This window comes from Acetobacterium wieringae (assembly GCF_001766835.1).
GTDB lineage: Bacteria > Bacillota > Clostridia > Eubacteriales > Eubacteriaceae > Acetobacterium > Acetobacterium wieringae.
Genome location: NZ_LKEU01000035.1, coordinates 1 through 115,343, shown reverse-complemented (window position 1 = coordinate 115,343; position 115,343 = coordinate 1). Strand labels below are relative to the sequence as shown.

The window sequence follows — 115,343 nt, the reverse complement described above, 5'->3', positions numbered from 1 at the left end:
GCAAGGTTTCCAGTTGGGCTTCCCCTGCCGCCAGTTCCTGTTTTAAGGTCGCGGCGCCATTAATCAGCTGAGCTTCACCCTGAACGATCTGATTCCGGGCATCATCAAGCTGAGCCTGAGTCTGAGCGATGGTGAAGTAATACTCATCCCAGCCAGCACTGAGGGCTGCCTCGCCATCAACCAACTGGTTTCTGGCATCAGCCAAGCTAGCCTCACCTTGGGCGATCCCCGCATTAAATTGGGCTACCCCATCGTTGTACTTGACCCGGCCCTTATCCAGTTCAGCCTGAGCCTTGTCCATAATATCGCTGTAATTGATTTCCAGTTGTTCGATTCCCAACGCTTCCAGCTTATTTTCCAGGCTAACGATGGCTGACGCATATTCATCAGAATAGGGCTTAACCCCATCGACACTGGCCTGAGACAGGAGATAAACTTCAGTAAAACGTTCAAAGGCGAAATTTTCAACCGGAATGAACCCATAATAATCGACCTCCCCTCGACCAACCGAGGTACTGCCCCGCTCGATGGAAACAAACTGGGGTGATCGGACAAAACCGACGATGGTGAATTGATCCCGTTTGATCGACTCGGAGAGGGCTTTATCGCCGACCTCCGGGAATAACTTAATGACTTCGCCCAGTTGATAAATATGGCTGGAAACCCCCATGCCTTTATCTTCCTGGGGCTGTTCCATCAGTATTTCTCCGGCGTTTTCCGGCAACCGCCCAGCCACCAGGACTGGCTGATTAAGGGTCTGATCCCTTTGGAAAGCCATCATTTTAATGACCGGTCGCTTGTCGCCCCGCTCAATGATTACATCTGCCGAATAGCTGGGCATTACGGTTGCCACCCCCGGGGTGTTCTTGATGGCCTCCACATCGGCTGGCAAAAAGCCATAGGTGGAAACCAGCCGCATGTCCATCAGTTGCTGGTTCTGATAGTACTCACTGACTGTGTGTTTCATGCTGGGGCCGGTTGTTTTAACCCCCACAAAAAAACAGATCCCCAGAGCAATAATGGCAACGATCGATAGAAAACGGTTCCTGGATTTTTTTATTTCTCTGAGTGTATCTTTTTGCAATGCTTTCATTGGACTGTCCTTTGTTATCATTATTTTATGTCCAACTCTGCCACCAATCGTACGTTAATATAATCTAGCTAAGTTAACTGCTAAGGCAAAGTAGAACCTGTTTATTTTTAATATTTTACCATGTTTTGATTAAGAAAACACCCAATTACGGGTAAAATAATTCGACCGCTCAGGGAATGCTGAGCGCTTCGTTCATGGTAATCAACGCGATTATTTTTTCCCCCACCGGAATTCCGGTTAATTCTGCCAGGGCTTGGGCATACAGATTGATCTGCGTTTCATAGCCATTAATGATCTCCTGGCGGGTATCTTTTAAATAATCTGTTTTATAATCGATGATCACCCATTGATTGGCTTCAATAAAGGCACAGTCAATAATTCCCTGAACAATGATCTTTTCAGAAATTCCCGCCCACTCTGCTCGTATTGCTGCCGGTGGGTAAGCAAAGTTAAACGGTATTTCCCGCCTGATTGTTTCAGCTGACAATAACCGGAGCCCCAGAGCTGAGGTATAAAACCGAACCAGGTTATCAATGCAGATGGTTCGGGCCAAAGCTTCTGGCAGAAATTCTTTTTGAATCAGGATTTCAATCTGGTTTGCCAGATATTTTTTTAGAAAGACCGACAGGGTCAGCTGGCCATTATTTAGCAATTCATCCCGAATCGGTTTTAAATCGACCACTTCCATCAACAGATGGAGGGCCGATCCCCGTTGCGCAGCGGTGAAATCCGTCTGTTTTTGTTCCAGAAATTTTGGTTTCTCCTGTTTTGGAGTAATCGTTCCAAATCGTTTAGTCGGATCTGTCAAATCGCTTTTCTGATACGTTTTAACTTCGGTCACACTCATCTTACTGGGTAGTTCGTTCTCCGCTTTGGCCGGATAGCTAAAATCCAGGCGCTGGTAAATAGCCTCCCGGTCGGCCTGTGAAATGTAACGTGTTGCCTTATCTACTACTGCTTTCGGATCATCCCTCCCCGAATCATTCACTAGTGACCGATCAGCTGAATTCTGCTTGATTTCCGTGTTTTCGGTAAACCGATCAGCCTGATGATATACAATGCTAAAATCATCCAGCTCCCGATTGGACAGCGCCGGATCCCGGCCCGCCAATACGCCCATCATCACCCAATCCAGCAAACTGGCGGCATTGAGAAGGTGGTATTCGTCCGACTCGTTGTACCATTTTTGCCAGGCTTTTTCACAGTTCTTCACTGTTCCAACGATCACCAGCTTTTCTTCAGCTCGCGTCATCCCCACATACAGCAGCCGCATTTCTTCAGAAAGCATTTCGATGTTACTTTGGGCCTTGCAGACCTCCTTGGCCAGCGAATTATGTTTGTAGCGTTTTTCCAAATTGACATAGTCCGGGCAGATCCCCAGCTCTTTATGGAATAACACCTGGGCATAATTACTGCGCTTATTAAAGCCTTTTCCGATTCCGGTAAGAAAAACAATCGGAAATTCAAGCCCCTTACTTTTATGAATCGTCATCAGCCGAACCACCGCCTGATCATTACCAACCAGGGCTGGCGGCGAAATATCCTGTTTGTATTTCTTCATATTTTCAACAAAGCGGATGAATTGATACAAACCCTTGAGGGTCGATTTTTTATAATCGCCAGCCCGCTTCAACAAAATCCGTAAATTGCACTGCCGCTGTTCACCACCGGGCAAGGCCCCGACAAAAGCATAATAACCGGATTCCAGATAAATTTTCCAGAGAAAATCTTCCACTGGCATCAGCTTGGATTGATCGCGCCATTTTGTCAGTTTTTGATAAAAGGCAGCCAGTTTTTGCGCCAGCTCGTCAGCTTCAGTCTGAGCATAGGCTTCCGCAGCCTGATAAAAAAATCCCTGAGGATGGGCAATCCGCAGCCGGGTACATTCGGTGGTGGTAAAATTGCCGATCGGTGAGGTCATAATACTCAGTAGCGGCAAATCCTGATGCTGATTGTCCATCAGGTTCAGCAAGTTTAGAATCATCGTGATTTCCAGCGACTCGTAATAATTGGTACCGCCGTCGAAATAGGTGGGAATCCCCATTTCGCTGAAAACTTTGAGATAGACATCTCCTCTTCCGACAACACTGCGCATCAGCACTCCAAAATCACCATAACCGATGACACGTTCCTGATTATGGCGAGTATCAAAAAAGGTTGTGCCAACCAACGCTTGAATTTGCCTGGCCACAAAACGGGCCTCCACTTCGACAGCCGTCAGATTTTCCTGTTCCACTTGATCAAAAGCCTCACGATCACCATCCTCGGTTTCCTGCTGCTGCTCTTCAATGATATGGATCTCGGTTTTTTGATAGGGCCCTTCATGGGGCAGACCCTTGTTAAGCCGAGCCTGTTCATCATAATTGACTTCCCCCAGTCCGGCACTCATGACTTTCTCAAAAACAGCATTGACGCTGTTGATCACCCCCTGGGCTGATCGGAAATTCTGATTAAGGGTCACCAGACGATTATTGGGGTCTTCATCCCGACCAAAACGTTCATACTTGCCGATAAAAATAGTTGGATCAGCCAAACGAAAGCGGTAGATGCTTTGTTTAACATCCCCGACCATAAAATAATTATTATCCCGAACAATTTGCTGGAGGATGGTTTCCTGCATTTCATTGGTGTCCTGATATTCATCCAGAAAAATATAGCGATAGCGGGAGCGAACCTCTGCCGCCACATCCGGATCCATCAGAATCTTAAGGGTCAGCTGCTCCAGGTCATTGTAATCGACGAGGTTTTTCCGGGCTTTCTGGGCCTGAAAGGCCGCCCAAAATTTTTCGGTCAGTGCCACCAGATCGGCCATCGGTTTTTTCAGATCATTAAGCTCCTGAACCATCTCCTCCAGATTGATGGCAAAACGTTTCTGCAGTTTTGCGATACAGCTCTTGGCTTCATCCCGATATTTTTTGATTTGCTCATTATGTTCCTTATTCTCTTTGGCCGACCCTTTAAAGCGTTCATAGCTAAGATTTTTTAACGCTTCCAGCCCCGCAACCAGATCGTCTTGTAGCGCTTTTTTTAGGGAATTTAGCATCGCCTCTTCACTTATCATCTGCTCATGGGTTTTCTCAAAACCGGCAGCAGCGCTGAGGTCTCTGGCTTTAATGGCGGCATCCATGGCCCCCTGAAGCTCGGTTTTAATTATTTTTTTCAAGGCCTTACCCCACACCGATGTTTTCAGGCTTTTCTGATCGCAATCAAACAATGTCAAGGCCTGACGACTCCAGCTCCCGGGATTTGGCTGGGTGGCCAGAAAACGGTAGAGGGTTTCCACTGTGTCTTTTAATGCCTGATCATTTTTATTGCCACTGTATTTTTCGATCAGATCCAAAAAATCGATATCCCGATCATTTTGTTTCTGATTTATTTCCTGGCTCTGCTCGGACGCTTCTGAATCTCTCCGGGCGATGGCTTGCTGGTATTCTTCTTCAAAGACCTCTTCCAGAGCCTCTTTTTGCATCAATGCCATTTCCGTATCATTGCCAATGGCAAAACCCGGGTCAATGTCACCCTTATGAAAATATTGGCGTAAAACGCTAAGACAAAAAGAATGCAGGGTGGAAATGGAAGCCCCCCCTAAACTATTTATTTGCTTCATTAAAAAGCTGCGGTCATTTTTGGGGTTTTCCAGTTCCCGGGCCAAAGCCTGACTCAGACGATTTTTCATTTCGCCAGCAGCCCCCCGGGTAAAGGTCAGAATGAGCAGCTCATCAACACCAACCTTTTCTTCCAGAATAATGCGTATAATCCGCTGGATCAGCAGTGCTGTTTTACCTGATCCGGCGGCAGCAGAAACCAACATGTTGCTTTCCCGGTTTTCGATTGCTTCTAACTGATCACTGGTCCACTTCATTGCCTTCTCCTTCCCGGATTAGTGTAAAGAACTGTTCTTTTTTCATCGCTGATTTCAGCACCTCATACCCGCCCTGGCTGATCGCCTCGTCAAACTGGCAGATGCCTTTGTAATCGCAATACTGACAGGCATAGTCTGCACCTTTTTTATAGGGCCGGATCTTTATATCACCCTGATAAATATTTTTAATTTGACGGATTACGGTTTTTCGGACGTAGTCGATAATGTCCGTAAATTCGTCCTGTTTAAGTTTGAATTCCGACCGGTATACTGGCAAAATGTCCGATGTTTTAGCATCAGCATCATGATCCATGGCGGCAATGACCAGATCATCATCCAACAGCAGCCCATTAAGCTTAAAGGACTTGTTAATGGCTGCCTGAACATTCTCGCCAAAATCCAGCCGAGGCATCGGATCATCCACATAAAAGTAGAAGGTTCCACCAGGCAGGATCTCCTCAGCCGGGATAACGGTCATCGCCCCGTCGAGATAGACCAGCAGTTGGAGCGAAAGACCATAATAAATGTCATCGTAACCCAGTTTCTTACTGCCAGTTTTATAATCAATCACCTTGACCCAGGTGTGGCCGTCTTTTTGATAGAGGTCCAACCGGTCAATTTTGCCGTAAATTTTGACCTCACCCAGTTTGGCATCCGGTAGGCTTAACTCCTGTTCAAAGCAGAACTCAGTAGCCTGGGGTTCAAAATCCCCGGCACACAGTTGTTGCACCAGAATGTCAATCGACTTTTTACCCACCCGTTCCAGTTTTTTGCCTAAATACTGGTTTTGGCCAGTGCTGTTAAAAACATTGGTTTTGATCTGCGGCAGGCAGCTTTCCAGCACCTCTTCCAGCAGGGTATCCCGTTTGATTTTTGGCAGGGTACGCAGATCAAGTTGCTGCTCCCGTACAGCCCTAAAAAAACCGTCAATCAGTTCATGAAGCAGGGTACCAATTTCTGGCGCTGCAATCGTATAAATAGGCCGCCCCTCCGGTTTTAAACCATATCGGACATAATGGGAAAAGGGGCATTGACGGTGGGTTTCCAATCGGGTAATACTGGTTCGCAGATTTTTACCGTAAAGCGCAGCAGCCTCTGTTCCGGTCATGGCCTGAGAAACTCCGGCATAGTTCAGGGCCTGCATCAGATTGTCAATGTTTTTTCGGTAGGCCGGATTGTTTTGATACCAGTCTAGTACTTCTGCCCACAGTACCCTTTCCTGCTGGGTCGCACTAGACTCGGTCTGGCTTTTACGGAGGTAATTGACCAGGTGCCACAGGGTCGCATCGGGAGTACTGAGGCTGTTCCAGAACGCTGCTACCCCATCAGTAAGGGTTGAGATGATCTCAATTGTCGGAAAGATTCCCAGAATCTGGCTGACCAGAATACTGGGCTGCTGACTGTTGCCTTCCAGATCGGCTAAAGCCCAATGGAGGACCAACCGGGACTGTGGTTTTGTCAACAGATCATAAACCAGAAACCGTTCCTGATCCATCTGAAAACTGCGATTGTTTTGCAGCCAGATCTGGTTCGCCCCAAGAATCTGCCGTTCCAGATCTGAAAAAAGATTGGGCTCGCTCCCAGCGCCGGGAATTTTACCTTCGTTCAGACCAAAAACAATCAGAACCTCAAAAGCCGAGCTACGACTCCGGCGTAGATCAGTGATGCTGACATAGTCCCGATAGGGTGGAATAATCCCCAACTGATAGCCCTGAAATCCGCTTTTTAAGATCCGCAAATATTCTTCACCAGTCACTTCATCACTTCCCATGGTTTCGACAATCTGATCAAAGACTTCCATTAGAATATTCCAAATCTGGTGATAAATCTCCATCGCTTCATAATTTTGTTCCTGTAAAAGTTGTTCCACCAGGGCCTCAATTTTTTCCGGGGTTTTGATTGTGACCAGAAATTCATAGAGGGTTCGGGTATAATCCTGGCAGGTTTGTCCAGCCTTGAGCGCTGCTTTGAGCTGAGCCAGGGGAGTAATTAGTTTAACCCGCAACGCATTCAGACTTACAAGTTCCAGAGCCGAATTCTGGCTGATTTTGGAAAATTCCTGCTCCCATTGTTTGCCCCGGATGCCAAACTCCAAAGCATAGTTTTCCAGATCTTCACATTCAGACAGGGAAATCGGTGAAAACCCGGTTTTAACAAAACCAATAACATCATCAAGCCGGTAGTTACTCTGGATCGCCTCCAACGCTGTCACCACTGCTTCAACCAGATGATTATCGCCAATGGCCCGCAGATCATCCATGAAAAAGGGAATCTGATATTGCGCAAAAATGCGCTTAATAATGCTGCCGTATTCGTCCAGATCACCGGCCAGAACCACTATATCACGAAAGGACAGCCCCTCTTCCCGGATCAACTCAAGAATCGTGTGGGCACCCATTTCCACCTCTTCCCAGGTATTCTGGCATTGGATCAAGCTGATTTGATGGACTGCTTCCAGGTATTTCAGCTTGGGATAGGCAAAAAGATTGGCTTCGAGGTGAGCAAGCTCCGGTTTTTTTTGATGCACACTAGAAATCTTTTCTACCTTAAATGAAACCTGGGCCCGAGCCCCGATTGCTTTGATGGCGTCCATGGTAGTGGCTGTTAAGTGAAACACTTCTAGATCCCTGGCAACGGGATTGGGATCCCAGGGCAAGGCAATATGGATTTCTGTGGCTGTTTCCAGCAGATTTCCAATCATCCGGTAATCCTGGGCTGAGAAATTCTGAAAACCATCAATCCAGATTTCACTATCTTTAAGAAATTCTGCCGTTGGTATTTTTCCGCAAACAAAATTACGTAAGTCTTCTTCGTCTTTACGATCATTTCCCAATAATTCCTGAAAATGGCGATAGATTTTAATCACATCTCCCAATTTTTGAGGCATGATCCCCTGATTCAGGCGCTTTCTCGTTTCTTCCAGATTTTCCGGTGAGATCTCATTCTGCTTAAGCTCACCAATCAGATCTGCTATGTTTAGCAGAAAACCGGGTTTCTTCACGCTCGATCGATAAATGGTTAATTGTTCCTGAATGTCTCCCAGGGTTTTTTGCAGCAGCATATTTTTACCGTGGCTGTCCATATAGGTCTTGGTCAGTCCACCGGTTTCCTGAAGCACCCGATTTTCCAGCCGTTTGGGACTCAGCACTTCGACATCAAGCAACCCGGACAACCGATTGGCCTTGATCAGGGCTTCTTCGGCACCCAGCGTAAACTGTTCCGGTACCACTAAATATAGCTTTTCTTTACCTGCATCCAGGGCTGCACCAATCTGGCGATAGACTTCCTCACTCAAACGCTGAGATTGCCGGCCGACGATCATTGTAATTCCCATCCGTTTTTCCTTTCTGAATTTCTCCCTCTTAATTATCCGCTATTCTAAAAAATCACCATCCCTTTTTGGAAGATGGTGATCAAAACTGTCCTGAATATTATACGGTCACAAAACCTACTTTTTTGCGCACCTTTGACAGGGTTCGCCAGGCAATCTGGGAGGCCTTTTCGGCATGAACATGCATAATCTGTTCCAGATAAGCCTTTTCACCGAGTAACCGGTGATACTCGTTTTGAACTGGCAAAAGGGTATCGGCGACCGTTTCGCCGACGGCCAGCTTGAAATCTCCATAGCCCTTGCCATCAAATTCCCGGGTGACTTCTTCCAGACTTTTTCCGGTGGCACAGGAATAAATTTCCATTAAATTAGAAACCCCAGGTTTTTCTTCACGATTATGATAGACAGCCATATCCGAATCGGTAACAGCTCGTTTAAACTTCTTGACAATCGTTTTAGAGTCATCCAACAACGAAATAAAGGCATTGGCATTTTCATCCGATTTGGACATTTTTCGATTTGGTTCCTGAAGACTCATAATCCGAGCTCCCGACTCGCCAAAATACGCTTCCGGCACCTTAAAGACGTTACCAAAATTCTGATTGAAACGAATGGCAATGTCCCGGGCCAGTTCCACATGCTGACGCTGGTCGTTGCCCACCGGCACCAGATCGGTTTGATAAAGTAAAATATCTGCGGCCATCAGCACCGGATAGTCAAACAAGCCAACCCGGATGTTTTCCCCCTGCTTTTGGGATTTGTCTTTAAATTGCGTCATGCGGCTCAGTTCGCCCATATAGGTTGAACAATTTAGAATCCAGGCCAGCTCTGAATGCTCCGGTACCATTGATTGCACATAAAGGATCGATTTTTCCGGGTCAATCCCCAGGGCTAACAGCAGCGCAATCGATTCATAAGTCCGTCTGCGTAAATCGGCCGGGTTCTGGGGCATGGTGATGGCATGCAGATCAACCACACAAAAAAGGCTACGATAGTCCTCCTGCATCTTTACCCAGTTTTTCATGGCGCCAAAATAATTGCCAATGGTAAAGGTTCCCGATGGTTGGATGCCGCTATATACTATTTTTTTTACTGGTGCTTCTGTTGTCATAGTTACTCCTTATTTTAATGGCAGGTCATTCTTGGTTTTCGACCAACTGCCATGATCTCTTTAAATTTCTGTACTGAGCAGGTTTATGGTAATTCCAATTCTGTCAGTTCCAGCGAATCACAATCAAGTTCCAATTCTTTGATCATTCGCTCGAAAATATCATAATCGGCTGTCGTGAGAATTTGGGTACTGCCAACTTCCTCCTGGGTGTTGAAATAGTTAAACTCGGTCAGGTGCTTGTTTAACTGCCGAACCAGGCCATTGGCCGGGTTGATCAGCTCAAGCTCCGGGTACATTTGTCGGATGGTGACTGCCACAATCGGAAAATGAGTACACCCCAGTAACAGTTCTTCGATAATAATGCCTTGTTTGATGCCTTTTAGTAAAATCGGTTCAACGGCTTCTCGGATATTATTTTTCAGGATTTTTAAATCACCCTGACCATCATTAATGACCTTGGCCAGGGTATGGGTTCCCTGAGCGATATACTCGACCTCCCGGGTCCACAACTCCAGTTCCTTTTCGTAGCCCCGATTTTTGACGGTGGCCGTTGTGGCAATCAGTCCAACCAGACCGCGATCCCGCCAGTTGAGCGTTTCCTGAACTCCGGCTTCAATGACACTAAAGAGCGGCACCCGGGCGCTCAGCTCAACAATCAGCGAAGAAAGGGTGTTGCAGGCTAATACCACAGCTTTTACCCCTCTATTTTCGAGATCACGGATTATGGTATTTGCCAGCATGATCAGTTCGTCGTTTTCCCGCTCACCATAAGGCATTCGCATTGAATCGCCAAAGTAGAGATAATTTTCATTGGGCAGCCGGTCTTGAAGTGCTTTCAGGACGGTAAAACCACCGATGCCCGAATCGATGACGCCAATGGGTCCATTGTTGTCCATCGTTTCACTTCTTTCCTGATTGATCACGGAATATAATCCCTTTTTCCTTACTCATGTCATCGATGATCGCCAGAGATTCCAGGGCGACACCCTGCTCACGGATTAACGCCCCGCCATCCTGAAAACCTTTCTCGATAGCGATTCCCACGCCCACCAGGGTGGCCCCGGCCTGATTGATTAAATCGATTAACGCTTCGACCGCTTTGCCATTGGCCAGAAAATCATCGATAATTAAAATACGATCGGTTGGATTTAGATATTTCTTTGATACCATAATTTTATAAGCCTGCTGTTTGGTATAAGAATAGACATCACTGGAATAAATTTCCTCGTCTAAATTAAGCGATACATATTTTTTTCCAAAAACCACCGGACAATAGTCAAAATACCTGGAGGTACTGGTTGCAATGGCAATTCCTGATGTCTCAATTGTCAGGATTTTATTGACTCCCTCTCCGGCAAAGCGTTTGGCAAAAACCTTTCCCATTTCTTCAAATAATTTCACATCCAACTGATGATTTAAAAAAGAATCCACTTTTAGGATTCCCTGGCCTTTGACGAGGCCTTCTTGTCTGATTTTTTCTTCTAATAATTCCATTGACTGCTCCTTCGTAACCTAATCGAATTATTATAACATACTCTTGTTGATTTGAACAACCACGATTCCACTCCGTTTCTTTGCAGAAAGAAAGGCGGGAATCTCTTCCCGCCTCAGGCTGTTAAAGTCAGCTTTATTGTTCTTTTTCTTTTTGTGCCGCAGCGATAACTTTTTCAGCAATAATCATTGGAGCTTCTTCATAACGAACGAATTCCATTGAAAACTCACCTCTCGCTTGGGTCATCGAACGTAACTCCGTGGCATACTTGAACATTTCCGCCAGCGGTGCTTCTGCTAAAATTCGTTGTCGTCCCCCCGCTGCTGATTCCATTCCCATGATACGCCCACGTTTTTTGTTTAAATCACCCATGATATCACCCATATACTCTTCCGGGACGGTAATATCAATGTGATAAATTGGTTCCAGAAGAACTGGTGCCGCTTCCTTCATGCCTTTGCGGTAAGCCAAGGTGGCCGCCATTTTAAAGGACATTTCATCGGAGTCCACAGCATGATAGGATCCATCATAGAGCGTTGCTTTGACACCAGTAACCGGATAACCAGCCAGAACACCTTCAATCATACACGCTTCCAAACCCTTTTCCACGGCCGGGATGAAGTTACGCGGAACCGCCCCACCAACAACCTTATCAACAAATTGAAATGGTGCATTGGGATCATCGCCGGGCTCAAAATCAATCCAGACATGACCAAACTGGCCGCTACCACCGGATTGTTTTTTATGTTTTCCTTCAGCCGTTGCTTTTTTCTTAATGGTTTCCCGATATGGCACTTTCATATCAACCAGATTGACATCGACACCGAATTTTTGTTTCAGTTTTTGAGAAATAATTTCCAGATGCATCTCTCCCAAACCGGAGACCAATGTTTGCTTGGTTTCCTTATTTCGGCTCACTGTCATGGTTGGATCTTCTTCCACCAGACGGTGCAGGCCAGTGGCCAATTTATCGATATCTGCTTTGGTTTTGGGTTCAATCGCCATCGATATAATTGGCTTGGGCAATTCTATTTTATCATACACGATGGGCGATTTGATGCTGGTTAAGGTATCCCCGGTAACCGTATCATTTAACTTGGAAAACGCTCCGATATCCCCAGCTTCCAGCTTTTCGACCTCGATCTGTTTATTTCCTCTTAATACGTAAATATGATTGGCTTTTTCTTTAACTTCCTGGGTTGCATTATATACTTCAACTGAATGATCCAAAACCCCTGACATCACTTTAAAAATTGATAACTTGCCAACATAGGGGTCGGCAATCGTTTTAAATACCAATGCCGAAAATGGTTCATTATTGCTACATTTGCGCTCGATTTCTTTTTTGTCCCGGGGATCTTTTCCAATTTCAAATTTCCCCTTGCCTGGCGATGGCAGGTATTCTATAATCATGTTTTCCAGGGTTTCCACCCCAATATTCAAAACGGCAGAGGTACACAATACCGGAATTATTTCACCATTATCGATCCCCTGACGAATCCCGGTATGGATTTCATTCCGGGTCAGTTCTTCACCTTCAAAGTATTTCTCCATCAGACTTTCACTGGTTTGGGCTACTGACTCCATAATCATATCCCGATAGGGTTCCAGTTCTGCTTTCATTTCATCTGTGATGGGCACATCAAAACAACGATTGTCTTTTCGCTGGCTACCAGTCAGATCAACGATGTTGACAACCCCATTCATCGCCTCTCCTTCACCCATTGGTAATTCAAAAGGCACAACCTTATTGCCAAAGGTTTCTTTTAATTCGTCCATCACCTTGGCAAAGGTGGCATTTTCACGATCCATTTTATTAACAACAATAAATGCTGGAATATTTGTTTTTTCCAAAAGTTCGATAGCTTTTTCAGTTCCGACCTGAACACCCGAAAGTGCATCAACGACGATAACAACCGCATCGGCCACTCGAAGTGCCGCATAGGCATCCCCAATAAAATCAAAATAACCTGGCACATCAATAAGATTGATCTTATGTCCACCAAATTCTAAAGGAATAATAGATGATGAAATTGAAAACTTTCGTCTTTTTTCTTCTGGATCAAAGTCCGATAGGGTATTTCCCTCGTCAATTTTTCCCATACGATCAACGGCACCTGCATTAAATGCCAATGCTTCAGTCAAGGTTGTTTTTCCGCTCCCACCGTGACCTAGTATAAGAATGTTACGGATGTTCTTTGTTGGATACGTTTTCATGCTGTTTCCCCCTCGCTTATTTTGCCAATGATTTAATTGGTTTTTTTGGTATAAAGCTATTTTATATTATTTCTAAAAAATAATCCACAAAAAGATTTATTTATAGATCTTCTTTTATTTTTTTCATAACTTTTTTTTCAATTCGCGATACCGTCATCTGGGATTTGTTAATAAACTCGGCCACTTCTTTTTGGGTTTTACCCCGAAAAAATCGCTGTTCCACAATAATCCGTTCAACCGGATTAAGTGATTGAATTTTTTGCTTTAAAAGATCGATATTCTCGACATTTTCCATATTGTTATCCAGGTTTCCCAATAAATCCATCAGGCTGACTTCCTGTTCATCCTGATTGCTTTCATATTCCATTGATAACGATTTCGGATAGTACGCATTGCTACTTTCCATCGCTTTTATGATACTCTCTTCTGATATCTCCAGATACACGGCAATTTCAGAGATCGTTGGCGACCGCATCAGCTTATGTTCCAGGGTCGTTCGGGTTTGGTTTATCTCCCGATTGAGATCCTGAACCTTACGAGGTATCCGGATCAGCCATTCTCGATCCCGGTAATAGCGCTTTATTTCGCCAATTATCGTTGGTGTGGCAAAAGTATCAAACTCATAGCCGCGACTGACGTCAAAGCGTTCCACCGCATACATTAAACCCAGACAGGCGACCTGAAAAATATCTTCATTATCGCCGTTCTTATGCCCATATTTCCGGGACAGAATCTTGGGAATATAAAGATAATTCTCGATAATCAGATCTCTTAGCTCCCGATCCCGTGTTTCTTCGTACTCGGCAAATAGCTTTTTGACATCTTCCTTACTGTTTTTCTTTCATATTTCATGGGTCGTCGATAGGTTCTTGATCATGGTAATTGAGGTTCCAGATCCTCTCTCACTAACTATTTCCACCCTATCCATTAGTGATTTGATGATAAATAAACCAAACCCCCCTAATTGTTGGCCATTAAGATCCGGCTTGGCCACTGTTTCTGGCTCAAAACCAATACCTCGGTCGGTTACCGTAAAAACTAATTTATTGTTCTCAACAACATAGGTCAAATCGTAGGTTGTATCGGTATTCTTACTATGGTTTAAGGCATTTGTACACGCCTCGGATACGGCAACTTTCAGATCTTCCACGTCGCCGATTGAAAATCCCATATTATTTGCCACTGACGCAATTGTTAGCCGTGCCAGGCTGACATACTCAGGTTTGGTCGGTAATGTCAGTTTTATACTATCCATTCTTCTTCCCCTTCTCAATTTGCTTAGTTTACAGGGTTGTCTACGATTTCAATGATCTTATCAACGCCTGTGAGTGACAACAATTTTTTGATGTTGGGCCGTGGATTTATCATAATAATTTTTTGTCCCATTTCTTTTGTTTTATTTCGCAATTCAATGAGAACCCCCATGCCGGTGCTATCCATATAAGATAACTCAGAACAGTCTAAAATGATTTCCGGGGCCTGTGTTCTTATTTTTTCTTCAATTATTTCCCTGAATTTTTCAATAGAATAAATGTCGATTTCGCCTTTAATACTGACCATACTTGTTTTTTCCATTTCAATTATGCTGTTACTGCTCATATAATCTCCATTTCACAATTAATCTGTAAATTCAAAACAAGGCCCAATGAGGTAACCACCGTCATTGGGCCCAGGGCTGTAATCCACGGCCTATACCTTATCTTTTCTATTTCTGGTTTGAAAAACTCCCAAGCCTCTCTTCAAAATCGATGCGGCCTTAACCACGGGGTCAATCACATCCTGTTTAATGGTATTAAACGCCAATTCAACCTCATCTACCATCAGATTTGACTTATCCACAATCTGGGCTGTCGATTTTGTGATATCGTCGGTATTTTCCATAATGCTGTGAAGAGCCAAACGGTTTTCTTCCAAAAGCTTTGTGGTTGTGTCGAAGGTTGCTGCCAGACTTTTAAACAGCTTAACTAAATAAACGGTTCCAAATACGAAGGCAACACCCACAAGTAATAGAGCCAGTTCCCACAAGCTAAAATTTAGCGTTATCATTTATGACTTCCAACCTCTACTCTTCTTTAGCTGCAACTTCAGCCTCTTCACTTGACTCCGCTTCTTCTTTTTCAAGGGCTTCCAATTCCTCACTCAGATCAGCAATATCCTGTTCAACTTCGTCTTGAATTTCCTGAATTTTGCTTTCAATCTGATTCTTATATTCATTTACCCGTTCAGTAAATTGTTCTTGCATATCCTGGAATTGTTCTTTGAGATTTTCACCATATTCAACGGCTTGATCATAGGCATTACCCAGTGCGCCTTCAGTGCCTTCAATCAATTTCTTTCGAGTTTCATCGCCTGACGATGGCGCCAGCAACACACCCAATGTCCCGCCGATGATGGTTCCCAGAAAAAGTCCGCCAACAAAATATAATTTGTTACTGCTCATTTTAATTCCTCCATTATTCATTGTGATATTTATCTCATTTTACCTCATAATCTCCTCAATTAACAGTTATTTCTTAATTTTTTTATTTCAAAGAAACTATTCGCCAAACTTATCATTAATTAATTGCACCAGTGCATCCACTGCTTCAGTTTCGTCATCGCCTTCGGCCTGAATCTCAATGGTTGTTCCCTGAGAAATCCCGCCAGCCATAATGCCCATAATGCTCTTGGCATTAATTGAATTTCCTTCTTTGATTACAAATATTTTTGATTTGAACTTTCCGGCTGTTTGCACAAACATTGACGCAGGGCGGGCATGCAAACCTGTTGCATTTAAAACTGTTACTTCTTTTTTTATCATTGTAATCCTCCTAATGATTGTTTTTAATTATATAGATTTAATTTTTTCATTGATTCCTGTACAAAATCCATTATTTCCTCACCCGTCTCCATATTAAGAGCGGCCGTAGCGATGGCCTTTGCATCTTCATAGCGAACACTGCGAATAATCTTCTTAATCTGAGGAATTGATAACGCACTCATACTGAATTCATCAAGACCCAGACCCAATAGGAGTATTGCCGCCAGAGGATCGCCAGCCATTTCACCGCACATCCCGGTAAAGAACTGATCTTTTTTGTCCGACGTAGCCGTTACCAATTGAATCAGACGCAATATAGCTGGGTTAAACGGGTCATATAGGTATGAGACTTCCTGATTCATTCTGTCTACCGCCAGCGTATATTGACAGAGATCGTTTGTGCCAATACTGAAGAAATCAACCTCTTTTGAAATAATGTCGGCGGCAATCGCTGCCGACGGAATTTCAATCATAACTCCCACCTTTACGTCCTTGTCATAAGCAATCTGCTCATCATCCAGTTCTTTCATGCAGTCTTGCAGGATGGCTTTTGCTTGTCTCACCTCGGTAATCGAGGAGATCATCGGAAACATAATATGTGCATGACCATATACACTGGCCCGCAGGATTGCCCTGAGTTGGATTTTAAATAAGCCGACCTCTTTAAAACACAAACGAATTGCCCGTAAACCCAAAAATGGGTTCAGTTCGTCATCCATCGGCAAATAGGGGAGTTTTTTATCCCCGCCGATATCCAGGGTTCGGATAATTACCGGCCCGTCAGGAAACGCTTCTAATACTGAACGGTAGGCCGCAAACTGTTTTTCTTCGCCGGGCATTACATCGCTGTTCATGTACAGAAATTCGGTTCGGTATAGCCCAACACCGACACCTCCGTTCTTCAGAACTCCTGCCGCATCATTGGGTTCACCGATATTTCCAACCAGCTCAACCTTTCTGCCATCCAGCGTAATCGCATCCAAATCTTTTAATTCTTCCAACTCTTTTAAATAATCCAGATATTTTTGTTTTTCTTTTTCGTAGGACTCCAACTCTTCATTGCCGGGATTAACGCAAACCCTGCCTGTCAAACCATCAACAACCATTAAGTCTCCGGTTTTAACAGTCTCCGTAATATCACACAAACCAAGAACAGCTGGAATTTCCAAACTACGGGCCATAATGGCGGTATGCGATGTTCGACTGCCAATATTGGTGGCAAAACCCTTCACCCGCTTTTTATCCATCTGTGCCGTATCCGATGGCGTCAAATCATCGGCGATAATAATCACATCTTCATCCAGTTGGGATAAATCTGCCTGGACAATTCCCAGAATATTCTGGAGCACTCGTGTTCCGACGTCTTTTATGTCGGCTGCCCGGGCGCTGAAATAGGGATCATCCATCTGATCAAAGATCTCATAAAAACGATCGGTTACAATCTTAACCGCATTGTCGGCACTGAGATGACTATCATTAATTTCTGCTTCTACCCCTTCAACAAATTCCGGATCATCCAAAACCATGGCATGGGCTTCAAAGATCGCACCTTCTTCCTCCCCGAGCTCACTAATTGCTTGTATCCGGATTGTTTCCAACTGCTCATGACTTTTCTTTATGGCATTCTGAAACTTTTCGATTTCTTTGTCTGGGTCTTCAACTTTATTTTTATTTACTTCAACTATGACTTTTTCGTAAACAAGTGCCTTCGCAATGACAATACCAGGTGATGCAATGATTCCTTCTTTAACAAACATCTTAATTCTCCTTTAATTATTAGAGGTTTATATCTCACTTCTTCCTTCAAAGGCTTTAATTAATGTGATTTCATCTGTATATTCAAGATCCGCACCGATGGGAATACCCTTTGCCAACCTGGTGACTTTTACACCAAGGGGACTGATCAGATTCCCTAAATACATGGCTGTGGCCTCCCCTTCTACGGTAGCATTTGTTGCCATGATAACTTCTTTAATGTCATTTTCTCCAAGACGCAGTAATAGTTCTCTGGCTTTGATGTCCTGCGGTCCAATCCCGTCCAGCGGTGAGATGGCACCATGCAGAACATGGTACAGCCCATTATACTCCCGGGTTTTTTCAATTGCAAAAATATCCCGGCTGTTTTGTACAACGCAGATGGTTTGTTGATCCCGCTTCGGATTCTCACAAATATCGCAGATTTCTTTATCCGTGATGGTATAACACTTCTGACATAGTCCAATTTTAGCTTTAGCAGACGTTAGTGCCTCAGATAAGCTTGCAATCTCTTCATCCGAGAGGCTAAGAATATGAAAGGCTAATCGTTGTGCTGATTTTTCTCCGATCCCCGGTAGTTTACCCAACTCCAGAACCAACCGCTCAAGGGTTTTTGGATAATAACCCATCGAGCACTACATTAAACCTGGAATATTCATTCCACCGGTAATTTTGCCCATTTCAGCATTAACCATGTCTTCTGCTTTGACGATGGCCTCATTGACCGCAGCAACCACCAGGTCTTCCAGCATTTCAATATCATCTTCATCAATCACTTCCGGATCGATCTTAATTGACAGAATCGTTTTTTTTCCTGTTGCAACCACTTTAACAGCACCACCGCCTGCAGTAGCTTCTACTTCACGTTCTTCCAGTTCGGCTTGTAACTTCGCCATATCTTGTTGCATTTTCTGCACTTGTTTCATCATGTTATTCATGTTTCCGCCGCCCATTCCGACCGGCAATTTTCTTTTTGCCATTCTATCCTCCTGTGATTTTCTATTCTTAATAACTTCATTATTATAACACTAATGGTCTATGATTATCACTATCTTTTTACCCTAATTTTACAGTTCGTCATCGGCATTGATTATTTTTACTGCCTGATCATTAACGATTCTCAAGGTTTTTTCGACCAGGTCAAGTTCGTTAAAATTCTCGTCTTCCAGTTTAATTGTGATCGAAATTTCCTTGCCCAACTTTTGCAAAAGAGCCATTTCAAAACCTTTAATTAACTCTGGTTTATTGACAAACTGGTAAAAGTTTCTGTTTTCAGGCGAATAAACAATCAAAAGATGTGTCTCATCCTCCAACGTCGGTTCACCGCGCTTTAAAAACATAGCCTGACCTGAGTTTGTTTTTCCGATTTCTTCACAAAGCATTTTAAAGAATAGCATCCCATCGTGACGGCTGCTTCCACTTTTTATTTTAATATCCGATTTTGCATGAACCGGAGCCTTGTCCGATTCACCTTCCGGCCCCTCGTCTGCGCTATTAGTTGTTTCAGATTTCTCTGCTGGCACCGAAATAACATCTGCCGCCGACTTGCTTATTTCACTTTTTACTATTTCATATTCAGCTGGACGTTTTAGTGACTCTGCCTGAATTTCTGACTTTCGGCATGTTTTCTCCAGCCTATCGTGAGGTCTACTTTGCAGCAGCGGTTTTTTTTCGTTGTTTTGGAAAACTGTTTCGACCGCCGGAATCAAAGCTGTCTGTTGATCACCGAGGCATATCTTTAACAAAGCCATTTCAACGATAATTGCCTGTAGATTACTGTATTTGAGTTTATTTTTTTCTTCTATTAAAAGGCTGATCATTCGATATAGTCGGTCAAACGTTAATTCTTTTCCTAATTGTTGGTATATGATAAAGTCATCAGGACTACAGAGTAGTATTTCTTTAGCCGTGTCTTTTGCTGTTTTTGTAATCAGCACTCCCCGTAGAAATTCGATGATCTGATCCATTAACAGTATTGAATCTTTACCATTATCAACCAGGTTCCGTAAGTTACTCAAGACGCCAGCGCTGTCATGAGCAAGAATCAGTTTTACCAGGTCACCAATAGCCTGTTTTTCTGCCATACCAGTAAACGCCAGTAGGTCTTCAACCGTGACATGGCCAGCTTCATCCTTGAGATCAATAATCTGATCCAATAAGCTGAGAGAATCACGCATTGAGTTCTCCCCCCGGCTTGCAATAAAATCAAAACTCTCATCGGACATGGTCACCTGAATATCCTGACAGATTTTTTTCATCTGTTCGATGATTAACGCTTTCGGTATCGGACGGATTTCATAGCGTTGACAACGGGATAAAATTGTCACCGGACATTTATTCGGTTCTGTTGTCGCCAATATAAATACGGCATGTTCCGGTGGTTCTTCCAGCGTTTTTAATAGCGCATTAAAAGCCTCTTTTGTGAGCATGTGTACTTCATCGATAATGTATACCTTGTACTTGCCAACAGTCGGCGGATATTTTATGCGCTCACGAATTTCGCGAATTTCATCGACGCCGCGATTGGAAGCACCATCGATTTCGATGATATCCATTACTCCCGGACGATCGATTTTCAAACAAACATCACAGCGATTGCATGGGTTTCCATCAATTCCATTGGGACAATTGATTGCTTTTGCAAATATCTTTGCCAACGATGTTTTTCCGGTTCCTCTAATTCCGGAGAAAAGGTAAGCGTGTCCAACTCGGTTAAACTTAATCTGATTTCTTAGTATTTTCGTAATACTATCCTGTCCCACAACCTCATCGAAAGTTTGTGGCCGATATTTTCGATAGAGCGCTAAGTATGACATTGTTCCCTCATTTTCCTGTACTTAATTTTACTTTATTCTACTTTATTATATTACAATCGTAATTAATTGTATAGTCAAATGCATGCATACCCCATGACAGTCATTTATCAAAAAAGAAGTTCCTTTTGAGATATCAAAAGGAACTTCCTAAATTTTTATAGAAGATGAAACGGTAGTTCTTTTTCTTTTTTAGCTTTTTTTGCCTGTTCTTTTTCAGCTTGAGCTTTTTTTCTTTTTTCGGCAATTTCTGCGCGAACGTTTTTTTCTTTTGCAATTGCACGTTCAATCGCACTTGCCGTCAATTCTTGCAGTTCTTTTGCTTTATTCCTGATTTCTTTCCGTAGCCGATCCTCCAGCTCGATTTTGTTTTTTTCCTTTTCTTCGGCTTCTTTTTGACGAGCCCGCTCGATTTTTTGTGCTTCTTCTTGCTCGGCCTTTAATTCTGCCTTGGCTTCAGTTTCTTTTTTGGCTTCAAGCTCTGCTTGTTTTTTTGCTTGTTCCTGTTTTTTTGCTTCTTCCAACGCTTGTTTCTCAATCGCTGCTTTTTTAATTGCAGCTGCTTCTTCCTGAACTTTATGATGCACTTTTTCGATTAGTGCCTTGGATTTTTCTGCCACTGCCTTAGCTTTCTTCTCTGCAGCTGCTTTTGCTTCTGCTGCTTTTTGAGCAAGTTCTTCCGCCTCTGCTTTGGCTTTCGCTTCTACTTCTGCCTTGGCTTTTGCCTCTGCTTCTACTTTGGCTTTTGCCTCTGCTTCTGCTTTGGCTTCTGCTTTGGCTTTTGCCTCTGCTTCTGCCTTGGCTTTTGCCTCTGCTTCTGCTTTGGCTTTCGCCGCTGCTTCTGCCTTGGCTTTTGCCTCTGCTTCTGCTTTGGCTTTCGCCGCTGCTTTTGCTTTGGCTTTCGCCGCTGCTTCTGCTTTGGCTTTCGCCGCTGCTTCTGCTTTGGCTTTCGCCGCTGCTTCTGCTTTGGCTTTCGCCTCTGCTTCTGCTTTGGCTTTTGCTTCTGCTTTTGCTTTTGCCTCTGCTTTGGCTTTTGCCTCTGCTTCTGCTTTGGCTTTCGCCGCTGCTTCTGCTTTGGCTTTTGCCTGTGCTTCTGCTTTGGCTTTTGCCTCTGCTTCTGCTTTGGCTTTTGCCTCTGCTTCTGCCTTGGCTTTTGCCTCTGCTTCTGCTTTGGCTTTTGCCTCTGCTTCTGCTTTGGCTTTCGCCGCTGCTTCTGCTTCTGCTTTGGCTTTTGCCTCTGCTTCTGCTTTGGCTTCTGTCTTTAATTCTTTTTCGACTTCTACCTGTACCTCAGTTTTTGATGCTTCCGATTTCTTGGGATTGCTATCACTCGAATCCTCGGCATTATCCTCTTTGCCCGTGATCACTCTGCCAACCTTTTTTATAAAATCGTCCAATTTTCCCACTTCTTCATTCCCCACTTCACTTGAATTCGATAGATCCGAACCACTTTGAATAGCTGTGTCCTTTGTTAATTGTGATTTAGGTTTACTTTTACGAGCCATGACGATCTCCTTTTTAATGACGTAATTTTCCTTCTATTTTTTATAAATGGCCTTGGTGCACTTATAAAAAACAGAATTTTGATGTATAAAAAACAAATGACCGAAGCCATTTGTTTTTTATACATTTTAATTTTTAATCTTCAGTTAAAATAGAATTTTTGCAATATCCTTATGTGGAGATGATATTACCGAATAACTCGTAATGAGATTCGATTCTGCCATTTCCGTCTGGGCCGTTTGAATGGCCATTTTAACAGAAGAAATTTCGCCAGTGATTAATACAAAGCCTTTACCACCCAAGCCTCTAGCAATTCGAATTTCCAGGAGTTCTACGTTTGATGCTTTCGCACAAATATCTCCGATTAAAATTGAAGAAATTGCATTAATCGTTTCAACAATACCCAGCGATTTCACATCACCGATTTCCCCAGCGCCTAGCATTGCTGGCAGAACATCAGGGTGAATATTCGGTATAACGTGAGATTCTAACATATGGATACCACCCACATGCGCCCCATTCTTTATTGACGCCTCAACAGCACCGACATCTCCAGCAATAATACTGACGTATTTTCCAGGACATAAGGGTGATGCCATCAGCAGCTCAACATTAGCGGATTTCAGCATTTCATCAGTGGATTCTATACCAACTGGAATGCTCTTAAATTCCATAAAACCAACTGCTTTTTTCAAAATACCACTTCTTTCTATACTGTGAATGTTTTTATTTTACCAGATTGCGTTAATGCGTTTTAAACGAAAATGAATCCGCCTAAAATTGTAAAGTTAATGAACTGTGTAATAAAGATTGTTACAGCAGGAGGGTCGATATGGGTATCGCAATGGCTATTTAAAGTTTTTGCAGCCCATTCACCAACAAATGCTGTGAACATACCTGTAATTGCTGCGCCAATAATGGCAGCAAACGGATTCAATGTAGCTGAGAATACGATTACTGCGGTTGAACCAGAAGGTAAAACAATATGATGCCATCCTTCAAAATAATGTCCGCACATAATCAGGATCAGTGAGATAGCAGCAACAGAGAACCCAATTACTGGTGTCATTGAGAATAAGTATGCAGCTTCTTCACTTCCGCCAACTAAACCTAATGTACCTAATGTAGCAGCAACGCCACCAATTAAGATACCAATACCTGCGCCGTAAGTAAGAACAAATCCTAAACGGCTTCCAGTAGTAATCCATTCGCGTTTTTCACCAGCTGGTGTTTTTCCTGTGATACCAGTTTTACCAAATACTAAACGTACAATAATACCAGACAGCATTACGGTGAAAGCAACAGTGTCGGTCCAGCCGGCAGCGCCTTCTCCCAAAATACCATTAAAGAGAATTGGTCCAACCAGTGGTCCAACAATGTATTGGATCAGGAAACCAACCATACCGAAGATACCACCAACGATCAATACCATTGGATCACCAAATTTTACCAGTGGTGTTACGATGTCTTGACCATTTTCAATATGATTTCTTGTCATTGCAAACGCAGCACCAGCTACAGCACCAGCGAAGGCAACATGTGGACCAAACCAAGAACCAAAACTAATAATACCAATTGCAGGTGCCCCAAAATCTCCACCCATGATTGCCGCCAAAACGGTTAAACCGGTGAAAACAAAGGCTGTGATCCCGCCCATAAATGTGGCTAAGACGCCACCGCCAAATGCGGCGATTAACATTGTAAAGTCCATAATTATCCCCCTTAAAATATGATTTAGGACTCGATAGTGATTTTTTCACTATCCGCGGCTGAAATCCTACCGCTAATACTAGCAAAAACTTTTGAGCTCAGTTTACCTTCAGGAATATCCCCGATAAGTTGTCCTCGTTCCACATGATCCCCAACGTTTACAACTGCTACTGCAGGAGCACCTATATGTTGTGACAATAATAGGTTGACTTTAGTAAACGTCTTATCCGTTTCAACCATCGGAGCCGGAAGATCATACTTCGTCAGTCCCAATCGTGATACCAAACGGTAAACGTTAAACTGTTTGCCTTCTCTGAAGGGCACAGCTGATGTTGGTGCATTGTGGTGAGGATTTTTGATCCCCTTACTTCCCAGTTCTCGCTTTAGCATGGTATTGAACTTCCAAGGTTGTAAGTCCATTACACATGCATATTGACATAAGCCACATTCACAGCATAGAAAAGCGTTTGTAGCTTGAGTGGACGTATCGCAGGTTGAACCATAGGCAGCAATCCGCATTAACTTATGGGGTTCCAGGTTATGGCCCAAAGCGTATCGCGGACACAGCTCGGTGCAATAGTTACATTGCATACAAGCCATCCCTGCCATTTTCATGGTTTCCTTGATGGACTTTGTCTTAGAAATTATCAATGGATGATCTTTTGCTAAAACAATCAGTCCTTTCGTTGTTTTTGTAATCGTTGACTCTAAATCGACGATTTTACCCATCATCGGTCCGCCGTTGATCACGACAAAATCCGTGATGGTTGTTCCGCCGGCTAATTCCAAAGCTTCGCGAACAGTAATACCAAGTGGTACCTTTGTTGTGAGCTTATTCTTAACCTCACCTGTTAATGTCAAATATGTATCTGTAACCGGTTTATTGTCTACCATTATATCATAAATGTTCAAAAGTGTCTCCACATTTATAACTAATGTATTAACATTTAACGGAATTCCGGCTTCAGGCACAATCCGTCCCGTTGTTTCATAAACAAGGACCTGTTCATCTCCCGCTGGATAGAAATTCTTTAACAAGTGCATTCTAATCTTGGGAAATGCTGGTAATTCTTTGTTTAATGCTTCAATAGCAGGTGTATATTTCTTCTTGAGGCCAATAATGCCTTCCTTTGCTTGTGTGTGATCCATAACAGCCTGGAGTGCCGTTAACATTTTAACAGCCTCCAGTGCCATCAGTTGTTGATCGACGCGCAATAGTGGTTCGCATTCTGCTCCGTTGACAACGACGGTATCAACTTTGCAATTTAATTTGACCTGGGTTGGAAACCCTGCCCCGCCTGCACCTACAATGCCGGCGTTTTGTACCAATTCTACTAAATTTGCGCTCATGAACAACACCTCTATTATTTAATCGTAAATCCTCCTACTAATACACATCTTCGTTTACGAGTAAATGTCTTAGCAGATGTTAGACCTTCACCGGTCGGACCAGCAATGGTAAAGGTTGTATAGCCTTCCCCACCAACTCCGATACCAGCATATGAAGGGCCATTTTTAACAAAAATAGTGGTTTGCACTCTTTTTGCCATTTCAGTTAAGTTATTGATATTTGTTGAATGCATAATCGCAGTATGTCGATTACCATGTTCCAGCGCAACAGCCACATCAATTCCTTCTTTAATATCTTTTACACGAACAATGGGAAGGATTGGCATCATTAATTCTTCAACAGCGAAGATATGATCTTTACTGGTTTCCATAATGATTACCCGGATGGAGTCGTCAACGTCAATTCCAATACCTTTAAGAATTACTTTGGCGCTTCGTCCCACATAGTCACGACTCAGGCGACCACCGGGAATAACCAGCTCTTCCAATTCGGCAATTTTCTTGGCGTCTTTCAGTTCATAAGCACCATTTTTCTTCATGTTAAAGATCAGGTAGTCGGCAACTTGTTCGACGACAACAACTTCTTTTTCCGCAATACAGGGAAGATTATTATCAAAGCAACAACCATCAATAATATCTTTCCCGGCTTTTTCGATATCAGCGGTTTCATCAACCAGCGCTGGAGGATTTCCGGCACCAGCTCCAATCGCTTTTTTGCCACTCTGTAATACAGTCTTGACTACACCTGGTCCACCGGTAGCACAAAGCATGGTGATTTTGGGGCTGGCAAACATGGTATTGGCACTGTCAATTGTTGGTTCTGCAGTTGTAACAATCAGGTTTTCCGGACCACCAACCTCTAAAATCGCCTTGTTTAACAATTTAACTGTTAAAGCACTGGTTTTTTTTGCGCTGGGATGGGGTGCAAATACGACTGTATTTCCTGCCGCTAACATGCCAATTGAATTACAGATAACTGTTTCACTGGGATTAGTCGAAGGTGAAACTGAGCCAATCACGCCAAATGGAGACTGTTCAATTAAGGTTAACCCGTCATCACCAGTGAAGGCATCGGCAACAAGATCTTCCACACCGGGTGTTTTTACTGTTGCCAATTCATGTTTTAAAAGTTTATGTTCATAATTTCCCATGCCAGTTTCTTCAACTGCCAACTGGCAAATCATTTCCATATTTTCTTTTTTGAGCATTTCTGCCCGCATCGCTGCTATCAATTTGCTTCGAAAGGCTATTGGCTGTCTCATGAAGGTTTTCTGCGCTTCATAAGCTGCATCAATGGCGTTCTCCATATCATTAAAGATCCCAAGCTCACCATCTTTAAGTGGCTTTCCGCCTTCAACTGCACAATCGATTTCTGCCATTACTTTTTTTACAATATATTCTATACCTGTAGTATCTATATTCATACGAGGTACCTCCTGGATCGTGTTAATTTTTTGTCTTATTTTATAGCGTCTAGTCCAGCTTGAGCAACAGTCATGTCTTCTGCAACACTGCCGCCGCTTACTCCGATACCGCCGATGATTTTACCCGCTTCAAAAATCGGGAAGCCACCGCCAAACACAACCATTCTTCCTTTATCGCAGCTCGCAATTCCAAAAAGTTGTCCTGACTCTTTTGCAAGGTCAGCTGCCTGATCGGTGCCCATTTTAAGAGCAACTGCAGTATAAGCCTTATTGGTTGCGATATCCATACTGGCCAATAAAGAATCTTCCATCCGGTTAAATAATACGGTGTTACCACTGGCATCACAAATTACGATAACCATTGGTACATCGATTTCGATTGCTTTTGCAGCCGCCGCTTCTGCCATTTTCTTTGCCATATCTAATAATTTTCCAGTAGTCGTCATTTTTCTTCCTCCTGATTAATTAGTATTTTTATAACACAGCTAACGCACTCTTTGCAATAATCATATCTTCATCGACACTTCCACCACTTACGCCAATTCCGCCAATGACTTCGCCATTGACTTTTAAAGGATATCCCCCGCCAAAGACGACCATCCGACCATTATTGGTCCATTGGAGGCCATAGAGAGAGCCATCTTCTTTAACGACGCTGGCAACTTTATCCGTGGACATTTTCAATGCATTGGCAGTATAGGCCTTATTCACTGAAATATCAATGCTGACCATTAAAGCATCTTCCATCCGTTCAAAGTAGGCTAAATTTCCACCGGAATCGACCACTGAAAAGACAATGGGGACATTGATTTCTTCAGCCTTTACTCTGGCAGCAGCAGCCATTTTCTTGGCCAGTGTCAGTAGACTATATTCTTTATCACACGTGTCTTCATTGATACTTTCTGCTTGCTCAGTTTCTAACAGATTCAATTTTTCTTTGACCCGGTCGACTATTTGTTTTACAACACCATTAAACTCAACTGTCCGCGCCAGCACAAAAAGGGTATCCGAGAGTCGATTGACGAATTTTACCAATTCTGGACGACTTTCTTCATTTTCGCGATTATATTTTACAATCAATCGCTCACCGCGTCTGACAACGGTGCGGGCAACATGTAAAGCTGCTGATGCTGGACTGGCACCAGGAATAATGAACGCCTTTTGAGGACCAATAATTGCTAAATAGTGTTCCATCGTGCATTCCATGTAATCCACATCTGCCTGAGTAATTTTGTCCGCCAGCATGGTCTTGCCTTTTTCATCGCTGGCAAGTTCTGCACCTAAAACAAAAATTCGCTTCTGCAGGTAATGCAAAATTTCTTTGATTTCCTGATCATCGCAAAGAGAGTAAGCTAAACCAATGGCCGAATTTGCTTCGTCCATGGTTCCATATGCATCGACACGGATATTATCCTTCGGGGTACGACTGGATCCAAAAAGACCCGTTTCCCCTTTGTCCCCTCCTCGGGTATATACATTTGGCATCACATCACCCCACTAAACAATCTGAATTTCGTCAACAATGCCAACAATGGTCATATCCAGCGGAGCCATCTTGTCACCGTAAACATAACGGGCATTGCTCCCCGACGTTACGATCACCGTTTCTCCGATACCTGCACCTACTGAATCAACGGCTATTGCTGTCGACGAACTTGAATATTTTTCAAATTCACCATACTCATCAATTTTTTTAATGATTAATAATTTACATCCCACAAGATTCGGATCTTTCTGGGTTGATACGACGTTTCCAACTACTTTTGCTAACTGCATATATTCACCACCCTTATTAAACCCTGATAATCTGAAGCCCAAATTCCTTGGCGGCTTCCGCTGCATACCCTGTTAAAATTGATGCCGATGGTATCTTAATCACATTTGATCCCCGGGCTTTTAAAATATCAACCCGCGAGATAACGTTTTTGTCAATCAGACACTCACCAGTATTATGAGCTGAGACCTGATTTACCACCGCTTCGCTTTTAGCTGGGGCAGCTGTCTTTGTAACGATTAAATCATTTGTTTCTGTGGGAGTTCCACCAACACAAGTAGCATATAAGTCTTTGCCACATACTAACTTCATCCCAAAATCACGCAGTGTTTCAATGTTATTATTTAACATTTCCCGATATTTAGGCGATGATTTGCCCATCCCCAGTGATGCTCTTTGAGGATCATCCGGATTACAGGCATTAACTGCTGCAACTACTGGCGTTCCAGCCATAAATCCATGATTAATGAGCGATAACAGCACTGTATCAGTTATTCCCACCGCCAGTTTGGCAGCCGTATTCACGCTCATGGTAGCGATCACAAACATATCTGCCGATCCATATAGCTCTTTTTGGCTTTTTATGTTGCCACTGTGGTAAATTACATCAAGATTTAATTCTTTTTGAATCGCAACAGGATCTAACACCTTCATGCCATCATCAGAAAGAACAACTTTTAATTGCCAACCATCTTTTTGTAATTTCAACAGTGAATCCATCGAATCCTTAAAACCAATCGTCGCTCCCGTAAAGAAAACAACTGCTTTTTTAGGTTGATTTTTTATTCGCCTGACAACCTCGTCAACGATTTTTTGAATAAGTACATCCAATAATCCGTTTTCGAGCATTTTCTCCATGTCCAAATTCTATCACCACATTTCTTACCTTTGACAATTAAAGGCGATCCCTAAGGGTGTTACCAATAATGGTTCTACCGGTTTAATGGTCTTGATGCCTGTTTCATCTTCAAAAATCTTTTCAAAATCATTAAAGACACACGCTCCACCGACCACATAAATAACGTCAACATCATACCCGATCACAAAGCGGTTGACGATGGAAGCCATCTTCTGTACCACGGGCTTAATAATCGGGAAGACTTTTTTCTGTGACTCGTTCTTTTTAAGTTCTTCTGCTTCTTCAAAGCTAATGTGATGAAAACCTGCCAGTACCAGACTCATATGTGTCCCTCCGGTCGCTTCATCGGCTGTGAAAATAACTTCACCATCTTTGAGAATACTAATTCCAGTGGTTCCACCCCCAACATCAACGACCGCACCATTTTGGATGCCAAGCACCGTTGCAGCTGCAGTCGGTTCATCAACCACATTTGTTACCACAAAGTCGGCTGAGTCAACCACATTGGAAATAATCTTTGTATTCCCCGCCAGGATACCAGGAGGAATGGCTGTGGCGGCCTTGGCATATGTCAAGTCAACACCCAGGATACCTTCAACCTCACCTTTAAGTTTTCGTACAATTTGACTCGCACCGAGATAGTCAACGACAATTCCGTCGCGAACAACTGACGCGCCTTGAGTCGCTCCAGCAATGGGACGATCATTTTCATCAACCACTGCGATGACAATATTTGCAGTCCCGAGATCGACGCCAACTTTTAGCTCACCTGTGTAAGCATTGGCTTTTTTTTCCCGGATTAATTCTGCGAATTCCAATATTGCGTCATTACCAGATTTCCAATCCATTGTTTCACCTGTTTGGGATTATTTTTAGATAATCATCGTTGTTAAGTCCTGCCGCATTCGCTTCATCAGTATCCAAATGCATTTCATAGTCGAATTTATCGGATACACGCGCGAGTACATTGCAGAAAATTGTTTTTCTAACACCACATGTTTCGACACTGACCCAGTCTTTATCTTTTATGCCTAACTTTTGGGCAATATCAGGAGGCATATGAATATGCCGTAGGGCAACAATCACACCATGCGTGAGGGTAACGGTTCCGCATGGACCCTCGAGGATAATCCCCGGTGTTCCTTCCAGCTGTCCCGATTCGCAAACCGGCGCTTTGATTCCCAGCGTTCTGGCATCTGTCAGTGAAATTTCAATCTGACTTTCCGGCCGGGCGGGTCCTAAAATTCGAACCTTGTCAAAACAACCCTTTGGCCCAATCACTTTAACCGTTTCTTTTGCTGCATATTGTCCAGGTTGCTTTAAGTCTTTCATATTGGTCAGTTCATAACCTTCTCCGAAAAGTGTTTCAATGTCTTTTTTTGAAAGATGGATGTGTTTATTGGAGATTCCCAATACTACACGATTCGGACTATCTTTTTCAGCAATCAGTTTTTTAACTGTGTTAATTACGATTTGCTCAATTACTTGTTTTTCATTTTCGTTCATGCTAGCACCTTTTCTTCAAAAGATCATTTCTGTCTGAATCCTTCAGCCGACTCAGCAATTATTCCTCTGAGTTTATTTCTGCTGTTTCTTCATTTTCTTCTATAGTGACAACTTCAGCTTTTGGTTCTACCGGTGGGTCATAACCCACTGTTTCACTGTTGTAAATTAATTTTTCAATTCCTTCACTGGGTCTAGCAATCACTTTGGTTGCCCAAACGCCACGACCTTTAGCACAAGCCGCTGTAGCCGCATCAACTGCTGCCTTAACAGCTCCAATATCACCAGCCACCTTAATGGTTGACATCCCGTCACCCTTACACGCTTCATAGCCAATCAGTCTTACATTTGCTGACTTGACTGCCGCATCGGCAGCTTCAACCGCTGTGGCCAACCCAATAGCTTCTATTAGGCCAATGGCCTCTCCTCTATTCAAATCAACCCCTCCTTACGACAGTTCCGTATTATCCAGATTTTTGAAAGGCATTTTTTTTACCAGTCGGGCAGCATTGCTTCCAATTGCCCGTAATGTTGCTTCGTTACTGTAAGCTGGAATTCTGAAAATTGGCTGATCTTCTTTCAATTTGATAAAATGAAGAACAACTTCATTTTCAGTAATTCCAATGCCTACACCAAGATGCGAAAGTTCTGCACCCCGAAAAGCAAGCTCAACTGGATTGGCATCTTCCAATTCTTCGATGGAAAATGGCACGCCTTCCTCTTCAATTCCGTGCAATACTTCGTCAACAACTTTTTGAAACATTATATTTTTCCCATGGACTATTTTTATTTCTGGTTTTGGAGCATCAAAATCCATCCGCATCTTATTCACCTTCTTCGTAAGCAAGTACCAAACCGGTGGCGACTGCGTTACGCGGACCCTCAACCCCTCTGATATTCGCCCGTCCGGAAACAATACTATACTTGGATAAGGCATCTGTTACTAATTGGGGAATCTCAAAATCGAGAGCCGATCCACCAACCAGAGTAACAAATTCAATATCCCGAACATTTCCAGTCGGACTCACTCGTTCTAATGAACGAATGGCATTTACAACAAATACTTTTGTCTTTGCTTCGCGTCGGACAGCTCGGATTCGCTCCAAGGAGTAATTCCCCGGCATTGGCACCATTCCATTGGGTGTTAAAATAACCACCCGGGCAAAGGTTCTGGGATCCAATGGCTTATCAAAAAATTGAACAGTTCCATCTTCATGACGAATATGGAATAAACTTTCAACCTTAGCCAGGGGATACTTTTTAATATCTTCTGCCAGCGCCATGTTGTCATATCCTAATTCCGAAGCGATTAGCAGCGTGACCATGTTACCGGCACCTGCTAAATGAATGGATTTGATTTCACCTGCCCTGTTAATAATTGCTGCATCAGTCGATCCAGCACCCATATCGATAATTGCTAAAGGTTTATTGCTACCTGGTGTGGTAAGTGCACCACGGATGGCCATATCGGCTTCAACTCCGCCCACTTCAACTTTTACACCCAGTTCAGCTTCCAATTCATGGGCAATCATGTTCATCTGTAATTTATCTGCCTTAACCATGGCGGCAATACCGACGGCATTTTCCATCGAAAACTCTTCCGCCACCCCGCCTTTGACCGTTTGCGGCACAAATGTATCAACGGCTAATAAATCCTGAATCTTAATTGCACTTGGTAGTTGATCTGTCAGGTGCGACATGACCTGTCTGACCTTTTCAAGCATTCCACCAGCATTCGTGCCAGCTTCCCCTCTAATATCTTCTACAGGAGCTACGGAACGTATTGCATCCATGATTTTTTCAGCGCCGTCATCGACATTAACCTGGGCCTTTTTGTTCGTACCCTGAATAATAATTTGACCAGCCGGGATTTTTCTTTCTTTGACATCCCCTGCCGGCGTTTTGATAACAACAGCTGAACGATTCCCGATAAGCGCACGTGAAACAGGCACAACCTGCTTGGTCTCATCGGACGTTAAATCAAATACGGTTGCAATTCCGTATGGGTTAGATAGTTGTTCGACTACCGAACCTGCTGCGGCGACCTCTATGGCAGCTCGCATGTTTCTCGGCACCTTATCAATCAGCGAAACTTCATCAACAATCGGAATTTTTTTTGTAAGACGGTTATTAATTAAAACGCCATCATCACGTTGGACAATGGCACCATTAATAAATATGCCGTTATTAACAGCATGGTTAATAATCCGAGAGGAATCTTCAAAATCCACTTCTCTGGGGATAACAACGATCACTGACTCGCCCTTATCGCAATTATTAACTTCTCTTATGTCTACAGTCACACCCACGCCGATCCCCAATCCCCCTGGTGTAGAGGGATTGTGACCGATCATGGTTGATTCCGTAATAATTGTTTCCGTAATTGTTTCCATTGCTACATCACCAATTACGGGTGCAGCTTCATTGATCCGGATTAAATCAACATCTTCTACGGTTAAATCAGCTTTTTCAAGGGCTTGTTTGAGAGAGGCGAAAACTCCATGAATATTCTGACGGGTTCCTTTCATTCCAGTGGTATCAACAATACCACTGCAGAGAAATTCAGGCTTTCCGTCGACATATCGGGCCAGTGCGGTTTCCGTGCTGGCGTTACCAATATCTATTCCTGCAATAATCATCTTATGTCCTCCCAACACTTCCTAAAATACTTGCTTAGATAAATTCTTTAGATCGCTTTCTTGCATAGTAAACTTCTGCTGCTTCAGCAACTAAAGATGCAGAGATAGGAGCATTGTATTGATTTTTAAGTTCTGCAGCAATCGCCATTAATTCTTCTTTAGTTGATTTATATGGACGAAGGGCATTGTAGATTTCTAATAAACGGGCATCTGGAACAGCAATCAGTTCAGCTGCTCTTCTTAAATTTCTGGCAAATGCATCACGATTTACAGATTCAGCAACCTGCGCTTGCAGTTCAAGCGTTTCTGGTCTGATTCGTAAATCTTCTGGTGTCAACTCGCCAGCTAATAATTTATCTAATGTTAATTCTTTATAAGCTTTTCCCGTAGCAGATAAGATCAGTTCTGGTCTTTTATCTCCGATTGGATAATCAGCTTTCGAAACAGTTCCGCAAGCTGCTGGTGATGGAGCTGCAGCAGCACTCATAGAACTCATAACTTGTTTAACGATTTGTTCCAACATTTGTTCTTGTGTCATTCTGGTCACCTCCACTTATACAAACGAAACTTGTTGTTCGACGGCTTTTTTACCGGCTTCAACATGTTCAGTTTCTTTGATATGTAATAAGGCTGCTTTTGCCTGGTAAGCTGGACGAGCCATCTGGTCGTTTCTTACTGGAACAGGTGCCGGGCTTTCGCCTTTGGCATATTTTGCAGCATTTTTCCCAATCATTCGATATGTTTCCAAGTCGATCAATGGTGCTTGAGAAAATAATTCCAAGTTACTTAACTGTGGTAAATCTTTTTGGTGAATCAAGGAAGTGCCTTTTGACTGTAAGCCAATGCCGATTCCAGATCCAGACAGTTTAGCAGCCGTGTGGCCGCAAACAGCAACGTCAGAACTTCGGTAAACTTTAATAATTCGGGCTTTTAAACCTTCTTCTTCAATACCAGCGATGATTTCTTTAAGAACTTTATCATGCGGAATTCCGGTGATGGTTACGGTTTGAGAATCTGCAAAAGCAGGAGCCAAACCAATCACTACTTCATCACTTGCCATTCCCTGTTTTGCTTCTCCGACTGGAGAAAGTTTCACAGCGCCGGCAGCAGATGCAGCTGGTGCGGAAGCTGGCGCAGCGCCTGTCATTTCTTTTAAAACATCTTCAATAATGCTTTTTAACATTTGTTCGTTTATAGCCATTTTATTACACCCCTTCCTATATGCTTGCTGGGTCAACAGCCCATGGAATATCTTGGATTTGTGCCCATCTTTCATCACTGATTACATAACCAGTTTTTACTCCATGATAGGTATTTGGATAGTTTACTGCTGAAATACATTCCCATGTAGAGCTTAATTTAGAAGCAGTGTGTAAGTAGTCACCAGCACATTTCTGTAACTGGATGTTAAAGATCGATTCAGCGACATCTCTCATGCCACCTCGGTCTAGAGCTTTAATGAAGTCAACCGCAGTTGCACCGCGATTCATTAAATCTTCAACAGCTTTTAAGTCAGCTACAACATCACGGTCCGGCATGTCTTGAGATCCACGAGCATAAGTTGCAGCTTCAACTTCAGCATCAGTGATTTCGGTCAAGCCTAATTCTCTGAATAGGATCTGCATTGCGCGAGCGCCTTTAGCACGTGCAGCAACAACTGTATCTTCATCAACAGGTTGTAAACCGGCATCGATTTTTAAGTCACGTTGGATGACATTCCAATCATCATAATCATCTGCATCCCAGTTAGAGCCTGCAAACATATTATCATAGTTAGGTGTAGCAGAGTAACCAGAACAGATGTAGTCAGTTCCTGGTACCATTTGCATTAATGAACGAGCAACTCGTCGTAAGTCAGAGTGAGTAAAGGTCTGGTCATTAGAAGAAGCACACTCTAAATCGAGGCATGCTGCCAATAAGTTTTCAGCCAATACTTCTCGGATACCGCCTGGTACACCAGCTGGAACACCGATACAAGAAACTGAACCATTCTGGCTTCCTTGTACGCCGGCACCCTTAGTGATGTATAAGCATCGCGCTTCAAGATAAAGCATAGATTTGCCTTCTGCATAACCCATTTGTACTTCTGATCCGGAACCAGATGTAAAACGCATTTTCAAACCACGGGAAGCGTAGCTTGATGCCAAGAAAGCTTTAGAATATGGTGTATCATCACCGTCCATGAAAACTGGTTCTGTACCATATACAGAAATCGTTTCAGCGTAAGCAGTGTAACCTTTCATACCGAGGTCAAGTTCGGTCGCTTCTTCAACAGCACATTGTGTTAAGATACCAGGACGACCAACATTTGCACCAACCATGATGGCAAGCGCATTAAATGGCGCATAACGACCGATGCCTACTGTTGTTTCCATTTCGTCAAATCCACGGATAGCAGCTTCTGCAGCATCAGCAGCGATTTGAACCATGTTATCTTTTACGTTAGTAACGTGGCATTGGTTAGAAGGCATTAAACGAGCTCGCATTTTACTTTGAGCCATCATCATTTCTAACACTGTCATATGACCAAGTACTTCTACAATTTTTGCAGGAGTGATTGATGTTGTAATATCAACAACAACGTCTCTTGGTACATTAATATCAACAAGCATATTGGCAATTTTTAAAGAATCCATTGCCATATATTCCTGGGCTTTTTCTAAACGAATTGCATAGTTAGCGATGAATGTATCAAGCATATCAAAATCAGCTCGTTTTTTTCCATCCAGTTCAACAACTACCCCATTTTCAACAACCAGACTTGGTGTTGGATCTTGAGGGCTGTTCATTGCAATTAGACCGACTTCTGGCCATTCTTTAACGAAACCATCCTTTTTGACTGGACGAGCTGCTAAAGCTTCAAATCTTTTTGACTTCATAGTCATTATTCCTCCTTCTTTCTTAGAAAACTAACAACAGCTACTTAAATATAAGGAGTTGTTACAGGTGGGCAAGGACCGCCAAGAGCTTCTAAAGCTTGTTTACCAACTTCTCTAGCAGCATATACGGCTTGACGAACTGCGCCAGCGTCTCCAGAAATGAAGATCATTGATTCATTCGAGAATTTAGTACCGCCATTATCAGGTGAAGCATAACCACAAAGTTCTACGTTAGCAGCTTTTAAAGCAGCATCTGACATTAATACGCCGATACCAGCTGGAGCACCAACAATAATTGCGAAGGCTTTTCCGATTGGAGCACCTAAAGTCATATTACAAGCGAAGCTTGCACGGGCTGTATACTGGAATTCCAGATGTCCGGCAGCATTTGCATATACATCTCCGAAGGTTCTGTTTAAGTCGTTAAGAGCAACTTCAACAGCACGTTTTGCATCAGATACATCTTCTGCACCAAAGATAATTAAAGAACCATGACCTGCACCACCTTCAGTGTCTCTTGCCAATTCACAAGAAACAACTTCGCAATTAGTCGCTTTTACAGCTTCGTCAGCAGCGAAGATCTGAGGACCAGCACCAGTTCTGGCGGAAAGAATACCGATTGATCTGTATTTAGGATCAATTTTCATTGCTTCATGTAAAGTTCTGTCCACGTTTGCAATAACAAAACCAATTGTGTTTCCTACTGCAGTACCAACAAACTCAGTTAATCCGCAAACACCGGTTGCAGCGGCAACTGTGCCTGTTTCTTCAACTTCACTCATTTTCTTCATAACTTCTTCCATCAATTTGTTCATTAAATCATCTTTCATTAATTTACACCTCCGTAATTATAAAATATTATAGACTTGGTAAAATTTTCTCCACATCACCGTGTGGTCTTGGGATTACGTGTACTGAAACAACTTGTCCAACTTTGTCAGCTGCCGCAGCACCTGCATCAACTGCAGCTTTAACAGCTCCAACATCACCACGAACCATAACAGTTACTAACCCAGAACCGATTTTTTCGTAGCCTACTAATGATACGTTAGCTGATTTAACCATTGCATCAGCAGCTTCAATTACTGCCACCAGACCTTTGGTTTCGATCATGCCTAAAGCTTCGTTTGTCATAAGCTCTATCCTCCTTAATTACAAGATTTTGTTACTGAACTACCTATATTCTAATGCAAAGTCGATGATAATTACTTGTGCTGTTCTTATAAAAATATTCTGGATTTCTGCGATACATCTTGAAAACCTTTTACTGTCGCTGTTTTTTGTATCTGTTCATAAAAATACAGTGGAATATTTTGTCAAACACCTGCACTTTAATGTAATCCGTTCTGTTTTTTTGACATAAAAAGAACAGGTTCACCCTCAGGTTTTCCTGTTCAATATTTTTTACTTATTCTGTTGCTTTTTTTATCAGGATACTTCCCGATGTTTTTCGGCGAATTTTTCATCTTTGGGATGGTTATTCCCTAACTGTTCATCTTCCTCAAGCGCCGTTCCACGTCGCTCTTTCCGATACTCGGTGGGAGTCATCCCGGTGCTCTTTTTAAATACCTTGCTAAAATAATTCGGTTCGTGGTAAGAAAGATCCAGTGCTATATTGATAATTGGAACATCGGTATTTGCCAGCATATCCTTTGCGATTTCAATTTTACGTTCTGTTAAATAGGTTACAAAATTAACCCCAGTTTCCTTTTTAAAGATCTTACTTAAATAGTAGGAACTCATATTGGCATACTCCCCAACCTGATCAAGGGAAATATCCTTGTAACAGTTCCGGTCAATATAGTTAAGAATATCTTCGATATTGTTTTTACGGGTTTCTTTATTATCAAGCATCCGATCAAAAACCTTGTCAATAGTTTTCATGATTTCGATTTTCAGATCATAACGATTTTTATACCCATTGACAAATTGCATATTATTGCTTGAACAAAGAGGACTATTCAGCTCGTAACCGCACATATCCTGGGTCACAATATTAAGTTCCTCCATAAAATGTTTGATTTCTGCCTGTACCGACATAATATCATAGGTATGGTAATCATAAATCATGTCCAGATAACTGATCAGGGCTGTTCTGGCATCACTGTATTTTTTCTGGATAATAGCAAAAATAACTTCATTCATTTTTTCATCAAAACGTTCTTTGGCGTTATTCTTTAATGAAGCAATGCTCTGATTTATGGAATCCATCAGTTGTTGGGGGCGAATCGGCTTTAACAGAAAATCATCGACCCGAGCCTTGATGGCCTGATGCGCAAAATCAAATTCATTAAATGCCGTTATCAAAATGACCTTCTTTTCATGGTCTTCCTTTTTTATCGTTTTTAATACATCAATACCATTAATTTCCGGAATGTTAATATCCAACAGGATAATATCCGGATTTAAACGACGGATTTCTTCAATTGCCACCAATCCTGAAGATGCTTCGCCAATAACTTCAATATTTTCGCCGTGTTGACTAAGAATGAGTTTAATCGCTTCAATTTCTAAATGCTCGTCCTCAACAATAAACAGTTTATACATGATTATAATCCCCTCCCCGTTAGAGATTTACGAGGTATCTTAATAGTGATTTCAGTGCCCTTTTCCAGTTCACTTTTTATTTCAACCCCATAATCAACGCCATAGTAATACATCAGTCGTTTATTTGCATTATTAATCCCGATTCCGGTGTTCTTTTCCCGTCCATCCGCTTCATAGGTTCCGTCCAAAATTTTATGGATGCGATCATCCGGAATCCCTTTACCATCATCCACAATCTTTAAAATGGCGATTTCTTTAAGGATATCCGCTGTTATTCGAACTTCGCCACCCTTGGCATTGGGTTCAATCGCATGAATAATGGCATTTTCTACAAATGGTTGAACAGTCATAAACGGACATAAGATATCTTCCGCCATTTCATCCACTTTCACTAAGTAATTCAGACGATTACCCAGACGCATTTTCTGAATTGACAGATAGTTTTGCACATGCTCCATCTCTTCTTTAAGCGTGACGACATTATTTTTTTCCTTTTTTAGAGTGTATCGCATCATATCGGAAAACGCATAAATCATTTCCTGAGTTTTATCTGCACCTTCCAGCAGGGCCAGACGACCAATGGTATTTAAAACATTAAACAGAAAATGCGGATTAATTTGTGCCTGTAAGGCTTTTAAATCGGCTTCTTTTAGGGAAGCTTCAACCTCACTGCGTAATTTAACCTCTTCCATTAATTCCAGGTTTTTATTATGCAATTCCTCCTGGATAATGTGAATCATCTGTTTCTCAACCAAATAATTGGCAATGGTGTACAGCAGATCTGCCGCTGCTCTTACCTGAGTTAATGTCGTTTTTAAGGTTTTGTCATACAAATCTAAAATTTCAGGGTTTTTTGAAAAATCAGTTAATTCATGGCTGGTACCAAAAGGCAGACGCTTCATTTCTTCTTCATCAATTTTTACCTGGCCGGCCATAATTGCACCCAGATAATTTCCCTTTACCATGATGGGTACGGCAAGATCTACCAGTCCACCATGACAAATGTAAATCGATGGTTTTCCCGATCGTGCCGATTCAATACCGCCATGGGCATCCGACTGAAAACAGCACTCCCGGTTACTACTTTCTTTTCTGACACAGGTACAGTATTCTGAAAAATTACTGTATTCCGTAATCGGATTACCCTTGTAATCAACTGTTACAGCGGCGAGTCCGGTGGCATCTGAAAAAGAATCCTGAATTCTTTGTAGCACCTCTACGTCAATAATGTCAGTAATCTTAAGTAAGACTCTCATAAAACAACCCCTTTAGACAATAATCCCATAATTTTCATTTTACATCGATTTCCACTGAGTAATATTATAACACATACAGGAAATTTTTGGCATTTTTTTTACTGTTTTAGAATATTTTGCTTTGTATCAGCATTATCTTGCTTCGTATTTTATTATTTATTGTTGTTTTAGGTAAATCAGATATTTTCTTGACCCCAGCCATTTCAACCACTCCGAATTTTATCGGTTGTAATCAAAAACTTAATTTTACTTCGACTAACATCTTATAACCAGTACTTTTCCACCAACTTTATCCACAGATAAAATATAAGTGAGATTTTATCATATTCTTTTAAAAAACACTTGCATTTCGGTGTCAACTCCAGTATACTATACAAGTGTCCAAAAGTTATAAAGTTTTGGGGGTGTGGCGCAGCTGGGAGCGCGTCTGACTGGCAGTCAGAAGGCCAGGGGTTCGAGTCCCCTCATCTCCACCAATAAGAATTGCATTAGAGAGCCGTTTATGGTTCTCTTTTTTTATGCCTGCGGGTGGAAGATGAAATTGAACACTCGTATCACCATACCATTAGAATTTTGCCCTTCCAAAACTTAAAATAATCTCTCCTCACAGAGATTTCTTTTCTCTTCATCGATGATATCTGTTAAAATAAGCTTAAAAATTGTCATTGAAATAAAGGAGCCCTATGAAAACACTGCATTCGGTAATTCAGACACTCAATCCTTATGCTGCTTATGAAAAAACACAATCCACACGATTAAGGAAAACCTTGATGTGCGATAATGTCAAGCGCTTAAAAATTATTGGGATCATCGGTTCATCTGTCAATTTATTATTGTTAGTGCTCTATTATTTAGACCGTGGTTTTAGCGGGTTAACAACCATCGAGGCGACTTTGCGAATCTGCTGGATTCTGGCCAGTATTATTTATATCATCGGCGTTGGAAGCCCCCATTCTCCTGAGGCCATAAAGAAAAGACAGTTCATCTTTTTTTATGGCGCCACCGGACTCTGTCTGCTCTTTGCCAGTTTAATCACCGCCGTTTTATCAGTCGAACAAGGCTCCACCTTTCTCTATCTGATTAATATTTTACTGATTGGCAGCTTTTTATACCTCTCCTTGCCGGAAATGATTTGTATCATCGCACCCAGTTTCCTGGTTCTGGTACTATCCATTTTGTTTACCCCTGGTTCTATCCTGTTGGTTCAGGGAAACTTTGTCAATGTGATTGCCAGCACCGCTTTTGCCGTTGTCATTGCCCAGACAATCCTAACTTCAAAACTGACACAGCTCGCCAGTACTCAGACCATCCTGGATCAGAAAAAAGAACTGGAATATCTCATCAACCTGGATGGTCTGACCCGAATTCCCAACCGCCGGAAGCTGGAAAGTTACTATTCAGATCATCCCCACACCTCGTTTGCCCTGCTGATGGTCGATATTGATTATTTTAAAAACTATAATGACACCTATGGCCATCTACAGGGAGATCAATGCCTGATACAGGTCGCCCAGTGTCTGTCGCACTATCCATTCGAGGGGCTGACCACCCGTTATGGCGGTGAAGAATTTGTTACCATCATTATACTGGCTGATCTTGAGTGCATAACACCGCTGGTCGAAGCGATCCGCCAATCAATTCAAGACCTGCAAATCAGGCATGAAGCCTCTCCCTTTGGGGTTGTTACTGTAAGCATCGGTTATGTTGTCACTGAAACCCGTCGGGAAAACCACAGCAATGAAACCACTGTTCTAGAAGATTTTATCTTGAAGGCTGATCAAGCTCTATATCAGGCTAAAGAAAACGGTCGTAACCAGATCAAACTGTATCAAGAATAAATTACCACCAAACCAACACTACAAGTTTATCCGTTCACCCCAACACGCTACCAGTTTTTCCAGGGAATAACTGGCATTGGCAGGGCTGGTAGAAGGCAACTTGATGATCTTTTCGCCGGTTTCCCGATAACAATACCGGTTATACAATTCATAAGCCTTGCCGCCGTTGGCATAAATCGTTTTGATGGCGGACTGGTCCAATAATGCCCGGATATCATTTGGCACCACATTTCTGATTGAGCTGTCGCTTGAGCCATCAATATCACAGGAATAGATTACATCCCATAGTGCAATCTGATTTTCCAGTAACATCCTTTTTTGTTCTTCAATCGTGCCCGGGATCGGCCAGCCAACCAGGGCACTCATAACCTTCCAGAACCGGTTTTGAGGGTGCTGGTAGTAAAAACCGTGTTCCCGTGATTTTGCTGACGGGAAGGTTCCCAGGATCAAACTTTTTGAGTTCTTATTATAAACTGGTTCAAAGGTATGGATCATTTTTTCTATCCTCCAGCAATTTTTTTAAGAAAAAACAGCCGACTATCCCGCAAGATATCGACTGTTCATCAATGATTCTATTTCATTTTTCGCTTCTGGGCTTCCGCCATAATATTCTTCAGGGTCAGCAGCAGCGGATTACTCTGGCTGTTGCTAAGGGCATCCTTGGAATAGGTCAGCCCGGTCATCGAGTTGGCTTCACAGATGTAATACGTGTCGTTTTCGCCAAACAGAAAATCAATGCTGCCAAAGTAAATATCCAGCACTGCGGCTGCCTGCTCGGCAATTTCCACCACCGCTGCCGGTGGCGTAATAAACTGCAGATCGCCACCCTGGGACAGATTGGATTTAAAATTGTCGCCATTATCCCGAATGTAAGCGGTGGAGAATTTTCCACCACTTAGCATAATCCGCATGTCCCGGCCCTTTGAAGCGGCGATACACTCCTGAATCAGGATGTGATCATCAAAATTCATGGCGGCGTAAAGATCCAGAATATTCTCCAGTTCTTTTTCGGTTTTAATCAGTACCACCCCTTTCCCCTTACTGCCATGCATCACCTTGACCACACAGGGCAGTCCCAGTTCGCTGGCAATAAAAGACGGTGATGTTTTGGGGGTCATCAGCACCGTTTTGGGGAATAAGAAGCCCTGATTGGCGGCCCCCAGTTTTTGAAAGGTCAGCAGCTTATCAGCCGTGTTATTCAGACTTTCGGAGCTATTGACACACAGTACATCCAGGGATTCCAACATTTTAACCACCGCCTTGCTGTGGTAATTATTTCCTCCAAAGAAAGCTGACAAGGAAAAGTCCGGAATATCCACTGCTTCACCACCAATAAAACAATGCTGGCTTGCACCCGGTTCACACATCACCTGAACCTCACTGACGTCAACCGTACGAATATTGACACCCATCTTGTCAATCAGCGCAATAATTGTCTGGATTGACGGTTCAGCCAGGGTTTCGTGATTAACTAATAACCAGCCTAACATGTTTTGCCACCTTCCCGCAGACGTTTTTTCCACAGCGGTTCCGGGCGATCCTTGACCTGCTTCATTAAATCAGCAAACATCACCTTAATGTCAAAAGCCACTCCCGGCATCGCATTGGCTTCACATAAATAGAAGGTATCATTTTCGCCAAAGAGAAAATCGACACTGCCCATATTGATTTTAAGCAGCTGGGCCACCTTCTCGGCGGCCTCAATCACTGCGGCCGGTGGGGTGTATTCGACGATATGACCGCCCTTGGCCAGATTCGATCGAAAGCTTTTTTCATTCTGGCGGATAAATGATTTAACAAACTTTCCGTTGGCCAGAATCATTCTAAGATCCCGACCCGAGGAGGCTTTAATACACTCCTGAATAATAATCTGATCACCAATTTCACTGGCGGTACTCATACTAATCAGGTTATCCAGTTCTTTTTCATTGTTAACCAGCACCACCCCTTTGCCCTTACTGCCATGCATCACCTTCATCACCACGGGATAGTCAAACAGTTTGCTGACAAAGGACGCTTCGGTATACTCTGTGACCAATAGGGTTTTAGGGAAGCAGACCGCTTCAATCGACTCGGCGACCAACTGAAAGGTCAGCAGCTTGTCGTCGACATTTTTGATGGCGTCATACGAATTGATGCACAGTACCCCCAGTGATTCCAGCATTCGCAATGCTGCTGCGGTATGATAGTTTTTTTCCGTAAAGAAGGCTGCCACCACATAATCCGGCACCTCCATGATTTCGTCCCCGACATAGAGTTTTCCATCAAAGTCATGGTCACAGACCACATGGATCGTAAGCGGATCAACCACCGTCAGATCGACATGGAGTTCTTCCACCACCTTCATAATTTTCACAATTGAAGGATCTTCCAATTTACCGGGATTTCTTAATAACCAACCTTTCATTTTTACCTCCTTGATTTTTTTGTCTTAGGTATTTGCTAAATTATAAAACATCGAGTGATGGTTGCTCAGTGTACAGTTTCCACAAACAATTTTGTAACGTGTAGGCGAACAGTTCATCGAACTGTCCGCCGTACAGTGTAGAAATTGTTTCGTGCGAAACTGTGCACAGAGCTCACAGTACTTTCGCAATTACCTATTTATTTATCTGAGCTTTTAATTATCTGATGCACTTAAATACAAATGAGCGTATAAACCACCCAGCTTCATCAACTCGGCATGGCTGCCGACCTCCTTAATATCGCCTTCTTTCATAAAAATAATCTTATCGGCATTTTTAATGGTAAAGAGTCGGTGGGCAATAATAAAGGTGGTTCGTCCCTTCATCATCGCTTCCATGGCCTGGGTGATCAGGATTTCGGTTCGGGTATCCACCGACGAGGTCGCCTCATCCAGTATCAGCACCTTGGGATCGGCAATAATTGTCCGGGCAATGGCTAGAAGCTGGCATTCCCCTTCAGACAAGGTGGTAAAATCGCCACCGATCCGGGTCTCATAGCCCAGCGGCAATTTTCTGATAAATTCATCACACTGCGCTTTTTTTGCTGCCGCGATCACATCGTCCCGGGTTGCCCCGCTTTTTCCATAAGCAATGTTTTCTTCGATTGTTCCATCGAACAGCCAGGTATCCTGGAGCACCATCCCAAAAGCAGATCTTAAATTAGGTCGGGTCAGATTTTTAACGTTTTTTCCTTCCAGTAAGATGCTGCCCTGATTAATTTCATAAAAACGCATCAACAGATTGACCAGGGTCGTCTTTCCGGCCCCGCTGGGACCCACCACCGCCAGAATTTCGCCCGGCTCGGCGGTCAACGACACATCATGAAACAGGGTTCGTTCAGGAATATAGCCAAACTCGACATGGTTAAACTCAATCCGGCCGGATGCCGTGGTCACATCCAGTACCTCTGTGCCCAGATCTGGCTGTTCTTCTTCCTGATCAAGAAACTCAAAAATTCGTTCAGCCGCTGCCGCCCCGGCCTGAATAAAGTTCAGGTTATTGGAAATCAGGGCCGTGGGGCTGGCAATATTATTGGCATAGATCAGGAAGGCCTGAATCGTCCCAATGGTCATGGTACCAGTAATAACAAAAATCCCCCCAACCACACAGATACCGATATAGGCCAAGTTATTGATCAGCTTCATCAGCGGTGAGCTAAGGCCTGAATAAAACCGGGAACTCAGGTAGGACTTAAAGAAGCGCTGATTGATCGCATCAAATTTTTCTGACGATTTTGCCTCGTGGTTAAACGATTTGACAATTAAATGACCATCATAGACCTCTTCAATCAGTCCGTTTAAGGCCCCCAGTTCTTTTTGCTGCCGCCGAAACAGCACCTGAGTTTTTTTAGTGATCAATTTCATCACAAAATAAGACAATGGAATCGCCACAAAAAAGATCAGACTCAGCTGCACATTGAGTATCAGCATCATCACAATTATCCCGATGATGCTGGTCGCCTGAACCAGAATCTGGGTCAGATTACTTTCCAGCGCCCCCGAAAGGGTGGTGGCATCATTGGTGACTCGAGAAAGCAGATCCCCCCGTTCGCTCTGATCCAATACATTCAGGGTCAGTTTATTGAGTTTTTCCTGAATATCTGATCGCAGGCGTTTGATTGCCAATTGCGACAGATAGGTGGTGCGCATCGTCGCATAATAGGCGAACCCGGCACTTAGGATGTAAAGCGCTGCCAGAATCAGCAATTGCTGACCGATATAGGAAAAATCAATATCCGAATTTTTAGTAATACTATCGGCAATACTATCGGTCACATCTTTGGTCACCACCGGAGCGAAGATCGCAAAAATAGTGCTGGCAATCAAAGCAACGGCCACAAAAAAGATGACATGCCGCTTATCGTTTAAATAATGACTCAGTCGCTTGCCAAGGGCACCAAAACTGTATTTTCTTCTTTTTGCTTTCACAGTGATTCCTCCTTCCCATCGCTATAGGATTGGGATTTCAGAATTTCCTGATAAACCCGGCAGTCACGGAGTAGTTCCTCATGTTTACCCTGACCAACAATGGCACCATTGTCGAGCACCAGAATGCGATCGGCATGTTTAATGGTACTGATCCGCTGAGCGACGATTAGCACTGTTTTATCGCCGAATTTCTCACCAATGGCTTTGCGCACCAGCGAATCGGTTTTAAAATCCAGGGCCGAAAAACAGTCGTCAAAAACCGTAATTGGAGCTTTTTTAACCGCCGCCCGGGCAATCGAAAGCCGCTGCCGCTGGCCGCCGGAAAGATCTTTGCCCCCCTGGGAAATCGTACTGTTTAGGCCGCCTTCCCGTTCATTGACAAAGTCGAGGGCCTGGGCAATCGATAAGGCTTCAGTGACCTCCGCCTCACTGGCGTCAGCCTTGCCAACCCGGATGTTTTCGTGCACCGTGCCACTAAATAACACTGATTCCTGTGGGGCATAGGCAATGATACTTCTTAAATCATGCTGACTGCAATCCCGAATATCAACGCCATCAATCACAATCGACCCGGTGCTAACCTCATAAAGTCGCATAATCAGATTGACCAGGGTGGTTTTTCCGGAACCGGTGGCCCCGACAATCGCAGTTATTTTTCCCGGCTCGGCGATAAAATTCAAGCGTTCCAAGACATTGATCTCGGCACCGCTATATCCAAAGCTGACATCTTTAAATTCGATCCGTCCGGTAACGTTTTTTAATGCAACTGGTTCTTCCCGGTCCTGAATTGAGAAGTCAAAGTCCAACACCTCTTTAACCCGGGTGGCTGAAACAGCGGCCTGAGGATAGGCCATCAGTAATGCCGACACCAGACCCAGGGCTGACATAAACATTAAGACATATTGAATAAAAACCATCAATCCGCCGAGACTGACAATTTGCTGCTGTACTTCCTGAGCCCCCAGCCACAAAATAATCACCATCGTCAGGTTCATCATCAGCTGCATCAGCGGCGCAAAGAAAGCCACTGCATAGTTGGCTTTTACGGCAGCAGTCATCCCCTCCTGATTAGCCTGGCCAAATTTCTCTGTTTCATAATCCTGGCGGTTAAAGGCCCGGATCGCCCGAACCCCGGTCAGTTTTTCTTTCATCAGCAGGTTCAGCCGATCGACTTTTTGCTGCATCAGCTTAAATAAGGGCATGCTGCGGGCAGTGGTCAAGCCGATGATGATCGTCGTAATCAAAAACGATCCCAGAAGCAGTAGGGTCAGGGTGACATTCTCCCGAAAAGCCATCACCAGAGCGCCAACCCCGGTGATCGGAACCAGCAGTAATGATCGTAAACCGTTGATGACCACAATCTGCATCTGGGTGGCATCAGTGGTCGAACGGGTTAGTAGGGTGGCAGCCCCAAAGCGATTAAAATCCGTCTGAGAAAAACTCTTGACCTTGTCAAAAACATCGGCTCGGATCCGACTGGTAAAGGAAGCGGTGACATAGGCCGAGTAGTAGCTGGATGCCACCATACAAACCGCCGCTACCAGCGAAACCGCCAGCATCATCGCGCCGCTTTTTAAAATATAGGCAACATCCCCCTGGGCCACACCATTTTCGATAATATCCCCCATCATCGTGGGTAAATACAATTGGGCCGCCGCCTGGCTGAGGACAAATACAAAAACCAGAATCATCTGGAGTCGATAATCTTTTAAATACCGAATCAATAAACTGACCATCGGCTACTCCTTATCCACTAAAGCAAAGAAGAAGTTCTCTTTGACCAGGGTATCAATCACCCGAACCGGTTTTAACTGATTCCCGGAGATCCCCCGCATGATCATCAGATCACGATAGAGGGCATAGGTTTCTTCCTGAACAAAGGAAATCTCTGAAGGACTTAAGACCCCACTTTTTACCTTGGAACCAATCGAAGGGTTGGCCGTGCCCAGCTTCTCTTCCATAATTTGGCGATATTCCTGGTACTTTTCCCTGGCTAAGCGTTTTTCTGCTTCAATAAAGATCACATAGCGTCCCGGCGACACCGCCACATCGGCATAAACCGAATAATCCACCAGTTCACAGTCGGTGGCTTTGGCAAATTCTTTAACCGCCCAGGAAATGCATTCTTCGGTCGTCTTTTCCCCGGCAATGCTGACCATCTGGTTAAGCCGGTAGACAAATTGGATCTTGGGACATTTTTTATACCAGCCCACCACCCGAACCACATCTTTGATCCGATAGCGATAAAAGCCCGAGGTATTTGTCAGAACAATTTCATAATCCTTGCCGGTTTCCAGTTGCTCCATGGTCAGGGTTTCTTCGCCTTCTTCCTGATCGACGGGAATAAATTCATAAAAGGCCGAGTCCGGAATCAACACAAATTCCTGAGATTCCATTTCGTTGCAGATCGCCATGATCGACTCAGAGGCCGCATAGACGCTAAAATAAATAGGAATATCTCCCAGATAATGACGCATTTTATCGGTATAGACTGAAAATCCGCCACTGCCGATGGCATGCACAAAGGCCAGCTCCGGCCAGATGCGGGGAATAATTGGGGTCTCAAAGCCTTTTTCAAATTCACTTCGCAGTTCAGCCGCCCGTTTGGGGTTGGGCTTAATCTGCTTTTGCAGTTCGGCTTTAATATCATCCGGAATCTTTATATCGGGATGAATCGTGCCTTTTTCAATATCATCAACAAGTAGTTCCCAGTTTATTTCCAGATATTTCATTAAATCCGATACCGCTGTCATAAAAGCTGAAGCAATATACGATAACGACCGTTCTTCCAGGGCAAAGCGGAGATGGGCATATTTGGTATCCATAATTTCCCGGGGAAAGACAATTTCTTTGGGCGAGGTAAACATCAGAAACAGCAGATCTTTTATGCTGTAAACCCCCCGGCCCGAAATGGATCCGGCAAATAAACCATTGGGCAGGGTTTCAAATTTGACTTCCATCAAATTCAGACCACGACCCCGTTGCCACTTTTTCCCCAGAGCCCGGGCAATGATGGCAAAGCTGAACTGGGTGGCATATTCCCGGTACAGATCAACGGTTTGCTCCGAAACCGGAATCTTCTTGGGATTATCTACACTGCCTGAGGTCAGGGCATAGTGTACGATCTTATCGGTGGTCAGCAGATCCGTTTCGCCAGCAATCATCCGCTCGATATAGGGGGCATAATCATCGTAAATGGAAAATGGTACCATTTTTTTATAGTCTTCGATGGTATTTATCTGATCAAAGTGGTAGCGTTTGCCATACTCAGTATCGGCATTTTTTTTGAGCATATCAAGCATCAGCTGTTTATTAATTTCGGGGGCATTTTGGGTTAAATGATCAAAATTCTCGATTTTTTTATAGCCCTTTTTGATATTAAGAGAATAGACCAGTTTAGGTATTAATTTTATCATTTTTCGCCTTCCTTTGCCCAGCAAGTGATCCAGTCACTTTCCGGGTATTTTTTTACAAAAGTCGGAAGCTTGGTCTGATTGACATTCTTACCCGGCATAATCGATCGGGTAAACAAAGAGTCCCGATAACCATCTTTGACAAGGATCACCTCCGCTGCCAACAGTTGGTACGCTTCTCTTAACTGTTTATAACAAAAATTCATCTCAAACAAATGGTTTTCCAATACCTGTTTGAACACCTCACTGTTAAGCGTATTCGAATAAGGCTCCAGAATAAAGACCAGTTTTTTATTGTCCTGATCCCAAAAAATCTGATAAAAACGAATTTCTTCATTTTGCTTCGCAGCAACCGTCTGGAGGGTTCTTTCGATTTCATAAATCCTCATTTTCTGGTTTTCAATGGCCAGATATTCGGACTCCTTACAGACAAAAACAATCCTTGGGATCTGATCATTGATCTCCGTGACGCAGACAATATCTTTCATGTTGTAACGGTACAGCCCGGAATAAGAGGTGATAATCAGTTCGTAATAATCACCTTCTATCAATTCATGGGCCAACCGCGTTTTCCCATCTGTTGACCCCACTGGCAAGAATTCAAAAAAATAACCAAAAAGCGCCAGTAATCCGGCCGCATCCTGAGGCCGGTCAGGGATGTTGAACTTGCCTTCGCTGGCACCATAGCCCCACTCCAAAAACTTGACAGTCGGGGGTAAAATTTTTTTCACATCGGCAACAATTTTTGCTGCACTGGACGACATCCAACAGGAGACGACTGAAAATTCCGGCCAGATTTCCGCCACATCAAGGGTCTTTTTTTGCGCAAGAATCGTTCTTAACTCCTCCGCCCGCTCCGGGTTTGGCTGTAAATGTGCAACCAGTTTTTCCCGCAGCGCCTGGTCAATGCTGATTTTTTCAGAGATCTGACCTGTGCTGATATCTTCCAATAAGTCAGCGGCAGTGGCATTCATTTTTTTAAGCAAGATGTTAAAGTGAGCAATATTACTGCAGACGACCCCAACCAAATGCTTTTCTGCTAAAGCATAGCGAATCGTTAGATAATCGGTCGCCTCGTTGCTCAGGTCTTTCGCCAGCATCATTTCTGGCGGTAACACCATTTTTTTTAACATCTCAACCGGCATATCCTTGGCCGCCTGACCTGAGGCTGAGCCTATTGGAATGCCGCCTTCAGTTTTTCCATATTCCGAAGGGTTGGCAATGGCCAGCACCTTTTTTCCCGGAACCATCACTTCCGGAGCCAGCATTAATAGTATGATGGCCCGAATCTGTGAGACCAGGCCCTTGACCAGTTCACCGTTTTTACTTTCCGGCAATAGCTTTGGAATACCGGTGGAACCACTGGTAGCAATAAAGCTGGCAGCTGCTCCGTCAAAAAAAACATCGTGTGCCCCTGCTTTAAGCCGTTCGATTTCACCTTCGACCTGAGCATAGTCCGAAAATGGCACCCTGTTTCTGAAATCATCAATTGTTTTAATCTCCGAAAAACCCATTTTTTTTCCAAACTCAGTATTTTGGGCAGATTTTAAAATATCCTGAAGCACACGCAATTGTGTTACCTCAGGAGTTTTTTCCATCATATAAAAACTTTTGATTAAGTGTTCATTGGACATTCCCTTTAAATGCTCAGGAATACGCTCATCCCAACAAGCATCAAAGCTGTCATTCGGAATTCCTTCCGAAATTTTATCTGCTGTCATTTTTTCACCCTTATTCGATGGTTAAAATATCTGAAAAACCGGTCATATCAAATACTTCCTGAATTTCCGGTTTAACATTTTTAATCACCAGACTACCATTAAGGGCCTTGGATTTTTTCTGGATCAACAGCAATACTCTTAACCCGGCACTACTGACAAAATCCAGATGATCAAAATCCAGGATCATTTGAAATCCTTCTTTGCTGTAGTAGGCTTCCATCTCTTTTTGAAACTCCGGAGAGGTATTGGTGTCCATTCGACCTTCCAGTTCTACTACAAATAATTCGCCTTCTTGTTTTACTTCAATTTTCATTTTATTACCCTTTCTTTCTGAATTAATAATATAATTGCGCATTTTTAAATGGTATAAAGATTTCTTGTTTTGAATTTTAATTGATCATACCACAATAATTTGCAGTGTGCAATTACAAAAGCATACAAAATGTAATCTTGTATCACTATTCACAGCTACTGGATCGTCAAAAGTATCCCTGATAAACAGCTAATCAATATGACGATTGGCCATATTACCAACATTTTATAATGACGTCATCATTTTCGCCAAGGGATTTTTATTTTTGTTTACATATCGATTTTTATTTTACATCTTCGTTACATTCTATTTACAAAAATAATATTTTGTGCTAAAATCATTACACTTAGAATAAATCTGAGAACCTGTGATTTCAATTTAAATATAAAATAAACAAAGGGAAGGAATGTCATGAAAAAGAACTCTATTATCTCTATTATTATTATCCTACTTATCCTCCTGACCGCCATTTTGTTTGTTCGCGGCTGCAGCCAAGAAGGAAGCGAAATGAAAAGCTATACTGTGGCGGGGACCTACACCGAAACAGCCACCTATCAGAATGGGGAGATCAAGGTTTCTGGTGTCAACATTGAAAATGCCAGTTTTACCGGCAATCTGACCGTTGTTGACTCGGTCATCGATGGCGATATCCGATTGACGAACTCAGCCGTTCAGGGAGAATTGTTAGTCAAAGGCAGCGGCACCGTTTATCTGGATGGCGGTTCCTACCAGAATATCATCCTCGAAAAACAGGGGGTAAAAATTGTCCTTCTCGGTGCAGCAACGGTTGAAAATCTCACCGCCCGAGCTGCCGCCACGATCATCGTTGATAACCAAAGCAGGGTAAAAACGCTGAATGTCGACAAAGCCGCCAGTCGAACGTCGATTACCACCCAGGAAAATGGTACCATTGAAAACATCCAATCCCGGGGCATCAGCGATATCCTTCTGAATACCCCGACCAAATTGATTGGTTTCGGCACCAATGCCAGCGGTTCCACCTTGGTAAGCAATGCCGTTATTGAAAAAATTGTCGCCGAATCGAAGGTGTCTCTGACTCTTAATGCCAATGTGGGAACCGTACTGTTAACAGCAACCGGTGAAGGAACCGGTATCATCCTTGGTAATAATGCCGTAATTACATCCCTGGCCACCGAAACCCGGGTGGAAATTACCGGCGAAGGCAGTATCACCAGTGCCACCACCAACGATGTTCTGAATATCACTGGTACCATCACCCCGGATGTCGTGTATATAACCACCAAGCCGGTGGTTACCGATGCCAATGGCGGACTGACGGTATCAACCAACACGAACCGTACCGCCGATACGATTTCAGCTAGCGGTGGCAGCAGCACCTGGTATTCCGATTCCAGTAGTTCGGGAACGATCATCAACTCAAAATATGATGCACCGCCCCTGAACCCGGCTAATCCTGTCGTGCCACCATCACCGACTCCCCCCAGCCCACCCATTAATATCCCCGTGGAAGCGATTCAGGTCACCCCGGTGGAAGCCGATGTGATTATGGGCAATACCTTAAAACTAAATACCGTTATCTTCCCGGCCAATGCAACAAATCAAACGATCATCTGGGAATCCTCCAATAATAATGTTGCGACGGTTACCAATGGGGTGGTCACACCTGTAGCCAATGGCGAAGCCACGATTACTGCCCGAACTCAGGACGGCAATAAAACCGATACCTGTAAAATCACCGTTAAAACCAATATCGCTGCGGTCACCATGATTAATACCATCAATGCCACCAACAACGCGATTGCTGAGACCATTGCTTATGACAGCAGCTATAACCTGCCAGTGGTGGTCATTGTTCAGGGCTACGGCAGTGAAGTATTCCCCTGTTCTGTCACCTGGACGCCAAACACCGTTGATACTAAAAAGGTTGGCGAAACCCTCTATACGGGAACGCTGGTAATGCCAGCTGGTTATGTCAACCTGAATAACGTTGAGGCTTCCATAGCCCTCACCGTTTCTGCTCAACCTCTGATTACTGCCAGTTCTGAGCTGTCGTCCCAACGGGTCTACTTAAACGAAGATCCTGCGCCAATCTTTGTCGAGGCCAGTGTTACTGAAGCCAAGACCTTAACTTATCAATGGTCTTACCGCTTTGGCGATTCAGAAATACCGCTGCCAGAAATCACTGGTCCAATTTATGACCCGCCGGTATCAAGTACCCCCGGTACGGTCTATTATACCTGTGTCATCTCTTCAGAAAATGCTGAACCGGTAACGGTCTTGGCCGGTATTGTGGTTACCAGCGCTGATCCGGCGGTTTTGCCGGACGCTGCTGCTCCGGTAGCCGTTGACGAAACCAGTCCCACTGCTCCAGCTGCTGCGGATTTATCTGAAATGCCAACCATCAATGAACAGCCAACCAGCATTTCACAGCTCAGCGGTGTCGCTTTAGCAACCAGTCTAGCCCAGGCAACCCGGACTGCCCAAGCTGCCCTTGGCACTCCCAAGTCCGATGTTACCACTGCTTCTTTCACAGTGGATGCCCAGGTCACTGACGGCGGCGAACTCAGCTACCAGTGGTTTGAAAGCACCGATGCCATCAATGCCGATGGCAAGCCGATTGATGGCGCCACTGATAAAACCTTTGCTGTCGATACTTCCGGTCCAGCGGGTACCACCTACTACTATGTGGAAATTACCAATACAAAAGCAGGTTGCCTGCCGGTAACGGCCGTCAGTCTCCCGGTTTCTCTCACCATCGTTTAACACTCTGACAAACTAAAAAGAAGTGATCCGCCAACTTAATGGTGGTCACTTCTTTTTTTGTTATTACGCCTGTGATTAATACTTATTCCATTTCTACAATCAATTCGCCGGATTGGACACTTTGCCCTTCAGAAACGTAAATTCGCTTGACTTTGCCGTCTTCGCTGGCGACCATTTCGGTTTCCATTTTCATCGCTTCAACAACAACCAGGGCCTGGTTTTGTTTAACCACTTCCCCTTCGTTGACCAGTACTTTTAAAACCGTTCCAGGAATCCCTGAACCAATCTGTTTCGAGTTTTTGGGATCGGCCTTCAGCATCGTAACCTTCTGTTTCGCTGACAGACTGCGCTTGTCTTCAACGTAGATTTCCCGACGGAAACCATCCACTTCAAACATCACCGGACACATTCCCTCATCATTGGGTACACCAATACTGACCAGCTTAATGATGAAGCGTTTGCCCTTGGACACTTCAACGTCGATAACCTCACCCACTTTTAGTCCATAGAAGAAGGCATGACTTTCCATTCGCATAAAGTCGCCGTATTCCTGAATAAATTCAACATATTCTTTCATGACTTTAGGATATAGGGCTACACTTAACACTTCCCGGTCATCCAGCTCGCAACCGAATTCTTCTTTAAACTCCCGTTTGATTTTATCAAAATCTTCATCCGGTAATAATGCTCCAGGACGCACGGTAATCGGTTCAATGCCCTTCAAGACAATTTTTTGCAGTTCCGGATCAAATCCACCCTCCGGCTGACCAATCATGCCCTTATAAAAATCGACCACTGAATCCGGATAGGATAACTCCTTGCCCTTGGTTTTAATATTATCGACAGTCAGATCATTCTGAACCATAAAAATAGCCAAGTCTCCAACGGTTTTTGATGAAGGGGTTACTTTAACAATATCCCCCAGCATCAGGTTCGCTTCCATATATTTTTCTTTAACTTCTCTAAATTTATGCCCTAAACCAAAGCTTTCCACCTGAGCCCGGAGATTGGAATATTGCCCCCCCGGAATTTCCAGTTTATAGATCTCAGTGGAGCCGGATTTCAGCTCCGATTCAAACTTACTGTAAACCTGACGGGTCGTACCCCAGTAATCCGATAAAATCTGGAGTTCGTCCTCATTTAAGCCGGTATCCCGAGGGGTATTTTTGAGTGCGGCCACAATCGAGTTAAGCGCCGGCTGCGAGGTTAAACCACTGACTCCATTCAAAGCTGCATCGGCAATATCAGCGCCGGCCATTTGTCCAAAGAGCACCGTGGCTACTCCGTTACCGGTGGTATCGTGGGTGTGCAGATGGATTGGCATACTGACTTCCTGTTTTAACGCTTCAATCAGTTTATAAGCGGCGCCTGGTTTTAATAAACCTGACATATCCTTAATCGCCAGAATATGAGCCCCCGTTTTTTCAATTTCCCGGGCCATTCTCAGGTAGTAGTCAAGATTATATTTGGTTCGGGAAGTATCGAGAATATCGCCGGTATAACAGATGCTGACCTCAGCAATCTTATCGGTTTTTAAGACCTCATCAATCGAAATCTTCATTCCGTCCATCCAGTTGAGGGAGTCGAATATCCGGAAAATATCGATACCACTTTTGGCCGCTTCCTGAACAAAGGCCCGAATGACGTTATCCGGATAGTTTTTATAGCCCACAGCATTGGCGCCACGAAGAAGCATCTGGAACAAAATATTGGGTACCCGCTTGCGCAGTTCATCCAACCGTCGCCATGGTGATTCTTTTAAGAAACGATACGCCACATCAAAGGTTGCGCCGCCCCACATTTCCAGAGCAAAAAGATCGGGTACCAGGGCCGCCGTTTCCCGTGCAATCTTGATCATATCCCGGCTACGTACCCGGGTCGCAGCGATGGATTGATGTGCATCTCTAAAGGTGGTATCAACCAGCAACAGTTTTTCCTGATCCTTGATCCATTGCACCAGGCCAGCTGGACCCTGTTCATCGAGTATTTGTTTACTGCCCCGGAATTCGGTATCCACGGGAATTGTGGGGATATAGGGTTCATCATAATCCGGCTTGTTACCGAAGGTTTCATTGACGATGATATTTCCGAAATATTTGAGGACGTTGGACGCTTCACTCTTCTGATCTTCAATTTCAAACAGTTCCGGATGATCATCAATAAACTTGGTATCACATTTTCCGCCGATAAAGGTGGGATGCTGAAGCACATTGATCAGAAAATCCTTATTGGTCTGAACCCCTTCAATTTTCATCTCCTTGAGTCCCCGTACCGCTTTACGACGGGCATCTTCAAAGTTTCTGGAAAATGCAGTGCTTTTTACCAGCAGGCTATCATAATAGGGGGTGATTTCAGCACCGGTAAAACCATTACCGCCATCAAGACGAATCCCAAAGCCACTGCCGGTACGGTAGACATCCAATCGTCCGGTATCTGGCATAAAGTGATTTTTCGGGTCTTCTGTGGTAATCCGGCATTGGATTGCTGCGCCCCGGGTTTCAATCGCATCCTGACTGGGAATGCCAATTTCGGCCGAATCCAGTGGTAAACCCTGGGCAATTAAAATCTGCGACTGAACCAGATCGATGCCAGTAACCAGTTCGGTGACGGTATGTTCCACCTGAATTCGGGGGTTCATTTCAATGAAATAGTGATCGCCCTTCTTATCAACCAGAAACTCAATCGTTCCGGCATTCCGATAATTGACTTCCTTGGCCAGTTTCAGGGCATCCTTGCAGATGGCCTGACGCTGCTCGTCATTGATGCTTAATGAGGGTGTAAATTCAACGATCTTCTGGTGGCGACGCTGGATTGAACAATCCCGCTCAAAAAGATGAACTACATTGCCGTGGTGATCGCCAAGGATCTGTACTTCAATATGTTTGGGTTCTTCCAGATATTTTTCCACAAAAATGGTGCCATCACCAAAAGCCTTGGTTGCTTCACTGGTAGCCGAATGGAACTCTTTTAAGAGGTCTTTTTCTTCCCGGACAATTCGCATTCCCCGACCGCCGCCACCTGCAGCTGCTTTTAGAATAATAGGATAGCCGGCTTTCTTTGCAAACTCCAGGGCTTCCGAATCCGAGGTAATTGGTTTTTCAACTCCAGGAATGGTTGGCACATTGACACTTTTGGCAACAATCTTCGATTGAATCTTATCACCCATTTTTTCCATCATTTCATGGGTTGGTCCGATAAAGACAATTCCTTCTTCTTCACAGCGTTTTGCAAAAAGTGGATTCTCCGAAAGAAAACCATAACCAGGATGAATGGCATCGACTTCTTTTTTCTTGGCCAGGGTAATGATCTTATCCATATCCAAATAGGCTTCCACTGGACCACTGGTGCCAGTGATCAGGTAGGACTCATCAGCCTTGGTTCTAAAAAGAGACAGCTTATCTTCCTGCGCATAGATGGCTACGGTATGAATGCCCAGTTCCTGACAGGCCCGAATAATCCGGATGGCAATTTCTCCGCGATTGGCGATTAGTACTTTATTAAACTTCTTCATCTTTCCTTCTACTTTCCTGCATGCATTTTTATGCATCCTAATTCTCATTTGCAAAAAATTAATTGTAGCTATTATATAAAATTGTACAGAAATATTAAAGCTATTTTTTCAGGAATATCAAATTATTTTTTTCAGCTGCTTTTTCGTCTGCAGTTCTACCTGATTTCGCCTTAAAACGGATTTCTCGTCACTTCTGCTTAATGTTTACTTTATTTAACTTTTCGTCTGTTACCCGGCGGCGATATTTTTTCACCACCGTCATATCTGTTTTTTGGGGAGCCCGAACAATTCTTCTTGGAATTCGTTGATACGGTTTCGAATTGCTCCTTGCTTCATCAATTTCCTTTGCTTTGGCTTTTTCGATCCGTTCATTTTCCAGACGTTGAAAACCATAGCGTCTTTCGGTTTCTGCTTCCATCTTCTGGTTATCCGAATAAAGCGTCGTTGAGAGCCGTCTAACCAGAAAATAGCCAGGAATCACAATCACCAGCACAATTATCAGCATTCCGATATCCATTGCTATTTGCCTCGCTCCGTGATTTCCTTTTTTTGTATCCAGTCTTTCTGGTACGCCTTGCTTGAAACCAGAATTTCATTCAGAAACCGTTCATATTCTTTTCCATAATTCTTGTTTTTCAGCTGGATCAGATTTTTTTTCAGCATTTTTTCTTCCCGACTTTGATCGAATATATTCCCGTGGTTACTGTATTTATATTCAGCGACTGCCTGGATACAATCCATCCGCTGTTCAAACAACACCCGCATCTGAGCATCGATCGCATCGATTTCATTTCTGATTTCATCTAATGACTTCAATGGCAACCTCCTTAAATTAAAAAATCAGCCAGACAGATGGCGGTGGCAGCTTCCACCACCGGAAAGGCCCGGACAACAATACAGGGATCATGACGCCCCTGTATGGTCAGGACAGCCTTTTTTCTTTCCGCCAGATTAATGGTCTGCTGTTCTTTACCAATAGAAGGTGTCGGTTTAAAAGCCACCTGAAAAACAATTGGCATCCCGTTCGAAATTCCGCCATTGATGCCGCCGTTATAGTTGGTAACTGCCTCGATCTGTCCATCCATAATGCGCAGCGCATCATTGGTTTGAGACCCCCGCAGGCTGGCCACCTCAAAACCAGCCCCAAAGGTCACCCCTTTGACTGCCGGAATGGAAAACAGTAAGGCCGATAACCGGCTTTCAATGGATTCGAAAAAGGGATTGCCAATTCCCGGTTCCAGACCGGTAATAAAGCCTTCCACCATACCACCCACCGAGTCATCATCGGCCATCGCCTCAATGATCTCCTGTTTCATGGCATCTTCCAGTTTGGCATGATAAAGCGGAAAAGCCGGGTTTACAAAACCCTTGCTCAGGGTTTTGTAAACCTTCCAGTCACAAACCTCAGTGTCCTTTACATTCCCGATCGAAACAATCCGACTGCCGATTCCCAGCTCTGGTCGGATCACTCGGATGATCTCTTTGGCGATGGCTCCGGCAAATACCAGAGGTGCCGTCAAACGACCGGAAAAGTGGCCGCCACCGCGATAATCCTGAAAGCCACCATAGCGCACGCTGGCCGCATAATCAGCGTGACCCGGTCGCATCAGATCCTTGGTTTTGGCATAATCACCGGAACGGGTATTTTCATTGCGGATCAATCCGGCCAGCGGGGCCCCGGTGGTTTTACCATTGAAAACACCACTGAGGACTTCAATCTGATCGCCTTCCTTTCGGGGCGTGGCCAGCGGATTTCCCCGGGCGGCCCGACGGTTTAGCTCATTCTGAACCCGATCCAGATCGATGTCAATCCCAGCCGGAAGGCCATCAATAATGGCACCAATGCCATTGCCGTGGGATTCACCAAAAATTGAAACTTTAAATTTATTTCCCCAGGTCGAGCCCAATCCACTCACCTCCCATTACCATGAAGTCTTCCCAAAAATGAGGGTAAGATTTATTAACAGCTTCAGCACCATCAAGAATAATTTTGCCAGTAGCACAAATCGATGCAATCGCCACCGCCATAGCAATCCGGTGATCGTTATGACTCGTAACCTGGCCGCCAGTGAAACGGTCAACCCCATGAATCACCAGACCATCGGCAGTTTCTTCCACCTTACCACCCAGTTTGTTCAGCACATCAGCGGTGGCCATCAAGCGATCCGATTCTTTAAAACGGAGCCGCTCGCCATTGATAATCGTAGTGGTACCCTTGCTCAGACTCCCAACAACTGCCAATATCGGAACCAAATCCGGGCACTGGGATACATCAATAATGGTTCCTACGGTTTCAGCTTTTTTGACAATTAATTTATCTGCGCCAATACTGATATCGCCACCCATTTCTTTTAAGATGTCGACAATCACCTTATCTCCCTGTTGCGATGCAACATTTAAATCGCAACAATCCATCTGTTTACCAATGGTACCCGCCACCAGCCAGAATGCGCCCTGAGAAAAATCACCTTCAACCTGATAGTTACTGGGAGTATAGACCTGATTCCCTTTGATCACAAAACGCTGATCATTCTCATTGATAATCACAATCCCAAAACTCTTTAAAACGTCCAGCGTGATGTCAATGTAGGGTTTGGATTCCAGCGTTGATGTCAGTTCGATCACCGAATCGCCATTGAGAAGCGGCAGGGCAAAAAGCAGCCCGGTAATAAACTGTGAGCTAACCCCGCCATCTATCTGATAGACGCCTGGTGTCAACATTCCTTCCACTGCCAGGGGTAAATCCTGGTCCTTATTAAGATGTTCATACTGGATGCCTTTTTCAGCAAATATATCATAATAAGGTTTCATCGGCCGGGTAACCAGCCGTCCTTTTCCGGTAATGATCGCCCGCTTTGGCTGCAGCAACACAATTGGGATAATAAACCGCAGCGTTGACCCCGATTCGTTGCATTGGATCGTCTCCGACTTCAGCACCAGCGGATCGCAGCCCCTAATCGTCAGGGTAAAACGACCGTTTTGCTCTTCTTGCTTTTCAATGCTGGCCCCCAAAGCGATCATGGCTTCACAGGTGGCAATCATATCCTGTGACATCAGCACATTTGAAATCACGCTTTCACCCTTAGCCAACCCAGCCGCAATTATCGCCCGGTGACTGACACTTTTTGACGGCGGTATTTCCAGACTGCCGCTTAATAACCTTGGTGTAATTTCTATCGTTCTCATTTTCTTCCTCTTAATTTTCTATTATCACTTTTTCAACTTCGCAAATGGAAAAAAGGCTAACCCAGTACCGAAAATTGTTAGATCATGTTGTACGCATCAAGGCGGACACGGCATAGCCTGTCCGAGCTTGTGGCGAACAACAGATTAACAATTGGTCGGTACGGTATTCTAAATCTCTGTTTTTGCAACCACTATCTAAACAGTTCGATGGCCTGGGGTTTCTGGATTTTAACAATCTGGGCCTTGCCGATTTTTTCCAGGGCACAGATATAAAGCGAGTCATTCTCGAATTTTTTGTCAGTGAACAGTATTTCCTGAACCTTGTCCAAAGGCATTTTAGGCAGTTCGGTTGGTAGCCCGTAATTCTCCAGTATTTCGATGATGTTGTCGTAGGTATCTTTCTGACCGATCCCTTCAGCAACAGTTTTCTTGGTGATCTGGGCCATGCCAATGGCCACCGCTTCGCCGTGGGAATATTTCTTGAATTTAAAATAGGTTTCCACCACATGACCGATGGTGTGTCCAAAATTCAAAATCCGGCGCAAACCCTGTTCATGTTCATCAGTTTGGACCACATCCCGTTTGATCTGACAACACTTGGCAATGATCTCTTCCATATCTTCGACCAGATCCTCATAATAGGCATACCCCATCAGCTTAACAAACAGCGGTGCACTGCTGATGCAACCGTATTTGATCACCTCAGCCATGCCATCGATCATATAATGATCTTCCAGGGTTTCCAGAAATAAAGGATCGATGATCACGGCCCGGGGTTGATGAAAAGCCCCCACCAGGTTCTTGCCATAATCCAGATCAATCCCGACTTTACCACCAACACTGCTGTCTACCTGAGCCAATAGTGAAGTCGGCACCTGGATCAGATCGATGCCGCGAAGATAAGTCGCCGCACAAAAGCCACCTAAATCACCAACCACGCCGCCACCCAGCGTCAGAATCGCATCACTGCGGGTGATATTGCATTTAATCAGTTCATTGTAAATCTCGGCGGTTTGGGTCAAACACTTACTGGCTTCTCCAGGGGGAATGACGATGCTGTAAACCTTGGGCCCAGCTTGACGAACCTGCCGTTCCACCTCACCTAAATATTCTTTGGCGACATTTTTATCGGTGATAATCACCACCTTATGATACTGGGAAAAGAGCGCTTTCATTTGGGACAACCGCCCTTTAATACCTTTTTCAATAATAATCGGGTACTGGTGTGTATTCTCTGTTTTGCAAATTAATTCCTTCATTTTCTCGGCTCCTTTAAAATCTTAACCTCTATTATATCATAGTTTTTTCAATTTAAAACCATAAAGCACGTTGCCATCCTTAAAATAGTTTGAGTATTGTTTACACCTGTCTCTCCAACGAGGACAGATTGATTTATAAAAGAACCGCCTTTTTAAAGACGGTTAATAAAACACTAAAGCAGTACCGACAATTATTAATCTGATTGTACGCATTGGGGCGGACATGGCAGAGCCTGTCCGATCCCGCGGCGAACAATAGATTAAAATTGGTCGGTACGGTAGCTTACGCGGCAAACCTAAATAAGACGGTCTTTTGTACTTAGCGATCTTCCTTGAAATAGTTCTTGCCGAGCCAGGCCGGTTCTTTTTTGTTGCTGCTCTTGCGCATCGAGGTAAAGATCAACACAAACACCGTTGCCAGGTAAGGCAAAGCGGTAAACAGATAGATCGAAACCGGTAGGTTGTATTGCTGCAACCAGAAGCTGGCAATATCCAGAGCCCCAAAAAAGTAGGCCCCCAGCATCGCCTTCCCAGGATTCCACATGGCAAAGATAACCAATGCCACGGCAATCCAGCCCCGGCCACTGACCACATTAACCGGATAAATACTGATGTAGACCAGCGATAAAAAGGCGCCGCCCAGCCCACAGAGAGCTCCACAAAGAGCAATGTTGAAATACTTGTACTTATCGACCGGGATGCCGCTGGCATCGGCTGCCACCGGGTTTTCTCCGACCATCCGGGTATTTAGTCCCCATTTGGTTTTATAGAGATAAATATATATGGCAACGACTAAAAAATAGGAAAAATAGACATAGACACTCTGATTAAAAAAGATCTGTCCGAGATAAGGAATGTCTCCTAAAATCGGTAGCTTAACTGGAGCAAAAAAAGTGGTAATTGCTTCCGGTACTTTTTTCCCGACAAAGTTCTTACCAAAAAAAGCAGCGAAGCCAACGCCAAAAATACTGAGCGTAAGGCCGGTAACCACCTGATTAGCCTTTAAACTAATCGTCAAAAATCCATAAATCAGGGCTCCGGCAGCACCGGCCAAAGCGGCACAAAGAACCGCCGTATACGGATTACCAAAAGTAAACCCGGCAATAAAGCCAATGACGGCACCCATTTGCATCATCCCCTCGACCCCCAGATTGAGGTGTCCAACTTTTTCCGAAATAATTTCTCCCAGAGTTGCATAAAGCAGGCAGGTTCCGGCTTTAACCGCTGCTGCCAAGAAAAAAACAAATTCCATTTATGCAACCTCACTTTTCGTTTTATCAGAAACCAACCGATACTGCAGGACAAACTCGCTGCCCAAAATAAAGAACAGAATAATCGCCTGAATCATTTCTGCTACTGAACCAGGGATCTGGAAAGCCGTCTGAATATAGGAAGCTCCCTGAAGCAGCACTGCAAAGGCAAAGGAATTGACCACCACAAAGGGAACCTTAAGCCCCGACAGCCAGGCCACAATAATGGCGGTAAAACCCAATCCACCGGTAATTTCAGTTGACAGGGCCCCACTGACTCCAGTGGTTTGCATCATCCCGACCATTCCGCATAAACCACCGCTGACCAGTGCGGCAATGATAATGGTTCTGGTGACATTAATCCCAATGTAGCGGGCGGTGTTTTCACTTTCACCCAACACCGCTATTTCAAAGCCAATTTTAGAACGATTCATAAAATAATACATTGCCAGCACAATGATCACCGCCATCAAAATACTTAAATTAAAGCCACCCGCACTGGGCAGTAAGGCATTTTCCGGAAGATTGGCAATTTTGGGCATCCCGTTGGCCGCCGGATCTTTCCAGAAATCATACTGCAAGGCTGTTACCAGCGTCAGCGCAATGTAGTTGAGCATTAACGTGAACAGGGTTTCATTGGTTCCGAATCGGGCCTTGAAAAAGGCCGGAATCATCAGCCAGACGGCCCCGAACAAAAATGAAACGATGATCATCAGCACGAGCATAACCGGCAACGGCAAATCCGGAAGGAGCCGAACCACCAGGGTGGTTCCCACGGCGCCCATCAGAAACTGTCCCTCGGCACCGATATTCCAAAACCGCATTTTAAATGCCACCAGCACCCCCAGAGACAGAACCAGTAAGGGGACCATCTTTTCAATGGTTGCCGCAAAGCGATAAAGCGAACCAAAGCAGCCCTGGACAATCCCGATATACAACTCAAGCGGATTCGCCCCGGCTACCAGGACAATGATCGACGCCACGGCCAAAGCGGCCAAAACAGCTGATAGCCTGACAATTATTTTTTCCCGAGTTTTCGGAACTTCTTTTTTTACGATATGGAGCATGCTTCTTCTCCTTCACTTCTTACCCCGGACATCATGAGTCCTATGGCTTCTTTGGTGGTTTTTTTAGGATCGACAATTCCGGTGACCCGACCTTCACATAAAACCATGATGCGGTCACACAGACTCATCAGCACATCCAAGTCTTCACCAACATACATGATCGGTTTCATTTTTACTTTTTGTTCATTGAGCAAATCGTAGATAATCTGGGACGATCCTACATCCAACCCTCTGGTGGCATAAGCAGTCACCAGCAGTTTCGGTTCCAATTCAATTTCCCGGCCCAGCAAAACCTTTTGAATATTACCACCCGAAAGCAAACTGACGGCATGATTCTCAATGGCTGGGGTTGATACATTGAGTCGTTCCACCAGGGCTTCGGCCTTATCACGGGAAACTTCCCGGGAAATCCCCAGACCTTTTTTATTGCGGTAGTCTTTCAACAAAACATTATCAATAATATCCATCGAAGAAACCAGCCCCATCCCCAGACGATCCTCCGGCACAAAACTCAGACTAATCCCCATCTGGCTGATTTTCTCAGGATTTTTCCCAACAATGTTTTCACCTTCGAAAATAATTTCTCCCGATTTAATATGATAGAGTCCTGCGATTCCTTCACATAATTCTTTCTGTCCACTACCGGCAATACCAGCTACTCCCAGAATTTCCCCGGCATAAAGATCAAAGCTGACATGATCCAGAATATGAACCTTATTGCGATCGATGGCCGTAATGTCTTTTACTTCCAGGCATTTCTGACCCCGTTCCACCGAAACATATGGCACATTGAGTTCCATTACGTCGCCAACCATCATTCCTGCCAATTCCTGGGGAGTGGTTTCTTCCTTATTCACCGTTTGAATGGTCGTACCTTTGCGCATAATCGTAATCCGGTCACTGATTTCCATGACTTCTTCCAGTTTGTGGGTAATAATAATGACCGAACAACCCGTCGCCACCATTTTTTTGACGATTTCAAAGAGATTATTTATTTCCTGAGGGGTTAATACCGCAGTCGGCTCATCGAGTATTAGAATATCGGCCCCGCGATACAAAACCTTAAAGATCTCCAGACTCTGCTTCTCCGCGACTGACATTTCATAAACCTTTTTATTGGGATTAATATCCATCCCCAATTGATCGATCAATTTCCCCATCTCATCTAAAATCTTTTTCTTATTTAAAAAAGGACTTGTTTTTCGACTACCGGCGGCCACGTTCTCCATGGCTGAAAATACGTCCACCAATTTATAATGCTGCGGCAGCATTCCAATGCCCAAATCCAGCGCAATCTTAGGCGAGCTGATATTGACAGGCTGTCCCTTCACTTCGATCTGTCCTTCATCCGGCATATAAATACCATTTAGAACATTCATCAGTGAACTTTTACCTGCTCCGTTTTCTCCTAATATCGCATGGACCTCTCCCTTTTTTAATGAAAATTCCACATGATCCAGGGCTTTGACCTTGCCAAAAACCTTTGTGATGTTCTCCATTTTTACGACATACTCATTGTTCATGCTTTCACCTTTACTAAAAATAGCGGACAGAGCCCAAAGACTCTGTCCGTTAAACCGTTTTTTACTATTTTAAACTACCAACTACATTGTCTACAAACCAATCCATGCTCAACAGTGCTTCATCGGTCATGGATGTTCCAGCCGGTACTTTTACAGCGCCCGTCTGATCTTTTAACTCACCAGCAAAGATAACCAGCGAACCAGATTTAATTGCTGCTTCAGCCGTTTCAACCTGACCTTTTGCGGTTCCTGGCGCCAGTGCTGTCAGTTCGTCCAACAGGACAATTCCGTCATTCATACCACCCCAGTATTGCTGCGATTTCCAGGTTCCGTCAATTACTGACTGAACTGAATCAGTGTAGTAACCACTGAAATCCCAAAGCGGTGCAGTCATGTAGACTTCCGGCATGGTTGTCGCTGCGCTTAAATCATAACCGATTGATAGCTTACCTGCTTCTTTGGCAGCTTCCATGGTTGCTGTTGAGTCCTGATGTTGTGCAGTTACATCGCAACCTTGTTGAATCAGTGCTTCAGCTGCCGCTTTTTCAACCGTTGGATCATACCAGGTGTTGGTCCAGGAAACATTAACGGTTGCCGCTGGATTTACTGATTTTACACCCAAAGCGAAGGCGTTGATTCCGCGGATAACTTCGGGAATCGGCATAGCCGCAACATAAGCAATTTTATTTGTTTTGGTTGTTAAACCTGCAACAATACCTGACAGATATCGAGGTTCTTCAATTTTTCCAAAGTAAGTTCCTAAATTGTCCGCTGTCATGTAACCTGAACAATGTTCAAATTTTACGTCCGGGAATTCTTTAGCCGCTTCGACCATTCCATCCATGAATCCATAGCTGGTTCCGTAAATGATGGTACATCCTTGGTCAACCATATCTCTGATGGTTGATACAACAGCGCTTTTTTCTTCGGGGACATTTTCTTTAACAATGGTTTCGACTTTGCCACCCATGTTTTCAACCATTTTTGCCCGACCATTGTCATGTGCCTGTGACCAGCCACCATCATCCGCTGGCCCAACGTAGATAAAGCCCACCTTGGTAACCTCATCTTTTTTGGATGTTGATCCCGAACTGCATCCGGCAACGCTTACAACCACTAAAACCAGTGCAAGCATCAATACTCCCAATCTTTTTTTCATTCTCTTCCTCCTATTTTCTAATCTGGTCTAGAACTATTAAGAAAACAGTCCTAGCCACGATAATATTTTAACTAAAAAACAATTAAAATGCAATCTAAAAAAGTTGAATAAATCGACTGGTCGGACCATGTTTTTATTGCACTTACGCGATAAATTCGGTATTATTATACTGTAACCAGGGTGAACCCGATTCTTCACCCTGTTAATAAAGTTGTTTGCAGGTAATTGCAAAATCGTCATCAGCATTGTGTCCAGTTTCGTATAATACAATTTTTACACTATGCAGCAGACAGTTTTATGATCTGTTCGCCTACACGTTACAAAAATATTAGATGAAACTGCATAAAAAGCAATTTTTGCTCGCTATTTTTAAGTTTGCATGTGCCTTGAAACCATTTTGTATTGAAAGGAGTGTCATTTTGAAAAAAGAGAAAAAAAGCAAGAAACCGGAAAGCAAAGAAGTAAAAGATTCGAAGAAAGAGTCCAAGAAGAAAAGTGTAGCTGAAGAAAAAAAAGCAGGTACCGTTCCCAAAAAAGAGAAACTCAACCTGTCAAATCCCGTTTCTCCGGATTCTATTGCTGATCTTGCCGCAGTCAAGCAACTGATGATCGATTCTGCGGTGCTTTACCAGAATATTCTTATTTTGCCCCAAACCTTTACAATCGATGAATCAACCTATTCTCTATATCCTTCCGAACTGAAAGCCCTGGATATGATTGGACAATTTTCTGGTATCAACCTGACCCAATTGGCAAATAAACTGGGGATTTCAAAAAGTGCCATTTCAAAGTGCACCTCCAAACTGCTTGAAAAAGAATTGATCGAAAAAGAAAAATCGCCGCTTAACGTTCGGGAGGTGGTCTTTACCCTGACCCCGAATGGTCAATTTATTTTTAGTCAACTCGAATCCACCAATGCCAAACTGTTCGAGCCCTTTAATCAGTCACTGGCTGAATTCTCAGCTGAGGAGATTAACAATCTTCATCGCCTGTTTGTAACCATCAAGTCCAGTCTGACTGAAGTTATCAATCGTCAGTAATACTACCAGCCACTTGTTTTAGTAAACAAGTGGCTGAATTTTTATAAAGTGATCCGCCTTATAATTCTTCCTGGCGGGCAATTTCTTCCGCATTGCCAAAGGTTTCCCGAGAATATATCTTTTTCTCATAAATTTTAGTCCCCGGTCGTTCCAGTGCCCCCATCAGAAATTGATAATAGGCTCCCGGCGTAACAATGTTACCGGTCGCCGGCTTTTCAAAACCGGTATTCTCAAACAGTGAATCCGCCACCTTGACGCAATTGGTATTCAGCGCGAAATAGGTCTTTAGCGGCCCCTTCTTAAATTTATAAAACCGCGCCCCAGTACCTTTGTAGATAACATCTTCCACACCCGTGTAATCCCCTGGTGCCAGCATTCCCTGCTCTGCCAATTGGGTGTCACAAAACCATTCAAACATATTTTCCTGAAAGCGGCGATAATTCTCCTTAATGATCGCCAGCTCATCATCATCAAAAGCAACTTTAAACGAGATCAGCACTTTCCCATCATGAATAACAGATTCTCGCAAATAGCGATCCTTATCACAGATAAAAAGCACCCCGTCACTCATGGCTCCGCCCAGACGGTAGGAGTGTCCGTCAAAATTCCCGTAAGACAGGGCTTCATTTCCAAAAATCAGATCAACATGCCCAAACGCTTCCATAAATTTTTTGGATAAGTGCACCAGAATTTCCACATTCATAGGATTAATTCCCGCTTTTTCCGGTACCAAAACTTCCTGGGATAATATATAGGCGTTGGCATCTTCAGAAGCGACCTTTGCATCATATTTTCTAATCAGCCCCATCGGTACAAATATTCCCAATAATGATGGCAGCGCAATCCGCATTTTTCGCTGCATCCGCTTTGCCGTCTTGCTCATCTGTTCCTGCGTCTCCCAATCATTAAAAGCATCGAACAGTAACGTCACCCCATACCAGACCAGATAGAGTCCCGATACAATGGCAAAGCTCGCTGTCTGAAAATAACTGTTGATAAGCAGATAAATACCAAAAACAAAATTAAGCACCCCACTGATAAAGTAAAAGCCGAAATTAGGCACCCCATCCCGCCAGTAGGTTACTGCGGAAATTAATTTGGCAATACTATTAATCACCACATAAATTGCAAATACATACGGAATCAGTTCAGCTACAGTCAGCCGGAAATAAAACAAGGCCACCGCAAAACCTAAATTGACCAATGCCCCGATTACAGTCATTCGTTTGCTGCCACCGTGGGATTTAAAAAAGACCGAGACAAGATTAATCAAAGCAAAAATCACCAACGCCGCCATCAACAATACAACCAGTTGTTCCACCGAGGTTCTTGGGTGACTGATCATATATATACCAATTGCCCCAATACCAATACCTGAAAGCGTTCCAATGATTCGCTTCGTTTTTATCTCGTTCATCTTACTACCCCTCTCATCGACTGTATCGTTTTTATTTTTTTGCGATAAACAAAAATGCCTGCTGTTTTTTAGACCTTACTTAATCGCTTCGTCTAATTGATCCCCCGTCACAGTCACTTGATTATCCCGGTTATCGGCCAGAATTCCGAAACTTTCCAGTCTCATTCGCAGCCGTTTTTCACCCATCGCTTCTGCTTCTATTTCATAACTAATAACCCGAATCACCGGTACACAACGATCCAGTTCATTGAGAAAATCAATAAAGGCATCATCATTTCCGGTGCATACCACAACATATTCGCAGCGCGTTAAAATCTTACCATCAGGCCCGATAATCGTCTTTTCGTCGCTGTTTTGAAAATCCTGGTTAATCTGCATCCCCAGATTTTCATCAATTTGGACATCCGCTGCTCCAAACTCCACAGATATCACTCCCACCTTTGCCACTTCAGCCATCCTGCCAATATTCTCATACAAACTGACCGTATCCAACCGTTCCGGCAAACGACTCCGGTTATCGTCCAATTGTTGACTGATCACTCTCAACTCGTTTAAATAGTGCTCTTCGGACATTTTGTCAGGCAGTTCCATATTATAACGTTCTTTTTCTGCCAAAATCAGCTTTTTTTCACAATAACTTTCATATTTAGGGATCACCATTAAAGCCATCAGTATTACAATCACTGCTCCAGCAATTATGCCTTTTTGAATTTTTAGGTTTGTCTGGCGAGTTGTTCTCGTTCCTGAGTTGTTTTCACCGGATTTCCTTGACTTTTTGCTTTTCACCGTTTATACCTCAGCTATTTGAATGTCGAGTGTAAATTCCCATGTTTCTTCCATCGTGATTTTATCAGTCGAAACATCATTTTTTCGAGTGGTACTTACCATATTAATCATTTCAAAAACCGCCAAATTCGCAAGTTTTTCTTTAAACTCAAAAATCTCCTCTTTCTTTTTGGTTTCTCCTGAAATAATCAACCGTCCCTCCTGATAGTCGTAATTCGTCAGAAGCATCCCGGCGGGCAGCACTTTGTTAATTTCTAACATCGTTAGATGTGGCAACGCCTTTCCACTGCTGATTGTTTCTAAAAGCAATTGTCGATGTTCGAGTACCGCTTTTTGCTGGTTAAGATTGGTATAAATAACCTGGTACTCTGCTTTACTCTCAATTAACATTTCAAGTTGCCTGATCTCAGTCTGACAGGATGCCTCAAGAAACGTTAAGATCCCATAAATCACCAAAACACCCAGCAGTGCTCCGATGAAGATTTTTAGACCTTTTGATCGTGTTTTATCGGGCCGCTTCTTTTTAACCGAATTCACTGGTAACAAATTCATTTCATGCTTCAAATCAATTTTTTCCTCCTCTGATCTGCGCATATTTCATCAAACCGCATACGCATGGTGTAATTAAACATAATTGCGCCCGGGAAATTTGTTTGGTAAAAAACAGGCTCTGGTTCGCCTCCAGCAGTTCATCGATTGACTGCACGTCCGTTCCCATTGATTTTGACAGGTATTCCCGAACCCCAGGATGCAGACTCTCGCCTCCCATCAAATAAATAGTTCCATCCCGACCAACTTTTTCGGAGCCCAGCGGGGATATAAAGATCTGCTCGACCGCTTTTATTATTTGCTGCAAATAAACGACCCCATCCCAACCGCTTTCCAATTCGATCTGATTGTTCTCACTAAGGACGTTTCCTTTGTAATGGAAAAGCCGGGTGCTTCTGTTACCAATATCAATAATCAAAGTTGATTGATCGTCCTGTTCAATCAGCAGTGAATCAAATGTATAAAATTGCGGAACGATGGCATTTAAGCTCCGACCATTTTTTTTAAAAAACCGCGTATATCTGGTCAGTTGCGCTTTTTTTATCGCAACGCCCACTACATCTAATGTCTGTTCGTCCATCCCCAGACATTCAAACCATTGGTTCTGAATCCGAGCAACAAAATCAATTCGCCAATGATCCAGATCTTCGGAAGTAAGCAGTTGCATCTGCCAGTAAATTGCGTCTTCCAAATCTGCAAGTGACATCATTGGAAAGGTAAAAGTTGCTACCATCATCTCAGCTTGATTAATTAACAACATTACCTCATCCGTACGTTGATAGCCTTTAAATAATAACCGTAAAAGCTTACTGGTTGCCCGCTTCGTTTCAGGATTTGTTTCAGGCCAAATCTGTTTCGGATTTTTTTCAATGCGAAAATCGATAATTCGGACCGATCCCGAATCATTGACTTCACCTAAAACTATTTTAATCAACGCTTCTCCCCAATCAATGACCCAAAGTCGCTTGCTCTTTTTCAAAGGACTAAACACCCCCTAACATCTTCCAGTTAAACTTTATAATCTGACCTCCCGGTCTCGCCGTCAGATCGGGCTGCAATTCGATTGCACCACTAAAGTTTTTTTGATAATCACGATATTCACTTTTGACCTCCACATAGCGCAGATGATCCGCTGTTTTAAAAACACGAATTTCATAAAATCCACCATTTTCATCAGTTTGCTTCCCGTTTGTTCCCGAATAATTGACATCTCTTTCCAATTCAGCCTGTAAAATCGCCAACGCATTTTTTCCTGTCAAAATCGACAATTGATAATCCTGATTGTGAACATTTGCCTGCAGTTCGGCCATACCCCGGGTTAATGCATAACCTGCGCCCGCTGCCATGAGAGCCACGACCACCAACACCAACGGCAAGACAAAACCATTCTTATTTGTTATGATCATACGAACTCCACCACTCTTCCATGGGAAATGACTGTTTCCCGATAATATACAGCACCCTCAATGGCCAGACTGTACCTGACAATAATTTCCTGATTGGACCCGAGTGACAGTGAAAATGACTGAATGTGATTAAGAAATTGACTGTTACCACCAGACCCAATCGGGGTTAATCCATTTTTGAAAACCTTATAGCGTCTTAAAAATCCGTTACTATAGAGATAATAATTATAATAAAGATCCGGGCTTTCCAGATCCTGAAGATAGATCCGATTGTTTTTATAATAGATTTTTTCTGATTTCAGCACCTGTTTTTGAAAATACAGTGCGATATAGCGTTCGTTATAATACAATTCCTGATTGATTTTGGCCTGATTACTGATTGTATTGATGTAGATCAATCCGGATAACAGCATCCCAAGAACCAGGGAAATTACCATCAATGCAGTCAGTACTTCAATCAGGCTGAATCCCCGGTCATTTTCAGATTTATGGTTACTCATGCTGACTCCAGAAAACCTTAATATGAAACAGCTTATCCATGCTGTTTTTGCCTTTATGAATAATCTCAAGATGATACAAACTGGCTTGACTGTCTTTTCTTAATCCCGCCAGCTCGTAGTCCGGATACTTGCTTTCTAAAATGACCTCAATGGCTTCCTGCTGATCTTCTGTTGATCCGTCTTTTAGCGCAAGACCAATCTCATCAGCAATGCTATTAATTTCAACCGATTGTAAAAAAATGGCTTTTGATACGATTTCTGTTTTTATGACCATTCCATATAGACCCAGAATCATTGCCAGACCAAATCCACATACCGCTATGGCTATAATGGCTTCGATGAGCGTATATCCGCATGATGGTTTGATTAGTTGCCAAATACCCCTTATATGCTTATGGTTCATCTAAATAAATCCTTCCATTTCCCACCTGGACGACGATTTTTCTGACCACACCATTGGCGCCAGTGAGATAGACCGTCCCACCCTGAGATACAGTTCCATGTTCGTAAAGCCTTAATACTGCCGCTCCGGTATAGTCTCCTGTGAAAGTCAAGGTTTCCACGGCAATAAAATCCCGATGACTCACCCCGTTTTTGGTCCAGATCACCTGCATCCCCGAACTTAGAAACCGCACCTGTCGCTGGTATCCATCCATTATTGCCTCATTCTGATACTGAAGCAAAGCGTATAGAATACGATCACACTCGGCATCATAAGCGTTTTGGTTAAACGAACTTCGGCTGGCAAAACCGGTGCCATACAAAAAAACTGTCAACAGTGATAAAACCGCAAGGGATACCAGCAATTCCATCAACGTGTAACCGGCATTCCCCCGCAACTCATTATTATTTATCTCCCTTAATTGGGATGATGTAGTCGTTTCCATAATGAACTGCTAATTACCTGGACTGACTACTAAACTGATCGCTTCTGATGTGGCATCATAACTAAAACTCTTCCCTTTACTCACCGGTTTAAGTTCTGCATTTTTTAGATAGCCAACACGATGTAATTCTGTAACCAGTTCATTAAAGGTATCCACTCCCGTTGGCAGCTCCCCTTTTTCAGCCTGATAAAGCTCAATGGCGCTTTCAACAATGCGGATATTCGCCTGATCTGTCTTTTCCTGAGAATTTGCGAGAACACCGGTAAACCGTGGAATAGCTAAAGCCGCCAATGCCCCTAATATTGCAATCACGACGATCATTTCCATCAGTGTAAACCCGTTAAGATCATTTCGTCTGTGACGCTTCGGCTTGCCATTTGCTTTGCATTTACTTCCCATTTTTATCCCCTATCTCTTTTTACTCGATATTACCACTCTTGGAAAATAAAAAAAAGAGTAAATATTTAGCTTATTTACTCTTTGCACAACATAATCATTACAAATCCCATGCTTTTTTTAAAATCCCAATCCCGTTGTGAATCTGTTCATCGGTGAGCGAACCGTATCCCAGCAAAACCATACTTTTATAATGCTTTGGCAAACCGTGGATAAAATAGGGGGATACTGGATAAACCCGGATCCCCCGGGCCAGGGCCCGGTGATACATTTCTTCTTCTGTAAGGCCATTATCAAGCTGCACCAATAGATGATGACCGGCATTTTCCCCGGTTATTTTGACCTGACTGCCCAGGTTTTTTAATGCATTCATCAAAACAATCCGCTTTCCCTTATAGACTTTCCGCATTTTATTCACGTGTTTTTCAAAAAATCCACTGGCAATAAAGGCTGCAATCATTTTTTGCTCTAAACTGGAAACCGGTGAGCTGATAGCCTCCGCCGTCTCCTGATAGGCCTTTAGCAATTCTTCGGGTAATACCATATAACTGATCCGAAATGACGGAGCGATCGATTTTGAAAAGGTGCCCATATATATCACCCGGCCACTATTGTCAATACTCTGGAGCGACGGTAAGGGCTTTTCATTATAGCGGAATTCGCTGTCGTAATCATCCTCGATTATATAGTTTCCTTCTTCCTGATTGGCAAAATTCAACAGTCGGATACGACGATCGATCGGCATACTCATCCCCAGAGGAAATTGGTGGGAAGGCGTCACATAAATTGCGACATTCGAATAATTTTTCAGCGGTTCAATTTGAATCCCCTTTTCATCGATATCGATGGAAATAACCGGATTACCCATTTTTTCAAAAATATGATAGGCTTTTAGGTAAACCGGATTCTCCAATATCACCGGTTTATTTCGGCCCCATAACAGCCCTAAAATCTGCAGGAGATGATCGGTTCCTGACCCAATGATGATTTGCTCCTCATGGCAGCGCACCCCCCGGGAGTGATAGAGCAAATCCACCAGAGCTTTTCTCAGCTCCAGTTCCCCCTGAATATCGGGTTTGTTTAATAAGTTGTTGTCATCCTCATTAAAAGTCGATTTGAATATTTTCCGAAAGGCATCATAGGGGAAAATCCGCTGATCGATGGCATTGGGAGAAAAATCAATTGTAACCACTTCTGTTTTTTTTATTGTCGCTCTTTTATCCTGAATGCGATTCGCATCTCTCATAAGATAGGTTGCGATCTGACAAACAAAATAACCCCTTTTGGGAATGGCTTCCAGGTAGCCTTCCGCCACCAACTGACTATAGGCTGTATCCACTGTATTCACGCTGACTGCCAGATGACTGGCCAAACTTCGTTTGGACGGAAGCTTCTCGCCATATTTCAAGTTGCCGTCCGTTATTTCCTGCTTGATAAATTCATAAATTTCTGCATATAAAAAGGAACCTTTATTTTTGAATGGTATGGTAAGCATTACTCCTCCTAATCTGAATCCATAGTTTTTTGATTAACTGGGACTTTCCACCGGTTCAATTTTAACATATAATAGACTTAATTTAAACAAGGAGATTCAAATGCAAAATAAACAAAAGCGGGTTGCTGCGATCCATGATATATCCTGTGTCGGCAGATGTTCTCTGACTGTAGCGCTGCCGATTATCTCCGCCGCTGGATTTGATACCAGTGTCTTGCCCACCGCCGTTTTGTCCACCCACACTGGTGGTTTTACGGATTTTACCTATCGGGATTTAACCGCCGACATCCGTCCAATTTCTGATCACTGGCAATCTCTTAAGCTGGAATTTGATGCATTGTATAGCGGTTTTTTAGGCTCCTTCGAACAGATCGATTTGGTTGCCAGTCTCTTTGATCGCTTCCGTACAGAAACAAACCTGATCCTGGTGGATCCGGTAATGGCCGATCACGGCGAGCTGTATTCGATTTATACGCCCGAAATGGCCAATGGAATGACCACCCTTTGCGCCAAAGCGGATATCATCGTTCCCAATCTCACCGAAGCCGCCTTGCTGTTGGATGAACCGTATATTGGTGAAGACTACGATCAAAACTACGTCGAAGGCTTATTACTCCGATTGTCCCAACTGGGTTCCAAAAAAGTGGTGGTCACCGGTATTTCATTTGACCCCTCCAAACTGGGAGCGGCTACCTATGATGCAAAATCCCGTACGTTTGACTACGTCTTTAATGACCGGGTGGCTGATTACTTCCATGGTACCGGGGATATTTTTGGAAGTACGCTACTGGCCGGACTGCTAAGCGGCTTTAATTTACAAGAAGCCACTCAGATCGCCGTGGATTACACCCGGGAGTGTATTCTAAAAACGGTGGAGCTCCAGCAGGAAAAACGTTATGGCGTATGTTTTGAGCGGGCTATTCCTTTTCTGATAAAACGTTTGGGATTATAATTGTAAAAATTAGCTACCATTTTGATAACACTGTTTGGTCTATCGGATATCTATAAAAAATCGGGAGATCATTGATCTCCCGATTTTTTATTCGTCCAGCAGCTCTTCTTGCATCGCTTCGATCTTTTCATTGATCAACTCATAGGGATAACCTCGACCCATTAAACTCTTTTTGATCTGATAAATCAAGACTTTTCCTGCCAGCCCTTTTTGGCGCTGAGTACGCAGATATTTTTGAAAGTCCCGATCCAGCTTTTCTTGCTGCTTTTTTTCTTCCCGAACCAAGTCATCTTCCGATAATCCCATGGATTCGTCAGTTAATTCCAGGTTTTTGATCACTTCCAGAACCATTTCGGTGGGGTAACCCATCCGCCCCAGTTTTTCGTACAGCTTTTTTTTCTGTTGGAATGGCGTTTGACCCTTTAATAGCACCAAGCTTTTTTTTGCCACCATCTCACAACAGAGCATTTCCACTTCTCTGGGAAATAGATCAACCAGTGAAAGCAGTAAATCATCGCCAAGGCCCCGCTTTTTGAGATCCTGAAGCAGTCGTCGGGAACCATAGCAATTCAGCTGTCGATTGTTCTCCAGATAATTTTTCAGATATACTGCATCATCAATATAATGGTATTCATCCAGCTTTTGCATCACCTCAGAAATAATTGTATCCGGGACGTTCTTTTTCTTCAGGTATCCAACCATTTCACTGTTGGTTCGTGACTTAAAAGACAGATATTTTACCGCCAGATCCATTGCTTTTTCCCGAGTTATTTCACCCATCGCACTCCTCCTGCAAAAAAACACCAGCCACAGCTGGTGTTTGGTCGATTTTATTTTAAATGGACTTTTAAGGCTGTTAACATCGTTGCAAAATCCTTTGTTTCCGATAGCGGCACCGTAACTTCCACACATGTTATCCCACTGGTATTTTTGTTGTTACTTAAATTCTTATATGCCGCAATGACACTTTCTGCATCAGTCAATGATGTCATCGTCCCTATTTTTTCGCCATCGACTAAAACAGCTGCGCCGTCTACATAAAGCGCAATACCTTTACTGTTTAAGACATTAACACAGGTATCTAAATCCATGGGATTCTCAACCCGTGCCGGGAGCAGTTCAAAACCATTGCCCAAATGGATATTATCGTAATTGTAACATTCCCTGAGGTTGGTTTCAATTCGGTCAACTGCCGATTTAAAAACACCCGAATTCTGCACATAACCAAGACTTTCGCCATGATAAAAAACTTCAAATCCCTGGGTTTGAGCACTGACAACCCCCACTGATGCTAATATAAATAGTATCATGATGGTGACAATACTACTGCGCTGCCGCTTTCTTTTTCGTTGTATTCGTCGTTTTTCTCTTTCAATCTTTACAGTCTCGTCCATTTATTTACCTCTTGTAGTTATTCGTTACGTTTTTGTTACATAATGATACCATATTCTAATAAATTCTGCAAGATTTTTGGTAAAAAAAAGACACCGTCTTTTGGTGTCTCAGACTGTCATAAAGGATAACCCAGTACCGACAATTGTTAGATCATGTTGTACGCATCGGAGCGGACACGGCATCGCCTGTCCGATTCCGCAGCGTACAACAGATTAACAATTGGTCGGTACGGGAGTTTGCGACAACCTCAGTCACCGTCATTTCGGTGTCTCATGGTTTAAACATAGTCGCCGGTACTGATATTGAAGTAATTGCCAATCGGCTGGGCCTCATCGTTGACCCGTACTTCAAAGTGGACATGATTGGCAGTGGACGATCCGGTCGATCCCATTCCACCAATACGCTGACCCTGGGTAACCGCCTGACCTTCTACGACATCCACCGAACTGAAGTGTCCATAAAGGGTTGAATAGCCGTTACCATGATCAATGATCACACACTTGCCATAACCACCATACCAGCTGGACAAGGTGACCGTTCCTGAGGCCGCTGCATAAATGGCAGTTCCTTCGCTGTTTAAGATATCAACCGCAGCCGCCCGATAATGGTTGCTGTAGTAGCCGCCATCGTAGTCGCGGAGAATTTCTCCTACCCGGCCACTGGCCGGAAGCATAAACTGAGCCTGAGGTGTCTCATTGGCTGGTTCTTCCGCTGGGGTTTCAGCACCTGGAGCTTCAACCACTGGTACCTCAGCAACCGGTTCTTCCGGAATTTCAGCAACCGGTGATGCGGTCGTGTTGTTTTCCTCCGCTGGCGCTTCATTAGCCAGCTCTTCTAACACAGGCGTATCCACCGCCGGTACTTCATCTGCCGGAGGTGTCTCCGTCTGGACATCCTCAACAACAACCTCAGTCATCGGTTCTTCGATAACAGGTACATTTTCAACCGGTACCTCTGTCACGACCGCCGGGACTTCTTCTGTTGGATTTACCGGAGTCTCCGAAGTATGACTCGCAGCCGTATTGGCAGTTGTAATCTCCGGTTCAAGGACTGGTTCGTCTTTAGCAGCCTCAACCGAAGCGGTTTGAAGCGTTTCGGTATCTGTTATGGGTGTTTCCGGAGAAGCTGCAGCTGGTTCCGGATTGTCAACTCGGGCAACTAAAACCTCTGGCTCATTATTCTTATCCTGAGTCCTGATGGCAGTTATGACTTGGGTTACTTCTTCTGTTGTTAAAAAATCCGTTGATCGGGCTGTTCGAATTTCATAATCGCTACCTTCCCGGTTTCTTCGCCCGCTTTTATCCGCACTGGTTTCGCTGACTGCTGCTTCCAGCACTTCCAGACTGTCAACATAGCCAATACTGGTACCTTTGTAAATCACCTCGTAGGCCCGGGTTTGGGCATCAACTGCTCCGGCTCCCACTAATACTAAAAAAGTACAGACCACCACTGCGGAGCCCCGCATTTTAAACAGCCGCCTTTTGTCTTTGTTCAACGTTTCCTCGTGATTGACATGTTCAATCTCTACGAATTCATCATGTTCAACTTGCTTGGTCGACCAATTAAATCGGTATTTTTTAATTCTTGCTCGGACTTTTTCAAAAAAATTCTGAGTTTTTTCCATGCCTCTCCTCCTGTTACAATTTATTTACATTTATGATACCATATGGTTTTATATTTTACAAGTATTTTGTAAGTCAAAACTTTTTTTATTCGCTATGGTATTCGTTTATAAATCAGGAGAAAAGGTATGACACTAAATGCTGCTGCAACTATTGGCCATCGTTCCAGCCTAAAATTTTAATCAGCCTCAATTCTGAATAACCATAGGCACTGGCTGGATAATTGATTCGATCCGTGGTATTCGAATTAATGAGATAATCTGCCATTTTTCCATCGCTGTCCGTAATTACATCCGTAATGATAACCGAATGGAGCCAGTCGCCATTTTGTCCATATTGTAAAATATCGCCAATTGATCCCGAATAGACGTTTTCGTCAACAAGCGCCACCAGTCCATAGCCATCATTTTCGCTGGCATAGGTGTAAAATTCCTCGACCCCGGTCCAGGCAGGGCTCCGACCCCAGTCCACTTCATCCAGATCCACTTCTTCGCCGTACCATTTCCATTTGTTGTCACCGTCGCTGTCCATGGGGATTCCACCAGCAAAAAGACACTGCGAAATATAGTTATTGCAGTTACCGCCGTAACGATCATAACTGCCATACTCATCATTTCGCTCGACTTCAATGGCGTCAACCCAGGTCATGGCGTAATCCAGTGCCGCCTCAGTGTCATAGTAATGATCAACCGTTACAGTCTCGCTTTCCCATGCCCCTGAATTAAAACCATCCTTTTCCTCGGCCAACGCTTCGATAACTGCCAGCGCATCACTAAGCAGTTCATCTGCCACCACCTCAGGATCGTCATAACTGCCTTCAATTGCTTCTTCCAGCATCAAAAAGCTGTCCTCATCTTTATAATGTTCAGTGATGGCATAACCATCAGCGGTTTCCGTGAGATAAAAGGTGTGAGTAATCCCGGAACTGGAAGACTCCACATCGGGGATAAAGGCAAAGTTAACGGTATGGTCTTCTAACAGAACCACTTCGATCGCATCCGAATTGGTGTCAACGCTTGTCACAGTCAAGCCACATTGATAGTCACTCATTCTCAAATCATTACTCTGGCTTTGTCGCAGTTGGATCAGATAGTCCATGGCGCTCTGATTGACCCAGGCATTTTCACCGGTGGGATCAACAAAAATCCCGGTAAGGTCCTCCGTTTCCAGATTGGCCATGGCACGGAAATAGGTTTCAAAATAGTCATTGATCGGTTTTAGCATGGCACTATCGATTGTTTCATCACTTTCTCTAATTTTTATATTGCCTCCACTTTTAGCCGTATTACTTTCCGGTTTCGCATCAAAAATACTCGAAGCACTGGTCGCAACGGCATCTGAATTTGCCATGACACCGATAGACACGACACCCATTGCCATGATCGTCATGATCACCAGCCCGATCATTGTTCTTCTTCTTTTCCGCCTGATGGCATTTTTTCTTCTTTTCATTTCCCCACCTCTTCAGTATTTGTAACAATTATATATCTATAATGTGTACTTCTCGTGAACAAACCATGAAGATCTGAAAAAAACCGACAAACCGATCCTTTAATGATACTGTACCACCAAAACCAGACACTAATCCAAAAAATAAAAAAAACAGCTTGCGCTGTCAAGGTTGCCGATAAACTACCGTACCGACCAATTGTTAATCTGTTGTCCGCTGCGGAATCGGACAACAGATGCCGTGTCCGCTCCGATGCGTAGGGTCTGACCCCTAGGTCACAACATGATCTAACAATTGTCGGTACTGGGTTAGCTTTTTGACAATCTAAAAATAAAAAAACAGCTTACGCTGTCATCTTTATAAGTGGTGGTGCCCAGAGGCGGAATCGAACCACCGACACGGGGATTTTCAGTCCCCTGCTCTACCGACTGAGCTATCTGGGCATATATAAAACTTGGCAAAAAAATATGGTGGGCCTTCAGGGGCTCGAACCCCGGACCTACCGGTTATGAGCCGGTTGCTCTAACCAACTGAGCTAAAGGCCCCCAAGTAATTTCTAAAAAAAATGGTCGAGGTGAGAGGATTCGAACCTCCGGCCCCATGGTCCCAAACCATGTGCGCTACCAAACTGCGCTACACCTCGATACAATACTTGACTATTATAAATGTTTTCGTGTCTGATGTCAAGGACTTTTTTTATCTTTATGCTTTTCGATGTGATTTATCTTTGACGACTTGCTTATTATAGCACGATCACAAACCCTAATGCAAGTCTTTTTTTCACAAAAGAATCGTTTTTTTTGATTCTTTTGTGAAAAAGCTTGATCCGTATCTATTTTTCCAATACAGTTGCCTTGGCAGTGGTTGGTTCTTTTTCTCGGCGGTTCAGATAACCCTCAACCCGATTAACCCCCCAGCCAAAAATTCTGATCAAGGGATAGATATCCAAGGTTGTAATACCCAACACGATAAACATCGCTGGCAGAAAATCCTGGATTGGAGTCAGGAAAAACAAATCTTCCAAAAACAGCACACAGCATAAAAATGAAACCGTCATCGCAAAGAATAAGGCCCAGCGCTTATTATCAAGTGGCTGGCAGACCCGAAAAAGAATCACTAAGCCAATCAAACCGGTGGAAATAACCGCCAGCGTAGAAATTTGCTGATGATCGAGAGACAGGTAAGCGCCGACGATCATGATCGTCACCACATTAAACACCACCGTCAGCGCCCCCGGCAAGGATTTTTTGAGCACCTTTTCGAGAAAGTTGCCGGTAATCCGGTTCTTATTGGGCTCCAGGGCCAGAAAAACCGAGGGTGCCCCAATTGTCAACGCACTGATCAAAGTCAGTTGAATCGGTACAAAAGGATAGGCCTCATTGGCAATGATCACAATCACAGCCAGCAATAACGAAAACATGGTTTTCACCAAAAATAGCGAGGCCGCCCGGGTAATATTGTTAATAACCCGACGCCCTTCCATCAAGACCCGGGTAAAATTGGCAAAGTTGGAGTCCAATAAGACCAACTGTGAAACCTGGCGCACCGCATCGCTGCCTTCGGCCATGGCAATGCTACAGTCCGCTTCTCTTAAAGCCAATACATCATTGACCCCATCTCCAGTCATCGCCACGGTGTGACCTTGATTTTTAAGCGATTCAATCAATAGTCGTTTCTGCCCCGGGGTTACCCGACCAAAAACCGAATAGTCCAGCGCAGACTTACGAACATCCTCCTCGGTGGTGAGGGTAGCCGCATCCACAAAATTATCCCAATCCAGCAAACCTGCCCGATGGGCAACCTGAGACACCGTTACTGGATTATCTCCGGAAATAACCTTGATTGTGACTCCCTGATTTCTGAAAAACTCCAGGGTCTTCTTGGCTTCCTGACGAATTTTATCGCCCATCGGCAGCAGTGCCACCGTTTTGATATGATCCGGCAAGCTCCCATCCTCTTTAAACGGTTCCGAAGCATAGCCCAACATTAAAACCCGATTGCCTTCACTGGCATAGCCTTCAACCTTATCCTGAATTTCCGGATAACGCTCTTTTAAAATGAATTCCGGTGCCCCGATCACAAAAGTGCCCTGGTCGCTGAAAAAAGCACCACTCCATTTTCGCTCTGAGGAAAAAGGAACCACCCGGTCACACTGCCATTTGGGCGCCTCGCCCTTGCAACTTTCACAGAGAGCCCGATAGGTAGCATTGTCATCTTTTAAATTGGCAATCAAAGCCCGGATCGCCTGAACCGGATTTTTGTCATGACAAAGGGTTTCCATTGACAATACTTCCATATTGCCTTCGGTGATGGTCCCGGTTTTGTCCAGACAAAGCATATCGACCCGGGCCAGCGTCTCAATGCAATAAAGCTCCTGAACCAGCGTCTGATGCTGTCCCAACCGGATTACCCCAACAGCCAGTGCGACACTGGTTAAGAGTACCAACCCTTCCGGAATCATCCCAATCAATGCCGCCACCGTCTGGGTCACACCAGCCTGAAGCGGCAGCGCCTGGACGATCAACTGCTTATAGAGAAGCAGCAGACCAATGGGAACAATCACGATGCTGATGCTTTTCATAATAAAGCCCAATGCTTTCATAATTTCAGAGTTCGGTTTTTTTGCCACCTTGACAGCGTCAACCAGTTTTGAGGCATAGTTTTCCAGACCAACCTGAGTCACCAAAACGCTGGCTTCCCCGGAAACCACAAAACTGCCGGACAGCAGCGAATCGCCCTCATATTTCATAATCGAATCCGACTCACCTGTCAGCAACGATTCATTGACTTCCAGCTCACCTTTGACCACCCGGGAATCGGATGGCACCTGTTTGCCAGCCTTGAGGATCAGAATATCGTCTAGGACGATTTTTTCAAAAACAATTTCCTGGCGGTTGCCATCCCTGATCACCGTCACATGGGGTTGTGAAATCAACGAGAGCCGATCAATGGTTTTTTTTGCCTTAATTTCCTGAATGATACCAATCAATGTGTTTATTATGACAATATTAATAAATAGAAGGTTTTGAAATGACTGTACAAAAATAACCATTAATGCCAGGATGATGTTAAGCATGTTAAACAAGGTTAAACTATTATCCCTGACAATTCTACCAATGGTTTTTGTTTTGGATTGGGGCTGGATATTAACCTTTCCGGCGGCGATCCTTTCTTCAACCTGGACTTGACTCAGTCCAATTTCAAGGTTGATATGATTATCCATTTAATCCTCCCATTTTGTTATTTACTGGTTGGATTATATCACCGCAATCTTAAAATACCTTGTAGCGCCTCCCGCCGTTTAACAATTGATAACTGTTTCAAATTTTACCAAAAAATTTATTAAACAAAAAAGAAGTCTGCCCCAGGGACAAACCTCTTTATATGTGTAGTATTAATTTTTTTGTTATGCCAGACTTTCTCTGACCACTTGATTCACAAGCTTACCATCCGCCCGACCTTTAACCTTCGGCATCAGGGCACTCATTATTTTTCCCATGTCTTTGGCATCAACAGCACCGGTTTCTGTTATTGTTTCAGCCACAATTACTTTGATTTCATCAAGTGTTAATTGTGTAGGAAGGTAGCTCTCGATAATTACTATTTCTTCGCGAGCCTGCTGGATTAAATCGTCTCTTTGAGCTTTCTCAAACTCAGCCAGGCCATCCCGACGTTGTTTGAGCTGTTTGGCAATAATTTCAAGAATCTGGTCATCTGCCAGTTCCACTTGCTGATCCTTCTCGACTTGTAAAATAGCCGCCCGAATCATGGTAACGGTCGATTTCTTGACCTTATCCTTTTCCTTCATTGCTGTTTTTAAGTCAGCCTGTAATTGATCCTTTAATGCCAATTAGTCACATCCTATCTTTTTTTCATCTTTCTTTTTCTAGCTGCTTCTGATTTTCTTTTTCGCTTTACGCTTGGCTTTTCATAATGCTCTCTTTTGCGAATTTCAGACATAACCCCAGCCATTGCAGTTTTTCTTTTGAAACGTCGCAATGCACTTTCGAGTGTTTCATTTTCTTTGATTTTTACTTCAGACATTTTCAACCCCCCCCTCTTATCCGTTGCTAATTTCCGGTATTGTCAATCAACATGGTATGAGTCAAACTTTATTATACGCAATATTTAGAGCGCTGTCAATTATTTTTCAGCCTGGTGGCCATAATAATGGTCGGCCGCCCAATAAATGATAATGCAGATGCGGAACGGTCTGATTACCATCCTTACCGCAATTATTCACCAGTCGAAAACCACTCTCGGCAATCCCCGTTTTAAGGGCAATGCGATTGGCTACCGTATGAACATGGCAAATAATATCATTGCCTGCCTGAACCGACAGGATCGAATCAAAATGTTCTTTGGGGATAATAATCACATGAACCGGGGCCTGGGGCGCAATATCGTTAAAGGCGATGACCCGGTCATCTTCATAAACCACATCGGCGGGAATTTCCTTATTGACGATCTTACAAAAAATACAGTCTTGGGACATATCTTCCTCCTTATTATATAGATTCTCCGACTAACTTATCAGCATACCGACTAATATATGATACCCTAACCGGGATGATTCTACCACTTATTTCTTCCTCGGTTTTGAGTATCACTGGCAGATAGTTCTTGGTGTGGCCGGAATAGCCAGCATCATCGTGGGTTGCTTCAAAAAGCACCTCAACCACACTGTCATCATTTTTTTTAAGAAAGGCCGCTTCCAATTCCCGGGACAATTCGCTCAGTTCATGACTGCGGGAATTTTTCAGGCTTTCATCGATCTGATCCGGAAAATGGGCCGCTTTTGTTCCGGATCGCCGGGAATATTTAAATACATGGATCTGGTAGAAGCCTACCGCCCTGGCAAAGTCGAGCGTCTCAGCAAATTCTGCCACCGTTTCTCCGGGGAAGCCCACCATGATATCCGTGGTGATGGCGGCCAATGGAAAGACCTCCCGGATCTGGTTGACGATCTCCATGTATTCAGCCGTCGTATAACGGCGGCCCATCCGTTTGAGCACGGTATCACTACCGCTTTGCAAAGATAAATGAAAATGCGGACAGAAGCTGTTAAGTGCCGCCAGCCGCTTAAGCCGCTGAGGGGTTATAAATTTAGGTTCCATCGACCCCAGCCGAATCCGTTTAAGCTCTTCAATTTTGTCAAGGGTTTCAATCAGATCAATCAGATCAGTTTTACCGGTGTCTTCTTGATCAACCCCATAGGAGGCAATGTGAATCCCAGACAGGATCACCTCCTGATACCCCATTGCCACCACCCGGTTGACTTCATCAATAATCTGCTGCTGGTTGCGGCTTCGCACCGGACCTCTGGCAAAGGGGACAATACAATAGGTACAAAATTGATTGCAGCCCTCCTGAATTTTAATAAAGGCCCGGGTTTTTCCTTTGACCTCGGAAATCATCAGCGGTTCAAATACCTTTTCATCCATGATATTCGAGACAAAATCCCGCTGGCTGACATCATTGCGATGGGCAGTAATATAGGACAGAATGTCGCCCCGATTTTTGGTGCCAATCATTAAATCCACTTCCGCTATTTTTTCCACTTCCGCAGGAGCCACCTGGACATAGCAACCCACCGCACAGATAATCGCCTCGGGGTTGATCCGCTTGGCCTTGCGCATCATTTTTCGAGATTTCTGATCGCCCAAATGGGTGACCGTACAGGTGTTGATGACGTAAACATCGGCCACCTCGGAAAAATCCACAATGGTATAGCCAGCCGACTCAAAAAGCTCCATCATCGCCTCGCTGTCGTAGGTGTTGACCTTACAGCCCAGGGTCATAAAAGCAACTTTGTTATTTGTGTTGTTCATACCGCTTCTTTCCACCTCACTTCCAGAAATTTAATTGACTGAGCACCATCATCCCGGCGGTTTCCGTTCTTAAGATCCGTTTTCCCAGACTGACGCTGATCACTCCGGCAGCTTGGCAGGCCGCCGCTTCCTGGGGATCAAAGCCCCCTTCCGGGCCAATAATCACCGCAATTCTTAGCGGTTTATCAGCGACATGCTTTTTTTCAAAAGCGGTCAGTGCTTCTTTAAGGGTCTGCCGGTTTTCATCCTCATAGGCTAAGAGTATCAGATCGTAGCGATCCGTTTCCTGCAAAACACCAGCCAGGGTGAGTGGTTTCCCGATCTGCGGGATGATGCCCCGTTTCGACTGCTTGGCTGCTTCATAGGCAATCCGCTGCCAGCGTTCGATTTTTTTATCCTGTTTGTCTTTGATTTGTACAACCGCCCGCAATGAAGAAAAGGGGACGATCTCATAAACGCCTAACTCCACCCCTTTTTGAATAATCATTTCCATTTTGGTGCCCTTGGGCAAGCCCTGATAGAGGGTGATTAAAAGCTCCGGCGTTTCGCCCTGGGATGGTTCCTGGCTCTTTATATAGCCGGAAATTGTCCGATCTGTGGGGCTGTCCAATACAATCAGATAGTCATTGCCCAGACCATCACAAACTTCGATGCGATCATCTTTTCCCAACCGCAAAACCTTGGTAATATGTTTGAAATCTTCCCCGGAAATAACAACGGTGGATCCGGAGATCTGACCGGGTTCGACAAAAAAGCGATGCATGCTAGTCTCTTTTCTGGGCAACCACGCCAACCCACTCGCCCATTTGCTGAACATAAACCAGTTTGAAGTTTTCCGCTTCCAAAGCATTGAGGACGTCCCCCAACCGGTCAATGATGATGCCGGAAGAAATAAAGATGCCGTTTTCTTTCAGATAGGGTTTGATGATCCCTGACAACTCGACAATGGCGGCAGCCAGTATATTGGCCACAATCACATCGGCCTGTTCATCGATGACATCCAACAGATTTCCTTCGCGGATTTCAACCAGAGCGCCTAAATCATTGAGCTCCGCATTTTCCCGGGCAATTTTTACGGCCAGGGTATCAAAATCAACCGCCACTACTTTTTTTGCTTTCAGTTTACCGGCAATCAATGAGAGCACTCCGGTACCACAGCCAATATCCAGCACCACGTCGCCAGGCTTAATATACTCTTCCAGCTTTATGGCACAAAGCTGAGTGGTTTCATGGGTGCCGGTGCCAAAAGCCATACCGGGATCAATGTTGATGACGATCTCATCCTCTTCGGGGGCATAGGCTTCCCAGGTCGGTTTGATGACAATACTTTTGCCGACCTTGGTGGGTTTATAGAACTTTTTCCAGGAGTTGGCCCAATCCTCCTCTTCCACCTCGGTAATCAGCATCTCACAAGCACCAGGATCCAGACCAAAAGAAGGCAGCATCTTCACTGAGCTAATCAGTTTGTGTACTGCTTCTTCGGTATCTTCCACCTCGCTGAAATATCCCCGCACAATGGAAACATTGGGATCAATTTCCAGAAGGGCTTCATCGACAAAATTAACCTTAGGATCTTGCTGAATTAAAAGCGCATCCTGCAAGGTCTGAATGGCTACGCCATCCGCCCCGGCTTCATAAAAAGCATTAACCACTGCTTCCTCCGCTTCCAATGTTGTTGTGATTTGAACTTCTTTCCAAAGCATTCCCTTACCTCCAGTTTAATCGTTGTGGTATTATACCACGTTTTCCGCATGTTTAACAATTGATCATTATAACCCATCTACCTTAGAAAAGAAATAGATTTTTTCACTTCTTTGTCTTAGTCTAGTACCGATAATTGTTACATCATGTTGTCTGCATCGGGGCGAACAGGCGATAGACCTGTCCGATCCCGCAGCAGACAACAGATTAACAATTAGTCGGTACGGCACAGTGCGGGTACAGAAATTTTTTGCCAGCTTTCTGTAAAATATCGTTAATCGATGTAACCGGTTCCCGATTAATGCTATAATGGCCATACTTAAATTAATTCAAAGTTATCTCTAGATAAAAAAAACAATACCGACAATTGTTAGACTCAAACAAAAATACAGATAGAAAAGGTGACACGATGGAAACTGAAAAGAAAAAACGCACCATTCAGGAATACGTTCCCGGTAAACAGGTAACCCTGGCCCACATTATTGCCAAACCCAAAAATGAAATCTATATTAAATTGGGCTTAGACGATGAAAATGCTGATGCCATTGGCATTTTAACCATTACGCCCAGCGAAGCGGCCATCATTGCCGCTGATGCTGCCACCAAGGCTGCTCCGGTCGAAATCGGATTTCTTGATCGTTTCAGTGGTTCTCTGGTCATCACTGGTCGGGTCTCTGATGTGAAGGCCGCCGTGACCGAAATCCTTAATACCCTTAATCATATTTTAGGTTTCGACATTCCTAAAATTACCTACTCTTAAATCAATGGCCAGCAATAAAAAACGGGTGGCCCTCATCGGAAAAATCGGCAGCGGAAAAACCACCCTGATGCAACGACTGGGCGAAGACGAACTCAAGTATTCCAAAACCCAGATGGTCACATATTATGACGAGTTTATTGATACCCCGGGGGAGTTTATTGAACTCCCGTTTTTTTCACGTCAGGCCATCAATATCACCATGGATGCCGGACTGGTGATCCTGGTCAATTCCTGCGTCGATCCTCAGAATGCCGTACCGCCGAACTTCGTTCACACCTATAACATCCCCTCCATCGGGGTGATCACCAAAACGGATCTGGGTGAATGCAATATCAAGCGTAGCCGTAATCTGCTGATCTATGCCGGTATCAATCCCAAACACATCTATGTGGTCAGCTCCTATACCGGCGAAGGCATCCCCGAACTGGAAGCCGCCATCCATCATTTTATGGAACCTCACCGGAATAAATAAAGATATCACCACCGCATCGTATTAATCAATTAATTGATTAATACTTCGTAGGGGCGAACCGTGTTCGCCCGCACCCTATTTAAATTAAGGAAGTGAAAACATGACCTATGACAGCTATGGCAATTTAACAGTGGCAGGCGTTGCCGACTACCTTAAAGAAAAAGCGATCTTTCCGGCTGATGCTTTCCTTACCGTGGTGGATTTACACGCCGTCAAGGAAAGTATTGAAGGCTTTGTCAATTTAATTTATCACGTCTATGACCAAACCGGTAAATCAGTGGTCATGAAACAAATGCTCTCGATGCCCCGGTTTCGGATTGAAGACGAAAAGAATAATACCGTCGAAGATACCGATTCCGAAGGCTGGACTCTGGATCTGGGCCGAATGCGTTCTGAAATTGCCACCCTGATTTTCTGGAACTCGGTTTATCCCGGCATCAGCCCAGAAATTTATCTTTTTGACGAACCCAATCGAATCATCGTCATGGAAGATCTGATGGATTTGAGTCTGCTACGATTTGAGCTGTGCCGGATGGTTAAACACGGGCACTTCACCGAAAAAATCGGCGCTTTTTTTGCCCGGAATCTATTTTACTCATCCAATCTGCATCTTACCAATTATAAAAAATCCGAGGTTGAACGCTTCTTTGTCAACCCCGAATATACTGCCCTGGTGCCCTTCCTTTTCCACGAAAACATCGGCGTTTCCTGGGAACGGGAGATGATTCCTGGCACCGCTGAAAAACGGGCTGAACTGGTTGAAAATCCCCAGATTAAAGCTCAGTTTAGGCGGCTGGAAGACAAGTTTCTTAACGATCGGGAATGCCTGATCCACACTGATCTTCATAGCTCCAACATCATGATCAGCGCAACGGATGTCCGCATCATTGATGGTGAATTTGCCGGTTTCGGTCCCCTGGCCCAGGATTTTGGCCGACTGACTGCCAGCCTGACCCTGAACTATCTTTCCTGGTTTGGCGATGACACCAAATCCGCCCCGGAAAAAGCCGATTTTCAGGCCTATCTACGAGATACCATCACCGATCTTTATACCACCTTCCAAACGGAATTTCGCCAACTGGTGGAAGCCCACCGGGAGGAAAGCTACAGCTTAAAAACACTTGATGTGGAAGGCTATCTCACCGATCAGCTGCAAAACGCCCTTGCCTACACCGGTGTCAATGTGATGTCACGACTGGCTAATCGGGGCATCTGTTACGATCTGCTGCGGCTGCCCGAAGCCGCCCGATTGGTTCCGACGCTACTGGGCATGGACATTTCTAAAGAGCTACTGCTCAACCATCGAAACTACACGACGATCACCGACTACACCCGGTTGCTAAAAAACCTGGTTTAATCATTAACAACACCTAAAATGCCGCTGTTTTCCAAAACGAAAACAGCGGCATTTATGTTACTGCACAAAACAGTTTACACCAGTACTGCAATGGTATCGCCAGCTTTTATATTGCCACCTACGATCACAGCAGTAAAGACAACCTCATTGGCCAAAACGCACTTTCCGTTTTCATCACCGATTTCACAGCCAAAGCATTTTTTTCCAATCTGGGTAATCTCCTGAATGGTTTCGCCAATTTTTACCCGGGTACCCAGCGGCAATTTAAACAGCTCGATGCCCTCGGTGGTGATGTTTTCATTAAACCGCCCCGTGCATAAACCTGCCCCATTAATTATTTTTATTTGATCGGTGTCATCACGGCCAAACAAACAAACCTGTCTTTGATCCCGGCCACCGTGATGATCCCCCTCTAGTCCAAACCCCGGGATAAAAAGAGCGGGTTGATCCAGACGATTGCGCTCACCCTTTTTTACGCTTCGATAAACAGCGCTAACCTTTCCCAATTGGTTCACCTGCTTCTTTCATATATTTTTATTGCCTCTTCATCGTGTTTAAATAAAATACTCGCAGGTGCCCTTTTCATTATAAGACTTTACCAGATCTGCCAGGGTAATATTGTCCACCACATTTTCAACTGCTTCTTTTATTTGCCGCCAGACATCAACTGTAACACAACGATCCGCCCGGTCACAGCCACCCGGTTCATCCAAGCAGGCAACCGGAGATAACTCCCCTTCCATCAGCCGCAAAATCATCCCTACAGTATAGTCTTCCGGCGGATTGGCCAGCTGATAGCCGCCCTGTGAACCCCGGACGCTCCGGACAAACCCCGCCCGGGAAATTTGGGTAATAATCTGTTCCAGATATTTTTCAGAAATTTCCTGACGCTCAGCAATCCGTTTGATGGGAATATACTCCCCGGTGTTATTAATCGCCAGATCCAGCATCAGCCGCAACGCATAACGCCCTTTAGTTGATATTTTCATAATCGGTATTCTCCTGATAATCGGTGGTTTTAATTGAGCACTGACAACATCCCCGCATAAGCCTGGTGATTTGTGGTCTCAATCCTCTTCCTTCCGCATTCTACTTCTCACATTTTTATATCGCATACTCAATTCATATCAGTTTTATATGTTTTTTGTTTTCATTATATGCCTCCAGCTTTTCTTTGTCAACTAAAAAATGCCGGATTTCTCCGGCATAAATTGACTTTTGATTAATACGCCTTGGCATACCGTCAATTGTTGTGTTGTCTTATACACATCAAATGATGCTTGGCGGGCGCTTTCGAACTTGTCGCCTGAAAATGATCAGGCATCTTTTTTCGGATGATTTTCCTTTTCTTCGGCTTCAACCCGAGACCAGAAACGTTTCCCTTCCGGATGCGCGTCTTCTCCGGTTACCTTGGCATACTCGTTTAATGCATGACGCTGTTCACGATTGAGCTTACGGGGTACTTCCACCTTAATAGTAATAAACTGATCCCCCCGACCCCGGCCGTTAACATTGGGTATCCCTTTTCCTTTAAGTCGGAATACCTTACCGTTTTGGGTACCTTCTGGTATTTTAAGCTTGATTTTGCTGTCAATGGTCGGTACCACAATGCTGTCACCCAACGCCGCCTGGGCATAGGTAATGGGCAGTTCATAATAAACATCGTCATCGCTGCGTTTAAATAAGGGGTCTTCCCGAACGCTTATATACACCAGCAGATCACCGGCACTGCCGTGGTTTGGCCCGGCGTTGCCCTGACCTCGCAGTGGCAGAATTGAACCGTCATAGACACCAGCGGGAATTTTGATGCTAATGGTGCGTTCTTTGGATTCAAGTCCGGAACCATGACAGGTGGGACACGGTTTATCAATGATTTTGCCTTCACCATGACACTTGTCACAGGTGTGAACCTGTTGAACTGTTCCAAATGGCGTCTGCTGTCTGACATAAACCTGACCCGAACCGCCACATTGGTCACAGGTTTTTGAAGTCGATCCTTTTTCAGCACCAGAACCGCCGCAACTTCCACATTCTTCATTACGTTTAATCTTAATTTTCTTTTCGATGCCAAAAACGGCTTCATGGAAAGACAGATTAATACTGATCTTCATGTCAGAGCCCCGGTTGGAACGTCGACCACCACGGCCGCCGCTAAACCCACCGCCGCCGCCAAAGGCGCTGAAAATATCGCCAAAGATATCCTCAAAACCACCAAAACCACCGGAAAATCCGCCGCCACCGCCGCCAAAACCAGCATTGGGATCAACCCCGGCGTGACCATATTGATCATAGCGGGCTTTCTTATCGGCATCACTTAGAATTTCATAGGCTTCATTGGCTTCCTTGAACTTTTCTTCAGCTTCAGCATTCCCCGGATTTTTGTCCGGATGGAACTCCATGGCTTTTTTTCGGTATGCTTTTTTTATCTCATCCGGACTGGAGTCTTTACCGACCCCCAGCACCTCGTAGTAATCTCTTTTTTCACTCATAAATACTCTCACCTCTTTTGAATCCTAAACACCAACTAAACAACTACTTATTATACCTTTTTGAACAGCAGAGTTAAAGTCTTTTTTCGTGGAGCGTCTATTTCAACAATCTGCAAATCATGGTCCGTAGGGGCGATCCGCGATCGCCCGCGCATAAACGTCAGTTTCTTGATCCACGCTCCAGGCGATCACAGATCGCCCCTACAATTGCCTCCACGAAACTTTTCAAAACGCTCACCCACATTTTGAGCCGTTTGCAGGCAGTCGCCAACTGCAGGCGCGCTTGCGCTTGGCTCGTTGCCTCCACGAAAAAGAGTGGCAGCCTTGGCTGCCACTGGTTTTTGCCGGTTTCTGGCAATTCTTACTCTTTAACTTCCTCATATTCAGCATCCACAACATCGTCATCACCCTGATCTGTAGTTTCCTGTTCGTCAGGTGCCTGTTGTGCAGCGGCTTGCTCATACATTTTCTGAGCTAATGGGTAGAAGGATTCATTTAATGCTTCGGTTGCCTTTGTAATGGCTTCCACATCATCCCCTTCACTGGCTGTTTTCAGTTCGGCAATCGCCGCTTCAACCTTAGCCTTATCATCATCCGAAACCTTACCTTCCATTTCTTTCAGGGACTGTTCAGTTTGATAGATCGTGGAATCAGCAATATTTTTAGCTTCTATCAAAGCTTTTACTTTTTTATCTTCTTCAGCGTGTTGTTCAGCTTCTTTAACCGCTTTATCAATTTCTTCGTCACTCATGTTGGTGGTCGATTTGATAACAACATTTTGAGATTTACCGGTTCCCATGTCTTTAGCGGACACATTGACAATACCATTGGCATCAATATCAAAGGTTACTTCAATTTGTGGAATTCCTCGTCGTGCTGCTGGAATCCCGGTTAATTGGAAGCGACCCAATGTCTTGTTATCCTTGGACATTTCTCGTTCACCCTGTAAAACATGGATGTCAACAGCCGTTTGATTGTCTGCTGCAGTTGAGAATGTCTGACTTTTCTTGGTCGGAATCGTGGTGTTTCTATCGATCAACCGGGTGAATACTCCACCTAATGTTTCAATTCCCAGAGATAATGGGGTGACATCAAGCAGTAATACGTCATGAACTTCACCAGCTAATACCCCCGCTTGAATCGCCGCTCCGATGGCTACACATTCATCCGGGTTAATCCCTTTGTAGGCTTCTTTACCGGTAATGTTTTTAACGGCATCCTGTACGGATGGGGTTCGGGTCGAGCCACCAACTAAAATTACCTTATCCAATTCATTTTTAGAAAGGCCGGCATCTTTCATGGCTTTTTCAACCGGTCCAATGGTGCTCTTAACCAGATCTGAAGTCAGCTCATCGAATTTTGCCCGGGTCAGGGATAATTCCAAATGCTGTGGACCTTCTGCCGTGGCGGTGATAAAGGGTAGATTAATATCTGATTTCATAACCGTCGATAATTCAATTTTGGCCTTTTCAGCTGCTTCTTTAAGTCGTTGCAGAGCCATTTTGTCATTTTTAAGATCAATTCCATGACTTTTCTTAAATTCAGAAGCCATCCAGTCAATGATCTTCTGATCGAAATCATCACCACCCAGGTGATTGTTTCCATTGGTTGCTTTTACTTCGAAAACGCCATCCCCCAGTTCCAGAATGGATACGTCAAATGTTCCACCACCCAAGTCATAGACCATAATTTTGTCATTGGCATCTTTATCCAAACCATAAGCCAGCGCTGCTGCGGTTGGTTCATTGATAATTCGCAGTACTTCCAGACCGGCAATCCGTCCGGCATCTTTGGTCGCCTGTCTTTGGGCATCACTGAAGTAGGCCGGTACGGTGATAACTGCTTTACTGACAGTTTCACCCAGATACGCTTCGGCATCCGCTTTAAGCTTTTGCAGAATCATGGCTGAAATTTCCTGAGGAGTATAACTTTTGTCATCGACGGTTACTTTACGGTCGGTCCCCATATCCCGTTTAATTGACGAAATGGTGCGATCCGGATTGGTAACTGCCTGTCGTTTGGCAACCTGTCCCACCAGTCGCTCACCATCTTTGGCAAAAGCAACAACCGATGGGGTCGTTCTATTTCCTTCGGCATTAGGGATTACGACGGCTTCACCGCCTTCTAATACGGCTACACAAGAGTTTGTGGTTCCTAAGTCAATCCCGATAATTTTTTCTTTACTCATATCTATTTCCTCCTGAATTGTTTACTATTTTTTAAATAAAAACTCGTTTCTGGTGATAAGACCAGCGAATTTTTGATTCTTTATGATTCTATTGCTAATTATAATTTCATTTTTTAATGCAAGCTGCTGCAATGCTACTTGCTGCAAACCTTAACCATGGCTGGCCGGATTACCTTGCCCTTGAATTTATACCCCTTCTGGAATACGTCCATGATCTCCTGGTCTTCTTTTTCTTCGTCCTCACCAACAGCAACGCCATGGTGGAGATTGGGATCAAAGGGACCTTCACAGATAATTTCTTCCAGTCCTTCTTCTTTGAGAACATCCTTAAGCTGCTTAAAAACCATTTCCAGTCCATCAATATAACCTTTGGCTTCCTCGCTGGCATCGGTTAAGGCGGCTTCCGCCCGCTCCAGATTATCCATTACCGGCAACAGCTTGGTAGCAAAGTTCTCTGATGCAAATTGATACATTTCTGTTTTTTCTTTTTGACTCCGCTTTTTAAAATTCTCAAAATCAGCCTGAAGTCTGATCAGGCGATTCAAGACGGCCTCATCCTCCTTTACAATCTCCTTTAATACCTCTTCCGGAGATGTCTCTGCGGTTTCCTCTGCTGCGGCCTCATCGGCTACTGTTTCTGCTTCATCTAAAAGCGCTTCATCTGTTTCAAAAGCGGTTTCTGTTTTAATTTCCTCTTCTTTTATCATCTAATCACCTATTTCATTAATAAATTTGAGATATGTAAATTTAACTCATTGCGGATATAGTTAAGAACCGACGACACATTGTCATAGTTCATCCGGGTGGGTCCGATTACGCCAAAGGCGCCCATCATTTCGCCATCCAACTCGTAGGTGGAAGTAATAATGCTGAAGTCTTTAAGATTTTCATTGTCATTTTCACTCCCTATTTTTATCCGAATGACCTGATTGCCATCCTTGGATGCCATCATTTCTGAGAGCACCTGCTTTTCCTGAACAATATTGATCAATTGCTTAATCTTATTGACGTCACTGAACTCCGGATAATTAAATAGATTGGTTAATCCGGTGGAGTGAACCTCCGAAGCGTCCTCCATCAAGGCTTTTTTTAGATGCGGGATAATCTCATGGATCAATTTACTTTCCGCCGGGGACAATTCCTGAATTTGATCGATTAAATCCGAACTCATCTCACTGAGAACGGTATTTTTTAAAAATCCATTAATCACATTGGAAAGCTTCAGCGCCAGGATGGTATCAACCTCCTGGGAAAGGGTTACCTCAATGTTTTTAGCCATGCCCTCCTGGGTCACTACTACCATAAGTACCCTGTTTTTAATTAAAGAAACAATTTGGACATGTTTACAGTTAAAATTTGTAACTCGAGGCGCCAGAACGACTGCTGTATAGTTGGTTAGCTGCGACAAAACCTGAGCAGTATGCGACATCGTCGGTCCCAGTTCAGTGGTATGATCCAGAAAACCGCGATGAATATCCGTCCGGATCATCTTCTCAAGTTTTTGGATCTCCATAATTTCATCAACGTAATAACGATAGGCTTGCTGGGTTGGAATCCGTCCCGAAGAGGTGTGGGGTTGAACCAGAAAACCCAGTTCTTCAAGATCAGCCATCTCATTTCGAATGGTGGCCGGACTGATACCCAAATTACATCTTTTTGAAAGCGTCCGGGAGCCAACCGGCTCGGCGGTATTGATGTAGTCACGGATGATCACTTCTAATATTTTCTTTTTACGTGCGTTAAGTTCCATGATTCACCTCGTTATTAGCACTCGCAATAATTGAGTGCTAACATCTGAGTTAAATATAACACCCTACCCCTACTTTGTCAACTAGTTTCTATAATGGCTTACTCACTTTTTAAAGTTTTCTTAAGTTATTTTTTCGACCTGATTGCATCTAGACAAAAGCCATAAATACCTGATTTCCAAAGTCCTGCCCCCTGGGTGTCAACTTCAAAACCGACCCGTCCCATACCAGTAATCTGGCGGTGATCAGCGACTGGATAACCTCACCAAACGGGACAAAATAGCTTTCTCCAAAACGGGCGCAAAAATCGTCCTCCCGAATCCCACCCAGTTTGCGTAAACCTAAAAACATCCACTCACGCATTTGCTCCTCCGGCGTCATCGCCGGTTCAAAAATTGACGGTGATTTGTCCGCTTTCAGCAACTGACAATACTCGTTAAGTTCATTACTGTTTCCATAACGTTGGCCGTTAAAATAACCATGAGCCCCCAAACCAAAACCCAGGTAAGGAACCAGTTCCCAATATTTTACATTATGTCGGCTCTCATATCCGGGTCGACAGAAGCTGGATATTTCATAATGCAAAAATCCCTGTTCGTTTAGAAAAGCATCCACGGCCCAGTGCATTTCCCGTTCCTCATCTTCATCCGGCAGCTCCAACTGCCCCGACTCCACCCAGTTGGCCATTGGTGTTCCCGACTCCAAAATCAGGCTATAACAGGAAAGATGGGTGGGGGCATATTTTATTACCGCCTGCAAGGTTTCCATTACATCCTCGAGCTTTTGTCCCGGCAAGCCCACCATTACATCCACGCTAAAATTACTGAATCCCGCTTCTTTTAAGAGCTCCATCGCTTTGATAAAATCGGCCTGACTGTGAACCCGACCAAGGATTTTTAGCAGAAAATCCTGCCAGGCCTGCAGCCCCACGCTGGCCCGATTGATCCCCGCCTTTTTGTAGCGTCTGGCTTTATCGGTAGTCAGCGTCCCGGGATTGATTTCAATGGTGATTTCGGCATCGTCCTTTATCTGAAATACTTCATTTAACAGCAAAAGGGTAGCTTCGATGTGTCTGACATCAACTGCAGAAGGTGTTCCCCCACCAAAATAGATGGTATCCACTGCTGGTAACGCAAATTTTTTATTTTCTTCGATAAATTTTCTAATTTCCTTATGCAAGGCTGCAAAATAATCTCTGATTACTGCCTCACTCTGACGAGAGAATGACGAAAAATCACAATAAGCACATTTTTTGAGACAAAACGGAATATGACAGTAAATTCCCAGACACGGGCCATCAGTAACACTTAACGTATTCATACTTAACTCCTCACATTTTAGGACTTTTTGATTCATTATATGCTATAATCATAACATATAATGAATCAAAAAACAGATCCTATGGAAGTCACAGAAAGGAAATCATCAATGAAAAAAACGACCACCCTTGCCATAATTGCTGGCGCAGCTGCTGCTATCCCCGCTTATTTTCTGGTTAGCAAACGAATCCGGAAAAAACAGTCACCCCCATCTACCACCTGGTCTGAAGCACTCACTAAAGAAACGATTCTCAACGAACCCCTGTCTGAAAATTTGCCTCCAGTAAGTATGTCAACGACCGAATCCGCTCATCCTGATAAACCGAGTAAAACCACCTCCGCTGAGGTTACTCCTGTTTCCGAGTCCGAACCACAAAAATCCACCTATCCGGGGTTGATTGCCCCCAATGGTCGGATCTTATATAATTTCAAAGATGAAAACAATCTGATTTTTTGTGAAGAAACCCAGTTGAGTAAACGTCTGATCCAACTGGAAAATTCCATCAACATTCGGGATATCGGCGGCTACACGGGAATCGATGGTCGCAAAATCAAGTGGCGAAAAGTGATCCGTAGTGAAGAACTGGCCCACCTTTCCGATAAGGACGTCGACTATTTTTCGGCCCTACGCCTTAAACATGTCTTTGATTTCAGAAATGAATCCAAATCAATGCGTCAGGCTGATCGGTTGCCCAAGAATACGGAATACCATCTGCTGCCAATTTTCACCAGTGCAGATATGGAACTGGACCATCAGGACTTCACTCAACCTGGCGTAATTGATGCATTTATGCGCCATATTTACAAAATCCAGACTGAAGATCGGGCCCAGTGCTTTGCCGAAGTGCTCAAATACCTAACCGAACCATCGGAATACCCAATTCTTTATCATTGCACCAACGGTAAAGATCGTACCGGTTTTATGACTTATCTGATTCTGAGCATTTTAGGCGTTAGTGAAGATGTGATCCTGTCTGACTATACGCTGACGAATCTGACCTTCGACGAGAGTTTTAACCTGCTGGGTAACATTATGTCTGAAGAACTGGGCATTGAAAATTATCACCTCTGGGAATTTTATGGTGTCAAGCCTGAGTGGTTAAAGATTTCGATGAACTATGTCAACACCAATTTCGGAAATGTGGAAACCTATTTAATGGAAAAAACTGATTTACGAGAGAAAGATTTTAAGAAGATTCGAGAGAATTTATTGGCAAAATAAAGGCCGTCATTGGGGTGGCTTACCCACCCCTACGAAGAAAACAATAACTCTGTTAACACATATAATGTCACACATCATAGTGTAGGGGCGAATCGCATTCGCCCGGAATGTTGGTCAATATACAAACGTCCCTCCGGCGGGTAAAACCCGCCCCTACGAATCCATATTTACAGTTTATTAAAATACGACTATCACACATTAGTTTGTAGGAGCGATCCGTGATGACCAAGGGGTCAGACCCTCGCCCTAAAAACCCAATCCCAAAATTTAGGAGGAAATGCCAATGCAAATGGAACAATGCGGAAAAATCGCCCGGGAGGCGGGCATCCTGTTAGCAGCCACCGACGGTCAGCTGCGAAATGCCGGGCTGCTGGCCATTGCCAACGCTCTGGAAGAAAACAAAGAAGCACTTGCAGTTGCCAATCAAGTCGATATGAAACGCTCTCAGGAAGAAAACCTGGGTGCCCCCCTGCTTAAACGTCTGACCTTCGATATTGCAAAGATCAATGACGTAATCCAGGGAATCCACAGCCTGATGGAGCTGACCGATCCCCTGGGAGCTACCAAGCTGTCAACCGAACTGGATGAAGGTCTGGATCTCTATAAGGTCACCTGCCCGATTGGGGTCATTGGGGTTATCTTCGAATCCCGACCCGATGCTTTTGTTCAGATTTCCACCCTCTGCCTGAAAAGCGGCAATGCGGTACTTTTAAAAGGCGGCCGTGAAGCCCTGGAAACCAATCGACTGCTTGCTAAAATTATCAATCAAGCCACCGCTTCTGTGGGTCTGCCAAAGGACTGGCTCCAAAACCTGGAAACCCGGGAAGACGTCACTGCCATGCTGGCATTGGATCACTACATTGATCTGATTATTCCCCGGGGTTCCAACAGCTTTGTTCAATATATTATGAACAACTCCAATATTCCGGTGATGGGCCACGCCGATGGCATCTGCCATGTTTATGTTCATGAAGATGCCAATCTTACCCAAGCCGTTGCGATCATTGTCGATTCTAAAACCCAGTACGTGGCTGCCTGCAATACCCTGGAAACCCTGCTAGTCAACGAAAAAATCGCCGCTGCTCTGTTGCCGCAACTTAAAACGGCACTGGAGGCCAAAAATGTTCATATTAAGGGGGATGCTGCCACACAGGCGATCATTGCCGTGGAAGCAGCTACCGAGATCGACTGGAAAACCGAATACCTGGATTACATCCTGTCAATTAAAATTGTACCCGATCTGAACACGGCCATTAACCATATCAACACCTACGGTTCCGGTCACACCGATGTGATTCTGACCACCACCGAAACCACCGCTCAAACTTTTATGACCCTGGTGGATTCAGCCGGTGTTTTTTGGAACTGTTCAACCCGCTTCAGCGACGGCTTCCGTTTCGGCTTCGGCGCCGAGGTGGGGATCAGCACCAGCAAACTTCATGCCCGGGGTCCGGTTGGCCTGGACGGACTGCTTAGTTATAAATACAAACTACTGGGTCATGGTCAATGCGTAGCTGATTATGCCAGCGGCAAAAGCCAGTTTACCCATGTGGCCAAGGACAGTAACTGTCCGATTTAGCCGCAAATTTAACAACCGGTATGACAAACGAAACGTTGCCATGACATGCCCCAACATCTAAAAATAAAATAGATAATTGCGAAATGAAAAAAATCGAACAATGATTGCTTTGAGTGCAGTTTCCACAAATAATTTTGTAACGTGTAGGCGAACAGTTCAGCGAACTGTCCGCCGTACAGTGTAAAAATTGTTTCGTGCGAAACTGGGCGCAAAGCTCACGGCAGTTTTGCAATTACCTAAAATATAAAATAAAGAGAGGTCTATTATGAAATCAAAAAAACTGTTGTTGTTTCCCTTGATTCTTGTTTCTCTCACGGTTCTTCTTTTTACTGGCTGCACCCCTGCCGCCGAAAAAAAGGATGATTCCAAAACCGAACTACCCAACCCGATGGTAGAACAGGCCTCAAGTGAGGCGATTAAGGATGCAATCGGGTTTACCTTCGAAACCCTGCCAACCGGCATCACGGATGTGAAATACTTCACTATCTCTGATGACATTGCCCAGGCCAATTTTACCCTGGGTGGTGTCAACTACACGGTTCGTAAGGGTGATGTGATGATCGACAACATTGCGGGTGTTTACACCGAATTCCAGAGCGGCGAAACTAAAGCAAACGCTTCCGGCATTCCGGTTCTCTACCAGACCAACCCCGATGGCATGGGCTTAGCCACCTGGAAAACGGACAAATATACCTATTCGGTTTATTGCGAAACCGGTTTTGATCTGGCGGGAATGGAAGTTGTGGTGAATGGGGTATCGTGATTGATCCCAACTCTTCGTTATCTCTGAAGATTAGTTCAAAAAGTAAAAATCCCTTGTTAAGAGCAGGAGCTCCTAATAAGGGATTTTTTTGATATCTGAAATCTTTATATTTTTTTTGCAGTTTTCTTGGCATCAAGAAATTGCTAATCCGGCAATGGTAACTGTCACATAATTATTTGTCGGATCTGCTAATTCGGTGATTTTAAAACTAATCGTTGCAAAGGAACCCGCAACACCTGTAACAACACCATTATTATCCACTTCAGCATTTGGTGTTCCGCTTACCGAAACCACCTCAACCTTATATTTTGTTTTGTCTAACAGCAAACCTTCAGCCCGGGTCAATAAATTTGTTCCCGTCGTAATGCTCGGTAATTGTAAATTATTTTTAGTCACATTTGTTCCCACATATACGGCGGTATATTTGAGGGCATCTCGTGCTGCCTTAAGCTGATCAGTAGCACTCTTACAATCGATCTGTTTCAAGTTTGGCAGATCATTCAAGTTTGCCGGCGAGTTGAGATAAACCATTTCATAATTATCCCATGTCGCTGTCGTGTAGTTACTCTTTGAACTTCTTAAGGTTTTAAATTCTGTTACTTGCGCATTATAGCCAGCAATATCTGACTCGGTAGCTCTATAATACAGGGTCGCTTGAGCATTGGTGATCATGCTGGTCGCATTATTAATCTTCGTTTGATCCATAAATACTTCTCTGGTCGATTCAATCCGATTGAAAATCTCATAATTGATGCAATCTCTGACATAATCATCATAAGATTTTTGCGTATACAGTGGAGCCACCTGAGCCATCGTGTTAGGCCACACGGTAAGATCGTCTCGCCAGGGTTTAGCGGCTGCTACTGCTATATCATAGCCACTATAATCAAGATCGAGGTTTATACCATCAGGATCAAGGTTTCTGATTGCCTTTTTGATATCTTCGGTCGCAGCAATAATGACTTCCGGACGACTATCTTTATTAATTACCGTTTGTTGCCATGTATAGTCTGTATATGCTGCTGCATATTTTTCAACGGTATCAACATAATCATTCCAGGTACCCGGGTCAACATATTTATTAAGCTGCTCGACATAACCTTTTCCAACTTGCATTTTGTTTCTCAGATACATCTCAATAACATTTTCAAAAGCATCCAGTTCTGCCTGATTTGTTCGAATGAGGAACTGTTGCGCTTCAATAATTTTTGCTGTTGCTTCATTTACTTTTGCCTGGTCAATGTCTTTTGTATAGCCTAAATACGGTTTGATTGTATTTTGATATGTTTGCCAGGATGTTGGTGTGTATGAACCAGCAGCATCTGTTTTAGCCAACGCCTCATTATAAGCAGTCAGGATCGATGCTGCATTTTCTGGTTGAACCAGAACGGCTTGAGCTCGCTTGATCGCATCAACTGCAATCTTAATCTCGGAGTCTGTATTCTCTGACGAAACAACATTCTTTGCAAGAACAGCCAAATAGGCACTCCAGGGGGCCGTCTTAAATACACTTTGATCTGAATATTTATCAATCAAATCATAATACTCATCAGTATTACCCCGTTGCTGTAGATTAAGTTGGGCTAATTTTATTAAATCAATAGCACGATTGATTTCTGCCTGAGTATTATCCGGGGTTACAAAATAGCCTTTCGATGCTATTTTCTTGGCATATTCAGTCCAGCTCTTAGTCGTATAGTCAGCTCTTTTCACGAGATTCAATACATCATAGTATTCTTCAAGATCGCCGCGTTCCATCAATTTTTGTTGAGCCCGGGTAATCTTCACCACCGCAGCATCAATCTGGGCCTGAGATTTATCAGAATCCATTTCATTGGCAGTTAAGATCTTCTGGTAGGCCGTCCACGATGTGGAGGTATAATCGACCTCTTTCATCGGCTTAAGGGTTCGGAGATCAGCAGCGTCGTCTGGATCTTTACCAAGAACAATATTGTAATTCAATATCGTGTTGTATCGCGCCAGATCACCGCCTTTTAGCAGCTTGTACTGAGCCTTTTTAATATTGGCCACTGCTGTGTTAACCTGAGTCTGCGACTTATCCGGATCCATAATATTAGCATCCAAGACCTTCTGATAAGTTGCCCAAGACGACGTCGTGTACTCACCTTGCTTCATCTCAACCAGTGGTTTTGTCGAAGTCGTATCAGCTGGGTCTTTTCCTAAATAAAGATTGTATTTCAAGGCTTTGTTATACTCGGTAAAATCACTGGCTCTTTCCACCAGCTTCAGGCTGGCTGCCCGCAGTTTTGTCACCGCTGTATTGATCTTCGCTTGTCCGTCCTGTGGTTTCAGAAAATTAGCGTCAATGACTTTCTGATAAGTTGCCCAGGATGCTGAAGTATAGTTATCTTGATCAAGACCAATTAACTCATTATATTCGTCAAGATCTTCGGCAGCTCCCTCTAATTTCTTTTGCGCTGCTTCGATTTTTTCGGTCGCTGCATCAATGGCTTCCTGTCCATCAGCCGGAACAACCACATTAGCCGCCACTACTTTCTGGTAGGCATCCCATGATGCCGTCGTATAGTCGGTTCGAATCACCCCATTAATGGCTGCGTAGTAATAACGCATGTCACCGGCCGGTACCAGATTCATTTGCGCTGACAAAATTTTAAGAACAGCCTCATCAATAACCTCCGGCTTGCTCATGGCATTCACTACCACGGAGCGAACCTCCTTCTGATAGGCATTCCAGGAGGCCGTGGTGTAGTCTTCTTTGCTAACTGCATCCAATACCGCCTGATAGTACGTTAAATCAGCTTTCTTAATCAACTTCTTCTGAGCTTCTTCGATATTTTTAATGGCTTTTTCAATATCGCTTTGGGAGAAGGTTTCATCCACGAAATTGGCATCAACCACATCCTGATAAATTGCCCAGGTGGTTTCAATATAGTCTTCTTCTTTTACTGCGTTAAGCAGTGCATTATAAGCAGTAAAATCAAATTTTTTGACCATTCTTTTCTGGGCTTCATCGATTTTTTTAACCGCTGCATCGACTTCAGGCTGAGTATTGTTTTCCGTCATGGCATAAGATGACACAACTCCCTGATATACTAACCATGACTCTGCTGTATAGTCTTCCTCACGAACGGCATCCAAGGTTGCCTGATACTCAGTTAGATTAACCTTCCACTGCAATTTTTTCTGAGCTTCCAGTATATTTTTAAGAGCAGTATTGATATCAGCCTGGGAGTCATCTTTTGTAACCACATTGTCAGCCACCACATCCTGATATACCGACCAAGTATCCGGGGTGTAATTCACTTCCTGTACAGAAGCAAGCGCTGCCCTATAAGCAGTTAAATTCTTTGCCAGCACCAGGTCTTTCTGTGCCGCCGTAATGTTGGCAATGGCCTGTATAATTTCTTCCTTGCTGTTATCCGTTGTCATCTCATTGGCATCGACAATTTCCTGATAATCGGCCCAGGATTCGCTGGTATATGAATAGGGATTAACCGCTTTAAGGGTCGAAAGATACGTTTCGTACTCCTCATTCACTTCGACTATTTTTATTCGAAGTCCCTCAAGCCTTAATCCTAGCCCTGATGTTCCAGCGGTTTCACCATTTCTAAACCAGGTATTCGGATCGTTGATATCCTTTAGCCAGCCCTGGTTCTGAACCTGAACATTGTATAAAAGACGATACCCCGGCATATTGTTGAGGACTAACCGGACACTTTCAAGACGCAGACCCTGCCCACTGGTTCCAGCTTCCGTACCCATGGCAAACGGACCCAAATCGCCCCGATTTTGCACATGAACATAGGTCTGAATGCTTGCCCCTTGCGGCAGCGAACCAGTTAGTCCCACCAGCAAAGCTTCCAGTCGTTTCGACTCTCCGACCGTGCCTGACAAACTACCATTGCTTTTCCAGGTGGTTTCCCAGCCATAATCCTGAATATGTGTTTTGTACTGAACTCCCGGTTCGGTAACAATTGATGCCTGAGCGCCTTCAGCCCATACTGCCGGCGAAAAAAGCACCGAAGTCAGCAAAACAGCCGATAACATCGAAGCTGTCGTTTTTTTTATTGCCATGACAAGACCTCCTTTTTTATGATCTGTCCTAAATTGCTTATATCATCGATCCGTCGACCGATCGTCAAATCTGAATAAAATTATTTTAAGACAATTATATCATACTATCCTGATGATGTTATCGTCAAAAAATAAAAAATCTTTAATGGATTCAGCAAATTTCCAAATCAAAACTGGGTTTTCTAAAGAAATAAAGCTCCCAACCGGCATCAGCCAGTTGAGAGCTCCATAATTAATACGATTGGGTCTAGTTGATTATTCTGTTACAGCAAGTGAGTTGGTCACTTCACTTCGCGATATCGTTTCATTTTTACTGTCTTTTATATCCACATAGAAGGTATAATTCCCTGCTGTTGGTGGCTTGTAGGTGTAGTAGTAGGTCGTTGAAAAAGCTCGAATAATCGTCTCTTCACTGTCGCCCTCTTTTTTCATGGAGAACTGATAGAAATAGGGTTTGATGCCATCTTGTCCAGTGGCCGACAGTCGGACACTGCTTCCCAATGCCATGCTGGTTTTGCTGATGAGAAAATCTTTTATCGAAGCTTTTTTAATCACGGCGTAGCTGTCGATGGTTTTTTCGGTAGTATTTGAAGTTACATCCTCATTTTTATTATCGGTTACCTTAACGAAGAATTGATAGGTGCCCACTTCGTCTAGCTTAAAGCTAATGATTCCCGGTGTCGCATCGGCTGTTTCGGTAATCGTCACCGGTTCTTCACTCCCCCGCTGATACGCGAATTCATAGTTATAATCGCCACTACCGCCAGTAACGCTGGTTGTCAACGTAACATCTTCTCCTTCATACTGCTTGCCAGTAGGCGACACGGAAAAACGTCGGATGATCGGTGGATCAATCACCTGATATTCCATCAATGTTGCGCCATCGCCATCAATGTTGCTGATCAGATTATTGGCATCGGTAACTACTACCCCAAAGGAATAAAGTCCCGGCTTCATTGGCCGATAGCTGATATATCGGGATGTGGTCGATGAACCAATTTTTGTCCATGTTTCTACATCATCTTCGTCGTTTTCGCTATCCAGCTTGTAATAGAACTGATACTTATAAGGAGTTTTTCCACCGATTCCGGTGGCGGTCAATTTAATTGTTGTACCAACATTCTGAGGTGTTTTCTTATCCACCACCAAACTCTTGACACCAACATTTCCCAGCACCTTAAAGCTGCCAATTTTTGCCGTAGTCGTTGCATAATTGTCATCCGTCACTTCCACAAAAAGGTTATAGGTACCTGCCTGATCTGGTACAAAATCAGCGTTTGCTATCCGGAGATCTGCTGTGGACTTCGTATCCATGTATTCGGTCACTGTTCCCTTGGTCCAATAGAAGAGATAGCTCATTTCACCAATCCCGGTATTGGAAGCCACCGTTGCGGTCAGCTCAACCGAGTCCCCAGCATAAACCGGCAATCCGGTTTTATTGGTTGTTAAGCTCACCACCGGTGGATTATAGACATCAAAATCAATGCTTTCGGTGGACGCAATCCCGTTGGCATCGGTAATTTTTACCAACAGAATATAGGTTCCTTCCGTTTCCGGCTTGAAGGTGGCATAATTCTTTGTTTTATCGCTCGGGATCAGACATGCTGCATAATCAGCTTCATCGATTGTATCCGCTTCATTTTCTCGCAGTTTCTGGTAAAAAGTATAGGTAAATGGTGCTTTTCCACCATCTGGAGTGGCTGTCAACTTAATTTCGGTGTTAATATCCTGACCTGACGGTTTGTTGGTTTTAAGACTTTTTACCCCGAAGGTTCTAAAAACCACAAACTTGCTGAGGGTATACGTTTCACTCGTCAAGCCAGAATCTTCATCCTTGGCACTAACATAAAAGGTATACGTACCGGCAATGTTCGGTGTGAAACTGGCCACATTTCCTGTTACATTGGCAGCATCGATGGTGCCTGATTTTGAACCAACCTTGTAACCGAAGGTATAGGTCAAATTGTCGCCGCCGGCACCGGTTTTTTTGGTGGCGGTTAAGTTAATCGCTTCTTTTACATAGGAACTGGTCAAGCTGGGTTGCGGTTCTTCTGCTTCAGGATCTGTTACTGTCAAACCGGTTATAATTGGCGGATCTGTTACTGTCAATGCCAGCGTCTTTTCAATGGTGTTTAAACTGACAGCCCCGTTTTTATCGGTAATTTCTACAAAAAAGGTGTAGTTTCCAGCTTCAGTCAATGAAAAATCGATACTTTTCAATGAAGGGTTTGCCGAATCAATATCGGTTTGCGCTTTAATTACATGGCCTTCATCATCTTCAATTTTATATGAGAATTGATAGGTGTAGGGTGAAACTCCGCCTTTACCGGCTGCTGTTAAGCGAATCGTATCACCGATAATCAGTCCGCTGGTTTTACTGGCTTTTAGACTGGTGACTTCCAGTCCAGTGTTGACCTTATAACCAGTTATTTTTTTCCTGACGCTACTGACGCCATCAGAAACAACTACCTCAAAGGTATAGGAACCACCGCTCAAAGGTGTATAAATAACATCGGATGGATCACCATCGTTATCCGGGAGCTTTTCTGTGCTGCCATTGACATAAAAGGCGTATTCCAGTGCATTTTCACCGCTTCCCTCTGCGACATCAGCCTTTAGAGTGATTTCTTTTCCAGGATAAACAGGTGTCCCTTTGACAGGGTTGGTCGAAAATTCATTAATAATCGGTGGATTCTTGATTTGATAGTTCGGCAGTTCTGAAACGACTTTAATTCCATTGGCATCAGTCACCGTCACCCGCAGTGTATAGAAGCCCACATTTTCCGGATTGTTAAAGGTGAGCACTGCTGTTTTAACGATCGAATCTTCTTGAATGGTCGCTGTAGTGCCCAAAGCATCTTCCCATTCAAAAGTATAAGAATAAGGTGATTTCCCGCCAGCCGCCGAGGCCGACAGTTTTATGGCTGAGTTAATTGATGTTCCCGAAGCTTTATCTGTTTTAAGCACTGCTGTCAGCGTTTTTAATACCACCACATTTTTTAGGGTTCGGCTCGCTATCAACTGATCCGCATCACTAACATCCACGACCACACTGTAGGTTCCTGCCGTGGTCGGCGTAAATTCAAAACTGTTATCATCAGTCTGGGTCACCGTCTTAACGACATTCGATCCATTTTTGATGGTAAAACGATATTGAATCGATCCCGTTCCGGTGCCCTCCTGCAATACTGCGGTGATCAGAATGGGATCATTGACATATATTGCCGCTCCGGGATCATTGCTATTGACCGCAGTAATTTCACCAATCACTGGACCATTGACAATTTTATAGTTTTCAATGGTCTCGGTCGTGGTTTGCCCGTTGCCATTGTCATCGGTTATTTCTACTTTCAGGGTGTAGTTACCAACCTGAGTCGGTGTGAATAATACTGTATTGGTTGTCGGCAGCGCTTTTTGATCTAATTCAACCGGACTGGAACCATCTAGTTGATAGGAAAACTTGTAAGTGTATGGTGTTTTGCCACCACTGCCATTGGCCGTCAATTTGATCGGGGTATTAACATTCTGACCAGATAATTTGTCCGTCACAAAGCTTTTAGTGGCTACTGCTGACAAGACCTTATAGCCGGTTTTTGTCGCCGTCGTCTTCAAACCGGTCTGATCGGTGACTTCGACTAGATAAGTATAGGTGCCGGCCACTGATGGCGTCACACTGATCGACGCTGCACTGCCATCAACCTGAGGATCGGTCAGTTCCACTGTTTTGGTACCCAATTTATAATAAAAATGATACGTAAAGGGTGCGGTACCACCCTCCACATCTGCCTGAAGGATGACTTCATCCCCAGCATAATGAAGGCTTTCCTCATCACGATCTGTGGTTAGCTGAACCAGCGGATTATCCTGAATGATAAAAACAAGTGATTCCGCTTCCGTCTGAATCCCATTGGCATCGCTGGCAACTACAGTAACGGTATATTCCCCGGCTTCAACCAACGGCAGACTAAAATTGTTCGTTGCCATGGCTACGCCCTTATATACACTTTCTCCGTCACGGTCACAGCTAAACTGATAGGTATAGGGCCCCTTGCCGCCACTTGCTGTTGCGGTAAATTTTATGGTTGTATTGCGGTTCTGGGGCGATGTCTTATCTGATTTCAGGGTTACCTCTGGTTTAGGTAATACTGTAACCGTGTTGGATGTGGCACTGGCTACCATAACGTCATTTTCATACACTTCAACATAGAACTGGTAATTACCAGCTGATGGCAGATTGAAAGCTTGTGTCGTTTCGGCCACTTTGGAAACAATCGGGATTTTTGTCGAATCTGAACCAAGGGTATAATAGTAGGAGTACACATAACCCGCCTTGGCTCCGGTTATGTTCGTTGTCAGGCTGACTTCATCCCAAACATACGCTGGACTGCCATCAGCTTTTGCCGCAGACAAAGCGACTACCGGAACAATTTCAAAATTTTCAATGGTTTCTTCAATAATTCGACCACTGCCGTTTTTTAGTTCCAGAATAAGATCGTAATAGCCGGCCTTTGTCGGAGTAAAGTTGGCCGTCGCTGCGGTTGAAAAATCCTGAATCAAAATTTCTTCGCCATCCTCATGGAGTGCCGAGAAACGATATTGATAGGCCGTTTTCCCGCCAGAACCTTCGGCATTTAAAAGGATCTCCGTCCCGATAGCATGGGCCTGCGAATTATCCGGTGATGCCGTAAACGATTTGACAGCCAGATCATCCACAATGGTATAATTCAACATCTCACTTTTAGCTATTAAACCTTGTTGATCAGTGACTTCCACATAAAGATTATATATGCCCGGTTGACTGGGAGTAAAGGTGGCTTGGGGTGTTGCCGAATTGCCAAGTTCCTGAGAAACCTCACCACTGGTATAATAGAAACGGTAATTTAGCGTCCCGCTGCCGGTATCGGCGACTGTTTCTACCGTCAGCAAAATCTCACTGTCATAATACTGAGGCGAGACCTTGCTGGCTTTAAAGCCATTTTCGGCAATCACTGGTTCATTGGTTACCTTGTAACCACTTACAGCCTTTAATGCTGTCTTACCACTGCCATCGGTTGCCCTGACATAAAAGGTATAGGTGCCGGCCAAAGTCGGGGGGAAATTAACTGCATTCGAGGCGGTGTCCATCGCAATTGTGCCTGTCGACTCCGTCCCATCATAGCTGATCAGATCCCAGAAAAAGTCATATTTAATGGTTCCGGTACCACCAGAGACTGCGCTCGTTAGCGTAACGGGATTACCCACTCCAATTTCAGTATCGGGTGAGACCAGAAATTCATCCACTGTCAAAAATTCGATAACGTTAAATGGTATTTCCGGATTTGCTTCCATTGCATAGTCTTTTGCCGTTGAGGGTGATTCACCGTAAAGTTCTACCAATAAGCTGTCTTTAAACATGCCGTACCCCTCCATGATTGTCACGGATTTTGGGATGCTGACACGTAGCAAGTTTGAGCAATTGCCAAAGGTCGGGTTTCCTTCTGTTGAATAAATGGCAGTCAGGGTAGAGGGCAGTTCGATTTCAACCAGGACATCACAATCGTAAAACACCCCATCTTTCAGGTAAAGGAGGTAATCCGGAAAGTTAATGCTGGTGATTGCCAGGCCCTTAAAAACGTTGCTGCCAATACCCACAACCTTTTTGCCACCCAGCGTGTCGGGGATTTCTACTGTTGGTCCTCCATCAGCAAAGGAATACGCGGTGATCTCGACCCCTCCATCCACTGTCGTCCAGGTGAACGTGCCATTCGTCTCCATCGTCGTTATTCCACTGTCTTCGGCCCATACGTTAAGTGGCATAGAGGTCAGTATCATCATAAATACCAGTATCCAGCTTACCCCTTGTTTGATTCGTTTTTTCATCCCGATTACCTCCTTGTTATCACATATATTTATAACACTTCGATTATTTTATTTATTGCCTTCGCCATCATACAGCGTATTAAAGATATCGACATTTCAAATCAATTCGTTAGTTTTTTTTGGATAAATATTAAAGTGCAATTGCCCAATAACCCGAACAATTGCACTAAAATTTAAGAGATAATTCTTTTTTGCCTATTAATCTATGGATTAATATAGATATCCATGTTTGCCGTTGTCCCAGCTGCACCACCATCAAGAGGCGTAATTGTAAAGGTGACCGTTGCCACCGTATTGCCCTCATCGATTATTAAACCCGTTGTCGGATTAATCACTGCGGTACCGCTATCGATCCGAGTAAATGTGATGCTATAATCCGTTTTATCGATTCCCGCTGCAGAAATAATATCATTCGCCCGGGTCAGAATATTGTCCCCAACCGTGCGAACCCCAAAATTAGATGTGTTAATTTTGGCATTGGCAACTACATAAGCTGCGCTATAAACCAGATTTTTCTGAGCTGCGACAATTTTTGCTGTTGCAGCATCCACATCCGCCTGGGTGTTATCGGGTGTCACCGCATTTGCCGTCACCACTGTTTGATAGGTTGTCCAGGAAGCTGGTGTATAATTTGCTTGCTGGACTGCTGCCAAAGCAGCATTATAAGCCGTCAAGTCTGCGCCTTTCACTAAAATAGTCTGTTGAAGTGCGATCAATGTGGCCGTGTAACTGTCTATCACCGACTGGGGATAATTCTTTAAGGTATCAGCCGCAATAGTCGTAATAGCCTTCACCTGACTGTCATTGGTATAGGCGGTAAATGAAGCAGTGGTATAGGGACCATCACTTACCTTAATGTTTTTCGCTGCATTAAATGCCGTTAGATCAGCCGTTTTTACCAATTTCAACTTGGCACTGTCAATATCGGCGGTAGCCGCATCAATGGTTGACTGAGCAGTATCTTTGGTAATTGTATCATATACCCATTTACCGTCTGTCAGCGTTCCATAGTTCTCGCACTTTGCTGTATAGGTATTCCAGGTACTTGAGGTATACGGCGCATTGGCTGCATCTCCACCATACTGGACATAGAGAGCAATCGCTTTATTAAAATTTGTTAAATCAGAATAAAGCACCAGACTTTTCTGGGCTGCCAAAATTTTAGCAGTTGCTGCATCGACTTCGGCCTGGGTATTCATGTTTGTAACCACATTGGCATCAACCACAGCCTTATATGCCGTCCAACCAGACTTGACCATGTCCTGGGTCACGGCTGCCAAGGCAGCTTCATAATTTGTTAAATCTGCCAGTTTGAATAGATTTTTCTGGGCTTTGATTAGCGCAATGGTCGCTGCATCCACTTCGGCCTGAGTATTTTCTTCAGTCACCACATTGGCTTCCACTACAGCCTGATAGATCGCCCAGGTTTCTGGCGAATAGTCGGCTTCTTTTACGCTTTCAAGCACGTCATTATAAATGGTTAGATCTGCTTTTTTTACCAGGCTCAGTTGCGCTTTTTCAATTGCCGTGGTTGCTTCAGTAATTTTGTTGGCGATGTCTTCTTTGGTGACAACATTCTTGGCAACGACATCCTGATAAAGATCCCAGGATGCGCTGGTATAGTCATCTTCATTGACCTGGCCCAAGACCGCTTCATATTTGTCAAAAGCGACTTTCACTGGGGTTTCAACAATTTGTATTTCAATGGCTTCCAGCCTTAGACCCTTACCTTCTGATCCAGACAAAGCGCCATCGGCTACCCAACCCTGAGCCCAGCCTTGATTTTGAATATGGGTGCGATATTTGATTGAATAATCCGCAGCATCTGTGCCAGTCAGTTTGATTTCAATGGCTTCCAGCCGCAGACCCTCTCCCACAGAACCGGCCAGATCACCGTTTGACACCCAACCTTGAGCCCAGCCCTTGTTCTGAATATGAGTCTGGTATTGTATTCCTAAACCATCCGGCACATCTCCCGATAATTCAATCTCAATTCCTTCTAAACGCAGACCTTTGCCTTCCGATCCAGAAAGGCTGCCATCGTGCATCCAACCCTGAGCCCAGCCCTCGTTTTCAATATGAGTACGGTACGCCACACCAAAAGCCATATCTGCTGTGGTATCTGTTCCTTCGGCCAAAACAACGGTTGGCAAGCCCATGATCATCATGCACATACCTACGATAATACCTATTCTTAATTTTTTCACATTGTACCTCCGTTTATATTTGTTTTATGTTTCTTTTCATGTTAGCTTCTCCTTAGAATTTTACACCTTAATGCCCTTTTTTGCAATCTAAGTTTGACAGACTCTTATATATTGAAATTCCAACACAAATACCATTGGCACCTGCGTCGGGATTGGCTGGTTAGATCGGATGGCACTATAGTCTGGAACATCCTGTCACGGCTGTCAACGCTAAATCAATTTGGAGCGAAAAGATTCCCCCATATTTACCAGCCACTTCAAAAACTTAAAAAGACGACCCGAGTCCCGAAGAACCCGAATCGTCTCTATTCTCTGTTTTTAAAGCAACCAAAGTAAGAAACCGCAATAAAATTCTTACTTACTGTTCTTTGATCGCGTTTTCGATTATTCGTTTTCCGATTCCCAGCACCCTACTCAATTGCCGAATGCTACAACTCGTTTCCTTATGTATTATCCGGATACATTCATTTCTTTCTGTCTTGTTTAAGCTCATTATTCCAGAATATCGCTGATTCTCTTTAACCATAGCCTTGATCCCGTCATCAGTATATTTTACAAAAGTACTCGCATCAAGACAATCATCCTGATTAACCTCACACGA

97 protein-coding genes, 4 tRNA genes and 1 pseudogene (1 of these 102 running past the window's edge) are annotated in these 115,343 nt (G+C 44.0%); 11 read left to right on the top strand and 91 right to left on the bottom strand.

What is annotated here, in order from left to right:
• The 38 genes from ACWI_RS12965 to ACWI_RS12780 all read right to left on the bottom strand — a co-directional run.
• Positions 1-1,093, bottom strand: the beginning of a protein-coding gene (locus ACWI_RS12965) for an FtsX-like permease family protein (protein WP_070371859.1). It extends 2,375 nt beyond the left edge of the window; 1,093 of the gene's 3,468 nt are visible here — the first part of the coding sequence; its start codon is at positions 1,091-1,093; its stop codon lies off the left edge, out of view.
• 169 nt (positions 1,094-1,262) lie between these two features.
• On the bottom strand, positions 1,263-4,955 hold the full coding sequence (gene addA, locus ACWI_RS12960; RefSeq protein ID WP_070371858.1) for a helicase-exonuclease AddAB subunit AddA: 3,693 nt from the start codon (positions 4,953-4,955) through the stop codon (positions 1,263-1,265).
• A complete protein-coding gene (locus ACWI_RS12955) occupies positions 4,939-8,289 on the bottom strand; it encodes a PD-(D/E)XK nuclease family protein (protein WP_070371857.1) in 3,351 nt (1,116 codons plus the stop codon). Before ACWI_RS12955 ends, addA begins: the two co-directional genes overlap by 17 nt.
• A gap of 97 nt (positions 8,290-8,386) precedes the next feature.
• Complete coding sequence (gene trpS / locus ACWI_RS12950) at positions 8,387-9,397, bottom strand: tryptophan--tRNA ligase (RefSeq protein ID WP_070371856.1); 1,011 nt, start codon at positions 9,395-9,397, stop codon at positions 8,387-8,389.
• 83 nt (positions 9,398-9,480) lie between these two features.
• Positions 9,481-10,293 carry a glutamate racemase gene (locus tag ACWI_RS12945; protein ID WP_070371855.1) on the bottom strand — a complete coding sequence of 271 codons (813 nt, stop codon included), beginning with the start codon at positions 10,291-10,293 and terminating at the stop codon, positions 9,481-9,483.
• Positions 10,294-10,297: 4 nt separating this feature from the next.
• Complete coding sequence (locus tag ACWI_RS12940; RefSeq protein ID WP_070371854.1) at positions 10,298-10,891, bottom strand: xanthine phosphoribosyltransferase; 594 nt, start codon at positions 10,889-10,891, stop codon at positions 10,298-10,300.
• Between the two features lie 133 nt (positions 10,892-11,024).
• Positions 11,025-13,106, bottom strand: coding sequence for an elongation factor G (gene fusA / locus ACWI_RS12935; protein ID WP_070371853.1), 2,082 nt, complete (start codon positions 13,104-13,106; stop codon positions 11,025-11,027).
• 100 nt (positions 13,107-13,206) lie between these two features.
• A complete protein-coding gene (locus ACWI_RS12930) occupies positions 13,207-13,836 on the bottom strand; it encodes a SigB/SigF/SigG family RNA polymerase sigma factor (RefSeq protein ID WP_242871623.1) in 630 nt (209 codons plus the stop codon).
• A gap of 111 nt (positions 13,837-13,947) precedes the next feature.
• Positions 13,948-14,361 carry an ATP-binding protein gene (locus ACWI_RS12925; protein ID WP_070371852.1) on the bottom strand — a complete coding sequence of 138 codons (414 nt, stop codon included), beginning with the start codon at positions 14,359-14,361 and terminating at the stop codon, positions 13,948-13,950.
• A 23-nt stretch (positions 14,362-14,384) separates the two neighbouring features.
• Positions 14,385-14,681: an STAS domain-containing protein gene (locus tag ACWI_RS12920; protein WP_242871621.1), complete on the bottom strand. Its 297-nt coding sequence runs from the start codon at positions 14,679-14,681 to the stop codon at positions 14,385-14,387.
• Positions 14,682-14,795: 114 nt separating this feature from the next.
• Positions 14,796-15,152, bottom strand: a complete 357-nt coding sequence (locus tag ACWI_RS12915; protein ID WP_070371850.1) for a DUF948 domain-containing protein — start codon at positions 15,150-15,152, stop codon at positions 14,796-14,798.
• Positions 15,153-15,168: 16 nt separating this feature from the next.
• Positions 15,169-15,546, bottom strand: a complete 378-nt coding sequence (locus tag ACWI_RS12910; RefSeq protein WP_070371849.1) for a YtxH domain-containing protein — start codon at positions 15,544-15,546, stop codon at positions 15,169-15,171.
• Between the two features lie 96 nt (positions 15,547-15,642).
• The gene (locus tag ACWI_RS12905; protein WP_070371848.1) at positions 15,643-15,906 is read right to left on the bottom strand and encodes an HPr family phosphocarrier protein; all 264 of its coding nucleotides are present in this window, start codon (positions 15,904-15,906) and stop codon (positions 15,643-15,645) included.
• 23 nt (positions 15,907-15,929) lie between these two features.
• Positions 15,930-17,663: a phosphoenolpyruvate--protein phosphotransferase gene (gene ptsP / locus ACWI_RS12900; protein WP_070371847.1), complete on the bottom strand. Its 1,734-nt coding sequence runs from the start codon at positions 17,661-17,663 to the stop codon at positions 15,930-15,932.
• A 27-nt stretch (positions 17,664-17,690) separates the two neighbouring features.
• Positions 17,691-18,290, bottom strand: a complete 600-nt coding sequence (recR, locus tag ACWI_RS12895; RefSeq protein ID WP_070371846.1) for a recombination mediator RecR — start codon at positions 18,288-18,290, stop codon at positions 17,691-17,693.
• A gap of 6 nt (positions 18,291-18,296) precedes the next feature.
• Positions 18,297-18,641, bottom strand: coding sequence for a YbaB/EbfC family nucleoid-associated protein (locus tag ACWI_RS12890; RefSeq protein WP_070371845.1), 345 nt, complete (start codon positions 18,639-18,641; stop codon positions 18,297-18,299).
• An 87-nt stretch (positions 18,642-18,728) separates the two neighbouring features.
• Positions 18,729-20,477 (bottom strand): DNA polymerase III subunit gamma/tau, encoded by a 1,749-nt coding sequence (gene dnaX, locus ACWI_RS12885; RefSeq protein ID WP_070371844.1) that lies wholly within the window; start codon positions 20,475-20,477, stop codon positions 18,729-18,731.
• A gap of 155 nt (positions 20,478-20,632) precedes the next feature.
• The gene (locus ACWI_RS19055) at positions 20,633-21,979 is read right to left on the bottom strand and encodes a hypothetical protein (protein WP_070371843.1); all 1,347 of its coding nucleotides are present in this window, start codon (positions 21,977-21,979) and stop codon (positions 20,633-20,635) included.
• Between the two features lie 144 nt (positions 21,980-22,123).
• Positions 22,124-22,672, bottom strand: a complete 549-nt coding sequence (locus tag ACWI_RS12875; RefSeq protein WP_070371842.1) for a BMC domain-containing protein — start codon at positions 22,670-22,672, stop codon at positions 22,124-22,126.
• A gap of 59 nt (positions 22,673-22,731) precedes the next feature.
• The gene (locus ACWI_RS12870; RefSeq protein WP_070371841.1) at positions 22,732-23,688 is read right to left on the bottom strand and encodes a DUF7973 family transport facilitator; all 957 of its coding nucleotides are present in this window, start codon (positions 23,686-23,688) and stop codon (positions 22,732-22,734) included.
• Between the two features lie 23 nt (positions 23,689-23,711).
• Positions 23,712-25,037, bottom strand: a complete 1,326-nt coding sequence (locus tag ACWI_RS12865; RefSeq protein ID WP_070371840.1) for a 4Fe-4S dicluster domain-containing protein — start codon at positions 25,035-25,037, stop codon at positions 23,712-23,714.
• Between the two features lie 14 nt (positions 25,038-25,051).
• Positions 25,052-26,461 (bottom strand): aldehyde dehydrogenase family protein, encoded by a 1,410-nt coding sequence (locus tag ACWI_RS12860; protein ID WP_070371839.1) that lies wholly within the window; start codon positions 26,459-26,461, stop codon positions 25,052-25,054.
• Between the two features lie 35 nt (positions 26,462-26,496).
• The gene (locus tag ACWI_RS12855; RefSeq protein WP_070371838.1) at positions 26,497-26,907 is read right to left on the bottom strand and encodes a GlcG/HbpS family heme-binding protein; all 411 of its coding nucleotides are present in this window, start codon (positions 26,905-26,907) and stop codon (positions 26,497-26,499) included.
• A 28-nt stretch (positions 26,908-26,935) separates the two neighbouring features.
• Complete coding sequence (locus ACWI_RS12850; RefSeq protein WP_070371837.1) at positions 26,936-27,946, bottom strand: cob(I)yrinic acid a,c-diamide adenosyltransferase; 1,011 nt, start codon at positions 27,944-27,946, stop codon at positions 26,936-26,938.
• A gap of 12 nt (positions 27,947-27,958) precedes the next feature.
• Positions 27,959-28,237, bottom strand: coding sequence for a EutN/CcmL family microcompartment protein (locus ACWI_RS12845; protein ID WP_014356937.1), 279 nt, complete (start codon positions 28,235-28,237; stop codon positions 27,959-27,961).
• Between the two features lie 16 nt (positions 28,238-28,253).
• Positions 28,254-29,084: a flavoprotein gene (locus ACWI_RS12840; RefSeq protein ID WP_070371836.1), complete on the bottom strand. Its 831-nt coding sequence runs from the start codon at positions 29,082-29,084 to the stop codon at positions 28,254-28,256.
• A 33-nt stretch (positions 29,085-29,117) separates the two neighbouring features.
• Positions 29,118-29,942, bottom strand: a complete 825-nt coding sequence (gene eutJ, locus ACWI_RS12835) for an ethanolamine utilization protein EutJ (RefSeq protein WP_070371835.1) — start codon at positions 29,940-29,942, stop codon at positions 29,118-29,120.
• 4 nt (positions 29,943-29,946) lie between these two features.
• Complete coding sequence (gene pduL, locus ACWI_RS12830) at positions 29,947-30,600, bottom strand: phosphate propanoyltransferase (protein ID WP_070371834.1); 654 nt, start codon at positions 30,598-30,600, stop codon at positions 29,947-29,949.
• 58 nt (positions 30,601-30,658) lie between these two features.
• The gene (locus ACWI_RS19480) at positions 30,659-31,033 is read right to left on the bottom strand and encodes a BMC domain-containing protein (RefSeq protein WP_070371833.1); all 375 of its coding nucleotides are present in this window, start codon (positions 31,031-31,033) and stop codon (positions 30,659-30,661) included.
• Between the two features lie 12 nt (positions 31,034-31,045).
• Positions 31,046-31,414, bottom strand: a complete 369-nt coding sequence (locus ACWI_RS12820) for a glycerol dehydratase reactivase beta/small subunit family protein (protein WP_228882360.1) — start codon at positions 31,412-31,414, stop codon at positions 31,046-31,048.
• Between the two features lie 7 nt (positions 31,415-31,421).
• On the bottom strand, positions 31,422-33,236 hold the full coding sequence (locus tag ACWI_RS12815; protein ID WP_070371831.1) for a diol dehydratase reactivase subunit alpha: 1,815 nt from the start codon (positions 33,234-33,236) through the stop codon (positions 31,422-31,424).
• A gap of 34 nt (positions 33,237-33,270) precedes the next feature.
• Positions 33,271-33,774: a diol dehydratase small subunit gene (locus tag ACWI_RS12810; RefSeq protein WP_070371830.1), complete on the bottom strand. Its 504-nt coding sequence runs from the start codon at positions 33,772-33,774 to the stop codon at positions 33,271-33,273.
• Between the two features lie 15 nt (positions 33,775-33,789).
• Complete coding sequence (locus tag ACWI_RS12805) at positions 33,790-34,437, bottom strand: propanediol/glycerol family dehydratase medium subunit (protein WP_070371829.1); 648 nt, start codon at positions 34,435-34,437, stop codon at positions 33,790-33,792.
• 16 nt (positions 34,438-34,453) lie between these two features.
• Entirely contained in the window at positions 34,454-36,115 is a 1,662-nt protein-coding gene (locus ACWI_RS12800; RefSeq protein WP_070371937.1) for a propanediol/glycerol family dehydratase large subunit, read from the bottom strand.
• Between the two features lie 44 nt (positions 36,116-36,159).
• Positions 36,160-36,945 carry a propanediol utilization microcompartment protein PduB gene (gene pduB / locus ACWI_RS12795; RefSeq protein ID WP_070371828.1) on the bottom strand — a complete coding sequence of 262 codons (786 nt, stop codon included), beginning with the start codon at positions 36,943-36,945 and terminating at the stop codon, positions 36,160-36,162.
• Between the two features lie 28 nt (positions 36,946-36,973).
• A complete protein-coding gene (gene eutM, locus ACWI_RS12790) occupies positions 36,974-37,249 on the bottom strand; it encodes an ethanolamine utilization microcompartment protein EutM (RefSeq protein WP_070371827.1) in 276 nt (91 codons plus the stop codon).
• A 294-nt stretch (positions 37,250-37,543) separates the two neighbouring features.
• Positions 37,544-38,662: a response regulator transcription factor gene (locus ACWI_RS12785; protein ID WP_070371826.1), complete on the bottom strand. Its 1,119-nt coding sequence runs from the start codon at positions 38,660-38,662 to the stop codon at positions 37,544-37,546.
• 2 nt (positions 38,663-38,664) lie between these two features.
• Positions 38,665-39,918 carry a sensor histidine kinase gene (locus tag ACWI_RS12780; RefSeq protein WP_070371825.1) on the bottom strand — a complete coding sequence of 418 codons (1,254 nt, stop codon included), beginning with the start codon at positions 39,916-39,918 and terminating at the stop codon, positions 38,665-38,667.
• 400 nt (positions 39,919-40,318) lie between these two features.
• Here ACWI_RS12780 and ACWI_RS12775 point away from each other — a divergent pair.
• Together ACWI_RS12775 and ACWI_RS12770 are read left to right on the top strand one after the other, a co-directional pair.
• Positions 40,319-40,394, top strand: a tRNA-Ala gene (locus ACWI_RS12775).
• Between the two features lie 207 nt (positions 40,395-40,601).
• A complete protein-coding gene (locus ACWI_RS12770; protein WP_084633678.1) occupies positions 40,602-41,756 on the top strand; it encodes a GGDEF domain-containing protein in 1,155 nt (384 codons plus the stop codon).
• A gap of 18 nt (positions 41,757-41,774) precedes the next feature.
• Here the strand turns inward: ACWI_RS12770 and ACWI_RS12765 are convergent, their stop codons facing one another.
• The 8 genes from ACWI_RS12765 to ACWI_RS12730 form a co-directional block, all read right to left on the bottom strand.
• The gene (locus ACWI_RS12765) at positions 41,775-42,251 is read right to left on the bottom strand and encodes a DNA-deoxyinosine glycosylase (RefSeq protein WP_070371823.1); all 477 of its coding nucleotides are present in this window, start codon (positions 42,249-42,251) and stop codon (positions 41,775-41,777) included.
• Between the two features lie 77 nt (positions 42,252-42,328).
• Entirely contained in the window at positions 42,329-43,246 is a 918-nt protein-coding gene (locus tag ACWI_RS12760; protein WP_070371822.1) for an ATP-grasp domain-containing protein, read from the bottom strand.
• Complete coding sequence (locus ACWI_RS12755; RefSeq protein ID WP_070371821.1) at positions 43,240-44,163, bottom strand: ATP-grasp domain-containing protein; 924 nt, start codon at positions 44,161-44,163, stop codon at positions 43,240-43,242. Before ACWI_RS12755 ends, ACWI_RS12760 begins: the two co-directional genes overlap by 7 nt.
• Before the next feature lie 213 nt (positions 44,164-44,376).
• Positions 44,377-46,149, bottom strand: coding sequence for an ABC transporter ATP-binding protein (locus ACWI_RS12750; protein ID WP_070371820.1), 1,773 nt, complete (start codon positions 46,147-46,149; stop codon positions 44,377-44,379).
• Positions 46,146-47,885, bottom strand: a complete 1,740-nt coding sequence (locus tag ACWI_RS12745) for an ABC transporter ATP-binding protein (protein ID WP_070371819.1) — start codon at positions 47,883-47,885, stop codon at positions 46,146-46,148. Before ACWI_RS12745 ends, ACWI_RS12750 begins: the two co-directional genes overlap by 4 nt.
• 3 nt (positions 47,886-47,888) lie before the next feature.
• Positions 47,889-49,565 carry a GH3 auxin-responsive promoter family protein gene (locus tag ACWI_RS12740; RefSeq protein WP_070371818.1) on the bottom strand — a complete coding sequence of 559 codons (1,677 nt, stop codon included), beginning with the start codon at positions 49,563-49,565 and terminating at the stop codon, positions 47,889-47,891.
• Positions 49,562-51,283: a GH3 auxin-responsive promoter family protein gene (locus ACWI_RS12735; RefSeq protein WP_070371817.1), complete on the bottom strand. Its 1,722-nt coding sequence runs from the start codon at positions 51,281-51,283 to the stop codon at positions 49,562-49,564. The genes ACWI_RS12740 and ACWI_RS12735 overlap by 4 nt, the downstream gene beginning before the upstream one ends.
• Positions 51,284-51,293: 10 nt before the next feature.
• Positions 51,294-51,596, bottom strand: coding sequence for an STAS domain-containing protein (locus tag ACWI_RS12730; RefSeq protein WP_070371936.1), 303 nt, complete (start codon positions 51,594-51,596; stop codon positions 51,294-51,296).
• A gap of 507 nt (positions 51,597-52,103) precedes the next feature.
• Between ACWI_RS12730 and ACWI_RS12725 the strand changes: the two genes are divergently transcribed.
• Entirely contained in the window at positions 52,104-54,341 is a 2,238-nt protein-coding gene (locus ACWI_RS12725) for an Ig-like domain-containing protein (protein WP_175440951.1), read from the top strand.
• A gap of 82 nt (positions 54,342-54,423) precedes the next feature.
• Here the strand turns inward: ACWI_RS12725 and ACWI_RS12720 are convergent, their stop codons facing one another.
• The 10 genes from ACWI_RS12720 to ACWI_RS12675 form a co-directional block, all read right to left on the bottom strand.
• A complete protein-coding gene (locus ACWI_RS12720; RefSeq protein ID WP_070371815.1) occupies positions 54,424-57,852 on the bottom strand; it encodes a pyruvate carboxylase in 3,429 nt (1,142 codons plus the stop codon).
• A gap of 187 nt (positions 57,853-58,039) precedes the next feature.
• Positions 58,040-58,369 carry a hypothetical protein gene (locus tag ACWI_RS12715; protein ID WP_070371814.1) on the bottom strand — a complete coding sequence of 110 codons (330 nt, stop codon included), beginning with the start codon at positions 58,367-58,369 and terminating at the stop codon, positions 58,040-58,042.
• Between the two features lie 2 nt (positions 58,370-58,371).
• Complete coding sequence (locus tag ACWI_RS12710; RefSeq protein ID WP_070371813.1) at positions 58,372-58,668, bottom strand: chorismate mutase; 297 nt, start codon at positions 58,666-58,668, stop codon at positions 58,372-58,374.
• Positions 58,669-58,679: 11 nt separating this feature from the next.
• Positions 58,680-59,759, bottom strand: a complete 1,080-nt coding sequence (gene aroC, locus ACWI_RS12705) for a chorismate synthase (RefSeq protein WP_070371812.1) — start codon at positions 59,757-59,759, stop codon at positions 58,680-58,682.
• Positions 59,737-61,038: a 3-phosphoshikimate 1-carboxyvinyltransferase gene (gene aroA / locus ACWI_RS12700; RefSeq protein ID WP_070371811.1), complete on the bottom strand. Its 1,302-nt coding sequence runs from the start codon at positions 61,036-61,038 to the stop codon at positions 59,737-59,739. The genes aroC and aroA overlap by 23 nt, the downstream gene beginning before the upstream one ends.
• 191 nt (positions 61,039-61,229) lie before the next feature.
• Positions 61,230-62,297, bottom strand: a complete 1,068-nt coding sequence (gene aroB, locus ACWI_RS12695; RefSeq protein ID WP_070371810.1) for a 3-dehydroquinate synthase — start codon at positions 62,295-62,297, stop codon at positions 61,230-61,232.
• 319 nt (positions 62,298-62,616) lie between these two features.
• Positions 62,617-63,549, bottom strand: coding sequence for an ABC transporter permease (locus tag ACWI_RS12690; RefSeq protein WP_070371809.1), 933 nt, complete (start codon positions 63,547-63,549; stop codon positions 62,617-62,619).
• Positions 63,550-64,614, bottom strand: coding sequence for an ABC transporter permease (locus ACWI_RS12685; RefSeq protein ID WP_070371808.1), 1,065 nt, complete (start codon positions 64,612-64,614; stop codon positions 63,550-63,552).
• Positions 64,599-66,137: an ABC transporter ATP-binding protein gene (locus tag ACWI_RS12680; protein ID WP_070371807.1), complete on the bottom strand. Its 1,539-nt coding sequence runs from the start codon at positions 66,135-66,137 to the stop codon at positions 64,599-64,601. The genes ACWI_RS12685 and ACWI_RS12680 overlap by 16 nt, the downstream gene beginning before the upstream one ends.
• Positions 66,138-66,201: 64 nt before the next feature.
• Positions 66,202-67,296, bottom strand: a complete 1,095-nt coding sequence (locus ACWI_RS12675) for a BMP family ABC transporter substrate-binding protein (protein WP_070371806.1) — start codon at positions 67,294-67,296, stop codon at positions 66,202-66,204.
• A 419-nt stretch (positions 67,297-67,715) separates the two neighbouring features.
• Here ACWI_RS12675 and ACWI_RS12670 point away from each other — a divergent pair, with 419 nt between their 5' ends.
• Positions 67,716-68,336, top strand: a complete 621-nt coding sequence (locus tag ACWI_RS12670) for a MarR family transcriptional regulator (protein ID WP_070371805.1) — start codon at positions 67,716-67,718, stop codon at positions 68,334-68,336.
• A 58-nt stretch (positions 68,337-68,394) separates the two neighbouring features.
• Here ACWI_RS12670 and ACWI_RS12665 read toward each other — a convergent pair whose 3' ends face one another.
• The 10 genes from ACWI_RS12665 to pdxR form a co-directional block, all read right to left on the bottom strand.
• Positions 68,395-69,753 (bottom strand): HdeD family acid-resistance protein, encoded by a 1,359-nt coding sequence (locus tag ACWI_RS12665; protein ID WP_070371804.1) that lies wholly within the window; start codon positions 69,751-69,753, stop codon positions 68,395-68,397.
• A 75-nt stretch (positions 69,754-69,828) separates the two neighbouring features.
• Entirely contained in the window at positions 69,829-70,539 is a 711-nt protein-coding gene (locus ACWI_RS12660; protein WP_070371803.1) for a hypothetical protein, read from the bottom strand.
• Between the two features lie 3 nt (positions 70,540-70,542).
• On the bottom strand, positions 70,543-71,103 hold the full coding sequence (locus tag ACWI_RS12655) for a PilN domain-containing protein (RefSeq protein ID WP_070371802.1): 561 nt from the start codon (positions 71,101-71,103) through the stop codon (positions 70,543-70,545).
• A 1-nt stretch (position 71,104) separates the two neighbouring features.
• On the bottom strand, positions 71,105-72,067 hold the full coding sequence (gene pilM / locus ACWI_RS12650) for a type IV pilus biogenesis protein PilM (protein ID WP_070371801.1): 963 nt from the start codon (positions 72,065-72,067) through the stop codon (positions 71,105-71,107).
• Positions 72,068-72,071: 4 nt separating this feature from the next.
• Entirely contained in the window at positions 72,072-72,494 is a 423-nt protein-coding gene (locus ACWI_RS12645) for a hypothetical protein (RefSeq protein WP_070371800.1), read from the bottom strand.
• Positions 72,491-72,994 (bottom strand): type II secretion system protein, encoded by a 504-nt coding sequence (locus tag ACWI_RS12640; RefSeq protein WP_070371799.1) that lies wholly within the window; start codon positions 72,992-72,994, stop codon positions 72,491-72,493. The genes ACWI_RS12645 and ACWI_RS12640 overlap by 4 nt, the downstream gene beginning before the upstream one ends.
• Positions 72,987-73,397, bottom strand: a complete 411-nt coding sequence (locus ACWI_RS12635; RefSeq protein ID WP_070371798.1) for a type IV pilus modification PilV family protein — start codon at positions 73,395-73,397, stop codon at positions 72,987-72,989. Before ACWI_RS12635 ends, ACWI_RS12640 begins: the two co-directional genes overlap by 8 nt.
• Positions 73,387-73,881 carry a prepilin-type N-terminal cleavage/methylation domain-containing protein gene (locus ACWI_RS12630; RefSeq protein WP_084633674.1) on the bottom strand — a complete coding sequence of 165 codons (495 nt, stop codon included), beginning with the start codon at positions 73,879-73,881 and terminating at the stop codon, positions 73,387-73,389. The genes ACWI_RS12635 and ACWI_RS12630 overlap by 11 nt, the downstream gene beginning before the upstream one ends.
• A 9-nt stretch (positions 73,882-73,890) precedes the next feature.
• Positions 73,891-74,280 (bottom strand): competence type IV pilus major pilin ComGC, encoded by a 390-nt coding sequence (locus ACWI_RS12625; RefSeq protein WP_070371796.1) that lies wholly within the window; start codon positions 74,278-74,280, stop codon positions 73,891-73,893.
• A 97-nt stretch (positions 74,281-74,377) separates the two neighbouring features.
• Positions 74,378-75,772: a MocR-like pyridoxine biosynthesis transcription factor PdxR gene (pdxR, locus tag ACWI_RS12620; RefSeq protein WP_070371795.1), complete on the bottom strand. Its 1,395-nt coding sequence runs from the start codon at positions 75,770-75,772 to the stop codon at positions 74,378-74,380.
• A 100-nt stretch (positions 75,773-75,872) separates the two neighbouring features.
• Between pdxR and ACWI_RS12615 the strand changes: the two genes are divergently transcribed.
• Positions 75,873-76,724, top strand: a complete 852-nt coding sequence (locus tag ACWI_RS12615) for a pyridoxamine kinase (protein WP_070371794.1) — start codon at positions 75,873-75,875, stop codon at positions 76,722-76,724.
• 87 nt (positions 76,725-76,811) lie between these two features.
• Here ACWI_RS12615 and ACWI_RS12610 read toward each other — a convergent pair whose 3' ends face one another.
• The 14 genes from ACWI_RS12610 to prmA form a co-directional block, all read right to left on the bottom strand.
• Entirely contained in the window at positions 76,812-77,504 is a 693-nt protein-coding gene (locus tag ACWI_RS12610; protein ID WP_070371793.1) for a regulatory protein RecX, read from the bottom strand.
• 50 nt (positions 77,505-77,554) lie between these two features.
• Positions 77,555-78,118: a hypothetical protein gene (locus ACWI_RS12605; RefSeq protein WP_070371792.1), complete on the bottom strand. Its 564-nt coding sequence runs from the start codon at positions 78,116-78,118 to the stop codon at positions 77,555-77,557.
• A gap of 278 nt (positions 78,119-78,396) precedes the next feature.
• Positions 78,397-79,743 (bottom strand): M23 family metallopeptidase, encoded by a 1,347-nt coding sequence (locus ACWI_RS19385; protein WP_070371791.1) that lies wholly within the window; start codon positions 79,741-79,743, stop codon positions 78,397-78,399.
• A gap of 148 nt (positions 79,744-79,891) precedes the next feature.
• Entirely contained in the window at positions 79,892-81,193 is a 1,302-nt protein-coding gene (locus ACWI_RS18545) for an amidase domain-containing protein (protein ID WP_084633672.1), read from the bottom strand.
• 365 nt (positions 81,194-81,558) lie between these two features.
• Positions 81,559-81,634, bottom strand: a tRNA-Phe gene (locus tag ACWI_RS12590).
• A 25-nt stretch (positions 81,635-81,659) separates the two neighbouring features.
• A tRNA-Ile gene (locus tag ACWI_RS12585) sits at positions 81,660-81,736 on the bottom strand.
• 21 nt (positions 81,737-81,757) lie between these two features.
• Positions 81,758-81,834, bottom strand: a tRNA-Pro gene (locus tag ACWI_RS12580).
• Positions 81,835-82,023: 189 nt separating this feature from the next.
• On the bottom strand, positions 82,024-84,414 hold the full coding sequence (locus ACWI_RS12575; protein WP_070371790.1) for a cation-translocating P-type ATPase: 2,391 nt from the start codon (positions 84,412-84,414) through the stop codon (positions 82,024-82,026).
• Positions 84,415-84,597: 183 nt separating this feature from the next.
• Entirely contained in the window at positions 84,598-85,041 is a 444-nt protein-coding gene (locus ACWI_RS12570) for a GatB/YqeY domain-containing protein (RefSeq protein ID WP_070371789.1), read from the bottom strand.
• 11 nt (positions 85,042-85,052) lie between these two features.
• A complete protein-coding gene (gene rpsU / locus ACWI_RS12565) occupies positions 85,053-85,235 on the bottom strand; it encodes a 30S ribosomal protein S21 (RefSeq protein ID WP_013379247.1) in 183 nt (60 codons plus the stop codon).
• Between the two features lie 106 nt (positions 85,236-85,341).
• Positions 85,342-85,686, bottom strand: coding sequence for a histidine triad nucleotide-binding protein (locus tag ACWI_RS12560; RefSeq protein WP_070371788.1), 345 nt, complete (start codon positions 85,684-85,686; stop codon positions 85,342-85,344).
• A gap of 13 nt (positions 85,687-85,699) precedes the next feature.
• Positions 85,700-87,022: a tRNA (N(6)-L-threonylcarbamoyladenosine(37)-C(2))-methylthiotransferase MtaB gene (mtaB, locus tag ACWI_RS12555; RefSeq protein ID WP_070371787.1), complete on the bottom strand. Its 1,323-nt coding sequence runs from the start codon at positions 87,020-87,022 to the stop codon at positions 85,700-85,702.
• Positions 87,023-87,038: 16 nt separating this feature from the next.
• Positions 87,039-87,785, bottom strand: a complete 747-nt coding sequence (locus tag ACWI_RS12550) for an RsmE family RNA methyltransferase (RefSeq protein ID WP_070371786.1) — start codon at positions 87,783-87,785, stop codon at positions 87,039-87,041.
• A gap of 1 nt (position 87,786) precedes the next feature.
• Entirely contained in the window at positions 87,787-88,725 is a 939-nt protein-coding gene (prmA, locus tag ACWI_RS12545) for a 50S ribosomal protein L11 methyltransferase (protein ID WP_070371785.1), read from the bottom strand.
• Positions 88,726-89,132: 407 nt separating this feature from the next.
• On the opposite strand from prmA, the gene ACWI_RS12540 reads away from it, so the two are divergent.
• The 3 genes from ACWI_RS12540 to ACWI_RS12530 all read left to right on the top strand — a co-directional run bounded on the left by ACWI_RS12540 (position 89,133) and on the right by ACWI_RS12530 (position 91,312).
• Positions 89,133-89,483, top strand: a complete 351-nt coding sequence (locus ACWI_RS12540) for a BMC domain-containing protein (RefSeq protein ID WP_070371784.1) — start codon at positions 89,133-89,135, stop codon at positions 89,481-89,483.
• Positions 89,484-89,487: 4 nt separating this feature from the next.
• Positions 89,488-89,955, top strand: coding sequence for a EutP/PduV family microcompartment system protein (locus tag ACWI_RS12535; protein ID WP_070371783.1), 468 nt, complete (start codon positions 89,488-89,490; stop codon positions 89,953-89,955).
• Positions 89,956-90,055: 100 nt separating this feature from the next.
• Entirely contained in the window at positions 90,056-91,312 is a 1,257-nt protein-coding gene (locus ACWI_RS12530) for an S-methyl-5-thioribose kinase (protein ID WP_070371782.1), read from the top strand.
• Positions 91,313-91,386: 74 nt separating this feature from the next.
• On the opposite strand, the gene ACWI_RS12525 is transcribed toward ACWI_RS12530, so the two are convergent.
• The 7 genes from ACWI_RS12525 to hemW all read right to left on the bottom strand — a co-directional run bounded on the left by ACWI_RS12525 (position 91,387) and on the right by hemW (position 99,057).
• On the bottom strand, positions 91,387-91,818 hold the full coding sequence (locus ACWI_RS12525) for an MOSC domain-containing protein (protein ID WP_070371781.1): 432 nt from the start codon (positions 91,816-91,818) through the stop codon (positions 91,387-91,389).
• A 48-nt stretch (positions 91,819-91,866) separates the two neighbouring features.
• The gene (locus ACWI_RS12520) at positions 91,867-92,301 is read right to left on the bottom strand and encodes an RrF2 family transcriptional regulator (protein ID WP_070371780.1); all 435 of its coding nucleotides are present in this window, start codon (positions 92,299-92,301) and stop codon (positions 91,867-91,869) included.
• A gap of 327 nt (positions 92,302-92,628) precedes the next feature.
• On the bottom strand, positions 92,629-93,801 hold the full coding sequence (gene dnaJ / locus ACWI_RS12515) for a molecular chaperone DnaJ (protein ID WP_070371779.1): 1,173 nt from the start codon (positions 93,799-93,801) through the stop codon (positions 92,629-92,631).
• 361 nt (positions 93,802-94,162) lie between these two features.
• Positions 94,163-95,989 (bottom strand): molecular chaperone DnaK, encoded by a 1,827-nt coding sequence (dnaK, locus tag ACWI_RS12505; RefSeq protein ID WP_070371777.1) that lies wholly within the window; start codon positions 95,987-95,989, stop codon positions 94,163-94,165.
• 134 nt (positions 95,990-96,123) lie between these two features.
• Positions 96,124-96,696, bottom strand: coding sequence for a nucleotide exchange factor GrpE (gene grpE / locus ACWI_RS12500; RefSeq protein WP_070371776.1), 573 nt, complete (start codon positions 96,694-96,696; stop codon positions 96,124-96,126).
• An 8-nt stretch (positions 96,697-96,704) separates the two neighbouring features.
• Positions 96,705-97,739 (bottom strand): heat-inducible transcriptional repressor HrcA, encoded by a 1,035-nt coding sequence (gene hrcA / locus ACWI_RS12495; protein WP_070371775.1) that lies wholly within the window; start codon positions 97,737-97,739, stop codon positions 96,705-96,707.
• Positions 97,740-97,887: 148 nt separating this feature from the next.
• The gene (hemW, locus tag ACWI_RS12490; protein WP_070371774.1) at positions 97,888-99,057 is read right to left on the bottom strand and encodes a radical SAM family heme chaperone HemW; all 1,170 of its coding nucleotides are present in this window, start codon (positions 99,055-99,057) and stop codon (positions 97,888-97,890) included.
• A gap of 108 nt (positions 99,058-99,165) precedes the next feature.
• Between hemW and ACWI_RS12485 the strand changes: the two genes are divergently transcribed.
• From ACWI_RS12485 to ACWI_RS12475, 3 genes are all read left to right on the top strand, one after another.
• Positions 99,166-100,278 (top strand): tyrosine-protein phosphatase, encoded by a 1,113-nt coding sequence (locus ACWI_RS12485; RefSeq protein WP_070371773.1) that lies wholly within the window; start codon positions 99,166-99,168, stop codon positions 100,276-100,278.
• Between the two features lie 283 nt (positions 100,279-100,561).
• Positions 100,562-101,857 carry a glutamate-5-semialdehyde dehydrogenase gene (locus tag ACWI_RS12480; protein ID WP_070371772.1) on the top strand — a complete coding sequence of 432 codons (1,296 nt, stop codon included), beginning with the start codon at positions 100,562-100,564 and terminating at the stop codon, positions 101,855-101,857.
• 265 nt (positions 101,858-102,122) lie between these two features.
• The gene (locus ACWI_RS12475; protein WP_070371771.1) at positions 102,123-102,620 is read left to right on the top strand and encodes a hypothetical protein; all 498 of its coding nucleotides are present in this window, start codon (positions 102,123-102,125) and stop codon (positions 102,618-102,620) included.
• Between the two features lie 132 nt (positions 102,621-102,752).
• Here ACWI_RS12475 and ACWI_RS12470 read toward each other — a convergent pair whose 3' ends face one another.
• The 4 genes and pseudogenes from ACWI_RS12470 to ACWI_RS19265 form a co-directional block, all read right to left on the bottom strand.
• On the bottom strand, positions 102,753-106,676 hold the full coding sequence (locus ACWI_RS12470) for an Ig domain-containing protein (RefSeq protein ID WP_070371770.1): 3,924 nt from the start codon (positions 106,674-106,676) through the stop codon (positions 102,753-102,755).
• A 255-nt stretch (positions 106,677-106,931) separates the two neighbouring features.
• The gene (locus ACWI_RS12465; RefSeq protein ID WP_070371769.1) at positions 106,932-112,535 is read right to left on the bottom strand and encodes a leucine-rich repeat protein; all 5,604 of its coding nucleotides are present in this window, start codon (positions 112,533-112,535) and stop codon (positions 106,932-106,934) included.
• Positions 112,536-112,738: 203 nt separating this feature from the next.
• Positions 112,739-114,742, bottom strand: coding sequence for a hypothetical protein (locus tag ACWI_RS12460; RefSeq protein ID WP_070371768.1), 2,004 nt, complete (start codon positions 114,740-114,742; stop codon positions 112,739-112,741).
• A gap of 358 nt (positions 114,743-115,100) precedes the next feature.
• Positions 115,101-115,343 (bottom strand): annotated as a pseudogene (locus ACWI_RS19265) (transposase); the annotation flags it as partial.

Coding starts and splice junctions, on each gene's coding strand:
- ACWI_RS12475 (WP_070371771.1), top strand. CDS start 102,123: ATGAAATCAAAAAAACTGTTGTTGTTTCCCTTGATTCTTGTTTCTCTC.
- ACWI_RS12815 (WP_070371831.1), bottom strand. CDS start 33,236: ATGATTATTGCAGGAATAGATATTGGTAACGCCAGCACGGAAACCGCA.
- ACWI_RS12675 (WP_070371806.1), bottom strand. CDS start 67,296: ATGAAAAAAAGATTGGGAGTATTGATGCTTGCACTGGTTTTAGTGGTT.
- ACWI_RS19055 (WP_070371843.1), bottom strand. CDS start 21,979: ATGGCTCGTAAAAGTAAACCTAAATCACAATTAACAAAGGACACAGCT.
- pduB (WP_070371828.1), bottom strand. CDS start 36,945: ATGAAAGATGATTTAATGAACAAATTGATGGAAGAAGTTATGAAGAAA.
- grpE (WP_070371776.1), bottom strand. CDS start 96,696: ATGATAAAAGAAGAGGAAATTAAAACAGAAACCGCTTTTGAAACAGAT.
- ACWI_RS12530 (WP_070371782.1), top strand. CDS start 90,056: ATGACCTATGACAGCTATGGCAATTTAACAGTGGCAGGCGTTGCCGAC.
- ACWI_RS12760 (WP_070371822.1), bottom strand. CDS start 43,246: ATGTTAGGCTGGTTATTAGTTAATCACGAAACCCTGGCTGAACCGTCA.
- ACWI_RS12610 (WP_070371793.1), bottom strand. CDS start 77,504: ATGGGTGAAATAACTCGGGAAAAAGCAATGGATCTGGCGGTAAAATAT.
- prmA (WP_070371785.1), bottom strand. CDS start 88,725: ATGCTTTGGAAAGAAGTTCAAATCACAACAACATTGGAAGCGGAGGAA.
- ACWI_RS12755 (WP_070371821.1), bottom strand. CDS start 44,163: ATGAAAGGTTGGTTATTAAGAAATCCCGGTAAATTGGAAGATCCTTCA.
- dnaX (WP_070371844.1), bottom strand. CDS start 20,477: ATGTCATACTTAGCGCTCTATCGAAAATATCGGCCACAAACTTTCGAT.
- ACWI_RS12800 (WP_070371937.1), bottom strand. CDS start 36,115: ATGAAGTCAAAAAGATTTGAAGCTTTAGCAGCTCGTCCAGTCAAAAAG.
- recR (WP_070371846.1), bottom strand. CDS start 18,290: ATGGGTTATTATCCAAAAACCCTTGAGCGGTTGGTTCTGGAGTTGGGT.
- ACWI_RS12870 (WP_070371841.1), bottom strand. CDS start 23,688: ATGGACTTTACAATGTTAATCGCCGCATTTGGCGGTGGCGTCTTAGCC.
- ACWI_RS12635 (WP_070371798.1), bottom strand. CDS start 73,397: ATGAACCATAAGCATATAAGGGGTATTTGGCAACTAATCAAACCATCA.
- ptsP (WP_070371847.1), bottom strand. CDS start 17,663: ATGTTTGTTAAAGAAGGAATCATTGCATCACCTGGTATTGTCATTGCG.
- ACWI_RS12810 (WP_070371830.1), bottom strand. CDS start 33,774: ATGACACAAGAACAAATGTTGGAACAAATCGTTAAACAAGTTATGAGT.
- ACWI_RS12850 (WP_070371837.1), bottom strand. CDS start 27,946: ATGCCAAATGTATATACCCGAGGAGGGGACAAAGGGGAAACGGGTCTT.
- ACWI_RS12625 (WP_070371796.1), bottom strand. CDS start 74,280: ATGGGAAGTAAATGCAAAGCAAATGGCAAGCCGAAGCGTCACAGACGA.
- ACWI_RS12780 (WP_070371825.1), bottom strand. CDS start 39,918: ATGAGAGTCTTACTTAAGATTACTGACATTATTGACGTAGAGGTGCTA.
- ACWI_RS12785 (WP_070371826.1), bottom strand. CDS start 38,662: ATGTATAAACTGTTTATTGTTGAGGACGAGCATTTAGAAATTGAAGCG.
- ACWI_RS12805 (WP_070371829.1), bottom strand. CDS start 34,437: ATGGCTATAAACGAACAAATGTTAAAAAGCATTATTGAAGATGTTTTA.
- rpsU (WP_013379247.1), bottom strand. CDS start 85,235: ATGTCTGAAGTAAAAATCAAAGAAAATGAAACACTCGAAAGTGCATTG.
- ACWI_RS12540 (WP_070371784.1), top strand. CDS start 89,133: ATGGAAACTGAAAAGAAAAAACGCACCATTCAGGAATACGTTCCCGGT.
- ACWI_RS12730 (WP_070371936.1), bottom strand. CDS start 51,596: ATGAAAATTGAAGTAAAACAAGAAGGCGAATTATTTGTAGTAGAACTG.
- ACWI_RS12940 (WP_070371854.1), bottom strand. CDS start 10,891: ATGGAATTATTAGAAGAAAAAATCAGACAAGAAGGCCTCGTCAAAGGC.
- ACWI_RS12820 (WP_228882360.1), bottom strand. CDS start 31,414: ATGGATTTTGATGCTCCAAAACCAGAAATAAAAATAGTCCATGGGAAA.
- ACWI_RS12720 (WP_070371815.1), bottom strand. CDS start 57,852: ATGAAGAAGTTTAATAAAGTACTAATCGCCAATCGCGGAGAAATTGCC.
- aroB (WP_070371810.1), bottom strand. CDS start 62,297: ATGAAGGAATTAATTTGCAAAACAGAGAATACACACCAGTACCCGATT.
- dnaJ (WP_070371779.1), bottom strand. CDS start 93,801: ATGAGTGAAAAAAGAGATTACTACGAGGTGCTGGGGGTCGGTAAAGAC.
- ACWI_RS12630 (WP_084633674.1), bottom strand. CDS start 73,881: ATGGAAACGACTACATCATCCCAATTAAGGGAGATAAATAATAATGAG.
- ACWI_RS12645 (WP_070371800.1), bottom strand. CDS start 72,494: ATGATCATAACAAATAAGAATGGTTTTGTCTTGCCGTTGGTGTTGGTG.
- ACWI_RS12920 (WP_242871621.1), bottom strand. CDS start 14,681: ATGGAAAAAACAAGTATGGTCAGTATTAAAGGCGAAATCGACATTTAT.
- ACWI_RS12470 (WP_070371770.1), bottom strand. CDS start 106,676: ATGGCAATAAAAAAAACGACAGCTTCGATGTTATCGGCTGTTTTGCTG.
- ACWI_RS19385 (WP_070371791.1), bottom strand. CDS start 79,743: ATGGAAAAAACTCAGAATTTTTTTGAAAAAGTCCGAGCAAGAATTAAA.
- ACWI_RS12890 (WP_070371845.1), bottom strand. CDS start 18,641: ATGGCAAAAAGAAAATTGCCGGTCGGAATGGGCGGCGGAAACATGAAT.
- ACWI_RS12550 (WP_070371786.1), bottom strand. CDS start 87,785: ATGCATCGCTTTTTTGTCGAACCCGGTCAGATCTCCGGATCCACCGTT.
- trpS (WP_070371856.1), bottom strand. CDS start 9,397: ATGACAACAGAAGCACCAGTAAAAAAAATAGTATATAGCGGCATCCAA.
- ACWI_RS12925 (WP_070371852.1), bottom strand. CDS start 14,361: ATGGATAGTATAAAACTGACATTACCGACCAAACCTGAGTATGTCAGC.
- ACWI_RS12605 (WP_070371792.1), bottom strand. CDS start 78,118: ATGGACGAGACTGTAAAGATTGAAAGAGAAAAACGACGAATACAACGA.
- hrcA (WP_070371775.1), bottom strand. CDS start 97,739: ATGGAACTTAACGCACGTAAAAAGAAAATATTAGAAGTGATCATCCGT.
- ACWI_RS12915 (WP_070371850.1), bottom strand. CDS start 15,152: ATGATAACGCTAAATTTTAGCTTGTGGGAACTGGCTCTATTACTTGTG.
- ACWI_RS12740 (WP_070371818.1), bottom strand. CDS start 49,565: ATGATAAAATTAATACCTAAACTGGTCTATTCTCTTAATATCAAAAAG.
- ACWI_RS12680 (WP_070371807.1), bottom strand. CDS start 66,137: ATGAACAATGAGTATGTCGTAAAAATGGAGAACATCACAAAGGTTTTT.
- ACWI_RS12955 (WP_070371857.1), bottom strand. CDS start 8,289: ATGGGAATTACAATGATCGTCGGCCGGCAATCTCAGCGTTTGAGTGAG.
- ACWI_RS12535 (WP_070371783.1), top strand. CDS start 89,488: ATGGCCAGCAATAAAAAACGGGTGGCCCTCATCGGAAAAATCGGCAGC.
- mtaB (WP_070371787.1), bottom strand. CDS start 87,022: ATGAACAACACAAATAACAAAGTTGCTTTTATGACCCTGGGCTGTAAG.
- ACWI_RS12860 (WP_070371839.1), bottom strand. CDS start 26,461: ATGAATATAGATACTACAGGTATAGAATATATTGTAAAAAAAGTAATG.
- ACWI_RS12715 (WP_070371814.1), bottom strand. CDS start 58,369: ATGGATATCGGAATGCTGATAATTGTGCTGGTGATTGTGATTCCTGGC.
- ACWI_RS12485 (WP_070371773.1), top strand. CDS start 99,166: ATGAAAAAAACGACCACCCTTGCCATAATTGCTGGCGCAGCTGCTGCT.
- ACWI_RS12910 (WP_070371849.1), bottom strand. CDS start 15,546: ATGAGCAGTAACAAATTATATTTTGTTGGCGGACTTTTTCTGGGAACC.
- ACWI_RS12640 (WP_070371799.1), bottom strand. CDS start 72,994: ATGAGTAACCATAAATCTGAAAATGACCGGGGATTCAGCCTGATTGAA.
- dnaK (WP_070371777.1), bottom strand. CDS start 95,989: ATGAGTAAAGAAAAAATTATCGGGATTGACTTAGGAACCACAAACTCT.
- ACWI_RS12560 (WP_070371788.1), bottom strand. CDS start 85,686: ATGTCCCAAGACTGTATTTTTTGTAAGATCGTCAATAAGGAAATTCCC.
- eutJ (WP_070371835.1), bottom strand. CDS start 29,942: ATGGATTGGAAATCTGGTAATGACGCAATATTGGAATTCGCAGAATTA.
- ACWI_RS12480 (WP_070371772.1), top strand. CDS start 100,562: ATGCAAATGGAACAATGCGGAAAAATCGCCCGGGAGGCGGGCATCCTG.
- ACWI_RS12735 (WP_070371817.1), bottom strand. CDS start 51,283: ATGACAGCAGATAAAATTTCGGAAGGAATTCCGAATGACAGCTTTGAT.
- ACWI_RS12665 (WP_070371804.1), bottom strand. CDS start 69,753: ATGAACGAGATAAAAACGAAGCGAATCATTGGAACGCTTTCAGGTATT.
- eutM (WP_070371827.1), bottom strand. CDS start 37,249: ATGACAAACGAAGCTTTAGGCATGATCGAAACCAAAGGTCTGGTGGCA.
- ACWI_RS12685 (WP_070371808.1), bottom strand. CDS start 64,614: ATGCTCCATATCGTAAAAAAAGAAGTTCCGAAAACTCGGGAAAAAATA.
- ACWI_RS12855 (WP_070371838.1), bottom strand. CDS start 26,907: ATGACGACTACTGGAAAATTATTAGATATGGCAAAGAAAATGGCAGAA.
- ACWI_RS12840 (WP_070371836.1), bottom strand. CDS start 29,084: ATGCTCGAAAACGGATTATTGGATGTACTTATTCAAAAAATCGTTGAC.
- addA (WP_070371858.1), bottom strand. CDS start 4,955: ATGAAGTGGACCAGTGATCAGTTAGAAGCAATCGAAAACCGGGAAAGC.
- aroA (WP_070371811.1), bottom strand. CDS start 61,038: ATGAGAACGATAGAAATTACACCAAGGTTATTAAGCGGCAGTCTGGAA.
- ACWI_RS12945 (WP_070371855.1), bottom strand. CDS start 10,293: ATGGACAACAATGGACCCATTGGCGTCATCGATTCGGGCATCGGTGGT.
- ACWI_RS12765 (WP_070371823.1), bottom strand. CDS start 42,251: ATGATCCATACCTTTGAACCAGTTTATAATAAGAACTCAAAAAGTTTG.
- fusA (WP_070371853.1), bottom strand. CDS start 13,106: ATGAAAACGTATCCAACAAAGAACATCCGTAACATTCTTATACTAGGT.
- pdxR (WP_070371795.1), bottom strand. CDS start 75,772: ATGCTTACCATACCATTCAAAAATAAAGGTTCCTTTTTATATGCAGAA.
- ACWI_RS12845 (WP_014356937.1), bottom strand. CDS start 28,237: ATGCAGTTAGCAAAAGTAGTTGGAAACGTCGTATCAACCCAGAAAGAT.
- ACWI_RS12575 (WP_070371790.1), bottom strand. CDS start 84,414: ATGGATAATCATATCAACCTTGAAATTGGACTGAGTCAAGTCCAGGTT.
- pduL (WP_070371834.1), bottom strand. CDS start 30,600: ATGAACGAAAATGAAAAACAAGTAATTGAGCAAATCGTAATTAACACA.
- ACWI_RS12770 (WP_084633678.1), top strand. CDS start 40,602: ATGAAAACACTGCATTCGGTAATTCAGACACTCAATCCTTATGCTGCT.
- ACWI_RS12690 (WP_070371809.1), bottom strand. CDS start 63,549: ATGGAATTTGTTTTTTTCTTGGCAGCAGCGGTTAAAGCCGGAACCTGC.
- ACWI_RS12905 (WP_070371848.1), bottom strand. CDS start 15,906: ATGATAAAAAAAGAAGTAACAGTTTTAAATGCAACAGGTTTGCATGCC.
- ACWI_RS12745 (WP_070371819.1), bottom strand. CDS start 47,885: ATGGTCAGTTTATTGATTCGGTATTTAAAAGATTATCGACTCCAGATG.
- ACWI_RS12465 (WP_070371769.1), bottom strand. CDS start 112,535: ATGAAAAAACGAATCAAACAAGGGGTAAGCTGGATACTGGTATTTATG.
- hemW (WP_070371774.1), bottom strand. CDS start 99,057: ATGAATACGTTAAGTGTTACTGATGGCCCGTGTCTGGGAATTTACTGT.
- ACWI_RS12725 (WP_175440951.1), top strand. CDS start 52,104: ATGAAAAGCTATACTGTGGCGGGGACCTACACCGAAACAGCCACCTAT.
- ACWI_RS18545 (WP_084633672.1), bottom strand. CDS start 81,193: ATGAAAAGAAGAAAAAATGCCATCAGGCGGAAAAGAAGAAGAACAATG.
- ACWI_RS12865 (WP_070371840.1), bottom strand. CDS start 25,037: ATGAGCGCAAATTTAGTAGAATTGGTACAAAACGCCGGCATTGTAGGT.
- ACWI_RS12615 (WP_070371794.1), top strand. CDS start 75,873: ATGCAAAATAAACAAAAGCGGGTTGCTGCGATCCATGATATATCCTGT.
- ACWI_RS12520 (WP_070371780.1), bottom strand. CDS start 92,301: ATGAAAATATCAACTAAAGGGCGTTATGCGTTGCGGCTGATGCTGGAT.